104 protein-coding genes and 5 pseudogenes (2 of these 109 running past the window's edge) are annotated in these 115,343 nt (G+C 42.4%); 66 read left to right on the top strand and 43 right to left on the bottom strand.

The genetic code is table 11. The features are described 5' to 3' along the window. The 8 genes and pseudogenes from V7K45_RS29080 to V7K45_RS29045 all read right to left on the bottom strand — a co-directional run. Positions 1-49, bottom strand: partial view of a LysR family transcriptional regulator gene (locus tag V7K45_RS29080; protein WP_335008839.1) — the start only. The gene continues 893 nt to the left of window position 1, outside the view; the window shows 49 of its 942 coding nt (coding positions 1-49); it begins with the start codon at positions 47-49; the stop codon falls past the left edge of the window. A 246-nt stretch (positions 50-295) separates the two neighbouring features. Then, positions 296-1,084, bottom strand: coding sequence for a BMC domain-containing protein (locus V7K45_RS29075; RefSeq protein ID WP_335008837.1), 789 nt, complete (start codon positions 1,082-1,084; stop codon positions 296-298). A 57-nt stretch (positions 1,085-1,141) separates the two neighbouring features. Next, positions 1,142-1,918, bottom strand: coding sequence for a transferase (locus tag V7K45_RS29070; protein ID WP_335008835.1), 777 nt, complete (start codon positions 1,916-1,918; stop codon positions 1,142-1,144). Positions 1,919-2,093: 175 nt separating this feature from the next. Next, positions 2,094-2,339: pseudogene (locus V7K45_RS29065) on the bottom strand (ribulose bisphosphate carboxylase small subunit); the annotation flags it as partial. 108 nt (positions 2,340-2,447) lie between these two features. Continuing rightward, positions 2,448-4,106 (bottom strand): annotated as a pseudogene (locus V7K45_RS29060) (ribulose bisphosphate carboxylase small subunit); the annotation flags it as partial. Positions 4,107-4,201: 95 nt separating this feature from the next. Further along, positions 4,202-4,504, bottom strand: a complete 303-nt coding sequence (locus V7K45_RS29055) for a EutN/CcmL family microcompartment protein (RefSeq protein ID WP_094327600.1) — start codon at positions 4,502-4,504, stop codon at positions 4,202-4,204. A 6-nt stretch (positions 4,505-4,510) separates the two neighbouring features. Beyond that, positions 4,511-4,855, bottom strand: coding sequence for a carbon dioxide-concentrating mechanism protein CcmK (locus V7K45_RS29050; protein WP_010995041.1), 345 nt, complete (start codon positions 4,853-4,855; stop codon positions 4,511-4,513). 91 nt (positions 4,856-4,946) lie between these two features. Further along, entirely contained in the window at positions 4,947-5,255 is a 309-nt protein-coding gene (locus V7K45_RS29045; RefSeq protein WP_012410633.1) for a carbon dioxide-concentrating mechanism protein CcmK, read from the bottom strand. Positions 5,256-5,914: 659 nt separating this feature from the next. Between V7K45_RS29045 and V7K45_RS29040 the strand changes: the two genes are divergently transcribed. The 4 genes from V7K45_RS29040 to V7K45_RS29025 all read left to right on the top strand — a co-directional run bounded on the left by V7K45_RS29040 (position 5,915) and on the right by V7K45_RS29025 (position 11,494). Continuing rightward, positions 5,915-7,771: an NAD(P)H-quinone oxidoreductase subunit F gene (locus tag V7K45_RS29040; RefSeq protein ID WP_335008833.1), complete on the top strand. Its 1,857-nt coding sequence runs from the start codon at positions 5,915-5,917 to the stop codon at positions 7,769-7,771. A gap of 132 nt (positions 7,772-7,903) precedes the next feature. Beyond that, the gene (locus V7K45_RS29035) at positions 7,904-9,409 is read left to right on the top strand and encodes an NADH-quinone oxidoreductase subunit M (protein WP_335008831.1); all 1,506 of its coding nucleotides are present in this window, start codon (positions 7,904-7,906) and stop codon (positions 9,407-9,409) included. Positions 9,410-9,536: 127 nt separating this feature from the next. After that, entirely contained in the window at positions 9,537-10,667 is a 1,131-nt protein-coding gene (locus V7K45_RS29030; protein ID WP_335009017.1) for a CO2 hydration protein, read from the top strand. Then, positions 10,664-11,494, top strand: coding sequence for a class I SAM-dependent methyltransferase (locus V7K45_RS29025; protein WP_335008829.1), 831 nt, complete (start codon positions 10,664-10,666; stop codon positions 11,492-11,494). The genes V7K45_RS29030 and V7K45_RS29025 overlap by 4 nt, the downstream gene beginning before the upstream one ends. Positions 11,495-11,524: 30 nt before the next feature. On the opposite strand, the gene V7K45_RS29020 is transcribed toward V7K45_RS29025, so the two are convergent. Next, positions 11,525-11,992 carry a GNAT family N-acetyltransferase gene (locus tag V7K45_RS29020; protein ID WP_335008827.1) on the bottom strand — a complete coding sequence of 156 codons (468 nt, stop codon included), beginning with the start codon at positions 11,990-11,992 and terminating at the stop codon, positions 11,525-11,527. Between the two features lie 129 nt (positions 11,993-12,121). Then, positions 12,122-12,841 carry a Uma2 family endonuclease gene (locus V7K45_RS29015; protein WP_335008825.1) on the bottom strand — a complete coding sequence of 240 codons (720 nt, stop codon included), beginning with the start codon at positions 12,839-12,841 and terminating at the stop codon, positions 12,122-12,124. A 168-nt stretch (positions 12,842-13,009) separates the two neighbouring features. On the opposite strand from V7K45_RS29015, the gene V7K45_RS29010 reads away from it, so the two are divergent. After that, the gene (locus V7K45_RS29010; RefSeq protein WP_335008824.1) at positions 13,010-13,852 is read left to right on the top strand and encodes a serine/threonine protein kinase; all 843 of its coding nucleotides are present in this window, start codon (positions 13,010-13,012) and stop codon (positions 13,850-13,852) included. A 101-nt stretch (positions 13,853-13,953) separates the two neighbouring features. On the opposite strand, the gene V7K45_RS29005 is transcribed toward V7K45_RS29010, so the two are convergent. From V7K45_RS29005 to V7K45_RS28995, 4 genes are all read right to left on the bottom strand, one after another. After that, on the bottom strand, positions 13,954-14,151 hold the full coding sequence (locus V7K45_RS29005; protein WP_335008822.1) for a hypothetical protein: 198 nt from the start codon (positions 14,149-14,151) through the stop codon (positions 13,954-13,956). Positions 14,152-14,165: 14 nt separating this feature from the next. After that, positions 14,166-14,294 carry a hypothetical protein gene (locus V7K45_RS33115; RefSeq protein WP_442942067.1) on the bottom strand — a complete coding sequence of 43 codons (129 nt, stop codon included), beginning with the start codon at positions 14,292-14,294 and terminating at the stop codon, positions 14,166-14,168. Positions 14,295-14,696: 402 nt separating this feature from the next. Beyond that, entirely contained in the window at positions 14,697-15,059 is a 363-nt protein-coding gene (locus V7K45_RS29000) for a hypothetical protein (RefSeq protein WP_335008820.1), read from the bottom strand. Positions 15,060-15,229: 170 nt separating this feature from the next. Next, the gene (locus V7K45_RS28995) at positions 15,230-15,574 is read right to left on the bottom strand and encodes a hypothetical protein (protein WP_335008818.1); all 345 of its coding nucleotides are present in this window, start codon (positions 15,572-15,574) and stop codon (positions 15,230-15,232) included. 75 nt (positions 15,575-15,649) lie between these two features. On the opposite strand from V7K45_RS28995, the gene V7K45_RS28990 reads away from it, so the two are divergent. From V7K45_RS28990 to V7K45_RS28960, 7 genes are all read left to right on the top strand, one after another. Then, positions 15,650-16,156, top strand: coding sequence for a hypothetical protein (locus tag V7K45_RS28990; protein WP_335008816.1), 507 nt, complete (start codon positions 15,650-15,652; stop codon positions 16,154-16,156). Positions 16,157-16,384: 228 nt separating this feature from the next. Beyond that, entirely contained in the window at positions 16,385-16,708 is a 324-nt protein-coding gene (locus tag V7K45_RS28985; protein WP_335008814.1) for a DUF6464 family protein, read from the top strand. A gap of 268 nt (positions 16,709-16,976) precedes the next feature. Continuing rightward, complete coding sequence (locus V7K45_RS28980; RefSeq protein WP_335008812.1) at positions 16,977-18,239, top strand: ABC transporter substrate-binding protein; 1,263 nt, start codon at positions 16,977-16,979, stop codon at positions 18,237-18,239. 7 nt (positions 18,240-18,246) lie between these two features. Next, positions 18,247-19,197: a branched-chain amino acid ABC transporter permease gene (locus V7K45_RS28975; RefSeq protein WP_335008810.1), complete on the top strand. Its 951-nt coding sequence runs from the start codon at positions 18,247-18,249 to the stop codon at positions 19,195-19,197. Between the two features lie 14 nt (positions 19,198-19,211). Continuing rightward, positions 19,212-19,814, top strand: a complete 603-nt coding sequence (locus V7K45_RS28970; RefSeq protein WP_335008808.1) for a Uma2 family endonuclease — start codon at positions 19,212-19,214, stop codon at positions 19,812-19,814. A gap of 53 nt (positions 19,815-19,867) precedes the next feature. Beyond that, entirely contained in the window at positions 19,868-20,833 is a 966-nt protein-coding gene (locus V7K45_RS28965; protein WP_335008806.1) for a branched-chain amino acid ABC transporter permease, read from the top strand. A gap of 54 nt (positions 20,834-20,887) precedes the next feature. Next, positions 20,888-21,679, top strand: coding sequence for an ABC transporter ATP-binding protein (locus V7K45_RS28960; RefSeq protein ID WP_335008804.1), 792 nt, complete (start codon positions 20,888-20,890; stop codon positions 21,677-21,679). 2 nt (positions 21,680-21,681) lie between these two features. Here the strand turns inward: V7K45_RS28960 and V7K45_RS28955 are convergent, their stop codons facing one another. Beyond that, a complete protein-coding gene (locus V7K45_RS28955; RefSeq protein WP_335008802.1) occupies positions 21,682-21,966 on the bottom strand; it encodes a DUF4351 domain-containing protein in 285 nt (94 codons plus the stop codon). A 24-nt stretch (positions 21,967-21,990) separates the two neighbouring features. Continuing rightward, positions 21,991-22,830, bottom strand: a complete 840-nt coding sequence (locus V7K45_RS28950) for an Rpn family recombination-promoting nuclease/putative transposase (RefSeq protein ID WP_335009015.1) — start codon at positions 22,828-22,830, stop codon at positions 21,991-21,993. 160 nt (positions 22,831-22,990) lie between these two features. Here V7K45_RS28950 and V7K45_RS28945 point away from each other — a divergent pair, with 160 nt between their 5' ends. Beyond that, entirely contained in the window at positions 22,991-23,722 is a 732-nt protein-coding gene (locus V7K45_RS28945) for an ABC transporter ATP-binding protein (RefSeq protein ID WP_335008800.1), read from the top strand. Here the strand turns inward: V7K45_RS28945 and V7K45_RS28940 are convergent. The 3 genes and pseudogenes from V7K45_RS28940 to V7K45_RS28930 all read right to left on the bottom strand — a co-directional run. Next, positions 23,700-24,005 (bottom strand): annotated as a pseudogene (locus tag V7K45_RS28940) (ATP-binding cassette domain-containing protein); the annotation flags it as partial. The gene V7K45_RS28945 and the pseudogene V7K45_RS28940 overlap by 23 nt on opposite strands. A 171-nt stretch (positions 24,006-24,176) precedes the next feature. Continuing rightward, complete coding sequence (locus V7K45_RS28935; RefSeq protein ID WP_335008798.1) at positions 24,177-24,461, bottom strand: hypothetical protein; 285 nt, start codon at positions 24,459-24,461, stop codon at positions 24,177-24,179. A 45-nt stretch (positions 24,462-24,506) separates the two neighbouring features. After that, positions 24,507-26,378, bottom strand: a complete 1,872-nt coding sequence (locus V7K45_RS28930; RefSeq protein WP_335008794.1) for an ArsA family ATPase — start codon at positions 26,376-26,378, stop codon at positions 24,507-24,509. A 337-nt stretch (positions 26,379-26,715) separates the two neighbouring features. Between V7K45_RS28930 and V7K45_RS28925 the strand changes: the two genes are divergently transcribed. The 22 genes from V7K45_RS28925 to V7K45_RS28820 all read left to right on the top strand — a co-directional run bounded on the left by V7K45_RS28925 (position 26,716) and on the right by V7K45_RS28820 (position 47,805). Beyond that, complete coding sequence (locus V7K45_RS28925; protein ID WP_335008792.1) at positions 26,716-29,958, top strand: NACHT and WD repeat domain-containing protein; 3,243 nt, start codon at positions 26,716-26,718, stop codon at positions 29,956-29,958. 419 nt (positions 29,959-30,377) lie between these two features. Further along, positions 30,378-30,725, top strand: coding sequence for a DUF1493 family protein (locus V7K45_RS28920; protein ID WP_335008790.1), 348 nt, complete (start codon positions 30,378-30,380; stop codon positions 30,723-30,725). A 165-nt stretch (positions 30,726-30,890) separates the two neighbouring features. Next, a complete protein-coding gene (locus V7K45_RS28915) occupies positions 30,891-31,538 on the top strand; it encodes a histidine phosphatase family protein (RefSeq protein WP_335008788.1) in 648 nt (215 codons plus the stop codon). Between the two features lie 85 nt (positions 31,539-31,623). Next, entirely contained in the window at positions 31,624-32,649 is a 1,026-nt protein-coding gene (locus tag V7K45_RS28910) for a glucokinase (RefSeq protein WP_335008786.1), read from the top strand. Between the two features lie 45 nt (positions 32,650-32,694). Further along, a complete protein-coding gene (locus V7K45_RS28905; protein ID WP_335008785.1) occupies positions 32,695-33,297 on the top strand; it encodes a hypothetical protein in 603 nt (200 codons plus the stop codon). Positions 33,298-33,413: 116 nt separating this feature from the next. Then, positions 33,414-33,542: a hypothetical protein gene (locus V7K45_RS28900; RefSeq protein ID WP_335008783.1), complete on the top strand. Its 129-nt coding sequence runs from the start codon at positions 33,414-33,416 to the stop codon at positions 33,540-33,542. A 235-nt stretch (positions 33,543-33,777) separates the two neighbouring features. Beyond that, positions 33,778-34,143 carry a hypothetical protein gene (locus V7K45_RS28895; protein WP_442942065.1) on the top strand — a complete coding sequence of 122 codons (366 nt, stop codon included), beginning with the start codon at positions 33,778-33,780 and terminating at the stop codon, positions 34,141-34,143. Positions 34,144-34,284: 141 nt separating this feature from the next. Continuing rightward, positions 34,285-34,740, top strand: a complete 456-nt coding sequence (locus V7K45_RS28890; protein ID WP_335008781.1) for a response regulator — start codon at positions 34,285-34,287, stop codon at positions 34,738-34,740. A gap of 219 nt (positions 34,741-34,959) precedes the next feature. Beyond that, on the top strand, positions 34,960-35,601 hold the full coding sequence (locus V7K45_RS28885) for a Uma2 family endonuclease (protein WP_335008779.1): 642 nt from the start codon (positions 34,960-34,962) through the stop codon (positions 35,599-35,601). A 396-nt stretch (positions 35,602-35,997) separates the two neighbouring features. Beyond that, positions 35,998-37,467: an efflux RND transporter periplasmic adaptor subunit gene (locus V7K45_RS28880; RefSeq protein WP_335008777.1), complete on the top strand. Its 1,470-nt coding sequence runs from the start codon at positions 35,998-36,000 to the stop codon at positions 37,465-37,467. 67 nt (positions 37,468-37,534) lie between these two features. Beyond that, positions 37,535-38,752: an ABC transporter permease gene (locus tag V7K45_RS28875; protein WP_335008775.1), complete on the top strand. Its 1,218-nt coding sequence runs from the start codon at positions 37,535-37,537 to the stop codon at positions 38,750-38,752. A 581-nt stretch (positions 38,753-39,333) separates the two neighbouring features. After that, complete coding sequence (locus V7K45_RS28870) at positions 39,334-39,942, top strand: helix-turn-helix domain-containing protein (protein ID WP_335008773.1); 609 nt, start codon at positions 39,334-39,336, stop codon at positions 39,940-39,942. Next, on the top strand, positions 39,942-41,099 hold the full coding sequence (locus V7K45_RS28865) for a phosphotransferase (protein ID WP_335008771.1): 1,158 nt from the start codon (positions 39,942-39,944) through the stop codon (positions 41,097-41,099). The genes V7K45_RS28870 and V7K45_RS28865 overlap by 1 nt, the downstream gene beginning before the upstream one ends. Before the next feature lie 19 nt (positions 41,100-41,118). Continuing rightward, positions 41,119-42,234: a T3SS effector HopA1 family protein gene (locus tag V7K45_RS28860; protein ID WP_335008769.1), complete on the top strand. Its 1,116-nt coding sequence runs from the start codon at positions 41,119-41,121 to the stop codon at positions 42,232-42,234. A gap of 425 nt (positions 42,235-42,659) precedes the next feature. Next, positions 42,660-42,848: a hypothetical protein gene (locus V7K45_RS28855; protein ID WP_322640368.1), complete on the top strand. Its 189-nt coding sequence runs from the start codon at positions 42,660-42,662 to the stop codon at positions 42,846-42,848. Between the two features lie 69 nt (positions 42,849-42,917). Next, positions 42,918-43,106 (top strand): hypothetical protein, encoded by a 189-nt coding sequence (locus V7K45_RS28850; RefSeq protein WP_335008766.1) that lies wholly within the window; start codon positions 42,918-42,920, stop codon positions 43,104-43,106. A gap of 67 nt (positions 43,107-43,173) precedes the next feature. Then, positions 43,174-43,365 carry a hypothetical protein gene (locus tag V7K45_RS28845; protein ID WP_335008764.1) on the top strand — a complete coding sequence of 64 codons (192 nt, stop codon included), beginning with the start codon at positions 43,174-43,176 and terminating at the stop codon, positions 43,363-43,365. Positions 43,366-43,434: 69 nt separating this feature from the next. Further along, a complete protein-coding gene (locus V7K45_RS28840; RefSeq protein WP_335008762.1) occupies positions 43,435-43,623 on the top strand; it encodes a hypothetical protein in 189 nt (62 codons plus the stop codon). A gap of 127 nt (positions 43,624-43,750) precedes the next feature. Further along, positions 43,751-44,713: an aminoglycoside phosphotransferase family protein gene (locus V7K45_RS28835; protein ID WP_335008760.1), complete on the top strand. Its 963-nt coding sequence runs from the start codon at positions 43,751-43,753 to the stop codon at positions 44,711-44,713. 17 nt (positions 44,714-44,730) lie between these two features. Further along, complete coding sequence (locus V7K45_RS28830; protein WP_335008758.1) at positions 44,731-45,774, top strand: T3SS effector HopA1 family protein; 1,044 nt, start codon at positions 44,731-44,733, stop codon at positions 45,772-45,774. Between the two features lie 18 nt (positions 45,775-45,792). Beyond that, a complete protein-coding gene (locus V7K45_RS28825; RefSeq protein WP_335008756.1) occupies positions 45,793-46,812 on the top strand; it encodes a ThiF family adenylyltransferase in 1,020 nt (339 codons plus the stop codon). 63 nt (positions 46,813-46,875) lie between these two features. After that, positions 46,876-47,805, top strand: coding sequence for an MsnO8 family LLM class oxidoreductase (locus V7K45_RS28820; RefSeq protein WP_335008754.1), 930 nt, complete (start codon positions 46,876-46,878; stop codon positions 47,803-47,805). Here V7K45_RS28820 and V7K45_RS28815 read toward each other — a convergent pair. The 6 genes and pseudogenes from V7K45_RS28815 to V7K45_RS33110 form a co-directional block, all read right to left on the bottom strand. Continuing rightward, positions 47,802-48,551: a peptidylprolyl isomerase gene (locus V7K45_RS28815; protein ID WP_335008752.1), complete on the bottom strand. Its 750-nt coding sequence runs from the start codon at positions 48,549-48,551 to the stop codon at positions 47,802-47,804. The two genes, V7K45_RS28820 and V7K45_RS28815, sit on opposite strands and share 4 nt — an antisense overlap. A 104-nt stretch (positions 48,552-48,655) precedes the next feature. Then, positions 48,656-50,185, bottom strand: a complete 1,530-nt coding sequence (locus V7K45_RS28810; protein WP_335008750.1) for an HlyD family efflux transporter periplasmic adaptor subunit — start codon at positions 50,183-50,185, stop codon at positions 48,656-48,658. A 46-nt stretch (positions 50,186-50,231) separates the two neighbouring features. Next, complete coding sequence (locus V7K45_RS28805) at positions 50,232-53,300, bottom strand: peptidase domain-containing ABC transporter (protein ID WP_335008748.1); 3,069 nt, start codon at positions 53,298-53,300, stop codon at positions 50,232-50,234. Positions 53,301-53,375: 75 nt separating this feature from the next. Then, positions 53,376-53,921 (bottom strand): helix-turn-helix domain-containing protein, encoded by a 546-nt coding sequence (locus V7K45_RS28800; protein WP_335009012.1) that lies wholly within the window; start codon positions 53,919-53,921, stop codon positions 53,376-53,378. Between the two features lie 1,207 nt (positions 53,922-55,128). Further along, positions 55,129-55,527, bottom strand: a pseudogene (locus V7K45_RS28795) (hypothetical protein); the annotation flags it as partial. 23 nt (positions 55,528-55,550) lie between these two features. Next, positions 55,551-55,637 carry a hypothetical protein gene (locus V7K45_RS33110; protein ID WP_442942066.1) on the bottom strand — a complete coding sequence of 29 codons (87 nt, stop codon included), beginning with the start codon at positions 55,635-55,637 and terminating at the stop codon, positions 55,551-55,553. A 397-nt stretch (positions 55,638-56,034) separates the two neighbouring features. Between V7K45_RS33110 and V7K45_RS28790 the strand changes: the two genes are divergently transcribed. Then, on the top strand, positions 56,035-56,646 hold the full coding sequence (locus V7K45_RS28790) for a hypothetical protein (protein WP_335008746.1): 612 nt from the start codon (positions 56,035-56,037) through the stop codon (positions 56,644-56,646). Between the two features lie 82 nt (positions 56,647-56,728). Here the strand turns inward: V7K45_RS28790 and V7K45_RS28785 are convergent, their stop codons facing one another. Further along, on the bottom strand, positions 56,729-57,097 hold the full coding sequence (locus V7K45_RS28785) for a Dethiobiotin synthetase (RefSeq protein WP_335008744.1): 369 nt from the start codon (positions 57,095-57,097) through the stop codon (positions 56,729-56,731). A gap of 209 nt (positions 57,098-57,306) precedes the next feature. Between V7K45_RS28785 and V7K45_RS28780 the strand changes: the two genes are divergently transcribed. From V7K45_RS28780 to glmS, 3 genes are all read left to right on the top strand, one after another. Continuing rightward, entirely contained in the window at positions 57,307-57,543 is a 237-nt protein-coding gene (locus V7K45_RS28780) for a hypothetical protein (RefSeq protein ID WP_335008742.1), read from the top strand. Between the two features lie 447 nt (positions 57,544-57,990). Further along, positions 57,991-58,236: a photosystem I iron-sulfur center protein PsaC gene (gene psaC, locus V7K45_RS28775; RefSeq protein WP_012411495.1), complete on the top strand. Its 246-nt coding sequence runs from the start codon at positions 57,991-57,993 to the stop codon at positions 58,234-58,236. 419 nt (positions 58,237-58,655) lie between these two features. Next, positions 58,656-60,527: a glutamine--fructose-6-phosphate transaminase (isomerizing) gene (gene glmS / locus V7K45_RS28770; RefSeq protein WP_335008740.1), complete on the top strand. Its 1,872-nt coding sequence runs from the start codon at positions 58,656-58,658 to the stop codon at positions 60,525-60,527. Positions 60,528-60,706: 179 nt separating this feature from the next. On the opposite strand, the gene pabB is transcribed toward glmS, so the two are convergent. Continuing rightward, positions 60,707-62,875, bottom strand: coding sequence for an aminodeoxychorismate synthase component I (gene pabB / locus V7K45_RS28765; protein ID WP_335008738.1), 2,169 nt, complete (start codon positions 62,873-62,875; stop codon positions 60,707-60,709). Between the two features lie 352 nt (positions 62,876-63,227). Between pabB and V7K45_RS28760 the strand changes: the two genes are divergently transcribed. Continuing rightward, entirely contained in the window at positions 63,228-63,452 is a 225-nt protein-coding gene (locus V7K45_RS28760) for a hypothetical protein (RefSeq protein ID WP_335008736.1), read from the top strand. 405 nt (positions 63,453-63,857) lie between these two features. Here the strand turns inward: V7K45_RS28760 and V7K45_RS28755 are convergent. The 3 genes and pseudogenes from V7K45_RS28755 to V7K45_RS28745 all read right to left on the bottom strand — a co-directional run. Next, positions 63,858-64,004, bottom strand: a pseudogene (locus tag V7K45_RS28755) (IS4 family transposase); the annotation flags it as partial. A 71-nt stretch (positions 64,005-64,075) separates the two neighbouring features. Continuing rightward, positions 64,076-65,191 carry an aromatic ring-hydroxylating oxygenase subunit alpha gene (locus V7K45_RS28750; RefSeq protein WP_335008734.1) on the bottom strand — a complete coding sequence of 372 codons (1,116 nt, stop codon included), beginning with the start codon at positions 65,189-65,191 and terminating at the stop codon, positions 64,076-64,078. Between the two features lie 25 nt (positions 65,192-65,216). Beyond that, a complete protein-coding gene (locus V7K45_RS28745) occupies positions 65,217-65,945 on the bottom strand; it encodes a DUF3865 domain-containing protein (RefSeq protein ID WP_335008732.1) in 729 nt (242 codons plus the stop codon). Positions 65,946-66,619: 674 nt separating this feature from the next. On the opposite strand from V7K45_RS28745, the gene V7K45_RS28740 reads away from it, so the two are divergent. After that, positions 66,620-68,842: a sensor histidine kinase gene (locus V7K45_RS28740; protein WP_335008730.1), complete on the top strand. Its 2,223-nt coding sequence runs from the start codon at positions 66,620-66,622 to the stop codon at positions 68,840-68,842. A 23-nt stretch (positions 68,843-68,865) separates the two neighbouring features. After that, entirely contained in the window at positions 68,866-69,102 is a 237-nt protein-coding gene (locus tag V7K45_RS28735) for a DUF928 domain-containing protein (RefSeq protein WP_335008728.1), read from the top strand. A 120-nt stretch (positions 69,103-69,222) separates the two neighbouring features. On the opposite strand, the gene V7K45_RS28730 is transcribed toward V7K45_RS28735, so the two are convergent. Further along, positions 69,223-69,474, bottom strand: a complete 252-nt coding sequence (locus V7K45_RS28730; protein ID WP_335008726.1) for a gas vesicle protein GvpG — start codon at positions 69,472-69,474, stop codon at positions 69,223-69,225. 214 nt (positions 69,475-69,688) lie between these two features. Between V7K45_RS28730 and gvpN the strand changes: the two genes are divergently transcribed. The 19 genes from gvpN (at position 69,689) to V7K45_RS28635 (ending at position 95,451) form a co-directional block, all read left to right on the top strand. Then, positions 69,689-70,861 (top strand): gas vesicle protein GvpN, encoded by a 1,173-nt coding sequence (gvpN, locus tag V7K45_RS28725; protein WP_335008724.1) that lies wholly within the window; start codon positions 69,689-69,691, stop codon positions 70,859-70,861. Further along, entirely contained in the window at positions 70,858-71,208 is a 351-nt protein-coding gene (locus V7K45_RS28720; RefSeq protein ID WP_335008722.1) for a gas vesicle protein, read from the top strand. Before gvpN ends, V7K45_RS28720 begins: the two co-directional genes overlap by 4 nt. Continuing rightward, positions 71,195-71,629 (top strand): gas vesicle protein K, encoded by a 435-nt coding sequence (locus tag V7K45_RS28715; protein WP_096576413.1) that lies wholly within the window; start codon positions 71,195-71,197, stop codon positions 71,627-71,629. Before V7K45_RS28720 ends, V7K45_RS28715 begins: the two co-directional genes overlap by 14 nt. A 250-nt stretch (positions 71,630-71,879) precedes the next feature. Beyond that, entirely contained in the window at positions 71,880-72,629 is a 750-nt protein-coding gene (locus V7K45_RS28710; protein WP_335008716.1) for a GvpL/GvpF family gas vesicle protein, read from the top strand. A gap of 259 nt (positions 72,630-72,888) precedes the next feature. Further along, on the top strand, positions 72,889-74,712 hold the full coding sequence (locus V7K45_RS28705; RefSeq protein WP_335008714.1) for an AAA family ATPase: 1,824 nt from the start codon (positions 72,889-72,891) through the stop codon (positions 74,710-74,712). A gap of 62 nt (positions 74,713-74,774) precedes the next feature. After that, positions 74,775-75,464 (top strand): GvpL/GvpF family gas vesicle protein, encoded by a 690-nt coding sequence (locus V7K45_RS28700; protein ID WP_335008712.1) that lies wholly within the window; start codon positions 74,775-74,777, stop codon positions 75,462-75,464. A 240-nt stretch (positions 75,465-75,704) separates the two neighbouring features. Continuing rightward, positions 75,705-75,926, top strand: a complete 222-nt coding sequence (gene gvpA, locus V7K45_RS28695; protein WP_163931998.1) for a gas vesicle structural protein GvpA — start codon at positions 75,705-75,707, stop codon at positions 75,924-75,926. Positions 75,927-76,121: 195 nt separating this feature from the next. Beyond that, positions 76,122-76,817, top strand: coding sequence for a gas vesicle protein GvpC (locus V7K45_RS28690; protein ID WP_335008709.1), 696 nt, complete (start codon positions 76,122-76,124; stop codon positions 76,815-76,817). A gap of 449 nt (positions 76,818-77,266) precedes the next feature. After that, the gene (locus tag V7K45_RS28685) at positions 77,267-78,598 is read left to right on the top strand and encodes a response regulator (RefSeq protein ID WP_335008707.1); all 1,332 of its coding nucleotides are present in this window, start codon (positions 77,267-77,269) and stop codon (positions 78,596-78,598) included. 146 nt (positions 78,599-78,744) lie between these two features. Then, positions 78,745-79,107, top strand: a complete 363-nt coding sequence (locus tag V7K45_RS28680; protein ID WP_069071669.1) for a response regulator transcription factor — start codon at positions 78,745-78,747, stop codon at positions 79,105-79,107. A gap of 14 nt (positions 79,108-79,121) precedes the next feature. Continuing rightward, complete coding sequence (locus V7K45_RS28675; RefSeq protein ID WP_335008705.1) at positions 79,122-79,655, top strand: chemotaxis protein CheW; 534 nt, start codon at positions 79,122-79,124, stop codon at positions 79,653-79,655. A 240-nt stretch (positions 79,656-79,895) separates the two neighbouring features. After that, a complete protein-coding gene (locus V7K45_RS28670; RefSeq protein WP_335008703.1) occupies positions 79,896-85,145 on the top strand; it encodes a GAF domain-containing protein in 5,250 nt (1,749 codons plus the stop codon). Positions 85,146-85,197: 52 nt separating this feature from the next. Continuing rightward, positions 85,198-88,419 carry a hybrid sensor histidine kinase/response regulator gene (locus V7K45_RS28665; protein ID WP_335008701.1) on the top strand — a complete coding sequence of 1,074 codons (3,222 nt, stop codon included), beginning with the start codon at positions 85,198-85,200 and terminating at the stop codon, positions 88,417-88,419. Positions 88,420-88,442: 23 nt separating this feature from the next. Beyond that, the gene (locus tag V7K45_RS28660; protein ID WP_335008699.1) at positions 88,443-88,820 is read left to right on the top strand and encodes a four helix bundle protein; all 378 of its coding nucleotides are present in this window, start codon (positions 88,443-88,445) and stop codon (positions 88,818-88,820) included. A gap of 90 nt (positions 88,821-88,910) precedes the next feature. After that, positions 88,911-89,936: a chemotaxis protein CheW gene (locus V7K45_RS28655; RefSeq protein WP_335008697.1), complete on the top strand. Its 1,026-nt coding sequence runs from the start codon at positions 88,911-88,913 to the stop codon at positions 89,934-89,936. A 151-nt stretch (positions 89,937-90,087) separates the two neighbouring features. After that, positions 90,088-91,365: a GAF domain-containing protein gene (locus tag V7K45_RS28650; protein ID WP_335008695.1), complete on the top strand. Its 1,278-nt coding sequence runs from the start codon at positions 90,088-90,090 to the stop codon at positions 91,363-91,365. A gap of 156 nt (positions 91,366-91,521) precedes the next feature. Further along, a complete protein-coding gene (locus V7K45_RS28645) occupies positions 91,522-93,735 on the top strand; it encodes a hypothetical protein (RefSeq protein WP_335008693.1) in 2,214 nt (737 codons plus the stop codon). A gap of 198 nt (positions 93,736-93,933) precedes the next feature. Further along, a complete protein-coding gene (locus tag V7K45_RS28640; RefSeq protein ID WP_292734774.1) occupies positions 93,934-94,653 on the top strand; it encodes a rhomboid family intramembrane serine protease in 720 nt (239 codons plus the stop codon). 126 nt (positions 94,654-94,779) lie between these two features. Then, positions 94,780-95,451, top strand: coding sequence for a rhomboid family intramembrane serine protease (locus V7K45_RS28635; protein WP_335009010.1), 672 nt, complete (start codon positions 94,780-94,782; stop codon positions 95,449-95,451). Between the two features lie 131 nt (positions 95,452-95,582). Here the strand turns inward: V7K45_RS28635 and V7K45_RS28630 are convergent, their stop codons facing one another. The 5 genes from V7K45_RS28630 to V7K45_RS28610 form a co-directional block, all read right to left on the bottom strand. Continuing rightward, positions 95,583-97,757 carry a GumC family protein gene (locus V7K45_RS28630; RefSeq protein ID WP_335008691.1) on the bottom strand — a complete coding sequence of 725 codons (2,175 nt, stop codon included), beginning with the start codon at positions 97,755-97,757 and terminating at the stop codon, positions 95,583-95,585. 250 nt (positions 97,758-98,007) lie between these two features. Further along, positions 98,008-99,366, bottom strand: a complete 1,359-nt coding sequence (locus V7K45_RS28625; protein ID WP_335008689.1) for a polysaccharide biosynthesis/export family protein — start codon at positions 99,364-99,366, stop codon at positions 98,008-98,010. 233 nt (positions 99,367-99,599) lie between these two features. After that, positions 99,600-100,322 carry a cyanoexosortase B system-associated protein gene (locus V7K45_RS28620; protein WP_335008687.1) on the bottom strand — a complete coding sequence of 241 codons (723 nt, stop codon included), beginning with the start codon at positions 100,320-100,322 and terminating at the stop codon, positions 99,600-99,602. A gap of 199 nt (positions 100,323-100,521) precedes the next feature. Further along, a complete protein-coding gene (crtB, locus tag V7K45_RS28615) occupies positions 100,522-101,415 on the bottom strand; it encodes a cyanoexosortase B (protein ID WP_335008685.1) in 894 nt (297 codons plus the stop codon). 131 nt (positions 101,416-101,546) lie between these two features. Continuing rightward, positions 101,547-102,740 (bottom strand): DegT/DnrJ/EryC1/StrS family aminotransferase, encoded by a 1,194-nt coding sequence (locus V7K45_RS28610; protein WP_335008683.1) that lies wholly within the window; start codon positions 102,738-102,740, stop codon positions 101,547-101,549. A 738-nt stretch (positions 102,741-103,478) separates the two neighbouring features. Here V7K45_RS28610 and V7K45_RS28605 point away from each other — a divergent pair. Next, the gene (locus V7K45_RS28605) at positions 103,479-105,032 is read left to right on the top strand and encodes a GAF domain-containing sensor histidine kinase (RefSeq protein ID WP_335009008.1); all 1,554 of its coding nucleotides are present in this window, start codon (positions 103,479-103,481) and stop codon (positions 105,030-105,032) included. Positions 105,033-105,362: 330 nt separating this feature from the next. After that, entirely contained in the window at positions 105,363-106,781 is a 1,419-nt protein-coding gene (locus tag V7K45_RS28600; protein ID WP_335008681.1) for an IctB family putative bicarbonate transporter, read from the top strand. A gap of 55 nt (positions 106,782-106,836) precedes the next feature. Here V7K45_RS28600 and V7K45_RS28595 read toward each other — a convergent pair whose 3' ends face one another. Together V7K45_RS28595 and smpB are read right to left on the bottom strand one after the other, a co-directional pair. Next, entirely contained in the window at positions 106,837-107,118 is a 282-nt protein-coding gene (locus tag V7K45_RS28595) for a WGxxGxxG family protein (protein ID WP_335008679.1), read from the bottom strand. A gap of 181 nt (positions 107,119-107,299) precedes the next feature. After that, positions 107,300-107,767 (bottom strand): SsrA-binding protein SmpB, encoded by a 468-nt coding sequence (gene smpB, locus V7K45_RS28590; RefSeq protein WP_094349892.1) that lies wholly within the window; start codon positions 107,765-107,767, stop codon positions 107,300-107,302. 652 nt (positions 107,768-108,419) lie between these two features. On the opposite strand from smpB, the gene V7K45_RS28585 reads away from it, so the two are divergent. Next, positions 108,420-109,103 carry a response regulator transcription factor gene (locus V7K45_RS28585; RefSeq protein WP_335008677.1) on the top strand — a complete coding sequence of 228 codons (684 nt, stop codon included), beginning with the start codon at positions 108,420-108,422 and terminating at the stop codon, positions 109,101-109,103. Between the two features lie 52 nt (positions 109,104-109,155). On the opposite strand, the gene V7K45_RS28580 is transcribed toward V7K45_RS28585, so the two are convergent. The 4 genes from V7K45_RS28580 to murC all read right to left on the bottom strand — a co-directional run bounded on the left by V7K45_RS28580 (position 109,156) and on the right by murC (position 112,860). Next, the gene (locus V7K45_RS28580; protein WP_335009006.1) at positions 109,156-109,635 is read right to left on the bottom strand and encodes a low molecular weight protein-tyrosine-phosphatase; all 480 of its coding nucleotides are present in this window, start codon (positions 109,633-109,635) and stop codon (positions 109,156-109,158) included. Positions 109,636-109,711: 76 nt separating this feature from the next. Next, positions 109,712-110,059 carry a YbaB/EbfC family nucleoid-associated protein gene (locus tag V7K45_RS28575; RefSeq protein WP_099100025.1) on the bottom strand — a complete coding sequence of 116 codons (348 nt, stop codon included), beginning with the start codon at positions 110,057-110,059 and terminating at the stop codon, positions 109,712-109,714. A 213-nt stretch (positions 110,060-110,272) separates the two neighbouring features. Continuing rightward, positions 110,273-111,271 (bottom strand): UDP-N-acetylmuramate dehydrogenase, encoded by a 999-nt coding sequence (murB, locus tag V7K45_RS28570; RefSeq protein WP_335008675.1) that lies wholly within the window; start codon positions 111,269-111,271, stop codon positions 110,273-110,275. A 125-nt stretch (positions 111,272-111,396) separates the two neighbouring features. Further along, positions 111,397-112,860 (bottom strand): UDP-N-acetylmuramate--L-alanine ligase, encoded by a 1,464-nt coding sequence (gene murC / locus V7K45_RS28565; protein WP_335008673.1) that lies wholly within the window; start codon positions 112,858-112,860, stop codon positions 111,397-111,399. 403 nt (positions 112,861-113,263) lie between these two features. On the opposite strand from murC, the gene nadD reads away from it, so the two are divergent. Both nadD and V7K45_RS28555 read left to right on the top strand, forming a co-directional pair. Continuing rightward, positions 113,264-113,890 carry a nicotinate (nicotinamide) nucleotide adenylyltransferase gene (gene nadD / locus V7K45_RS28560; protein ID WP_335008671.1) on the top strand — a complete coding sequence of 209 codons (627 nt, stop codon included), beginning with the start codon at positions 113,264-113,266 and terminating at the stop codon, positions 113,888-113,890. Between the two features lie 116 nt (positions 113,891-114,006). Then, positions 114,007-115,020 (top strand): type I glyceraldehyde-3-phosphate dehydrogenase, encoded by a 1,014-nt coding sequence (locus V7K45_RS28555; RefSeq protein ID WP_335008669.1) that lies wholly within the window; start codon positions 114,007-114,009, stop codon positions 115,018-115,020. Between the two features lie 51 nt (positions 115,021-115,071). Here V7K45_RS28555 and thiL read toward each other — a convergent pair whose 3' ends face one another. Further along, positions 115,072-115,343 carry the final stretch of a thiamine-phosphate kinase gene (thiL, locus tag V7K45_RS28550; protein WP_335008667.1) on the bottom strand. 751 nt of this gene lie beyond the right edge of the window, so 272 of the gene's 1,023 nt are visible here — the last part of the coding sequence; the start codon falls outside the window, past its right edge; its stop codon occupies positions 115,072-115,074.

Here is a 115,343-nt window from a genome sequence, read left to right as displayed (position 1 = left end):
GTGCCGCCGCCTCGAACACCTTTAACTGGTGCAGCGTCGCTTGGTTCAAGAGTGATTCTCCTATATATAGCGATTAATAGATATAAAACTAGTATTGCTGAACACTGGCAAATGATATAGTGATGCTCACAGAAAGTTACGAGTTTTATCATAGACAAAACTCTATCATTTAGATTAAAATAAAGGTATTTTATTTATGGATTGAAGAAGCTATTATTCAGAATAGCTAAAGCGTAAGATGCCTTCCATCTAAACGATGAATGTTGAATGATGATTTGACAAAATTCATCTATCATCATTCATCATTCCATAATTCTTCTTGAACTTTTGTCGGTAGCTTGGTTAAGTCTGGTAATCTTAGTACCTCGATTTCCGCAACTTGTTCTTTAATATTCACTGGCAAGTTTAACGGCTCGCGTTCTTCTATCCAGCAACTTGCCAATGGCAAAGTTAACTCCATTTCATCCAGCGGTCGAGGAATTACCATCACTGCATTCAATTCCCCAATTCGTTCTGCTTCAAACATTCCCGCTTCTACTGCTACCGCCACATTTGCTACGGAACCACGAATAATAGCCGTACACAAACCCCCACCAATTTTTTCATAAGCTGCTAAATGAACATCAGCAGCTTTGAGCATCGCATCACACGCTCCTACCATCGCGGGAAATCCTCGCGTTTCTACCAAACCAATTGCTTGGTTACTCAGACGGCTGGAATTGCCTTCTTGCATTAATTTAGTGAAACGAGTCGTAATGGGAAGTACTATATCTAGGTTGGGATAAGGTCGGGGAATCACTAAACTAGAAACCAACTGACCAAACTGTTCAGCCGTTTGCACGCCAGATTCTACCGCTAGACGCACGTCAGCAATTCCACCACGGACGATCGCAGTACAATAACCGCCACCAATTTTTTCATACCCAACCAGGTGAACTCCCGCTGATTTCAGCATCATATCCGCCGTACCCACGATCGCCGGAAAACTGCGGGTAGAAACTAAACCCAAAGCAGTGTCCTGAAAGGTTTCTTGACTACTCGCTCCCTGGGTGGTGCGAATAGACCGTTGATTGTATGTTTCCATGATGAATTCTCCAAAATACGGAAAAAGCCGACAACTTACAATTAACACTTACTCGGACTAATCGTCAGAGTTTGGGTCGCTCAAGGATTGTCTGTGAGGAAACAATGTAGTCAACAGTCTGCTTATGCTCCCTTGTCCATAAATTTGAGTCCCAAAACCATTAGGGGATTCTGTGGTTGGCTGACTGGGGTCTGAATGATGTTTATGTTCTGTTGACTCTGGGGATTCCCCCAAAGTGGAGTCAGTATCATTAGTCGGTTCCTCCACTGGAGGAGACTGACTTTCGGGAGTTGCGGGAGATTTAAAATAAGAAATCGACTTGTTTTGTTTGAAATCTACAAAAGCCGAAGCTGAGAAGTTAGTTGAGGAAATTACTTTTTCCTCAACTCCACCTGAGCTATTTTCCTCTTCCTTCGGTGGTGTATTTGTAGTAGAAGTTGGGTTATTTGTAGATGGTTCTAGCTGCTTTGTTGGCTCGATCTGCCGACTGGTGTCTCCTAAAATCGAACCAGGCGGTACTACTTGTCCGGGTTCAACCGAATAGTTAAAAACTGTAGTAGCCGAACCAATACAAGCATTTGCGCCAATTTTGCCTTTGCCAATCATCAAAAAACCGGCTCCCAGGTTTGCACCTGCTTCTACCTCTAAGGTGCCTTCATGGACTTGGAGAATTGCTCCCATGCCAATACAGACTCCTGGCCCAATGACGATCTTGCTATTTATAGCTGCTTGGAGGATTACCCCAGGTGCAAGTACCGCGCTTGGATGAATAGTCACCTCACCACTAATATAAGTATCAAAGTTATTGCTGAGGCGCAGTAGCGGCACAGACATGGAAATTTTAACCTCGGAAGCCGGATGTAGTTCTGAGTGCTGTTAGCGGTAGCGGGGCGTTTAGCCCGTGCTGAGTGCTGAGTAATTAGTATTTTCTAAAATCTGAGTTTACAGTTGGTGTGACTGGCGTCTTTAAAGTGTTAACTCAGCACTCAGCACTTTTAACTCAGCACTACTATGGTCTTTGAATAATCGTTTCCAATACGCGACGCTTGGCTTTGGGGTCAACACCAATTAAGCGTACATATTCCCCTTGGTATTCGCCGAGTTGTCTTTCTACGGCAGCGATCGCTTCTCTTTCTGAGGAGGCTTGAATTTGACCGATACTAGTCCAAGAACCTGTACGGAACCGTCGTTGATCTACGTGTTCAATGCTAATTTTTGAGCCGCTAGCCAATAATTGCCGGAGTTGGTCTACTACTTCACTACTCAAGCGGGTAGCAGTAGCTGTGGTTGTGGCTGTACCAGTAGTAGAGGGTGCACTGCTAGTATATGATTTCTGACCGCCAGAGGAGGCTACTTGACCATTTGGACGTTGGATAATGGTTTCTAATACCCGCCGTTTGGCTTTCGGATCGATACCAATTAAGCGTACATATTCCCCTTCGTATTCGCCGAGGTGTGCTTCTATGGCTGCGATCGCTTCTCTTTCTGAGGAGGCTTGAATTTGACCGGTACTAGTCCAGGAACCTGTACGGAAGCGCCGTTGATCTACGTGTTCAAGGCTAATTTTTGAGCCACTAGCCAATAAGTGCCGAAGTTGGTCTACTACTTCAGAACTCAAGCGGTTACTGGTAGCTGTTCCCTTACCAGAGGGTGCTGCACTAGTAGTAAATGATTTCTGACTACCAGAGGAAGCTACTTGACCATTTGGACGTTGGATAATAGTCTCTAATACCCGACGTTTGGCTTTGGTGTCAATACCGATTAAACGTACATACTCGCCTTGATGGCTTGCTATACATTCTTCCAAAGCGGAGATGACTTGATTTGTGGAAGTTGCATCAATTGGCTTGCAACTAGTCCAGGAACCAGTGCGGAAACGACGCTCATCTACGTGTTCCATGCCAATTTTATAACCACCTGCCAAGAGTTGGCGGATTTGCTCTAGAGTTTCGCCACTGACTTTGCCACTGCTAGAACCGTTAGCGTTACCATTACCATTACTGCTGCTGTAACTGTTATTATTGCTACGACTAGCCGGAGCTTTAAAGCTAGTAGCTGGTTTTGCATCATCATTGGGACGTTGGATGATGGCCTCTAGCACGCGCCGTCTATCTTTATCAATGCCAAACAGTCGGACATACTCGCCGCTATGGTCATTTACACAGCTTTCTAATGCTGCGATCGCTTCACCGAGGGATCTCGGTTCGATTGGTTGACAACTAGTCCAAGAACCCGTGCGGAAACGTCTTTGGTCTACGTGTTCTGTACCAATTTTATACCCTTGCCCCAATAGATACCGCAACTGATCTATTGTTTCTGCACCCAAGCTATTGCTCGACACTTCACTACTCCTTTCCAACTCTAAAACAGTAATACCATTACCTGTATAAGATTTAGCATTCTCATCTCGGATGGGTGCTATACATTTAGTATCCGCAGCACAGAGATAACCAGCTCGTAATGCCTGATTAATCCCAACCACATGATGAGCAAATTCTTTATCCTGATCTTGCACATCTGGCAAGCGATCGGCTTGCTGCTGGCTGGTAATTATCGCTCCCGAAGGTACATACTTACCAGAGGGAATCTCTACGTCTTGAATCAAAGCGTGCATCATTACGATGCAACCTGCACCCACCCTGGCATTAAACACCGTAGAGCGAAAGCCAATGAAGGAATTATCACCTACATAAGCTGGCCCGTGAATTAGAGCCATGTGGGTAATGCAAGCGTTTTTACCAATCCATACTGAGTATTTATTTTGGTCATCGCCAATTACTCGGCCTTGCTCCAACCCATGAATGACAACACCATCTTGAATATTGGTGTTTTCACCCAGATAAAAAGGTGTGCCTTCATCCGCTCTAATCGTAGTCCCCGGAGCAACGATTACATTTGCACCTATTCGTACATCCCCAATCAGATTGGAGAATGAATGTACAAAAGCAGTTTCATGGATTTTGGGTTCAGCTAAATTCCTTGACCACGGGGTTGGGGGTGCCGCCGTGCTGCGGACTGCCATCGCGAGATTCCTCCTGTATTGTCTGCCATTAGTCATTTGTCCTTTGTCCTTTATCATTTGTCGAGAACTAATGACTAATGACCAATGACTAATGACTATCGATATTGATCTTTTTTGCTGTAAATTAGGCGATCTTCAACGTAAATAGTATCTATGATCGCCACTACTGCTGCATCCAATGGACGCTGTTCATTGCCAACAACTTGACGAGCGGCACTACCACGAGTGATGAGTACCCACTCATCTACTCCTGCTCCCACAATATCTGCTGCTACTTCATACTCTGGTAGGATATTGCCGTTTTCATCTACTAATTGTAACAACAGTAGTTTCACACCTCTAAGAGTTGGATCTTTTTGGGTGCTAACTACTGTGCCGCGAACTTTGGCAATTTGCATTACAAATTACGGTCTTCTACCGAAAGGACGAATTGCATTCACATTTTCCCGGAACTGCTCTACGTCTTCGGTATAACGAATTGGGAGGACGTATTCCAAGTTTTCGTGAGGACGAGCAATGATATGAGTAGACAGTACTTGTCCACCGTTAACTCGCTTTACAGATTCAACTCCTGCGGCCACAGAAGCTTGCACTTCCGAAACGTCACCCCGAACAATTACCGTCACCCGACCACTACCGATTTTTTCATAACCTACTAAAGTGACGCGGGCTGCTTTCACCATTGCATCAGCAGCTTCCACTACTGCTGGAAAGCCTAGCGTTTCAACCATTCCCACTGCAATTGACATTAGTTTTAATCCCTATTTCAAAGTTTTTAGCCTTGGACAAAAGTGATGCTCAATTAGACAAAGAGCGTTAATTACTTTGTTTAAAAAGCTTTTAAGTACGGAATTGTTCCACCGCTTCTGTGTAACGTATCGGTAAGACGTATTCCAGGTTTTCGTGAGGACGAGCAATGATATGAGTGGATAACACTTCACCACCAAAGACTCTTTTTGCCGCTTCAACCCCAGCCGCTACAGAAGCTTGCACTTCCGATACATCTCCCCGAACTATCACGGTGACGCGAGCGCTACCAATTTTTTCATACCCTACTAAGGTGACACGGGCGGCTTTCACCATCGCATCAGCAGCTTCCACCACTGCTGGAAAGCCCTTCGTTTCAATCATTCCAACTGCAATTGGCATCGCAGAACTCCTACAAAATTAATGCAATCTGTACTGTCGTTTGAATTTTTTGACGGGGAGAGCCTGATCTTATAGCTAAGAAAACACTTCCAAATTAAGCATAGGAAAGCTTGGCGTTCCTGGCAATATAAATTACTATAATAGTTTATGATAAGAAAGTTTTAAAAAACTTAACAAAAAGTTATCTAGGCTTCTGAGCAATTAAAGTTTACAGATTCCTTGAGCAGGCACTTATGCTTTATAATTTCTTTATCACATTTACAAAACGACATTCATAACCAAGGCTAATCCTATCTGATGATAGGTAAGCAGGGGCTGCATGTTTTGCTGTATCTATATTTCCTGAAATATTTCTAAGTGTACAATGACTAGGTAAAACATACATAAGTTTTTTAAATATATCGTATAAATTACTTTAGTTAAAGTAGAAAGAGAAATGTAAAAAGGTCGGTGATATTAAGGCAAGTAAATGCTTTTGCTTATGTAAAGTTATATTTTAATTATTATTTAATAGGGTAACGTTAAGTAAAAGTACTTCTGGAAGTTCAGTTAAAATAATAGTAAAAAACCCTCGATATTTTTGTTAAATTAATTTTATAAAATAAAGAATTGGTTGGAATTTTTTTAAAATCAAGGCTGAGTCATCAAGGGAAATTTAAATGGAGCAATTTCTATTTTCAACAAGTTGGTTTGTGCCTTTATATAGCTTATTTGGCGCAATTTTGACCTTGCCGTGGGGAATAGGAATAATTCAGCGAACAGGGCCAAGACCTGCGGCATACATCAACTTGTTGACGACCGTTTTAGCTTTTGTCCATAGCCTGTTTGTATTTAAAAATATCTGGGATAGAGAGCCAGAAAACTTACTAATCAATTGGTTCAAAGCAGCAGATTTAGACTTATCTTTTTCCTTAGAACTGTCGCCAGTCAGCATTGGGGCAACAGTTTTAATTACAGGGTTAAGCTTACTGGCACAAGTTTACGCTCTGGGTTACATGGAAAAGGACTGGTCGTTAGCACGTTTTTTTGCGCTGCTGGGATTCTTTGAAGCTGCGCTCACTGGTCTAGCGATTAGCGATTCTTTGTTTCTCAGCTATGCCCTATTGGAAGTCCTGACGCTTTCTACTTACTTGCTGGTAGGGTTCTGGTACGCTCAACCATTAGTAGTGACAGCGGCGCGGGATGCATTTTGGACTAAACGGGTAGGAGATTTGTTGCTGCTGATGGCTGTAGTGACACTTTCCACCTTAGCCGGGAGTTTGAACTTTTCGGATTTATATGAGTGGGCGCAAACAGCTAATTTAAGCCCAATGACATCGACTCTGCTAGGGTTGGCGTTAATTGCTGGGCCTGCTGGTAAATGTGCCCAATTTCCACTGCACCTGTGGTTAGATGAGGCAATGGAAGGGCCCAACCCCGCCTCGGTAATGCGGAACTCTCTGGTAGTAGCTGGTGGTGCTTATTTACTGTATAGATTTCAACCATTATTAGCTCTATCGCCAGTTGCCTTGAATGCCTTGGTAGTTATGGGCACAGTGACAGCAATTGGGGCCACATTAGTCTCCATCGCTCAAATTGACATTAAGCGATCGCTGTCTCATTCCACCAGTGCATACATGGGGTTAGTGTTTTTAGCAGTGGGGTTACAGCAAGGAGGTGTAGCCTTGATGTTGCTGTTAGCTCATGCGATCGCCAAAGCATTATTATTTATGAGTTCAGGTTCAGTCATCTTGACTACCCAAAGCCAAGACTTAACAGAAATGGGCGGTTTATGGTCGCGGATGCCAGCCACCACCACAGCCTTTGTAGTCGGTTCAGCCGGAATGGTAACACTCCTCCCCTTGGGAAGTTTCTGGGCAATGTTAGCATGGGCTGATGGTTTCGTGAATATTAACCCTTGGGTAATTGGGGTTTTAATATTAGTCAATGGTTTGACAGCATTAAATTTGACAAGAGTATTTAGATTAGTATTCTGGGGTAAACCGCAACAAAAGACCCGTCGCACCCCAGAAGTTGGTTGGCAGATGGCCTTCCCAATGGTGTTTCTGACAGTGCTGACTCTGCTTCTACCTCTAATGCTACAGCAATGGTACTTACTACCAGATTGGGAAAGTATTAATTGGTATGTGGTGTTAGCCTTGTTTGGTTCTACCGTAGTGGGAGTAGGCGTAGGGTGTACAGTTCATCTGCACAAAGCTTGGTCAAGATCCAGAATCTTGGCGTGGAGATTTCTGCAAGACCTGTTAGGTTATGATTTTTATATTGACCGAGTTTATCTTGTAACCGTGGTAAGTATAGTAGCACTGCTATCAAAAATCTCTGCTTGGAGCGATCGCTACTTGGTTGACGGTTTAGTAAACTTGGTTGGGTTTGCGACCATTTTTGGCGGACAAACCTTAAAGTACAGCATTTCTGGGCAATCACAGGGCTATATGTTGACCATCCTAGCAGTTGTCAGCGTCTTGGGGTTTTTCATCAGTTGGTCATTGGGTTTACTAGATAAATTGCCTTTTTAAGAGTGCTGAGTGCTGAGTGCTGAGTGCTGAGTTAAGGAGTTAAGGAGTTAAAAATTTATTATTTTCTCCCTGCTCCCCTGGTCACTGAGCGTAGCCGAAGTGCTGCCCCCCTGCTACCCTTACCTAAAGTCTATGCTTAGTGTTTTAATTCTAGTGCCGTTAATCGGCGCAGCTTTAATTGGTTTCTCCCCGTCTGGCATTAGTGGAAAATTCGCCCGTATAGTGGCTTTGGTTTTTGCCATTATCGCTTTCTTGTGGACAATCGTATTAGTAAGTCAGTTCCATCCAGGAGAAATTACTCAACAGTTTGCTGAGTCTCTCCCTTGGGTAGATGCTTTAGGCTTGAACTATAACCTTGGGATAGATGGTTTATCTTTGCCATTGCTAGTTTTAAATGGATTGTTAACTTGTATTGCCATTTACAGCAGTGATGAATCGCTACAGCGTCCCAAATTTTATTACTCTTTGGTACTATTATTAAGCACTGGGGTGACAGGAGCCTTTCTAGCACAGGATTTATTGTTATTTTTCCTGTTTTACGAATTGGAACTAATTCCGCTGTATTTGTTGATAGCCATTTGGGGTGGCGCCAAACGGGGTTATGCTGCGACTAAATTTCTCATTTATACAGCCGTTTCGGGAATCCTGCTTTTAGCAAGTTTCCTCGGTATGGTTTGGCTGAGTGGTTCCTCTAACTTTGCACTAGCAACCTTGAATGCGACAACTTTACCTCTAGGAACACAGCTTTTATTGCTAGCAGGAATTTTGATCGGTTTTGGAATTAAAATTCCCTTGGTTCCCTTTCATACTTGGTTGCCAGATGCTCACGTTGAAGCTTCTACACCGATTTCCGTGCTATTGGCTGGGGTGCTGTTGAAGTTGGGAACTTACGGTTTACTGCGCTTTGGCATGAACTTGTTACCAGAAGCTTGGGCTTATCTAGCTCCTTGGTTAGCAACTTGGGCAGTAGTGAGCGTACTGTATGGTTCATCCTGTGCGATCGCCCAAAGCGATATGAAAAAAATGGTAGCATACAGCTCCATTGGACACATGGGTTACGTGCTTTTAGCGGCGGCGGCGGCCACACCTTTAAGTGTATTGGGTGGTGTCATGCAAATGATTAGCCACGGCTTGATTTCCGCCATGCTGTTTTTGCTAGTCGGGGTTGTGTATAAAAAAGCTGGAAGCCGTGATTTAGCAATCATCCAAGGATTACTGAACCCAGAACGGGGTATGCCAGTAATCGGTAGTTTGATGATTGTCGGAGTCATGGCCAGCGCTGGTATACCGGGAATGCTAGGGTTTATTTCCGAATTCGTAATTTATCGGGGAAGTTTTGCAGTTTTTCCAGTGCAAACTTTGTTATGTATGCTTGGTACTGGTTTAACAGCAGTTTACTTCCTATTACTTGTTAACCGCGCCTTTTTTGGACGTTTATCTTCACCTGTTGTTAATTTACCACGTGTGTATTGGAGCGATCGCATCCCAGCTGCAATTTTAGCTGTGCTGATTGTGATTTTTGGCATTCAACCTGCTTGGTTAGTGCGTTGGACTGAACCAACAATTACAGCAATGGTAAATACCCAAAATGTAGTAGCAACAGTGTCCTTGGATAAAGCAATGGGGAATGGGGAGTAGGGAATGAGGAGTAGGGAATCGGGAATCGGGAATGGGGAAGAGTTTTCCCAATGCCCAATGCCCAATGCCCAATGCCCAATGCCCAATGCCCAATGCCCCAATCCCTAAACTTTTTGGAGAGATGGCAATGGTAACTATTAAAAAAAAAGCTCCTCACAATCCCTTAGCTGAGTATATTGAACGCCTACAAAAAGGAGATGCATTACTCCCCGATAGTCCAGAGAATGTGCTGGAAGTTGTGGGTATTCTTAAAAGCTATGGGGTAGTTTTAGATGCTTACTCAAAAAATCTTAACTATATTGCCGAGCATCAGTTTTTAGTATTTTTCCCATTTTTTAAATACTTTAATGGAGACGTTTCTTTTCAGAAATTACTCCGTCACTGGTGGCATGACCGAATTAATTTTGAATATGCTGAATATTGCATGAAAGGCATGATGTGGCACGGTGGCGGCGGACTAGATACGTATTTAGATACACAAGAATTTCAAGAAAGAGCGCAAGCCGTTATTGCCGCAAAATTTAAAAATAATCCCTTGATTCTGGGTATTAACCAACTGTTTCCAGATTTTTTAACAGAACAGTTGCGCGTCTCTACTTACTACACTGGTTTAGGTCAATTCTGGCGAGTCATGGCTGATATGTTTCTCAACTTATCAGACCGCTATGACCGAGGCGAAATTAAATCGATTCCCCAAGTTGTAGAACACATTAAAGCCGCGTTAGTCGCAAATGCATCAAACCCAATTACCTACGCTGTCAAAATTCGAGGTAAGGTCTATGAAATCATTCCCAAAAGCGTTGGTTTGACCTTCTTAGCAGATACAGCAATACCTTATGTAGAAGCAGTATTCTTCCGAGGAACTCCTTTCCACGGCACAGTTTCATACAACGCCCAAGCTTATCAAATCTCCCCAGATCAAAGTCGATTTCAATATGGTGCATTGTATGCCGATCCTTTACCCATCGGTGGCGCGGGTATTCCTCCTACCTTGTTGATGCAAGATATGCGTCATTATCTTCCAGAGTATTTGCACGAAATTTATCGTCGCAGTCTTCGGGGTGAAGATGATTTGCGAGTCCAAATTTGTATGAGTTTCCAAAAATCGATGTTTTGCGTGACGACAGCAACGATTTTGGGACTAATGCCTCATCCTTTAGATACTAAAGATCCAAATGAGCAAAAAGGTAATCGAGTTTATTTAGAGAAGTGGATGAGTCGGTTACAAACTTCGCGGTTGCTGGATGTGAATAAATGACAGATGATTCCACCAGTAATTACGAGGCATTCAAGCAATTCGAGCGCGACAAATTTTCTTTTGTAGCTCAAGAATACGATCGCGCCATTGCTGTTGTGACTTCTCAGGTAGATGAAGCCATCTTGGATGCCGTCGGAGCTAAGTCTGGTATTCGATTGCTGGATGTGGCTTGCGGAACTGGGTGGCTTAGTGCCGCAGCACTAAAGCGGCAGGCTATAGTAACAGGATTAGACTTTGCAGAGAAGATGGTGGACATTGCCAGAGTGCGATGTCCTCAAGGGTCATTCTATCAAGGGGATGCTGAGAACCTAACTTTTGAGTCGGGCCAATTTGAGGCGGTGGTTTGTAGCTTGGGTATCCTCCATTTCCCAAACCCAGAAAAAGCGATCGCTGAATCCTTTCGCGTACTCAAACCGGGAGGACGCTATGCTTTCACCTGCTGGACACCGCCAGCACGCAATCCATTTATGGCTCTGATACTGGGTTCGGTGCAGACTTATGGCAGCATGGATGTGAACTTACCTTCTGGGCCACCCCTGTTTCGCTTTGGCGACTCCACTGAATGCGAAATGGTTTTAAGCGCTCAGGGATTCACTCAGGTGTCTGTCACCGAACTGCCCATCAAGTGGACTTTCTCTACACCTGAAGATGTGATGCCAAAGATTATTGTAAGTTCGGCGCGTCTGGGGTCGATATTGGCAATGCAAAGCGATGAGCAACGGCGTAATATTGAAAACGCAATTATCGAGGGAGCCTCAAAGTATGCCACAGAAAATGGTGTGGAAATTCCCGCTTCTGTAATGCTGGCTGTAGGTTACAAACCATAAGCTAGAACAACTTTTTTTAATTCGATGAATTTAGTAATTTTTGAAGTGCTTTTCCATGACAAAATTTATCAGTTTTTGCCCTCTACGCTCTACTTCTTGCTTTTTAATAACAATAAATCCCTGATTTTCAAAAAAAGGTTTAGCTGTAATACTGGCTTCGGTAAATAACTTTTCCACTCCTAAAGAGTGTGCTTTTAATTCAATCTGTTCTAAGATTTTCTTACCAACGCCTTTCCTTTGAAAATCTTTATGACAATAGAAACGATCGATATGACCATTAGCTTCTAATTCTCCAAAACCAATAATTTTGTCTTCTTCTACTACATAAGTAAACTTACTTCTTAAACTTTTAATCCAAACTTCAATATCCATGTTTGCTGGTGCCCAAGCATCTACTTGTTCTTGTGTGTAATCATGAATATTCACTTCATGAATAGTGTCGTAGAACAATTTCATAATTTCTTTGGTATCAGCTATTTCGTATATTCTTAATTTCATAAAGAAAGTAATTAATCACAAATAATCCCTCTTCTAAGAAACAAGGCAGGAGGCAGAAGGGAAGAGGATTCTTGTTTCTTGCATCCATAACGGAATAGATGTAAATAAGTAGTTGATTTTTGATCAATATTATGCTTCTGGCTCAATGCCGAGCGATCGCAATTGAGCAGTCAGAATCTCATTTCGTTGGCGTTCAAGTTCTGCTCTTTCATCGCCAGTCAACAACAAATTACCTTGCAAATCCCACCAACGTAGCCAAGGTAATTGCATATTTTGGTAAACTCCATGCCAGATACCTAGCTCAACGCCTAAAGGATGTATGAGATAATGTCCCCGTTCGTTTGTTGGTAATGGCTGATACTTGCCCTCAATTAAGTGATACACTTCTATACTGGCTTTATTCACTTCATAAATGCCATAAAACGGAGGACGAATTACTTGCTCATAGATCCAAAATTTGCCCTTCCAAGGGGTTGTATCTCGTTCCTCACTCCCATCACCAGAGACGAATTCTAAAACAATTAATGGGGCAATAAATTCTCGCCACAATACATAAGACCTGCGTATTTGCCCGTCGAGTAAGGGCGGGACATTGGCAACATAAAACCAGTCTGGTGCGACTGCGCCTTTTTCTGGGGGGTCTGTCATCCGCCAATAGATGCCACAATCTTGACCAATACAATATTGCCCATCAGGGTGAAGTTTTTGCAATATCGGTTGAATCGAGTCGGTGATCAGAATGCTTTGGGGATGTTCCTGGAAGTTTTTCACAAATGTGCCATCGGACTCTGGTAGCTGCGTGTGGTCTGGGAAAGGGGTGAGGTCAGTGGGGTTGATGGCAGAGGTCATAAAGTTACCTTTGCATTAGCTAAAGGTTGTTTTTAGTTTAGCAATAAAGGGAGAAAAAAGCTTAGGCGTAGCCCGTCGTAGACATCGCAGTCTTTCTACAAAGCTAGGCTCAAGTTATTAAGGCTCTCTTGTGTGAGAATTAATCTAAGCATTTTGGGAGTTGCAAAGATGGCTTGGGTAGCTGGCGATCGCTTGCAAGGTGGAAAATACACCGTTGAGAAAGAGTTGGGAAGAGGACGCTTTGGCATTACTTATTTGGTCAAAAATAAGAATGGCGATCGCTTAGTCATTAAAACCTTAAATGATGACTTGCTAAATTCCCTTAATCAATTGGAACGCGAACGGCTAAAGACAATGTTTTTGCGGGAAGCTTTAAAGCTTCAAAAGTGTAAGCATAAGTATATTGTGGAGGTCGTAGACTCCTTTGAGGAAGCAGACTGTTTGTGTTTGGCAATGGAGTATGTGAATGAAGTGAGTTTGGCTGACTTGCGTCCACCAACACTTTCAGAACCAGATGCACTACGTTATATTCAGCAAATTGGAGAAGCACTGATAGTTGTACATGAAAATGAACTGATTCATCGGGATGTGCATCCAGGAAATATTTTGTTGCGGAAGCGAGAGGGACAGCTAGAAGCAGTGTTAATCGATTTTGGTTTAGCTTTGGATTTTGACCATATCTTAACTACAAGCCGAACTAAGGAAACTTCTGATGGATTTACGCCTCCTGAACTTTATGCTAGAGGTACTATAACTCGTGCGTATAGCGATATTTATTCACTGGCAGCTACACTCTATAAACTTCTGACGGGGAAAACACCTGTCGATGCAGTAAAGCGGAAAGTGGGCGGCGAGCATTTAGTGTCTCCAAAAGAATGGAATCCTCAGATTAGCGAAGACACAAACCGCGCAATTTTAAAAGGTATGCAGCTAGATCCTAAACAGCGTCCTCAATCTGCGAGTGCGATCGCTTGTTCGTTTTCCGCATACGTGGTAATGATTTTTGGCTGATACTCGGCTAGCAATTTACCATAAGATTCTGGATGAAAAGTACGGGTCATTTTCATTTTCAACGCCAAGTAATTGATTGCTCTTTCATCTATTAGGTTAACTTAAAAAATGGATGGTGCAATTGTTGAGAGTTGCTTTTTTAAATCTTCTAACAAAGATTCCAAAAACATCATATCATTGCTGATGTCTGAAACCTCATCATCATTCAAATTTTCTCTCTCTAATTGCTTTTGATAAGCTTCAATTCTGTATTCTAGTGCTTCAACAATAAATCGAATTGCTTTAGGAGAAAAATTCACGTTCAACAACTCCCTTAATTGACTTTGTAAAATGCCTCACCAACTAACCGCAATGCAGTTTTATAATCTTCTATTCTCATAGTGTAGCTTGGTTCCCACAGCCAGTGATTACCGTAATCATTCACCAAGCGGAGTTCGTTCAGAATATCAGTTCCCCTATCTAACTTCCACCAATTGTTTCCAACTCCCTGAGCTGCAAACGTTGAAATTCCGCCTGAACCTGCAATAACCCAAATATCACCATCTTCTTCGTAAGTTTCAATGTCTTTAGAACGAATGTTATCTATTCAAGGGAGAAGTCGCATTTCCTATACGGTATAAATCAACCGGAGTTTTTCTCATACCAATCAGCCAAAGACCTATGCTTCTAGTTCAACGCCGAGCGATGTCTAACGACAAACCGCTATGCGTCTAAGCAATATTTCTCTAAAACTCAAGCGATCGCTATTTAAATGTTATCTTTTTTCTATTGGTTGACCACCTAACCAAAAATCTCCCGATTTGAATTCGGGAGAGTGTCAAAAAACCCAAATGTATTGTCTTTATCAAGTAACAACCTCTTGCTTAGGCTTCCGCGCTGGACGCTTGCGTTCGCTGCGACGAACGCCCCCTGCCATTTTGTATTCATCGCTATTCTTGCCATACTTTGCAGCTACGCTGACTAACACATGTTCTGTTAGTTCCATCAGCGACTTTTCGGCTAATTCTAAAGCTCCCTGAGTTAGATCCACGGTGGAGAGGCTGGAGTTATAAACTTCCAACTTGTCCTGTGTTTTTTTGATGGCGGCGGCAAAGGTGTCAATAGTGACTCCATTACCTAAATCTAAGGTAGGACTAATCGATTTCAAACCCGCAATCCGACGCTGTGCCCTATCAAGTACTTTAGACCCACGTTTTGGACGTGACATAAATAACTTTCCTTTTCTTAATCATGCACTAGGATAAAAACTGACTTATATCCTTGTCTTTACACCATTAGGATAAACAAAATAGGGGTGATTAACACCCGCAATATTCAGTAGCATATAAATTATTTAGTACAAAAAATATTATATTTACTGCGTGAATTTATTGAGATTTATCCGAATTCAATAAACGACTGCCCGAATTCAATAAACGACTGCCCGAATTCAATAAACGATCGCCCGAATTCAACAAACGATCGCCCGAATTCAATAAACGACTGCCCGAATTCAATAAACGATCGCCCGAATTCAATAAACGACTGCCCGAATTCAATAAACGACTGCCCGAATTTAATATTGGGCTTCTCGCTTGATTGCAATATCGAACTGCTATTTAATTTTTGCGAAGCTCGGTGCGCTTTTATCTCGCTTTGCTGATGAAGATTCCCTGCGATCGCCCTGATTACTTGTCTGTAGGGTAGCACAGCTATGCTACTCTCCTTTATTCTCTTAGGCATCACTATTTTTTAGTACAAATATACTAATTAGCTGCTAAAATGCCTTACAAGTCAGCTAGCCTTGTTTGAGGTAGTATGCAAAAAATCCAAAACATTGACAAAAAGCCCATTTTGCGGAAAGTTTCGTTGTTGCAGCCTAAATCTGTAACTACTGCGATAGTGCCACTGCGACCCCAAGAGGAAAAAATCATCAGCGAAGGGGAGCGTTTCATAACACAAGTCAAACGCATCAATCAGATGGCAGAAGAATTAGAAGCAGCAATATTCGAGTTGAAAGCGATCGCTAACACCCTAAATACTCAAAAAAGTCACCCAATTCTAAATCAGGAGCCATACAAAAATATTTGTCAGTATTTTACAGTTAGCGTTCCTTGGGTGAAACGAAAGTCTGACAACTCATTTATTCTGACGACGCGAAAAGTTGATTTATTCCGAGCCGAAAGAGAAGCTACACAGTTAGCACATCAACTTCGTCAGCAAACCAAAAAAAGATTAGCATCGCAGCCACAGACAAAAAACAAGAATGGGGCTGAGGCTGACACAAAATGCTTGTTCAAAAAGGTATTAGTCAACAAATCTTAAAATTATCAACATTCAACGGCATCTCACCCTTGAGGTTGTAACAGTTATGCTGATTGAAGTGGCAGAAGGAACTTATTTCTCAAAATTGCTAGATACCACACTGCCATTATTTCTTTGCAACCATAGTTGGTGACAAAGAGACAAAGCCGCCCTAATATTTGCACTTCCGTAAAACCAGGGTGTAACATCAGGGACAATCAATCAGCGCACAGAAGAGGTAAAAAGAAGGTGTTAAAGACACTTTTAGTGATTGCCGTTGGTTTTTTACCGTCCTTGTTTTCCCTGTGGATGATTCGTAGAACCCAGCGATCGCGCTTGCGGATGAGGCAAGCAGCCATGAATTTTCCAGTGGTACAGGGACGGCACACCGCCAGACCTGTGGAAGGCGATCGCTATTATTTAGAAGGGGTAGGTTATCTGATTGGCGATATCAGCTGCAAGTTTAATGCTCGGTCTGGCTATATCCGCTGTGCAATCAATCCTGAAGGCCCGTGTAACGGTTGCCGTCACTACGAACCGAGAGAATTAACTGGTAATGAAAAAAGCACTTAAGATTCCTCACTCAATACTTAAGCGACCTAAAATTACGTGGATAGTTTTCTGGCGACTTTATAGCACTAGAACCAGGGAATGATAAAATCATTACTAATTATAATAATTTGTATTTACAAGCACTTTGAATATTTCTCTTTGCATGGTGAAATAAGAATGATTTAATAGAATTCGTGCAAAAGTGTAAATCTGCATTATTTTGTTTGCAGATTATGAACTTTGCTATTAACTCTTGCCGAATATCTCATAACTAGATGATTATCTAACGATGAACAACGCGATCGCCAGGACTTCAGCATTATTATCAACTTGCGCTTTGCTACTAACAGGTTGTGGTGGTGGCACTACCACAGTGACAAATTCTCCCACTAATACTCCAAATACTACCCCAAATAACACTGCAACCAATACTCCAGCGACAACGGGTACAGTATCAAGTGCTATTCCCATCGGTATTGGTGTTGCCCAAACTAGCAATGTGGCATTGCTGGGTCAAGAGCAAGTCGCTGGAGCCAAACTTGCCCAGAAGTATTTCAATAGTAAAGGTGGTGTTAATGGCACACCAATTAAATTAGTTTTTCAAGATACTAGTGGTGATGAAGCAGGAGCAATTAACGCTTTTCAAACTCTAATTAATAAAGATAAAGTTATTGGAATTGTGGGCCCTACTTTGTCACAGCAAGCCTTTAGTGCCGATCCAATTGGAGAACGGGCAAAAGTACCAATTATTGGCCCATCAAATACTGCTAAAAATATTCCTGAAATTGGTGATTACGTTGCTCGTGTTTCTGCACCAGTTTCCATCGTTGCGCCTAATTCGGTGAAAGCGGCACTTAAGCAAAATCCCCAACTGAAAAAAGTTGCAGTTTTCTATGCCCAAAATGATGCATTTAGCAAATCAGAAACGGAAATTTTTCAGCAAACAGTTAAGGATCAAGGGCTGGAATTGGTAACAGTGCAAAAATTCCAAACCAGCGATACAGATTTTCAAAGTCAAGCAACCAATGCGATTAATCTCAAACCAGATTTGGTAATTATTTCTGGCTTGGCTGCTGATGGTGGTAATTTAGTTAGGCAATTGCGGGAATTGGGTTATAAAGGCTTAATTGTCGGTGGAAATGGTCTAAATACATCGAATTTATTGCCAGTTTGTAAAGCACTTTGTGATGGGGTATTGATTGCTCAAGCCTACAGTCCAGAACATCCAGGTGAAATTAACGCAGCATTTCGTAAAGCCTATATTGAAGAATATAAAAAAGAACCGCCTCAATTTAGCGCCCAAGCTTTTGCAGCAGTGCAGGTTTATGTCGAAGCACTCCAATCTTTAGATAAAAAGAGCAAAATTAACAAACTACAGCTACCAGAATTACGGACGCAGTTAAACAAACAAATACTTGAAGGAACATACAATACACCTTTGGGTGAAATTGGTTTTACTCCTACAGGTGAAGTTGTGCAAAAAGATTTCTATGTTGCCCAAATCAAAATGGAAAAAGACGGTAGTCAAGGTAAATTTACATTTCTAAAATAGTTGCTAAATGAATATTAATATCTTTTTGCAGCAATTATTAAATGGGTTATCCATTGGCAGCGTCTATGCAATTTTTGCATTAGGATATACCTTGGTTTATTCTATATTGGGCATTATTAATTTAGCTCATGGCGCGATTTTTACCTTGGGTGCATATTTCACTTATGCACTTATGGGTGGGAACTTTGGATTTAATGGCTTGCTGGCTAATGCAGTCTTGCCGATAAAATTACCATTTGCTATAGCCTTGATTTTAGGAAGCACCTTGGCGGGATTGGTAGGGGTAGTGATGGAACGCGTTGCTTTTCAACCTTTGCGGCGTCAAGGCTCCGATCCTTTGCTAACTGTTGTTTCCAGTTTGGGGGTAGCAGTGGTAATTGTGAATTTAATCCAGTATTTAATAGGCGCGGAAAGTTACACATACCCCGCAAATACTTATGGTAATTTGCCACCTGCGATTAACTTTGGTAGTCCAGAAAACCCAATTCCGATTCGCAGTGTTCAGGTGGTAATTTTTACTGTGTCAGTTGTAATTGTGGCAATTCTTACCTATTTTATCAATCGAACTAAATATGGTAAGGCAATGCAAGCGATCGCAGAAGATCCAACTACAGCTAGTTTGTTAGGAATTAATAGCGATCGCTTTATCATCCTAACATTCTTCATTAGCAGTTTTTTAGCAGGATTAGCAGGAACTTTAGTAGCTTCTAGTGTTAGTATTGCAGGGCCATATTTCGGTATTGCTTTTGGTTTGCGGGGTTTAGCAGTAATTGTCTTAGGTGGTTTAGGTAGTATTCCTGGTGCTGTGGTAGGAGGTTTGTTAATTGGATTAATAGAGGCGTTTGTCCCTGCTGATTATTCTGGATATAAAGACGCAGTAGCCTTTGCAATTTTGTTTATCATGCTATTAGTTAGACCCCAAGGTTTGCTAGGACGGCGGTTTATTCAGAAAGTTTAAAGAGACGTAATGTTATGAAAACATACACCAAACAAAAATTAACTTTTGACCAATTTTTAGAACAGTGTCCAGAAGAAGGTTTATATGAACTTGTGGATGGAGAAATTGTAGAAGTGCGTGCAACCAGAAATCATGATGATGTCGCTAATTTTCTATTGTTTGGTTTCAATGATGAAATTAGGCGACTAAATCTGAATTATGTAGTTAATAACACAGCAGTCTTTAAAACTATAACTGCTAATGGCATAGAGCAAGGGCGTAAACCTGATGTAAGTGTCATAGATAAAGATAAATGGCGCTCAAATCGTTCTGCTTATGCTGCACTTGAAGAACCCATCCAATTAGCTGTAGAGGTGACATCAACTAATTGGGAAGATGACTACATTGATAAATTAGATGAATATCAACGCTTAGGTATTACAGAATATTGGATTGTAGATTATTTGGCAATTGGGCTAAGAGAATATTTAGGAAATCCAAAAGTTCCCGCTGTGTTTGTTTTTCTATTAAATGATGAGGGTAAATACCAATGCACACACTTTAGAGGTTCAGAACGAATTGGATCGCGAACTTTTCCCGATCTTGCGCTGACAGCAGAGCAAATATTAACAGCTTAAGAGTTGATATAAGCGATAGTTTGATTAAGTTTAATCAAAATATATTAAATAAAATGACTGATTTTTTCGCTACTTACGCTTCTTTGATTGTCTCTATGGTATTGGGGGCGCTATTAGGATTATCGCTTTACTTACCGCTAATGACAGGACAATTGTCTTTAGCTAGTCCTGGATTTTATGCTTTAGGTGGGTATATTGCAGCAATTTTATCTACCAAAGTTTTTACATCTAGCAGTAGTTTATTTCCCATTCCAGTATTGTTATTGGAGATGTTAATTGCGGGTGTAATTTCTGGATTATTGGGTGTAATGGTGGGAATTCCAGCATTGAGATTGCGAGGAATTTATTTAGCGATCGCAACTATCGCTTTTGTGGAAGTTCTGCGCGTCATCTCCCTCAATCTAGACATTACAGGCGGTGCTGTTGGAATTTTTGGTATTCCTCAACCTTTCCAAACACAACTTGAATATTTATGGATTGCTTTGCCTTTACTATTAATTAGTATGGTACTGCTTTATCGTTTAGAACGCATCCGCGTCGGCAGGGCTTTTATCGCAATCCGCGAAGATGAATTAGCTGCGGGTGCAATGGGAATCGATCCGACTTACTACAAAGTTTTGGCGTTTACATTAGGGGCTATGCTTGCAGGGGTTGTAGGTGCAATTAGCGCTCACTTCCTCAATACCTGGAATGCTCGTCAAGGTACTTTTGATGCCAGCATTATATATTTAACTTTTGTTTTAATCGGTGGTTCGAGAACTTTTTTAGGCCCGGTAATTGGAGGTATGGTATTTACAGCTTTACCAGAGATTCTGCGAAGCCTCGCTGATACTGGTGGTTTACCTAATTGGTTAGCACAGTTTTTGCGAGATGGTAGATTAATTATTTTTGGCTTACTTATAGTAATAGGTACAATCTTTTTCCCTCAAGGACTAATTACTCCAGATATTTTTCAAAGAAAAAAACGAATCGCCTTCGCGAAGCGTCTCGAAGAGAAGCACACAAAGGGCGTAAAATAATAAGAGTTTTAGAGGATTATTGCGTAAGTTTTATATTCATAATAGTATGCAAAAATGTCACATAGTATTTCAGGAACTAATAACAGTATTGTCTTAGAAGCAAGAGCATTAACTCGCCGCTTTGGTGGTTTAGTGGCGGTAAATAATGTATCTTTTAGTGTAAATAAACATGAAATTTTTGGACTGATTGGGCCTAATGGTGCTGGCAAAACAACATTGTTTAATTTGATTACTGCCTTCATTCCACCTTCTAGCGGTAAATTAATTTATCAAGGTGCAGCAATTTCCCAACTGCGTCCCCATCAAATCGCGGCTTTAGGTATCGCCCGTACCTTCCAAAATATCCGCTTATTTGGAGAATTATCGGCGTTAGAAAATGTGATAATCGCCCGACATTTACACACCAAAAGTAATATGATTACAGGTGTTTTGGGATTACCACCAGCGCCTCGCGAAGAATTAAAAACTAAGCAAAAAGCTTTCGATTTATTAGATTTGGTAGGATTAAGCGATCGCGCTGACGAAAAAGCCAAAAACTTTGCTTACGGCGATCAGCGGCGGCTAGAAATTGCCCGTGCTTTAGCATTACAACCGCAAGTTTTACTTCTCGACGAACCTGCGGCGGGAATGAACCCCAACGAAAAGCAGCAATTAAGTGAATTTATCCGTAGTCTGCGCAATGACTTTAATTTGACGATTGTCCTTATAGAACACCATGTACCATTGGTTATGGGTTTGTGCGATCGCATTGCTGTGCTAGATTTTGGTCAATTAATAGCTTTGGGTGAACCATCTATAGTTAGAAATGATCCGGCTGTAATTGAAGCTTATTTAGGAAATGAATGAATTTACATAGACAAAATACTCACAAATTCGTCTAAGGAATTCACCGCGATATCTCCGGTAAGCTTTGCTAACGCGCTATCCATTAAAGTTTCTAATTTTTCCACACTTTCACCCTCAAGCCTTGCTTCCACTTTATGAGGAATTTCACCAAAGCGTCGTCGTAATACTCGAATTAACTGCCGTTGTAGAACCTGCTGAAGACCTAGCTGAATATCTCTTCGCTCAATTTTTTGATACCAAGGCGATTCTCGCAATACTGCCATATCCCACCTTATGATTTGTTGCACTAAAGGCGATCGCACCTGTGAAATTTAAGCAGACAAACTTTGGATAAATTCTTCTAAAGAATTCACTGCGATCGCGCTATCCATTAAGCTTTCTAATTGTTCTACACTCTCGCCCTCAAGCCTTATTTCCACTTCATGAGGAATTTCGCCAAAGCGTTGTTCCAATACTCGGATTAACTGCCGTCGCGCACCCTGCTGAATACCTCTTTGCTCAATTTCTTGATACCAAGGCGATTCTCGCAATACTGCCATATCCCACCTCATGATTTGTTGCACTAAAGGCGTGTCCAACACAAAGCTAGCAAAAAATGCCAGCAATGATTCTAACTCGTTCAACTGTACATCTGCTCGTAGCGCCTGTAATGCGCGTTGCACAACTGCTACCTCTCCCCCTCCCCGTAGTATTGGCACAAAGGGTAACAACGATGGTAGTGGTTGCTCAAACACTATTTCAGCATCGATTTCCCACAAATTAATCGTGCGATAATCTTGGATAGCACGTAATCCCAAAAATTCCTGCTCGTAACTATTGACAATAGTTAAGGTAGATGGGGGCGGTAAAATGTTGATCAGTACTGGGTAAGTTGGCAATCGGTAGCGTTCTTGTGCCAAGGCAGTATAGGCTCTCATCCGTAGAGGCATCTGTGCCGTGTAACGCAGTTGTAGTTCATTGAGTACGAGAAAATCTCCGTGAGTAGGACTGTATGCTTTCACTAACACATCTGTTTCCCGACTAATCCAATGAAACTCAGAGCCAAGAATTTCTTTTGCCACGACTTCAGGACGCTGTGTCACCCACTTTACCCATGCATCGGGAGCTAAATTAATTAGTCGCTTGCTACCAATATCTGCTACTTTTGCCACTGGACGCTTGATATATTTATCAGTCATTAATGGTACATCATAAAGATTGCGGTATTATGGCGTTGGTTTGAAGTTGAAGCAATGTCTACGCACTGTTTTAAGAAATGTATGATTGATGTATCTTAGATTTTGAATCAACATTTCTGGATGTAAACCGCCCATGAAAGCCGATAGTAAGCCAAACTATACAATTTTAGAAGTTCAAGAACTTGATGTTAATTATGGCGGCATCCAAGCTTTAAAAAAGATTAATTTAATTATTCAAAAAGGCGAGGTAGTTACTCTAATTGGTGCTAATGGTGCTGGAAAAACGACTACACTCCGTGCCATATCTAAAGTAGTTAATCCTAAGAGTGGCGTAATTATCTATAATGGACATAATATTACTCGTCGCCAAACTCATGAAGTTGTACAACTTGGTATCGCCCATTGTCCTGAAGGACGCAGAGTATTAGCGCGGCAAACTGTATTTGATAATTTGCTTTTGGGTGCTTATATTCGCTCCAATCAAGCCGAGATCAAAGCAGATATTCAGCGCCAATTTGAGCTATTTCCCCGCTTGTCACAAAGACGCAATCAACTAGCAGGAACCCTTAGCGGTGGCGAACAACAAATGTTAGCGATCGCTCGTGCTGTCATGAGTAAACCACAACTGTTGCTTTTAGACGAGCCTAGCTTAGGTTTAGCACCTGCGATCGTCCGGGAAATCTTTTCTATTATTGAAAATCTGCGCGCTACAGGAGTGACTATTTTGTTAGTTGAACAAAACGCGAATTTGGCGCTGCAAATTGCCGATCGCGGTTATGTTTTAGAAGCTGGTTCTATTACCTTAACAGGGGCAGCATCAGAATTGATTAGTGATGAGCGAGTTAAAAAAGCTTATTTAGGGTAAATATTATATTGATGTTTACATTATTTAAGGATTCAACATCTAAAATCCGGTTGTCATGGGTTACTAGCAAAATTGTACCATTTTGCTGCTTTGCCAGTTTTTGCATTAGTTCCACCACATCTCAACCACTGGCTTTGTCTAGCGCTGCTGTTGGATCATCTGCCAAAATCAGTTGGGGTCAGTTTACCAAAGCCCGCGCGATCGCTACTCGTTGTTTTTGTCCGCCCGACAACTGGTGTGGATAAGAATGAATGCGCTTTTGCAGTCCCACTTGCCCTAATACCATTTCACGAAAGATTTGATGCAGATGTAAACCCTAAAAGCCTTGCTGTATATAAGTTTTTTAATTGCGAATTGCGAATTGGTATAAAAGGGTATTTGAAAAGTTTTGAGGGCTAAAATTTTATGCCAATCGCCTCACCACGATCCGGATCGTAGCAAGGTAGATAAACATTTAGTATTCCAATGTTAAGGTTTTGAATTTTGGTGTATTGTCCTCCAAGTTTGTATTTACTTGCTGATGGATCGCGTTCTCTTCAGCAATTGTTTGACTATTTAAAATAGCAAGACGCTGCTGAATCTGATGTCGGCGTGCTTCGAGTTTCTCTAGTTCCTCCTCTAAACGCTCCTTCTCTAACATCATTTTGTAAGCATTTAAGTAAGCTGTTGCTTGAGAACGTTGAGGAGGCATGGTGCTAAGTTTGGCTTGAATTTGTCTGCGGTTTGGAGTGCGATGCATAATAAATTTCTCTTTGGGTATGAAAGTATTTAGTCTAATTAGCCGTTAAAATAAACAGGCTGCTGCTGCTTGGATGCGTTCTAAAGGCTGAACTGAGCGAGGAAGCATTGGTAAGCGAACCATTGTCAAACCTGGAAAATCGCAATTAATGGTTGCCGTAGAATTAAAGCGGTTGAGAACAAGGTAATTCTGGCTCACACCTATTTCTTGCATAGATTTGAACAAGCGTTGTTGTTCGGCAAGTACGCTAGCCTGGTTAAGCGTAACCCCAATAAACTCTACTTGCTGTGGGTCTTTTAGCACTTTTTGGGCTTTGACTACGCGCTGTCGCAAAGTTCGTAAACGCCCCATAAACTCTGTACGACCAAGGACATTCTGATACTTGATCCAGAGTTTGAAAATCCAACCTAGCCAGTCTGCTAGTGCAGTTGGCATTTCTAGAAAACGCAGAAGATGACCTGTAGGAGCAGTGTCTAAAATAATCAAGTCTTCTTCTTGCTGCTCTAGCAATTCCATTACTGTTAACAGGGAAAGTATTTCATCAATCCCTGGTAAAGCTCGATCGACAATTTTGCGCCAGGCAGCAGGAGCATAGGCCATTTCAATAGCTTCGCTTGTTTGGGTTTCGCCACTCATCATTTGGGCCAGTTCCCATAGGTAATCGGTTCTGAATTGATCGACAATGCGATCGCCATCCACTTCCTGACCTCGAAGATTAGCGGTTATTTGATATGGTTCATGTCCTAAACTCAGACCAAAGGCATCACCCAAGGAGTGGGCTGGATCGATAGAAACCATACGAATTTTTCGATCGGGATGTTGTTGAGCCATAGCCCAACCAATGGCAGCTGCTACTGTGGTCTTGCCTACTCCACCCTTACCGCCAATTAGTAACAGGCGACGACCTTGGGTGAGAAAATCTCCAAAGCTAGGAGGAATTTTTTCAGGCCATTGAATTGAGAGTGGACGAACAGGAGATAGCGGTTCCAGCAGAGGAATATGAATTTGGTCGATCAGATGGCTGAGGGCTACAATTCCCAAAGGCTCCTTATCTTGCTGTGGCACAATAAACATCGGCTTTCCGTTAGCAAGAGCCGTATACTGGCTGATGAGCGGTTGTTGTTCTTGGTAACGATCTGCGTCAGTTGCACTGGCAAGGATTTGGTTAACAAACAATCCTCCGCAAGGCATCTGCAAAGTTTGTAAGGCTTCTAGGAATCGTTTTGACTCCAACCAACTCATTGGTTCGGCGATCGCAACTAACAAACAAGCTGTATGGGTGGGATCTTGAAGCAGAAGACGACCTTGCGACAGTTCAGCTTTCAGGGTTTGCAAAAACTCGTCAGCGCGATCGGGTGTGTAACTTCCAGCAAAGGTCTTGCTAATATACCGATGCTTTTCTTGAAACAGTTCAAGAGAGTGGAGGAAAGTGTCTAAAAAATCCATCAATCCAAACAAGTTGAGAGTATGACCGCTAGGAGCCATATCTACTACTACTCGATCTACCTGCTGCTCGTTGAAAAGGCGTTGGATTTCTAACAAGCCCATCAACTCGTCCAGTCCAGGCCAATTTAAATCCCAAACTGGAGACAAGTCTTCTCCTTCAACAAAACTACCGCGCTCCACTAACAGTTCTAACACCTGACCATAACGTTCTTTAAAGTCTTGTAGCAGAAGCTTTGCATCCAACGCCCTTACTCGTAGATTGGGTAGTTCCGCTATGGGACGAGGAATGTCATCAACGCTAACTTGTAAGACATCTCCAAGAGAGTGAGCCGGATCGGTTGAGATTAAAAGAATTTGCTCATTGGAAAATTTCTGTGCCCAACGACATGCAAAGGTGCAGGAGATTGTCGTTTTTCCGACTCCACCTTTGCCGCTAAACATAGCAAGGTGTAGGTTATCAAAAAGTTCCATCCCGTTTGTCATTTCTGGCGTTTTAGGATAAAGTTACTACATATTTTTCAAGTTTGTTTAAGTAATTTCCCTGAATAAAAATATTTAAAACCGAATTTAGGGACTTTAGACCCTTTTGGCAGAGAGCAAGAATTGTATTTTCTTTCTTCTGCTTCCTGCCTGGTTGGTGAGCGACTTGCCCTGAGCGCAGTCGTTCGCGTAGCGTCCCGTAGGGAAGGGAGTCGAACCACTGCCTTTCTTCGGTAATTAATTTTGTTGAGGTACTTACAAAGATTAGCGGAGGAACTATAACTGAGGTAAAGATTTAGCCAGAGGTGTCCAAAGGTAAGGAGATAAGATGGTTAACAGTTCTGAAGGCGATATAAATATTGGGTGTAATGTCCAATGTATTTCTGAATACGACTTTTTTTCTGACAGTAATTTTGAGGACATTCATTGTCGTCCACTCAAAACAGACCCTCCCTACTTAGGATTAAAAACTTTTGAAATTAAAGATAAAGACAAATTTTTTGGTCGGGATAAGTGGATTGCTAATCTGGGCGATCGCTTAAAAAAAGATAATATCCTCTTGCTTTTAGGAGCATCAGACACTGGCAAATCATCATTGATTCGGGCAGGTTTAATTCCTTATTTAGGATTTCATAAAAATTCATTAATTAATATAAGTTTTCATCCAGATGAAAATCCTTTTAAATCTATTTATCAGTGTCTTGCTTCTAATTATGGGAAAAAATCGCAAATAGCGGATATTGCTAGAGAAATAAGAGAAAATACTCTAATTAAAATTGTCAGATTTCTCAAACAAGATTATCAGTGCGTTCTGATTTTTATTGACCAATTTGAAGAACTGTTTACGAAAACTCAAAAGCCGGAACGCGATAAATTTCTTGCTAGTCTTTTTCAACTGTTCCAGCAGCAGGATAGCTCTGTCAAAATTGTTTTAACAATGCGGTCTAATTTTTTACATAATTTTAGTGAGTATCCCCAACTTGCAAAGATCCACGATCGCTATAGTCGTATACTCACTAGAATGAGCGATGGAGAATTAAAGTTAGCGATCGCTGAACCTGCTGCTAAAAATGGCGTTACCTTTGAGCAAGGATTAGTTGAGCAAATTATTTATGATTTTCACCAACAAGATGATTCTTTACCACTTCTGGCATACACCCTGAATGTATTGTGGGAAAGAGAAGATATTGCAAACGGAGTTGTGAAGATAAAGACTTATCAAGAACTAAAAGAGCAAACGTTTGGTTATTTAAGAGAACAAGCTAATCAATTTATTAATCCTAGTCTTGGATGGCACGATTGCCATTTAAGAGAAAAGGAACAAGAAATTCAAAAATTAAACCTTGCACTGACTGAATTAAAACTGCGCGAGCAATCCGCCAGGGTTTTGAATTTACTTCCTGTCCAACCGCTAAAGGGTTTGGTACTGGCAATTCAAACAGTGGGTGAGAATTTAGACAAATACCCAAACCACCTTCTAGCTCCTGTTTTGGGAAGCTTAAAGGAAGCAATGAACACACCCACAGAGGCAAATAGCTTGCGCGGACACGAGCAAGAGGTTAATTGTGTAGCCTTTAGTCCTGATGGCAAGTTTATTGCCAGTGGCAGTAGCGATTCTACCGTGTGCTTGTGGAATATCATTGGCAATCCTACTGCTCAATTTTTGTTGGGGCACGAGCAAGAGGTTAATTGTATAGCCTTTAGTCCTGATGGCAAGTTTCTTGTTAGCGGTAGTATTGACGGAATTTTGTGTTTATGGGATCTACAAGGTAATCTCATTACTCAACCGTGGCAGGGACATGAGGAAGGAGTTATTTCCGTTGCTTTTAGTGCAAATGACGATTCTATTGTCAGTGTTGGTTTTGACGGAACAGTGTGTTTGTGGGATTTACAAGCTAACGCCATTACTCAACCTTGGCGCGGACATAAGGAAGGAGTTATTTCCGTCGCCTTTAGCCCAAATGGCGATTGCATTGTCAGCGTTGGTTTTGACGGAACTGTGTGTTTGTGGGATTTACAAGATAACGCCATTACTCAACCCTGGCACAAACATGAGGCGAAAATTATTTGCGTCGCCTTTAGCCCCGATCGCAATTTGATTGTCAGTGGTAGTAGTGATTCTACAGTGCGGTTGTGGGACATCCAAGGTAATCCCATCGGTCAACCTTGGCATGGTCATGAAGGACATGTAAATTCTGTTGCCTTTAGCCCTAATGGCAAGTTTATTATTAGTGGTGGCTGCGATCGCACAATACGCTTGTGGAATATCAATGGCAACCCTATTACACAACCTTGGCGGGGACATGAAGGACAGGTTAATTCTCTAGCCTTTAGCCCCGATGGCAAGCTGATTATCAGTGGTGGCGATAAAACAGTGCGTTTGTGGGAGCTAGATCAAGTATTACAAGATCGGGTCATCGGGCGATCGCAGCGCAAATATGAGAATTGGGTCAATTCTGTCGCCTTTAGCCCTGATGGTCAGTGGATTATCAGTGGTGGCAATGATTCGACAGTGCGTTTATGGGATATAGACGGCAACCCCATTGGTCAACCTTGGTGCGGGCATGAAAAAGAAGTTAATTCTGTCGTCTTTAGCCCTGATGGTAAGTGGATTGTCAGTGCCAGCAATGATTCGACAGTGCGCTTGTGGGATATTCACGGCAACCCCATTGGTCAACCTTGGTGCGGGCATGAAAAAGAAGTTAATTCTGTCGCCTTTAGCCCTGATGGTCAGTGGATTATCAGTGCCAGCAATGATTCGACAGTGCGCTTGTGGGATATTCACGGCAACCCTATCGGTCAACCTTGGCACGGACATGAAAAAGAAGTTAATTCTGTCGCCTTTAGCCCTGATGGTCAGTGGATTGTCAGCGCCAGCAATGATTCGACAGTGCGCTTGTGGGACATCCAAGGCAACCCCGTTGGTCAACCTTGGCGCGGGCATGAAAAAGAAGTTAATTCTGTCGCCTTTAGCCCTGATGGTCAGTGGATTGTCAGTGCCAGCAATGATTCGACAGTGCGCTTGTGGGATAGCAACGGCAACCCCATCGGTCAACCTTGGCACGGACATGAAAAAGAAGTTAATTCTGTCGCCTTTAGCCCTGATGGTCAGTGGATTATCAGTGCCAGCAATGATTCGACAGTGCGCTTGTGGGATATTCACGGCAACCCCATTGGTCAACCTTGGCACGGACATGAGTATTGGGTAAATTCCGCAACTTTTAGCCCTGATGGTAAACTGATTGCCAGTGGTAGTCTTGATGGAACAGTCCGCTTGTGGCAATGTGGGTGGCAAGAATGGTTGCAAGTCTGCTGCAACAGGTTACATTATCATCCCGTCTTTCAAAATCCTGAAAATGGCAGTGATGTAGAAATTGCCTACCAAACTTGTCAAAAATATGTATGGAATCCACAATTCCCTAAACAGTTGCACAAGCAAGGTGCAGCAAAGCTAAAAGAGAAAGCGTTTTCAGCAGCTTTGGAGGACTTTAAGCAAACAGTTCAACTTAATTTCACATCGCACTGGAAAGATCGCCTTGCTTGGCAATCAGTAGCCACAGAGAACCAATAACTCGGCCTACTAGCACCGCAAGCTTAAAATATTGGGTTTCAAAAACTTACGGAAACCAAAGTTCAATCATTAACAGAATTACTCAATCCAATAAATTAAGCTTGCCGTACTAGTAGCTTGCTTCCCGTACCACTTCGTGGAAGCAAGCTACGCGTAGCGTCCCGAAGGGAAGGATAATCCAACATTTGCAGGACTAGAATTAAGTCATCTGAAGCTTGGATGAAAATAAACAGTTAGTAGTGCTGGCATAATTTCACGAGTTAAAATATCTGCGACTTAAATCTGATTATTGCATAAGTCGGATGGCTACAATAATCTTATCTTGATACCAGTTCATAGATGCTTTACCAGTATTTACCTGGTAATAATTTCCTTGTTGATAGGATTCTTGCTACTGGAGTTTGTCACCTGAAAAGCTTATGTCATTTACAGATAGATTTAACCAACTTGCAGCAATTATTTCTAATGAACTAGGTGTGCAAACAAAAGATATTACTCTTAATATACGGCTTCGGGAAGACCTCAAAATAGATGGTGATGATGTTGAGGAACTATTTTATAAAATCGCTGAACAGTTTGGCATAGATTCGCAGGGGTTTGTTTTTTACCGTTACTTCCATGAAGAACCACATTTATTTTCTTTACTTTTTGAGTGTTACTATCGCAAACGTTACGGCACACTCAAAACAATTACCATCAGCCATTTACTATCAGTTATTGAATGTGGAGTTTGGTTTGAACCGTCCCAATCTGATATTTACATTTAAGTTCATTACACAATCTTAACTAGTTTATGCTGATAAGTTTTTCTAATCATTAGTATTATTAAATATTATTACGATTTTTGTCCTATATTAATATTTGCAGCCCTCCTTGCAGATATCTATATATTTGTTTAGCGGCTGATTCTATTCATCGGAATAATTAAACCTATGAGTCAAATAGTCTGGATAGCAAGACACGCTAACCGCCTCGACTTCGTAAACCCCGATTGGTTTCTTACCGCCGAACGACGCTACGATCCGCCCTTGTCTGATGATGGTATGGTGCAGGCACAGCAGTTAGCTAAACGATTGAAAAAAGAAAATATTGGCCATATTTTCGCTTCTCCTTTCCTGCGAACCGTACAAACGGCAAATGCAGTTGCAGAAATGCTCGACTTACCCATTAAACTCGAAACAGGCTTGAGTGAATGGCTAAATCCAGTTTGGATGACAGAAGAACCCGAAAGACTGTCAACTCCAGCATTAGCAGAATTATTCCCCAGAATTGACAGCAGCTATACCTCGCGCATCGCCGCCAAATATCCTGAAACTCACGAAAAAGTGCGAGAACGTTCTGGACAAACTGCTAGATGTTTAGCTACTGAGTTCTACCCAGAAGATATCCTGCTAGTAGCACATGGTGCATCTGTATTGGGCGGAGCAATGGGGCTAGTGGGGGAAATTGCCAAAACAGAAGTTAAGGCTTCTTTATGTTCCCTAGTGAAAGTTGTACGCGAAGATCCAGAATGGTTATTAGAACTAAAGGGAGATACTTCCCATTTAACCCACATAGAAGAAGTTATTCGATTTGCTTAAACCTCTGATAGAGATTTGTGTTCATGACTTCTGCTAGGTTGAGTATATCTTACAAAAAAAGTAATTTAATTCACCAATAAATTCTATGACTTTGTTACTAGCAGGAGACATCGGCGGTACGAAAACTATTCTGCAATTGGTTGAAAAATCAGACTCACCAGCTTTACATACTATTTATCAGGAAAGTTACCACAGTGCCGATTTTCCTGATTTAGTACCGATAGTGCAGGAGTTTTTGGTCAAAGCTAATACACCAATACCAGAAAAGGCTTGTTTTGCGATCGCAGGCCCCATTGTCAAAAATACTGCCAAACTGACCAATTTAGCCTGGTTCCTGGATACCGAACGTCTACAAGAAGAATTGGGTATCCCGCATATTTCTTTGATTAACGACTTCGCCGCCGTTGGCTATGGTATTTCAGGTTTACAAAAAGAAGACTTGCTGACGTTACAAGTTGGCAAACCTCAACCCGAAACCCCCATTGGAATTATTGGTGCTGGTACTGGCTTAGGGCAAGGATTTTTAATTAAGCAGGGAAACCAGTATCAAGTCTTTTCTTCAGAAGGTGGACACGCTGACTTTGCTCCTCGGAACGAGATCGAGTTTCAACTGTTGAGATACTTGTTGGGTAAACATGATATCCAGCGCGTTTCTGTAGAACGCGTAGTTTCTGGAATGGGAATTGTGGCGATTTATCAATTTTTGCGCGATCGCAAATTTGCCGCCGAATCACCAGATATTGCCCAAATCGTTAGAACTTGGGAACAAGAAGCTGGACAAGAAGAGAAAAGTGTCGATCCTGGTGCTGTCATTGGTACAGCTGCACTAGAAAAACGCGATCGCCTTTCCGAACAAACCTTGCAATTATTTATAGAAGCTTACGGTGCAGAAGCCGGTAATCTCGCTCTGAAACTTCTACCTTACGGTGGCTTATACATCGCTGGTGGAATTGCACCCAAAATCTTGCCCTTAATTCAAAATAACGGTTTCTTATTAAATTTCACCCAAAAAGGTAGGATGCGCCGCCTCCTCGAAGAGATACCCGTGTATATTATCCTCAACTCACAAGTCGGTCTAATTGGTGCTGCTTTATGTGCTGCTAGGTTATAACAGCTGGCATCATCAGTGAGATCGGCATCTCAAAGGGCAAAAAATATGACAGTTAAAAGTCTGTTACCACTAATAGCCGCCACCATTGTTTGTGGTGGCTCTGTTCTTGTGGAAGCGCGTCAACCCAAATCTCCGGTAGCTGTTGTCAAACCAAAGGTTTCTCAACCCGTGCAGCCACAATGGAAGTTATTCACCGCTCCAGATGGACGTTTTACGATTTTGATGCCGGGAAGCCCCAGCAGAAACACCGAATCCCAAAAAACTTACATGGGGGAAATTAACCTAGAAATATTTGTCGCTCAACCACCAAAACAGCAAGTAGCATATATAGTTGCTTACAATGATTTTCCTTATAGTTACGGCCAAATGGCCGATCCTCAAGCTGTACTTAATAATGCACGAGATATGGCTTTAAAGACTACGAAAAGCAATTTAATTAGTCAACGAAACATTCGTAGTTATAATAATCATCCTGGCAGAGAAATTCAGTACATTAATTCTGGAGGGAAAATCACTATAAATAGAATGTATGTTGCTGAAGGAAGACTATATCAAGTAATGGCGATAACTACAAAAAAACAGCAGAAGACACTAGCTAAGACCATTACAGGGTATTTAAATTCTTTCAATGTAGTTTTGAAAAAGTGAGATAAATAAAACTTCTACTATATTAGCTTTGTAATCAATTGCAGAGCTAATATAGCATTTACTAGTCATATAAAGTATATCAGAGCAAGCTCCTTACACATCACTAAGTTAAATAAATGACTGATGCTATTGATACTGGCAGTACCGTTGGTTTTTTTAGCACCTTGGTTGATGCAATCAAGGCTGCCAACTTGATAGACACTCTCAAAGGTGTTGATTTGTTTATTGCCTGTTTCATTATTTAACAATTTATGCTTTAAAAATCAAACATTGTTTGAATTTAGATATTTGTAAAGCTGAAAATGTATAAGATAAACGTATAACGTTTGAATTTGTGAAAAAAATTAAAAACTTGAGAGTATTTATTGAATTTTGTATAACTTTAAACGAGTAAAATGTTATTCTCACAGAGAAAGCTATAAGATTGCAGATATTAATAAAAGTTAAAGTTCATAATTTGAGGAGCAGGGTTTTTGTCCTATGGTCAAGCGATCGCTCCAAGCATCACTCACTGGGATTCAAGAGGCTAAAAGAGCATTTACTCTCAAGGGGTGGACACAAGACAATTTAGCAGGAGAAGTCAACCTCAAGACTAGACAACCAATCTGGCGGTTTTTCAGTGGTCGTCCGGTTGAGCGTCATACCTTTATTGAGCTTTGCTTAGTTTTGGAACTAAACCGGCGGGAAATTGCTACTAGTCCTCCAGCAGAATTCTTAGAACTAGAAGAATATGCCCTGCCCTCTGTCTCAGATATTGAGAGATTAGTAGAACAAGTGCGATGTCTACGACGGGCTACGCCTACGCAACGCTTCGATAAAATGAAATCAAACAACACCCGCTCATAGTATAAGAACAGAACCTAGTAATTTTAACCATTAAGTGGTTCTCTGGTACCTTTTATTTGACCTATCTGCTTGTCTCATCACCTTAAGACTACGGATTTTTCAGATCGCTTTGCCTTTCAAGTCTTAATCGCAGGTCTTATTATGAATTTAATCAATGACTTTTGCTTGGCAGTTGGGATACTCAAAGGTGTACAAGTACTCGTTGTAGACAACGATCGCGATAGTAGAGATTTGTATGCTTTTTTACTCGAAGACCTAAGCGCAAATGTGATTACCGCTGGTTCCATAAAGGAAGCTTTAGAAATTTTGAGTTGGTTCATACCCAACATTATTGTCTGTGAAATTAGGTTTTTAGGTGAAAGTATTTATACATTGCTAAATACATTAAATGCTATAGAGGCAGACAATTGCAAGCATATCCCAATCATTGTGACTTCAACATCTACCACAGGTACTTGTGACCAAATTCCAGATGTAGAGTTTGAAGAATATTTACTTAAGCCATTCGACCTTGACGAATTTGTTTCTATAATTGTGAATCAAGTACAGGAAAATATGACGGAAAATTTTTGCACCGGGCTGCTAGTTGCAAACTAGTATGTAAGTTTAAGTATCTGCGTTGTATAACCGCCCTGAAATTGGATGAATCCACCTCTAAGACTGATTTTGTTAAAATAGACCATTGGTGCGTTAGCCTCCGGCGTAACACACCCTACGAAAATTGTTAGCAAGGATGCAGTTAAAGCTTTGCTGTCAGCTTAGTGCTGGAAAATGAAACTTGTACGATCGTTGTTAAAGTTCTTCTTTTGCAATATTATGAGCGAATTACAGACCCAACTAGCAACCGATACCTGGATAACAGCAACTTGGGATGAATATATCCAAATAATTGAAAATCCTGCCTACAAAAAAGCCAAGGGCTACTACCACAATGGACTGATGAGGATTGAAATTCCACCACTAGGCCATGACCACGCCTGCGACAACACAATTATTGCCTTTGCTGTTAACCTTTTTTGCACAATCAAAGGCATCCCTGCCAAAGGCTTAACTAATTGTACATATCGGAAAACAGGCTTTAAGGAAGCTCAACCTGATGTGTCTTACTATATTGGTGAAAATGCTGGTGTCATTCCTTACGGCACTTCTATCATCAACCTAGACATATATCCACCACCAGATTTAGTTATTGAAGTGGCTAATACCTCACTTGCTGACGATCGAGGTGAAAAACGACTTTTATACGAAGATTTAGGAGTGAAAGAATACTGGATTTTAAATGTCCAAAATGTCCAACTTATGGCTTTTGCTATTGAAAACCAAGGTAGTAGGCGGATTACAGAATCTCAGGTATTGCCAGGATTAGCAATTTCTTTATTAAACGATGCATTAGGGCGAACTCGTCAAATAAATCAAAGTCAAGTTGGTGCTTGGTTGTTAACCCAATTTCAGCAATAATTACAAACTGCTTTGCGGTAGGGAATGGGGAGTAGGGAAAAAGAAAAGGATACAGAGCAACTAAAGCGCGATCGCACTATAGCAATCCTATCTGATTTGTGAGAATTGCCAGCCGTAGATTCCCAGCTTCTCAAAAAAGTCGGGGATCTTGTTTCTCGCGAATGGTTCAAGATTGCACTAATATGCTGTGGCTAAAGTCACCCTTTCAGGTGAAGACATACAGAAATACAAATGCCTAGTATTAAGGAAGATTAAGCAACTGTGAAGCAAATTATGCGTCTAGTTGTTAATTGACTCATAAAAATTTAACCCTAAAGCTTTAACAACTCCGTACTCTCCACTTATTCTTTAACTAAAAAATATTTTTATACAGCAAGATTTACAGGTTTCTATAATATGGCTACGCACATAGAAATTCCCGTTATTGGCAAAGTTAAGTATCCATTGCGCTGGCTGATCGGGCTGATGGCGGGGAGTGCTTTGGTTGTGGGTACTATAACAACTTACACCTTGGTAAATCAAGGGACAAACAAAGAAGATATTGCTCAACTAACTGTGCCAGTTGCAGCACAAAACGTCACGTTGCGGATTACAGCTAGTGGCAAAGTCGTGCCAGTTCAGAGCGTAAATATTAGTCCGAAGAATCCCGGAGTGCTGTCGCAATTATACGTGGAACAAGGCGATCGCATTCAACAAGGGCAAATTCTCGCCCGTATGGATAGCGCTGGTATTGAGGCTCAAAGGAGTCAGTACCGTGCTAACTTAGCTCAAAATCAAGCACAGCTAGCCGAAGCCCTTGCTGGTAGTCGTCCTCAAGAAATCGCTCAAGCTAAGGCGCGATTAGCACAAGCTCAAGCCCAATTAGCTGCGGCTAAGGCTGGTAATCGTCCCCAAGAGATTGCTCAATCTCAATCTCAAGTGGATGCAGCTCAAGCAAGGGTGAATTACACCAGCGAACAGGTAAAGCGTTACGAATATCTATATAGAGAAGGAGCAGAGAAAAAACAATTACTCGATCAAGCCATCAGCGACGACAAAAGTGCTAGAGCCAATTTAGAAGAAGCGAAAAAACGATTTTCCTTAGTCCAAAGTGGGACTCGGAATGAAGAAATCGACCAACGCCAAGCCGCTGTTAACGAAGCACGAGCAGCATTGGTACTCTTAGAAGATGGCACTCGTTCTGAAGAAATTGTCCAGCGTCAAGCTGCTGTTGCATCCGCTGAGGCTCAGTTAAAGGGTGTACAAGTGCAGTTAGAAGATACTATTATTCGCGCTCCTCTGTCGGGAATTGTTACCCAAAAGTATGCCGAACCAGGTGCGTTTGTCACACCCACAACTTCTGCTTCTACTAGTGCATCGGCAACTTCCAGTTCAATTGTCGCCGTAGCAAGGGGTTTAGAAATATTAGCTCAAGTTCCCGAAGCCGATCTTGGCAGAATAAAACAGGGACAGCAGGTGGAAATTGTTGCCGATGCCTATCCCGATCGAGTTTTTAAAGGTCATGTACGTTTAATTGCTCCCGAAGCAGTGGTGGAACAAGGTGTAACATCCTTCCAGGTGCGGGTTGCTCTCGATACTGGCATAGATAAACTGCGTTCTGGCTTAAATGTGGATCTGACTTTTTTAGGCGATCGCGTTAATAATGCCTTGGTATTACCAACAGTGTCAATTGTCACCGAAAAAGGTAAAACTGGCGTACTCGTACCCGATGCAAAAAATAAACCACAGTTCCGCGAAGTTACAGTTGGGGCACAAATTCAAGACCAAACTCAGATTTTAGGGGGAGTTAAAGAAGGCGATCGCATTTTTGTTAACCCACCCAAAGACTACAAAATTGAAAAGGCTAAAGAACAGCAGAATAAATAATACCAAATTGGCATAAGTAAGTTTGTAATAAAGACTTTTAATCTAAAATCCAAAATCCAAAATTGGTATGAACCTCCTCGAAAGCATGAATATGGCGGGGAAAACCCTGCTGTCAAATAAACTGCGTAGCGCCCTCACGATGTTGGGTATAGTTATTGGCAATGCCTCGGTGATTGCGATGATTGGCATTGGCGAAGGTGGGCAGAAGTATGTGAATAAACAGTTGCAGTCATTAGGGCCAAATGTGCTATTTGTACTGCCAGGTAATCGAGAAACTCAGCGAATCTCCTTTGAAGTGCCAAAAACTCTGGTGTTGCAAGATGCGGATGCGATCGCTTCTCAAGTACCAACTGTAGTAGGAGTTGCGCCAGAGTTAAACAGAAGACAGGTAATTACATACCGCAACAGAAATACCGATGTCAACATCATTGGCACAACTCCTAGTTTTCTATCTGTGCGGGATTTTGAAACTGCTAAAGGCAGGTTTTTCTCTGAGGTAGACATCAAGCGAAATAACCAAGTGGTAGTGCTGGGTGGAGATTTGGCAGAAAAACTATTCGGTAATAGTAACGGTGTAGGACAGCAATTGCGAATTGGAAATACCAGCTTTCAAGTGATTGGAACGTTAACTGCCAAAGGTTCCAGCGTGGGAGCAGATTATGATAATGCTGCCTTAATACCAATCACCACATCAGCAAACCGACTTGTGGGCAAGAATTCTCCTTATGGTATCGCCTTAGATTACCTCGTTGCTGCGGCTCGTGATTCCGAGAGTGTGGATGCAGCAGAATTTCAAATTACTAATTTGCTGCGTCTACGGCACAAAATTAATGGTGAAGATGATTTTACCCTTCGCAGCCAGAAAGATGCTTTGCAAACTGTCGGTCAAATTACAGGTGCATTGACAATTATGCTAGCTGCGATCGCAGGTATATCCTTGTTTGTCGGCGGCATTGGCATCATGAATATTATGCTCGTCTCCGTCACCGAACGCACCCAAGAAATCGGATTGCGAAAAGCGATTGGTGCAACTGAGCAAGATATTTTGCTACAGTTCATCATTGAAGCAGTGATTGTTTCCGCAGCTGGCGGCTTAGTTGGGACTGCGGTTGGTGTCAGTGCCATTCTATTAGTGGCAGCCTTGACTCCTTTAGAAGCGAGTCTTTCTCCTGTAGCGATTACTATGGCAGTTGGTGTCTCTGGAGGTATTGGTTTATTCTTTGGCGTTGTTCCTGCACGTCGTGCTGCTAAACTCGACCCGATTGTGGCTTTGAGAAGTGCTTAGATAAATCATCACATAGACCTGATAATTCGCCGTCAAGACAAAACGACTGATTATAGTCTTGACGGCGATTCATCGCGTCTCTTGCCTTAACCGAACAGTATTGATATCTGACTTTTCCCGTTAAGTCTTGAAAAGCTTACGGGTAAAGGATTTAAGAAACAGCACGGCAGATACAGTAAAGTAATGAAAATTCGGTGCTAAAGGTGACAAGCAATGCTGGACTAGTGGGAGAAAAATTTTGCAACTTTAGAATTCGGCGATCGCAGAAGTTTTTGGTCTACTGACTTTTATAATGACTTTACCATTAAAGCTTGATTGCTTACCCACATGTCATCCGCGATCGCTGTCTTTATCATTTTTTAGTATTAATGTACTATATTTAGATGCGTTTGCCCTGATGGTTTTGCCCGACCCTACTAAGTTTATTCAGAGCTTTATTGCAAATTACTTCATCAGATAGAAGTAAAAACATAGCAGAGCACATTTAAATTGCATTAATCTCAAATCCCAAAATAGTAAATTAATGGAAAACTTTAACTTGTTACAAAGTTTTGTATCAAGCGGTTTGTTTCCTTTTGTATATGTCTTATAACCGAGCAAAAACTGATGTTAAAGGCGAGAACAACCCAATAGGTAAATTTTTAACAGCGTTTCAGCGCAAAATGCTGCAAAAAAGTTTGCAAGACGATTTACCTGAGTCTTATCGTCAGCGCATTGAAATTATGTTGCTATCAGACCAGGGTAAATCTCAAACCGAAATATGTCAAACCTTGGGGTGTTGTCCAGCAACAGCAAGGCATTGGATGCACATAGTACGTAGTGGGATGGCGCACCAATGGCAGGAGTCTGCAATTGGTCGTCCTAAAGTAGTGAATGAGGAATATTTGGAGCGTTTGAAAGAACTGGTAATCCATAGTCCCCGTGATTATGGATATCCATTTGGGCGCTGGACAGCGCAATGGTTAAGCAAGCACCTAGAGAAAGAGTTGGGGATTTCGATCGGCGATCGCAATATTAACCTTTTGCTTAAGAAGATGGGGCTTTCGACTCGAAGAAAATGCGAAACAGTAGACAAAGTAAGCGATTCGTCTCGCATCGCAATTCGCGATCTCGAATCTTCCTTTGAGCCTAATGTCCTCTGTTCGCTCAATTTGATTAACTCCAATAACAATAGCAATTTAGAAGTATAATGACACTGCTTTTAAGCTCCCAAAACGTAGGTGATTATTTATTTCAGCTGGGTCTTTGTACCCAAGAAGAACAAACCCAGCTTCAGATTGAGTTAGTAGCTGCCAAGAATTTTAACTTGAGAGTGAGTTTACCAGATGGTTCTAAACTCCTTGTCAAGCAAGAGCGGCACTATCAGGATGGGAAAACATTTGGTGAGTTTTTGGGGGAATGGCGAGTTCAAGAGTTTTTAAACCAATTTCCAGAACTGGATCGCCTTCGCCCATTTCTGCCGATAGTGCTTAATTTTGACCCGGAGAATTCGATTATTGTCTTCAGATATCTGGATGACTATCAAGATTTGACTGATTTCTACGCTCAGGAAAAGAACTTCCCAAGCCAAATCGCCTCTGCAATTGGCACCGTTTTAGCTACTATCCATCGTGCCACCCTCAATCGTCAGAACTATCAGGAATTCCTCGATCAAAATCAAAAGGATGTCCTCACTGGTCAAGTGCCTAACTTGATTCGGGGGCTAGAACGGATTGGACCGGAAATTTTTGGAGGAGTACCCGCAGATGCGCTAAAATTCTTTTCCCTCTATCAGCGCTACGACAGCTTGGGGGAAGCGATAAGAGAACTGGGTAGCGCTTTCGCTCCTTGTTGCCTGACGCACCATGACCTAAAGTTGAACAATATTCTCTTGCACACCAATTGGCAGCAATCCGATGACACCATTGTGCGCTTCATTGACTGGGAGCGCTGTAATTGGGGAGACCCTGCTTTTGATTTGGGAACACTTATCGCCAGCTATCTGGAAATTTGGTTAAATAGCTTGGTCATCAGCAATGCACTCAGTATTGAAGAATCTCTGCGCCTAGCGGCGACTCCCCTTGAGGTGCTTCAGCCTTCGATCGCCGTCCTGACCCTAGCTTATTTCGACACCTTCCCAGAAATCTTACAACAGCGCCCTGATTTCTTGCGGCGTGTGGTGCAATTTGCCGGTCTTGTATTGATTCAACAGATTTTGGCGATGATTCAGTTTCAGAAAACCTTCGGCAATATCGCAATAATCATGCTTCAAGTAGCTAAGACATTGTTATGCCGTCCAGAACAATCCATGTCAACGACTTTTGGCACTGCTGCTGAATCTGGACGTTTGAGATGTACTGCTGCTTAAGATGTTTAGTCGCAAAACTATGACACAATTACTAGATTCTCTAATTCAACAGCCAGATGTAGCAACTAAGCGAGTGCTGGATGCTCTGCAAGAAATTGCGAGCAAGGTTCAGATCGAGTCTGACTTCAGCATTCGTCATCCAGATTACAAACCCTTTGAACTGCCAGCAGAGGCGATCGCCCGCTTTCAACAAATCCCTGTAGAGATTCAGCGCAAATATGTGAGCTTGCAACTGCGCTCTTTTCTCTACGGCATCTATTACAACGGTGGTATGCGAACTACCCACGCAAAATTAACAGATTCCAATCCTTTGCCACTAGACCTAGAGAACAATACTTTTTTGGGAGTAGACTTGGGTTTTTATAATCGCTTGCACGAAAGTAATAGCGGCACTGGCTACTTTGACTCTTGTTGGTCTGTTCTCTGGGAAGAAAGTGATGGCAGCGTAGCTGTGACTAAGAATGGTCTTCGGTTGCATATTGAGCGCGATCGCCATCTGCAATCAGCACAAGCTACTGTTGTGGTGGGTGAAGAGGTGGCTATCCGTATGCCGAAAAATCTGCTCCAAAGCGGTTTTTATGTGGCGGTGGGCAATGCAGGACCAATTCGTCTCGATTTAAAGGGTCATCAGCAGACTGTGCGAATCTACTTCAATTTGACTTCAGAAGGTGCAGTTGCGGTTATGAGTACTCTCACGCAGCATCTGAACGAAATGACTATTCCTTTTCACTTCAAGGTTTTGTATAACCCAGCTGATTACAACCGCTACGACTCAGGAGTTTTGTACTTTGACAAGAGCGATTATGAAGCGATCGCCTCTGTGATTGAGACAGTTTACCAATTGCGATCGCATTTTCAGCCAGAAGTTCCCCTATTCACCAAGCTCCTTGCACCAGGGTTGGGGTTAGCAGAAGAACCAGACCACAAGTTTACTGACCGAGAAAGCTTTGGCATGAATCGGTGTCAGATTGTCGCTAATGGATTGCTGGAAGCTTGCGACAAAGGGGATGACTCACCAGAGGGGAGGTTGACCTCTATTTTTGAGCAATTCTCCCGACTGGGAATTGACTGGCAGCGTGCTTACCTCAATGCCAATTCTGAAGACATCTATGCACCAATCAAGCTATGTGATTAGATACTTCCAAATCTCTAAAATAGGTCGTTTGTAGGGGCACGATATATCGTGCCCCTACTTTTTTAGTTCAGCGAGGATTATTAAGAGAAATAATTGTTGTAGTTATTTCTCTTACTATCAGTAGATACATTTATGATTACTTTAAATTTTTCTCTTACTTTCGGATTAGATATTTATTAAATGCATCTAACTGGGGAGATGTTTTTCACAAATAATCCTCGTTATCAGGAATATCTAACCAGGTAGCTTACGGCTTAATCAAGCTGTTACTAACTAGAATTTCAACAATAAATATAGATATTATGTCCAAAAAGTCAGTCAAAAATGCTTGAAGTTTATTAGGAAGATTTTTAGTATGTGATTAAGCAATCAAACAGAAGCGTTTGTCTTAATACTAAAAAACATTGATTTCAAGGAGAACACAAATGGCTGATATTACTGTTAAAGATTTAAAACCCGCAGGAACTGAATTGTTTTTCAACGATCCGGAAAGTTTCATTACTGAAATCGGTTCTGAGGATATTGCTAATATTCAAGGTGGCAGCATCGTTTGTGTCGGTGGCAGTGTAGCTTGCAGTGTGATCATTATTGGTAACACTTGCAGCCGAACCTAAAGATTGAGCAATCAAACAGAAGAGTTTGTCTTAATACTAAAAAACATTGATTTCAAGGAGAACACAAAAATGGCTGATATTACTGTTAAGGATTTAAAACCCGCAGGAACTGAATTGTTTTTCAACGATCCGGAAAGTTTTATTACTGAAATCGGTTCTGAAGATATTGCTAATATTCAAGGTGGTAGTGTCGTTTGTGTCGGTGGCAGCGTAGCTTGCAGTGTGATCGTTATTGGCAACACTTGCAGCAGAACCTAAAGATTGAGCAATCAAACAGAAGCGTTTGTCTTAATACTAAAAAACATTGATTTCAAGGAGAACACAAATGGCTGATATTACTGTTAAGGATTTAAAACCCGCAGGAACTGAATTGTTTTTCAACGATCCGGAAAGTTTCATTACTGAAATCGGTTCTGAAGATATTGCTAATATTCAAGGTGGTAGCATCGTTTGTGTAGGTGGCAGCGTAGCTTGCAGTGTGGTAGTCATTGCCAACACTTGCAGCCCTAGAACCTAAAGATTTCGCAATCAAACAGAAGCGTTTGTCTTAATACTAAAAAACATTGATTTCAAGGAGAATACAAAAATGGCTGATATTACTGTTAAGGATTTAAAACCCGCAGGAACTGAATTGTTTTTCAACGATCCGGAAAGTTTTATTACTGAAATCGGTTCTGAGGATATTGCTAATATTCAAGGTGGTAGCGTAGTTTGTGTAGGTGGCAGCGTACTTTGCAGTGTGATCGTTATTGGCAACACTTGCAGCCGAACCTAAAGATTGTATCCAATGCTCACTTGCTTGTTAGTCGCAATCGAGCTTTTATTTAAAGTGGGAGTAAGATTTATAATTTTTATCTTTACTCTCACTTTTCGATTAGACGCGATCTGAAGAGGATACACTTATGAAAACCATACTAAACTATAAAAATATCTATCAGTACTTGCTTAATAGTTGTATTTGCCCAGAAGAAATAAAAACTATTTCACTAGAATATATAAAGCTAGATAATTTTTACAGGCAAGAGAAAGCTTTTCCCTCTGCCATTGCTGCCCAATTGGGGACTACTTTAGCCTCGCTGCATCGTGATAGCCTGAATCATCAGGAATTATACGAATTCATTGCTAAAACAGATCCTGGTAAATTAGACTATCAAAATCCTAATTATTCTGCTCAACTCCTAAACAAAATTGAGCCAGAAGATTTCAGTCATTTTACTCATGAAAGCATTATTTTTTTCAAAAATTATCATCGCCATGAAAGTTTTACATCAGCAGTAGCGGAGCTTACTCTCAATCAGCACCACTGCTGCCTGACATATAATACCCTCAAGTTAAATAACATTTTAATATCCAGGGATTGGGAGAAACTAATTTATCAAACAGAACAGTCAAATCAAGGCATTATTAAGTTGATTAACTGGGAAAACTGGAGTTGGGGCGATCCAGCGTTTGATCTGGGAACAGTGATTTCTAACTATCTACTAATATGGCTTAACAGTTTAATTGTGCATCCGGTTATTGAACTGCAAAAATCTCTGCAAATGGCAACAATACCTTTAGAGGTACTTCACCCCTCAATTGTAGCTCTTACCCAGGCGTATCTCAGTAGTTTTCCCGTTCTAGATTACTATCCTAACTTTATGACGCGAGTTATTCAGTTTGTTGGTCTTGGCTTGCTGTATGAAATTGTAGAAATAAGTCAGTGGCAAAAAAACTTTAATGATAGGGGTCTTTGCATACTTCAAGTTGCTAAGAGCTTATTGTGTCGCCCAGAACAATCATTTAACGCTGTTTTTGGGATGGCAGAATCAGAAATAACTAATTTAACTAATTTAACTAATTTAGAGCCATCCTCTATTAAATAGCTTCAAGAGTAACTTTTATGCAACTGCTACAGTCCCTTCAAGACATTGCTACTCAGGTTCAAATTAAATCTGACTTTTGTGTCAGTCATCCTAATTACAAAGTAGAGCATCCAGCCGAGGTAGTAGCCCAGTTGCAACAATTACCTCAAGAAACTCAGCCTAAGATCCTGAGTTCAATGCTGCGAGAATTTATATATGACATTTACTACAACGGTTCACTTGTGGGAGAAGCAAGTGAAGCAGTGATGGCTGATTTCTCTGTCTTAGGGGATAAAACTGTTGCAGGAATAGATTGGGAATTTTGCGAACAATTAGATAAAAGCAATAAAGGGAAAGGTTTCTTTGAGTCGGGATATCGCGTGTTAAAACAAGAACCAGATGGTAGTCTCTTAGTAGAAAAGCAAGGCATGGGTACGAGGATACATATCCAGCCAAACCGCCATCTCCAATTAGTAGATCGAGCAGCAGTTGTAGGGGACTTGGTTGTAGTCACTATGCCCCATAATTTATTTCAACTTCGATGCTATGTGGCAGTTGGAGATGTAATTGGTAATAGCAAAAAAGAATACTCTAAAGTTATAATATTCTTCAACTTCAGCCCTGAAGGTGCAGTTGCCGTCATGGACAGTTTAACGTCGCAACTGAACAAATTTAAAGTACCCTTCGGCTTCTATGTTTTAGACAACCCTTTGCATTTTGGACGCTATGATTCAGGAATTCTCCGAGTTCCTGTAGATAGCTACGAATTAGTTCGGTCAGTTTTACAGACTGTTTACGCAGAAAACAAATCGCACTTTCAGCCGCAGGTTCCCTTGTTTACTAAGGCACTTGCACCGGGACTGGCTTTAGCAGAAATGCCTAAATCTAAAGAAGATTTTGGTAGCATCCGTTGCCAACTTATTGCCAATGGTTTAATGGAAGCGAGGCTCAAGGGTGATGAATCAAAAGAAGCTAGGATGACACATATACTCCAACAGTTCGAGCTTCAAGGAATAGACTTAAAACATCCCTACCTCGACCCTAACTCTGAAGATATTTACACACCATTCGACTCCTTCTAAGATAAATTTGCTAACTATATGAATATATTAAATAAATTCCAAACAGGAATTGTTTTAAAACATAGCACATCTTTATCATTCATATCTGAGGAACAAAAAACCATCCTGAGCAATGGTCTGCGACATTTCATATTATCGAATATCCCTGAACAGGTAGTGCAAGCTTTGAAGCAAATGGTCGCAGGAACACAACTTGACAAATTAGCCACTTTACTAACAGGAGATAGGCTGGAGAAACTTATTTCACTTCTGGATTCAAAAGGTGTAGTACGACCTTTGTATGAAAATGACTTTAAGGAGACGCGCTTTGAGAAGCAAGTGGAGTTTTTCTCAGATTTCGTTGAAGACCCCAATACTGCACAAGAGAGGCTTTTAAAACAGTTAGTATGTATCATCGGTTGCGGTGGAACCGGAAATATCGCAGTTCAACATTTAGTAGCTGCTGGCGTTAAAAACTTTATATTGATTGACGACGATCTTGTGAACATAACAAACTTTAATCGCCAGTTTTGTTTTAGCCAAGCTGACCTCAATACGCCTAAGGTTGAAGCACTGCGTAACTACATTTTAGCGAGAGACCCTGAGATAAAAATTCATATTCGTAAACAAAAAATTAATTCTCTGGAAAGTTTATACCAAGCTTTGGAAGGCTTAAAAAAGCCGGATTTTATTGTGTGTTGTGCTGATACCCCACCAATTACCATTCAGACATTGGTCGTACAGTATTGCCTACAGGAAAATGTAGCGTGTACGTTCTCAGGAGTGAGAGTTTATGATGGCTTAGTAGGTCCACTCTTGACTGAGAAGAGCCATATGGAAAAATTTATTCAGCACAATCAACAGATAGAAAAGCAGCAATATGAAAATTCTCCAACAGTCATATCGTCGTCGATTTCATACCTTAATACAATGATCGCAACCTTAATGATCGCGGATGCGATCAATCTGCTTGCTGGTATTAAAAAGCCGCTCTCTCTAAACACGACCTTACAGTACAATGCTGACCAGGCAAAGATGGTCACGATTTCTGAGTGGTAGGAGTTGATTTACCAAGTCTGTAACAAAAACAATTCGGACTACTACTATCAAGTTACTTAATTTATGAGTGAAAAACTTAGTCTTGGCGTTCTCGATTTCTGCGATTCAATCACTACGACAATTAGACTTGCTCCCCGGATTGAAGCTTTTGGATATTCCCGCTATTGGCTAGCAGAGCATCATGGTGATGGTCTTGCCAGTCCGGAACTATTAATTCCTATTCTTGCAGGACTAACTAAGAGGATTCGCGTGGGAATGGCTGGAGTTCTTCTTTCCTTCTATAGTCCCTTAAAGGTAGCCGATAATTTTAAGTTGCTCGAATTATTATTTCCCCAGCGCATTGACTTAGGGATTGGTCGTGGTGGGGCAGATCAATTGACAACTCAAGCCCTTCTTGACGGTAGAACTAGGGAACTGGATCTCGACCTTTACAAAGAGAAAATAGAGTATCTGATAGATTACTTGCAGGGAAATTCACAGGTGCGGACAACACCTGCTATCTCTACCTACCCGGAGGTTTGGGTTCTCGGTACCGGGTTCAATAGTATGCACGTAGCTGCATATAAAGGTCTTGCCTACAGCCATTCGCTCTTTCATCGAGGATGTCTTGATGACCCCAGTATCCTCAAACAATACCGAGAAACTTTCCAGCCCCACGGTGAAAAAGCCCTAACCCCCCGATGTAACATAGCCGTGGCAGGCATTTGCGCGGACACTGAAGCTCGGGCATACGAATTACAACAACAGCACGCCAACAATTTTGTTATGCTCAACATAGTAGGTACTGCCAATCAGTGTAAAGAGAAGTTGCTGGCGTTGCAAGAGCGTTATGATGTTGACGAAATTATCTTTTTTGATGTCTGCCGGGAATTTAATGACCGCCTACGTTCTTACGAATTGCTTGCTGCTGAACTTAGATTAACAAGTGTGTCTGCCCAAACCAAACAGTTGGCAGTACACGCTTCTAACAACTCCTATGGACATGCCACTTAATTGCGATCGCAATTAAGCTGCGTCACGATTTCTAATTCCGCAATTTGTTGCTTTAACCAAACTCCAAACAAATCTGCCAAAATCTGAACACGCAGCTGCTCGTTTAATTTGGCTTCAATAATTTCCTCAACCAAAATTATATGCACCCCTTTTGGCGTAATTATTGGCTTGAGGATCTGTGGTGGAGTGGCGGCAAACACCGCTGCTGCAATCTCCGGTCGGAAATCTTGGCGGCGTTGTATTCCGCGATATCCCCCGGCGCGGCGGATTTCTGGTTCTTCAATGTATTGGCGGGCGATTTCTTGGAAACTAATTTCGTCTTCTTTTAAGGCACAAAACAGTTCCAGAGCCAAGTCTTCATCATCCAAAATTACTTCATAAGTGACCGCTCCGGCATAATCGAGTTGGTGTTCATAAAAGAACGGTTCAACTTGCTCTGCAAATAGATGTGTCGCTAATTTGTTAGAGAGCTGGTTTGTGTATGCCAATGCTTCAAACTCATCTAGGGAAAGATGATGTTTTTCCAGCCATGCCCAGGTATCTTCAGCTTTGAGGAGTTTATTGGTTAACCGCAAGTTATCTGCTGCCTGCTGAAGTTCTTCTAGTTCGAGTTTAATGCCTACTTTCTCGGCAGTATCGGTAATAATTTTGCGACAGGCGATCGCTTCTACTAAACCAGGAAATTGAGCGGAAATTTTGATTTGATAAAGGATGTCTTCGTTGGATACATTGATCGATTTTGACATATTGTAATTCCTCCCATAATCAATGGATTTTGTTATTTGTTCAGTGCCCTTTATTTTGTAATTAACTAAGGACTAATCTACAGACATTGCATACAACGTCTCTACTAAAGCTCTAAACCGCCTTTTTGCAACTTCTTAAACGGATCTAAGATGAAGTCAATTACACGACGCTGCCGGATAATCACCTCGGCAGTCGCTGTCTGACCTGGCGTTATTAGGATACGTTTGTCGCCATTTTGGATATACGGCTGCTGTAGGGCAATATCCAAATCAAAAGTTTCTATCTTGCCAGAGTTAGTTTCTTTAACTTTTGAGTCTGGTGAAATATGACTGACGCGCCCAAGCATTACTCCATAATCTTGGAAGGGATAGGCATCAAACTTGATTTTGACCCTCGCTCCCACCTTCAAGAAACCACTTTGTTGGCTAGGCATCTCAGCTTTTAGTACAAAAGGAGATTCCTTGGGGGAAATTTGAGCAATCATCTGACCGGGTTGTACCACAGACCCTGGCTTGTCGATGGGCAATGCAAAAATTATGCCATCAATAGGCGATCGCACTACTCGTTGCTGTAACTGTAAATTTAAGGATGCGATCTGGCTTTTGATTTGAGCAATCTCTGATTGCATCGCTGCAATTTGTGATTGCAGGTCTTTTAGCTGTTCGGTCGTTTTAAGCATAGCCAGTTCGCCTGTATGAATCAGGCTATCTTGGTTACGTTGCTGCTCTTGCAAGCGGAGTTGCGCTTGCTGAATATCCGCCTCTGCTTGATTAATAGCCCTCTGATAACTGTTTTGTTGCTCTTGCAAGCCCGACTGAGCCTGAGCTATCTCCGACTTTGCTTGTACTAGGTTTTGGTAGTTTTCTTTGACCGACTGTTCCACTTCTAAAAACCGATCTTGTGCAATTGCACCTTCTTGATAAACTTTTTTATATCGTGGTATTTTTTCCTTGGCACCCTGGAAACGAACTTGTGCTAACTCGCGGGCTGCCTTGCTTGAATCAACCGCTTGCCGCGCCTGATTGACTTTAGCGAGTTTTTCTTCTTTTTGTAAGTTGTAGGCACTCTTGAGAGTATCAAGGTTCTGTTGCGCCTGCTGCACTTGCGCCAGTTTTTCTGATTGTTGCGCTTGGTTTTGCTGCTGCTGGGTATGGATAGTGACCTGCAATTGATTTTTGAGGAGTTCGAGTTGCCTCTGCTGATTTAATTGCCCAGAAAGCTTTGCCTGCGCTTGCTGCAAATCGGTTCGCAGTAAATTAGATTCCAGTTCGACCAGAGTTTGCCCTGCTTTGACAGTTTCACCTTCTTTTACTCTCACAGTGATGACGTTTCCTGACGCTGGAGAGTCTATTCTTTGCGTTGCGCCTAATGGTTCAATACGTCCTCTGGCGCTTCCTGTTTCATCCACCTGAGAGAGCATCGCCCAAGGTAAGGCGATCGCTGTAAAGCCTACGATCAAATACAGCATTGAACGCGTCCAACGCCGAGGCAAGGCATCCAGTAGTTCCTCGGTGCCGTAAAACCAATCGCCGGTTTGAGTTTGTGCTGGCGATCGCTCTTTAACCTCACTAGAATCTTCAGCTGACTTAGGTGCATTGACTAGGGATGATGAATTACGAGATGGGTTAGGCATAGTTTTTTAGGAGTGAGGGGTGAAAAGTCATAACTCATAACTTTTACTAAGTTTGAGCCAACTGTTGCTGGTTGAGGTAGTAGTAATGACCTTTTTTGGCGATTAATTGCTTGTGAGTACCGCTTTCGACCAATACGCCGCCGCGATCTAAAACCAGGATCAAGTCTGCATTACGCACGGTGGAAAGGCGATGGGCGATTATTAGGGTTGTCCGCCCTTTGAGAATGGTGTTGAGGTTGTTTTGAATGATCCGTTCGGATTCAGCGTCGAGGTGACTGGTTGCTTCATCAAAAATTAATAAGCGGGGATTCCCAAGCAAAGCACGGGCGATCGCTAACCTCTGGCGTTGTCCCCCAGATAACATCCCGCCACCTTCACCGATTTGGGTTTCATAACCCATTGGCAATTGCTTAATAAATTCGTCTGCTCCTGCCAAACGCGCTGCCTCAATAATCTCTTCTAGAGCCGCTTCTGGATGAGCGATGCTTAAGTTTTCCCGAATCGTACCGCCAAACAAAAAGGTATCTTGATCCACAACACCAACTTGAGAACGGAGCGAGTTCAGGGAAATGCTTGCCACATCTTGACCGTCGATCAACACATTGCCATCTGTTGGCGGATATAAACCCAAAATCAACTTGGAAAGGGTAGTTTTCCCAGAACCGCTACGTCCCACCACCGCTACAGTTTGCTCTGGCAGTACCTCAAAACTGAGATTTTCCAGCACGTTAATATCGCTTTCTGGGTGATAGCGGAAAGTGACATTATCAAAGCGAATTCTCCCTTGAAGTCTGGGTAAGTACTGGCGGGGTTGATGTTGTAAATCTTCTTCTGGCTCTGCCTCAAGGACATCATTAATCCGCTCACTAGAAACAATCACTTCCTGCACTTGATTCCACAGCACTGCCAGCCGTTGGAAAGGATGAATGATGTTGCCCAACAACATATTGAAAGCAACTAATTGTCCAATGGTGAGTTGGTTTTGAATCACCAGCCATGCCCCAAACCACAGCAATGCTGTAGTGGCAACCGATTCGATAGAGGAACTGAAAATTTGCAGGCGGTTAGCAATCACTTGCCCACCAAAGCTTTTTTTAATCAAACGATGGAGCTTTTCCTCCCAATGCCAGCGCACTGTCTGCTCAACTGCCATTGAGCGGACAGAGCGAATCCCTGTGAGGGCTTCAATCAGATAACTGTTCTCGTTAGCTGCGGCACTAAAAATCTCTCTGGCGATGCGACGCAAGAAAGGCGTTGTCATCAGCGCCAGTAGAAAAAATAGCGGTACAATCACCAGCACCAGCAATGCCATTTGCCAGCTGTACCACAACATCAATCCCACATAGATAAACACTGTCAGCAAATCGAGAATGATTGACAATGCTTCTCCGGTAAGGAAGCGCTGAATTTTCTGATTTTCTTGGACGCGAGAAACAATATCGCCAACGTAACGCGACTCAAAGAACGCCAGTGGCAGCCGGAAGGTATGTTTAATAAAACCTACCATCAGTGCTACTCCGATGCGGTTGGCAGTGTGATCCAGCATATATTGCCGCAGTCCGTTCGTGGCGACGCGGAACAAACCAAAAATTAGCAACCCTAACCCGACGGCGTTTAAAGAAAGAGTGCTGCCTTGGACAATCACTCGATCCAACAGCAGTTGGGTGAATAGTGGCGTCACCAGTCCAAACACCTGAATAAACACAGAGGCAACGAACACTTCTAGCAGCACTACCCAGTGGGGTTTGATCAACTCAAAAAACTGCCAGAATGGTTGAGTTGCTTCCTGGCTTTCTTTGAGTAGGGCTGTGGGTTGCAATAACAATGCATACCCAGTCCAACCTGCATTGAATTCTCTATTTGTGAGGGTGAGTTGACCAAGGGCCGGATCGCCTATAATGACCTGCTTTTTGGTAATTTCATAGACGACAACGTAATGTCTGCCTTCCCAGTGGGCGATCGCAGGCAGGGGTTGTTGTGCCAATTTGTCAAGGCTGGCTTTTACTGGACGAGTAGAAAAACCGATGGTTTCTGCCGCAGCAGCTAGACCTTTTAGCGATGCCCCGCTCCGACTCGTGTTAGTTAAATCCCGCAGGCGATTTACCGACAAGTGCTTGCCCCAATAGCGACTTATCATCACAAGAGTTGCTGCACCACAGTCAGAGGAGCTTTGTTGTGCAAAGAACGGATAGCGCTTGGCGATCCTTCTCCACCAATGCCCCACCGTCACCTTGGGACTGGGAAAGTAGGCTCCTCGTTTCTTTTGCTTTTGTTTTGGCTCTGAAACTGGCTGCGGAAATGGAATAACATTACTCTCATTCTTCAATCCTTCTGGGAAAGATGTGCTATGAGGCATCTGTTGGTCATCCGAGGCGGTAATTGAGTCAGAGTCAACCAATGCCAACTCAGGCCAGTGCTGGAGTGCTGTTTGCCAATCAGCATTGCTGAGACTGTACAGAATTGTTGGTTGCACTGCCTGCCAAATACCTTTTCCAACAGCGCAGATATTCGCAGGTGTCAAGGATTGACCGGATGAATGTTGCAGTTCTCCCCGGCGCAGCAGCCACAGTTTGCAATCTTTGGATAATGTTGGACTCAGGGTGCCAATCTCCAGATTGTGCCGCGAGAAATAAGATAAGGCAAGGAGGATTTCCTCAACAGAAGTGTTGCGAGGAAGTTGATTTGAGCGGCAACACAACAGCAGCAAATCCCAAAGTTCTGCTTTGCGGTATAGGCGATCGCTCAGACTGACATATTTGCCCATCAAAGGTTGCAAAACTTCATCCTTGAGATAGCAAAGCTTTAAGCTTGTAGAAGCTCTAGCGGTGTAAGGTTGAAAGACATCTTTTGCAAACAGAGTCATTTCGCCGAATGATGCCCCGCTTGTTAGGGTAGTGATTAAGTTATTAGAGCCATCCATTAATCTGACTTTACCCGCAACGATGATGTAGATCCCACCCTTTGCGGTTTCTGCTTGCCAAAACTGCTTTGCTACTGGTGGCTCGACGATTTCCACCGCATTGACACAGTTTGCCAGTTCATTTAATGAAAGCGAATTACCCAAGCTAGCGGTAATTTTTTCACTAAGCTGTTCCTGGGAAAATACTAATGGCATTCCCTCACCTCCAACACACAATTATTTCTTGGTCTAAATCAAATTGAATGACTAATGGTAACTAGCCTCATTGGATTACAAGTCGCAGATCGTAATACGAGTATTCTTGGTATGGTTTGTTGCTCCTTTAGCAAAAGAGCGTTTTTGTTTTGTAGAAAGCCCCATTTGTTTCAGCAATCGATTAATGTGGCGCTCGCTAATTTCAATGCCAAATTCAGTCGCTAGATGTTTGCTCAACCATTGGGCTGTCCAGCACCCAAATGCATAGCCATAGTCACTAGGGCTATGGCTCACTAATTCCTTCAACCGTTCGATATATTGGTCGTTTACAGTTTTAGGTCTGCCTATCCCCCGCTCCTGCCATGTATGCGCCAGACCTGCTTGTGCTACAGCACTCCAGTAGCGTGCCATCTCCTGAGAACAACCTAACATTTGACAGATTTGGGTTTGAGATTTGCCCTGATCTGCCAACAACATAATTTGCAGCCTCCGATGATATTCTGGTAGAAAATTCAAATGTAAATTCTTCAGCAAAACCTTCCGTTGAAAGGGTGTTAAGAACTTACTCTTACTAAAGTCGTAGCTTTCAAAAGCTTGTTTTTGACTGGAAGGATATGTCATCATTATTACCTATTGCTTTCAACTGTAAAATATGCGCGAGTTTTTTCTCCGCAATTGTTGCTGAAATCCCAAATCATAAGGGTTCATATCTATCAAGTTAATTAGCAAAAGATATGCTAATTAATTAGTCACGTCATAAGCAATTAACCCTGAGAGTTTCCTCTAGGGATTTGGCAGTATCAGGGAGTTTTTCCTGGGTATCCTAAGATTTTAATTTTCTATCGAAGCCGGGTTAATGAACATTTGTTAGAGCAAAAAATTGCTGTTTATGAAATGTTGATAAAAATTGGAAGACTCATAGAAACCTTTTGACGGCTTTAGAGGTTGTTTGAAAAGTGGTTAGCTGTGATTTTAGGCATTTATTTATCCCCCCTACAAAGGGGGAACTGGAATCAAAACCCTCCAATTTATCGGGTGATTTAAAACGTTTTGCTACCAACAAAAGGACTTTTCAAACATCCTCTTCAACTATGAAGTTTGGCTATGTTAAGGAAATCTGGGAAACAAGTTAATAGTTTAACCTTCATATATTTACGTAGGTTAAGTTTGATTCTCGAATAAATTTGAGCCATTTTGTATGGCTGGAAAACTAGAAATAGCTAAATTTTAGCCCTTTTCTAATCTAGATATTGCTGTAAATCAGTAGTTCTCTAAACACGATTCCAATGAAAAATCAAAATTTCCTCCATTTCCTCCATTTGTATCCTGGACTACTTTTTTTCTCTGATGATATTTTGATACATATTGTCAAAATTTTTCTTTTTTTAATAATTTTTTAACAAAACTTTATAATAAAAATAAGTTAAGCTTAACCTATTATTAATAATAGATAATACATCCATCAAAAGAAGTAAATATTATTTTAATAAATCTATATCGCTGTAGAGTTTAAGGCTCTATAAACTTGTCTAAAAATGAATTTTGCAGAAAAAATCGATTTTTTAGTGCTTAGCCTACAAAAATTTTAGTGAAAATCCAATATAAAGCTGAAGTTATCATATTAATTTAAAATTATAATAGTTGCCATACTTGACTTAGAGAGTAATGTTAACTATATAGGAATCATATTTAGTTTCTGATAAAAGTTGCGAGATAATATGGATGTTTGAGTGGCTTCTCCGATACACTACCTTTGATTTTGCTACTCTTCAAATGTACGGAGCTTTTTCAGGAATCAAATACTAGGGCGTGTTTTAAAACTCGATAAAATGGGTGTTTTGTTTCGATGTTCAAGGTAGCCGCCAAGACGAGCGATGCCTACGGCGGGCTTCGCCAACGCTTCCACAGCCCAGCTAACTGTTAGCACCTTGGGTAGTTTAGGAGATTTAGCTTTCAAAATCCGAAACTCAAGGGGATTAAGAATTTTGATGGCGGGGGCTGAGGGCTGGGTACGGTGTAGATAAGTTAATTGCAGCAGTTCGACAGCAATCACACTCAAGAAACCAATTAAGGTTTTTATACCATCGGCAGCGAGTCTGTATCGTTCCACCTGACACCCCGACTTCAAAATTTTATGATATTCTTCCACACGCCAACGATATGTATACCAGCGTAAAATCGTAGAAGCTGTTTGGATATCTGCGACAACTTCCGTGGTTAATAATATCGTGTCCGGTTAAAGACTTATAATTAAAATGGCAGGGGGAAAGAGAGTTTCCTGGTTTTGGTTAGCAAAAACTCATAAGCTCTCTTGAGTACTGTTCCACTACTGAAGATTTCCGATAGCGCAATGCCTTATCCAATACTGAGAGCATAGCCTATCGACATTGCACGCTCATTTAATCGGCGGTAAGCGAAGCCATGCCGTCAGGCTTATCGCCTAGTTCAAAGATTGCAAAATTTTTTTCCCACCAGTCCAGCATTGCTCGTCACCTTTAGCACCCGATTTCAATTACTGTACCGTATATACGGTACTATTTTCTAAATCCTTTATCAGTAGGCTTTTCAAGACTTAACGGGAAAAGTCAGTATTGATATGAGTTCTATAGTTGAGCAATCGATAAAGGCTTCGATGCGCGATCGCTACAATCCATTGAAGTAATTTTGCTGAAAAACGGGAAGACTATGGTTAATCCCAAATGGGGAAATTTCTATAAAAATCCCGAACAGCAAAATGCTCAAAAAATCTCTACTTAACTGTTTAATTTTACCTTTTTCTCTAGTGCCCTGGTTCTGTGTGGGAACGCTTTTTGATTCTCAAGCCAATGCTTTACCAGGACAAAGTACAGAAGAGGTAGGCACTTGGATTAAAGCACATCCAACACTCCGCCCCAGGAGAGGGGAGCAATTATTTGTGCAAAAAACTGATACTGCTGCCCAACGATTCACTTTTCAAGCGTCGGTATTGCCTCCTGGTAGAGTGGAGTTTTCCAAAGACCGTGGCACAATTCGGACTGAGCGCATTACTATGTATGATGCTATTAACGGCATGACATTTGCGCGTCTCCAAGAATCCTTGCGGGTAATTTATGGGTTGGAGATTTATCAAGACTACGATCGCGCCCAAGTCGTGTATCAATATCCCAACCAAAAGGTAGTTAATTCTGCGCGTCTGGCCAAAACTCCAATTCGGGAAGCCTTAAAGGGAGAATTACGAGTAGGCGATCGCTATGTATATTGGGTGGAAGTTGCTCAACCCAAGAATGGCAAAGCTTTTACCGGTCAAATGACGGTTTTGCTCAAAACTGACCTAGACAAGTTAGAAAATGAACTACAAATTCGTTAATAGGCATCTATCTGAGTGCTGAGTGCTGAGTTAGGAGTGCTGAGTTAGGAGTGAGGAATTATTTTCTTTGTCCCCTGCTCCCTCATCTCTTCCCTAACTCCATCTGAGCTAAGGTTTGCCATATACCCGAAAAGATACTTTCAGCTGCTAAGGAAATTCGTAGTAAATCTTCTTTGAGTAGTGGCGGCCAATCAACTCCGGCTTTACGCCCTGCACCAAATAGCTGTTGCGCCTTAATGCTTAACTGATAAAGGGCCAAAGCCAGTTCTCGGTCTACGCTTTTTGCATCTTTGAGGGCTTCAAACACCACTTTCAATGCCAACAAAATTGAAGTGATCTGACCGGGTACCGGCGGTTTGCCCTGTTTCATACGCGTTAACAGCGCATCTGGGTTTTCCTCGGTTGTGATTGTCTGATCTATGAGGAGTTTCCTAGCTGTTTCGTAATTCATGTAGTCAGTTTAGCGTACATTTTGCTTCAGCAGTAATACTTAATTAAAAAGTAATAAAACGGCTTTCTAGTTATTTATAGCAATCTCTGATGATTTATGAAATGATAGGCGTGGGGAAAATGATGAGGAATTGGCGATGCTCTAGGTTAACCAGATAGATTGAATATAATATCTTTGAAAAATACACCTAACTAGGAATCAAAAGTAAAATGATCTCACCGAATTTAGTAGAAATTGAGCGCTCTATCCTTGCCTTGTCTGTGGAAGAACAACTTTGGTTGTTAGAAAGTATTGTTCGGCAAATCCGCGAAAGGGAGTATGAAAAAGATAAGTTTAATGATGCCCAAAATTTAGATGGACAACTGCAACTAAACGCTATTGAGCCAAACATTCAAACACAAATTACTACTATAAATGATGAGTTTGCAATTTCGGAAATTCTCTAATATCTAGGAATATAAATTATGAAATTGCCCGACTTAAAAAGTTAAATATACAATTTATCGGTAAGCGATCGCAGTCTCTAAATTAATCATTTACATTGCAAAAACAATTTTATTCCGTAATAAAAACAAGTTTTTGCGTAATCTAGATTGCCAAACTATTATCGTTTACACGGGGATGTAGCGATCGCAAATTCCCTTTTAATTTTGTTTAATCTATCTTTACGATTCAACCCCATTATGGTATACAACTGTGGGAAATACGCTCTGATGATGTTGCTGATTATCAGTCAATAGGGACAATCTCGCAAAAGCAAATTTTAACGGTGCTTATTACATTGTTTGAAGTTATGTAGCCTTTTGATTACGGCCTATCAACCACTGCGGTAGACTATGCGTTGATTATGATTCTTTCGCAGAGAAGAACACTCGAAAGGAGCCGTTTTTTCAATGTCTCATACCGTAAAAATCTACGATACCTGCATTGGCTGCACCCAATGCGTCCGCGCTTGCCCTACTGATGTACTTGAGATGGTTCCTTGGGATGGCTGTAAAGCTGCTCAAATTGCCTCTTCACCCCGTACAGAAGACTGCGTGGGCTGTAAGCGTTGCGAAACTGCTTGTCCCACCGACTTTTTAAGCATCCGGGTCTACCTGGGCGCTGAAACAACTCGCAGTATGGGTCTAGCCTACTAAAAAGCTGAGTGCCGATCGGAGCGCTGAGTACTGAGTGCTGAGTGCTGAGTGCTGAGATAAAAAGAAGTAAATCAGAAATACAATTTTTTGGTTCTTCACTCGGAACTCGGAACTCAGCACTCAAGGCTTTTAAGTGTCTCAATAGCAAGCACCTTTACGATCGTAGAGTGGACACTGCTCGCTTTACGAAATCGCAATTTTAGATTGGGGATAAAATCTCTGGGTATCTAAATCCTAGAAGCTGTATTTGTACCGTCAGGTCAAAAGCTGACGGGGAATCCGCTGTAAAAAAAACCTAAAATCCATAACAATACCTAGTGTTCGAGGGAGTAAAATACTCCCTTTTTCTTTGCAAAAGATCCACTTTATGCTACCTACTATACTGGATCTAATCATCCTGAAAAAAAGTGGCGTGAAGAATGTGCGGAATTGTTGGATATATAGGCACTCAAGCGGCGACAGACATTTTACTAGCTGGACTGGAGAAACTAGAGTACAGGGGCTACGATTCGGCTGGAATCGCCACTGTTTGGGAAGGTGAGGTAAATTGTGTGCGGGCAAAAGGTAAACTCCATAACCTGCGTTCTAAACTGGAACAAATAGAAACCCCTGCCCAAATTGGTATTGGTCATACACGCTGGGCAACTCATGGTAAACCAGAAGAACACAACGCCCATCCTCATTTGGATACAGCGAAGCGAGTAGCGGTGGTGCAAAATGGCATTATTGAAAACTACCGCGAGTTACGCGAGGAACTCAAAGCCAAAGGACACGAATTTCGTTCTGAAACCGATACCGAAGTCATTCCCCATCTGATAGCCGAATTTTTAAAGAATCTTCCCCCCTCATCTACCTTCCTCGAGGCAGTCCGCCAAGCCGTTAACCACTTGCGGGGGGCATTTGCACTTGCAGTTATTTCTGCTGATTTCCCCGATGAATTGATTGTGGTTCGCCAGCAAGCACCCTTGGTAATTGGTTTTGGGCAAGGGGAGTTATTTTGTGCCTCTGACACCCCTGCGATCGTTGCCTACACCCGTGCAGTGCTACCTCTGGAAAATGGCGAAATTGCCCGCCTCACACCTTTGGGCGTTGAGATTTACAATTTTGCTGGCGACAGGCTGAAAAAACAACCCCGCCTGCTCAACTTCAATCCTGCAATGGTAGAAAAGCAGGGATTCAAACACTTCATGCTCAAAGAAATTCATGAGCAACCAGGGGTAGTCAGAGCTAGTTTAGACGCTTACTTTAATCCAGCCGAATCTACGGAATCGCCAATCAATCTTGGTTTACCTGCGGATTTATACACCGATTTAGAACAAATTCAGATTGTTGCCTGTGGTACGAGTTGGCACGCAGCATTAATCGGAAAATATTTACTCGAACAACTAGCAGGAATTTCCACTCAGGTACATTACGCTTCTGAGTATCGCTATGCACCATCACCTGTGACGGCTAACACGTTAATCGTTGGCGTTACCCAATCAGGTGAAACAGCCGATACCCTAGCAGCTTTGACGATGGAAAAAGAACGTCGCCAAGAGAAAGAACCCAAATATCAAGCGCGACTACTGGGGATTACCAATCGTCCAGAAAGCAGCCTCGGTCATCTGGTGCCGCATATTATCAGTACCCTAGCGGGAATTGAGATTGGGGTAGCAGCGACGAAAACTTTTACTGCCCAATTGATGGCATTTTATGCTTTAGCATTGGATTTAGCGGCTCGTCGTCAGACAGTTTCAAAAGATACATTAGATCGAATTATTAACGGGTTGCGGCAGATTCCCAAAGAAATTGAGGCAACTTTAGAAAGTCAGGAACGTTTAACCGAACAGCTAGCCCACGAATTTGCCGAAACTCAAGATTTCATTTTTGTGGGAAGAGGAATTAACTTTCCTATTGCTTTAGAAGGGGCGTTGAAATTAAAAGAAATCAGCTATATTCATGCTGAAGGGTATCCGGCTGGAGAAATGAAACATGGCCCGATCGCACTTTTAGATGCGAAAGTACCTGTAGTTGCGATCGCAATCCCTGGTAGTGTTTATGAAAAAGTTATTTCTAATGCCCAAGAAGCCAAAGCCAGAGATTCTCGCTTAATTGGCGTGACTCCCGTCAACGATGGCGAAGCTGCGGAAATTTTTAACGATCTTCTTCCCATCTCTCATGTGGAAGAATTACTTTCTCCGATTCTGACAGTAGTTCCTTTGCAACTATTGGCTTATCATATTGCCGCCCGACGCGGTTTGGATGTCGATCAGCCTCGTAACCTTGCTAAAAGTGTTACTGTAGAATAATTTATACTACTAAAACAGTGATTATACTGTAGAATACAATGATATTATTGCTGGATAGTTAAACTTTAGCACATCCAGCAATTTTTTTTGAGGTGATATCTGGCACAAGAGGCTATATGTCTATACAATCACAAAATGATTGACGTTGGGCTTTAATCTTGAATAAATCGATTTTTATACTAATATGTCCACACTTTTTTAAAGCTATCAACAACCTCTGCTTCTGTTCCCTGAATGTAATATTGGTTAGGATTAAATTCTCCTTGAGTTGCCATCATTATGGCGTGAATTAATGCTTTAGCTTTCAGCATTGTTTCCTGAAATTCCATTTGGGGGTCAGACAGTGCTACGATACCACCGCCAACCCCAATTGAGGTTTGCTCAGTGGTCAGTACAGCGGTACGAATGACAATATTCAAATCAGCCGATCCATTCAATCCCAAAAAGCCGATCGCTCCTGAGTACACTCCCCGCGCTTCCTGCTCTAATCTGTCAATAATTTCCATAGTTCTCAGTTTGGGAGCGCCTGTCATGGAACCACCGGGAAAAGCATTGCAAATGCAGTCTATGGCGCTCATATCGGCGCGTAATTTACCGCGAATCGTCGTCACCAGTTGATGCACTGTGGCATAGGTTTCCACATCCATTAATTTAGGAACATGGACAGTAGCAACTTCACAAACCCTTCCTAAATCATTACGAAGCAAATCCACAATCATTAAATTTTCAGCTCGATCTTTTTCGCTGTTTTGCAATCTTTCACGCAGGATAAAATCTTCGTCGGGTGTCTTTCCTCGTGGTAGAGTCCCTTTAATCGGCTTTGTTTCTACCCAACCTTGGCAATCTATGCGTAGAAATCGCTCTGGGGATGAACAGGCGATCGCCACATCGCCGAAGCGTAAAAATGCAGAGTACGGAGCAGGATTGATGTGGCGTAATGAACGATAAAATGCTAGTGGCTCAGGGGTCGCATCTGTGTGAATTTGGTTTGTCAAACAAACTTGATAGGTTTCTCCTTCGTGAATCTCCTGTAAACATTTCTCAATGTCATGAAAATAAGTCCTTTGCGAGCGGCTTAATCGGAAGATTACAGGTGTTTCTTTCTTCTCAGGAACCAGAGGTGACAAGGGGGGGAGGTGGTTAATCTCCTGTCTAATTGATTCAAACCAGGCTTCGGCTGAAGCTTTTTGTCCCGGCTGAATTAAGCACAGTAAATAAAGGGTTTGCTCCTCGTGGTCAATTGCAATCATCCGATCGGCCAAGAGAAACATGGCATCGGGTAAGCTAGAGGGATGGTTTAATTGAGAACCACATTCTGCTTTTAATTCATAGCCAAAGTAACCCACAAAGCCGCAGTTAAAATCAAAGGGTAGATCGTCAGATGCAGAGCGGCGTTGTTCCAGTTCCCGCTTGAGAAACTCAAAAATCCCCTCTATCCTACGGATGATGGTATTAGAATTTGTGACGGTGAGTTCTTGGGATAGGGTCTGATAACGAATCAGCAGACTATTTTCTCCGCTGCTATCTCCCATGAAGGAAAAACGAGCAAGACCGGGTTCAACACGGCTGCTGTCTAACCAGAAAGCATTCGGTGATTTGCCAAACAAATGCACAAACATCTGCTCGGTATCAGGACATATATTCAGCTTGTGCGTACAAAGTTCAAATTTCTGCTGCTGTGTTTGGCAAGAAAAGCTGGTCGATAAAGGAACAGTCTGGCTATTTCTTGTCCAATACTGCTTTGTGGAACCTTTACCGCGCTCTTGGACAAATTTAAGAGTAATCTCTTTAAAATTCTCAAATAACGTGTGTCCATACTGAGTGCAGATTGACTCTGGATGGAACTGCACGCCCCATAGTGGTAAAGACCGATGGCGCATTCCCATCACAAGGTTGTCTTCTGTCCACGCCACTTTTTCTAAACAGTTTGGTAGGTCATCTGCAACTAGCAAAGAATGGTAGCGCACCACAGAGAAAGGTGAAGGGATTCCAGCAAACAAATCAGTTCCAGTATGATAAACCTGACTCAGCCGACCATGCCGCACCTCTGGGGCATGAATAACTTTTCCTCCAAACACATGACCAAGCCCCTGATGTCCCAGACAAACACCGAGAAGGGGTACTTGGGTATTTTGAATAGCTTGATAGCAAATGCCAAAATCTTTGGGGTTTTCAGGACGACCAGGCCCTGGTGAAATTACAATGTTGTCAAATTTCCACTGCTGCACTTCTTGCCATGCAAATCGATCGTTGCAAATTACGGTGGGATACTCTCCATTGACTTCTGCAATTAATTGATAAAGATTAAAGGTATACGAGTCATAGTTGTCGATAATTAGTGTTTTCATGTGGTAACTCTTGAGAAAATATAGAGAATGAGATTTTAAATTTTGAATTTTAGAGGTTGCCGCAAAGGTATTCAGCGATCAATAGAGAATTTGTCACCTGTTATTTATCTTATTTGTAAATATTTGCAGATAATTCTCAAGCATTGAGCGAATATCTTGTCTACTGATTTCTTTTATGACAGTACTGATAAGGTCAAGGTATGTACTCAAGAAAATTGCTTTCGGTGGAATAAATATAGAGGCACAGAAATGTTATTTTTATTATGCTGGCTATTTATTTGTTGAGTAAGGCTGTGAATGGTCTGATTTCCCGATGTATCAACAGATAAACAATGAGCGATAAGCGATCGCCATGTTCCTACAAAATTTTCGGCGATACTTTCAATTGTGCTACGCTGGTGAAAATTTTCGCTATATGTCCAATCAAGTTTTAACTAACTCTCGGCTACCAGTCCGTTCATATCTAGCAGACGATCGCAAATTTCTTCCTGGCTATGTTCTGCACCCACTGATTCAGGGGCGATTTTGCAGAAAGAATTTACTTGTGTCCCTCAATCGAACTATCCCAGGTAGTTAAAACTTACTTCTGGTTGTGGTATTGCCGAGAGTTGAGAGGTAATATCTGCATTGCCACTCAAATAACGATTGGAGCTTTAGATAAAATCATGTTTAGAAATCAGACAGGAGTTTTAATAGTTATCTTTATTATTTCAATTTTTCTATAATAATTCAAAAAAATTTAGAGGAAATTTTAATCAAATCTCCCTATACAACTGCAATCTCCTATTGTGTAAATTTCGCGGTTCAATAAAGTATCAGCATCCCTAATACTGTACAGCATTTATACCTTCTGCCAATGGGAGTCCAATGGATAGATGAATTGGTTTTGAGCGTCAGGCGATCGCTCTATGCTACTGAACTGTTCAACCGTTTTATTTGTCTACAGTAGGTGTTGATTAAGATCGGAACTATACGATCGCAATAAATCTTTAATACTTGTTAAACTGTTATCCACGGCAGAAGATAGCCAGCACTCAAAGAACAAATAACTGTTCAATACTGGATAATCATTTTTTGGCAGTTCTTTCAGTATATCTTCAATCATTTTTGGAAATGAATTTATAATCACTGTTGAACTAAAATATTTTAATCCTTCGCCCAAAATATGTTAGATTTTGGGCTATTTTTATAGATTTTTTCTTAACATTCAACACTTTTAGGTTGGTAGTACTTCGACAAAACTTGATGGAAGTGATAAATTCCATACTCAATATCTGCAAGCTGAAGTACACCATAAGCTTTGGAATGAACGCTTGCTTGTAGCGATCGCACTACGCTAAAGTCTTCATTTAACACCCGCTCAAATTCAGGTCGAAATTCATCCTGCTTATAAGGAAATGCTGCAATCTGTGCTTTTGTTTGATAAATAAAAACCTCAAACTTAGTTCTTGTGGGAGATAAAGGAGTCAGCCGAAAAACTGAAACTTTGTCTCTTGCAGTGTTCACCATCATATTAGGAAAGATGAAGCCCTGATACGATTGTCCCCTTGGTTCTCCTGAAAAAGCGGGGTGATCTTTGACAAATTCATCATCTGTAAAAGGAACAAATATCTGATAGTGTCGCCCAGTTGGAGTATAAATAATATTCTTCGGAGCGAAACACTTTAAACTTTGGGCATGAACAACTGACAAGTGATAACACTCTAGGTAATTTTCAATAGGAAATTTCCAATTGGCTGGCTCTTCATAAAACCAACGATCGACCTGCTGAAGTTCCTGCCAAGAGTGCTGATATTGCTCTAAATAGGCCGAGAATCCGGCTAAATAACTGACTAACGATTCGCCTTCTGCTTCTGAGCAAACAAAAATAAAGCCGCCCCATGTTTCTACTCGTCCCTTAGCTAGATAGACAGCCGACTTATCTAAATTGGGAAAACACTCAGCGCGAGGTAAACCTTTAAGATTGCCTTCATAATTGAAGTTCCAACCATGATACGGACAACGCACCCGTTGACAATGACCCTGCCCTTGTAACATCTGCGCTCCGCGATGCGGACAAACATTGTGCATTGCTTGCAATTCACCATTATTATCGCGAATCACGAACATGGGTTGATCGCCAACCTGGCAAGTTAAATAATCCCCAGGATTAGGTAGATCGGATTCACGTCCTACAAACTGCCAGGTGTTACCCCAGATAGTTTGCTGCTCGTAAGCAAAAATTTGCTCGCTAAAGTAGTAATCACCGGGTAGTCCAAATTTTGGTTGATTGATACTAGAAGTGCGATCGGGAAATGAAGGGTGGATCGAGATCATATTGTTAAATTCTATTTAATCAGTGCTATTGAGCGATCGCTGTAGTCAGAACAACCCCAGATGAGATTGCCTCTTGCGCTAATTCCTGCCACCAAGCTTCCATAGCATCGATCGTTGCTCGAAACCCTGCTGCAAACTCTCCAAATTGTTCGGGTTGTATATATGCTGCCAAAGATGTCCTCAAGCCCGCTTCATGTTCGAGTTCCCACTCGTTTAAATGCTTACTGAAGAAATATTCCAAATCTTTGGGCATTGCTCCTTCTAGCAACCAATTTACAAGTTGCACGATCAGAGTCAACTCAGGAATTGAGGTTGCCTCGATTGCATAGGTTGCCCCCAGCACATTAGGTAGGGGTTGCTCAAATATCGATTGCACAGTTCTTAACAATTTGGATGTAGCAACTGACGGCATTGTATTCTTCACAGCAACACCCAGTCCTTGTTCTAACCCTTCAGCTAAAAGCGTGTAATGAGAGATTCCTTGTGTACTTTTGCCCATCTCTTCAGCAATGTTTTCTTTGAGTTCTTGGGCTACAATGTCCCATTCTGCTACCAGCGCTTTCTGTCTTGCTAACTCTGTGAAACCCACCAACTCCTTTGGAAAAATCGAATATTGCTGCATGATATAAGCAATCTGAGCAAAGCTTGCTTGACTCAGCATTTGTGCAACAGGATTTTTTGTAATACTAAATGCCAGGTAATCCTGAGCGAGTAGTTGATTCAGCTGCTGAGTTAGGCGATCGAATGTGTTCACAAGTTTAGTCCTTTCAAGAGTTGAAGTAGTGTCGGTCGATTTGTCTCAAAAGTTGGTGTGAATAGAAAAAAGGTGATACTAGCGGCAATATTAAAACCAAGCAAAATTGATACGTAAAATTAATACGCATTTCACAGGGCTAATTACCAAGTATTTCTGAATACAGGCAAGGCGAAATTGATATTCAGTTAGCTTGGTTGATTACCAAAGATTTCTGAATACCGATATCAGGTCTGAACTTGCAAACAGTTAATTTATGAAGTTTTTGGCATTCTTGATTGCCAGATTTGGTTTTTGGAATCCAAGAAGCTTGAATTTTATTCCTTAAAATATTAAATCATTATAAATATTTATATTTCATTAAGATTATTAAAGTAATGTTTCAACAAAGAAACATTTTTCAATTGGCATTATTAAAGTAAATTTAATCACTAAATATTAATACTTAGTAAATCACATTAAATATCCCAAATAGCGGGATACAGAGGTATTTATCTTGTTCGCAGAAGCAAGGAACGAGCTTGATTGAGGATAAACTTCGGGAAGATGAAGCACAAATTATCTGAAAGAAGTATAAATACAACTAAGTGATTTTTCTACTATTTGATAGTATGAAGTTTGTGATGGGTAATCTAGGTTAAGCCAAGATCTGAGCGAACCAAGATTTACCACTCATGAAGATACATCCGTCTAGCAAAGTCCGTGCATTTTCATTACAGCTTGTTCTGATCGTTCCTTTCGTATTGCAAGTTTTTGCCATCGTGGGACTGGTTGGATATCTGTCATTTAAAAATGGCGAGAAAGCGGTGAACAATCTTGCGGATCAGTTGATGGAACGAACCAGTGGTGAAGTAAATCAACATTTGGATGCTTATCTGTCGATTCCTCATAAAGTTATCCAGTTAAATGCGGATGCAATTCGCATGGGATTGCTGGATGTGCGCGATCGCCTCAAGGTTGGCAAGTATTTCTGGCACGAAATGCAAGCCTATGACCTAACTTTTATCAGCTTGAACCTAGCAACTGGGGAAGGGACTGGAGCCGGCCGTTATGATGGCAAAACGGTGACAATCGATGATAATGCAATCAAAACTCCAAGTCTGCCGAAAAATACGAAAACTTATTTAACAGATAAGGAGGGCAACCCAACCAAAGTGATGACGACCAGTACTTGGGATACCGTCAATGAACTTGCCTATACTGAACCCGTGAAAGCCGGTAAACCTATTTGGGTTCGCATTTATACTTATTACGATCCTGCTTATCCCCCCTATATTGTGGCATCGGCAGGTCGTCCGATTTATGATGCCAGCAAAAAACTGATTGGTGTTGTAGGGGCTGAAATTCACCTGTTGAAACTCAGTGAATTTTTACAAAAATTAAATGTCAGCCACTTCGGACAAGTTTTTATTATGGAGCGTGATGGTATGTTGGTTGCCAATTCTGCTCGAGAAAAGCCTTTTACCGTAGTCAATAACGAAATTAAACGCCTTAAAGCGATCGACAGCCCCAATCCGGCGGTACAAAACATTGCCAAGCAGCTTCAGCAGCGCATTCCAAATTTCCAGTCGATTACCAATACCCAAAAACTGAAAGTTAATGTTCAAGGGGAAAATTTCTACGTGCATGTTGTACCTTGGCGAGACCAATATGGTTTGGACTGGTTGGTAGTAGTTGGTATTCCAGAAAAAACTTACATGGCGCAAATCCATGCCAACACCCAAATTAGTATCCTGCTGTGTTTTGGGGCGCTGATAGTAGCAACAACGATTGGCATATTTACCTCACGCTGGATTGCCCATCCTATCTTGCGCTTGAATCAGACTACCCAGGCAATAGCATTTGGTGATTTACAACAGACACTCGAAGAGGGGAATATCGATGAACTCAACACTCTTGCTCACTCTTTTAATCACATGGCAGGGCAATTGCGCGAATCCTTTATTGCTTTAGAAAATAGTAATGCAGAACTAGAAGCGCGAGTCGAACAACGGACTGTTGAACTGAAAACAGCCTTGAGTGAATTGCAACGTACCCAAGCACAAGTAGTTCAAAGTGAAAAAATGTCTAGTCTGGGTCAACTAGTAGCAGGTATTGCCCATGAAATCAATAACCCAGTCAACTTTATTCATGGCAATCTTACTTACTTGGATGAATATACTCAAAACTTGTTACGGATGATTTATCTCTACCAAGAACGCCATTCTAGTCATGACCCAGAAATTCAAGCATTAACAGAGGAAATCGATCTAGAATTTCTCATTGAAGATTTACAAAAGATGCTGTCTTCGATGAAAATGGGGACTGAAAGAATTCGTAATATTGTGCGATCGCTGCGGAATTTTTCGCGTATGGATGAAGCGGAATTTAAGACAGTTGATATTCATGAAGGTATAGAAAGTACGCTTTTGATTCTGCAACACCGCCTCAAAGATAAACCAGACCGTCCGGCAATTGAAGTTATTAAAGATTATGGCAACCTGCCACAAGTGGAATGCTATCCTGGTCAACTCAACCAAGTATTGATGAATATTTTAGTAAATGCAATGGATGCCCTTGATGAAGCAGACATCAAGCGCACCTCTCAACAGATACAAGAAAATCCCAGTCAAATTACTATCCGCACTTCAGTAGTTGATTCACAATCAATAGAAATTGCGATCGCTGATAATGCACAAGGAATGCCAGAATCGGTTCAAAATCGGATCTTCGATCCATTTTTTACTACCAAACCTGTAGGCAAAGGAACAGGCATGGGTATGGCAATCAGCTACCAAATCATTACGGAAAAACATGGTGGGAAATTGCTATGTTTTTCTAGTCTTGGGCAAGGCACTAATTTCATAATTCAAGTGCCTATCCGCCAACGAGCTCCTGAACGCCTCGTCAAAGTATAGACTGTTAAGAACTTCCTGCCCCTTTGCCTACACAGCGATGGTACTTTACGATGATTTGCGATTTTCAAGATCGCGCTCAGGATCGATCTGTCAAAGGATCGTTCCAGCGTACCGAAGTAAGTTCATCTCTGAAAAGTCAGCTAGCTAGGACAGGACTTCTAGAACAGGCAAAAATTTATGCAGAGTCTCAAATTTGGCAGGAAGCGTTGAACACCTTTGCTCAATTGCGCCGCGAGAAGCCAACTGAATGGGAAGAATGATTTACGTAGTGCTCTCTATGCCGAAATTGATAAATTAACTAAACCAATTATTGCATCTATATGCTCGCAGGCAATATATTTTGGCGGCTCTATCTGGAGTCGGCTTTTAGAGAATTGGTATTACTCTTGTGTGCGATCGCGTTCCTGCTGTTCTGCTTCCAGAATCGCTAATAAAAGAGCTTCTTCCTGAATTTCAAACTCTTCTTCCGGAATTTCCCCCATATCAAAAGCAAGTTGGAGTGCAAGAAGTTGCTTGCTCAGATTTTCTTTATCATCAATTTCAGTACTCGCCTGTTCTAAAATTTTTTCCCCAAGCCACGTTACCCCCATTAATGGGCCAGTAATCGGTAATAGTAAAAAGCGCAGAACCATATTGCTTTACACCTGTGTGGACTTCTTAAAGGTATCCTCTCAACACCGTAATCATGCTGATGACATAAATATTAAACATTACTAGTCTTGTGTTGATGCCAAAATGCGTTGGATTTGAGTCCAGTTAAGGCTGATTGACATCTGTATTTTATATTTGCAATGTAAAAAAAGTTACTTGTGTATGACACGTTACTATTTACGAGGTACTTAGAGTTTGACAACAGTATTAAATGCATCTCCCCAACGATTTGTCAATACACCTGCTGTTCAACGGGTCGCTCAACGTGCTTTGCGCTATCTACAGTCAGGTTTTTCAATACATTTACGTGGTGCAGCCGGAGTCGGAAAAACTACTCTGGCAATGCATCTCGCTGATTTGCTTAACCAGCCGATCATCCTCTTATTTGGAGATGATGAGTTTAAAACCTCAGACTTGATTGGTAATCAATTAGGTTATACCCGTAAAAAGGTTGTTGATAACTTCATCCACAGCGTTGTCAAAGTTGAGGATGAAGTCCGACAACATTGGGTTGATGCACGATTAACCCTAGCTTGTAAAGAAGGATTTACGCTGGTTTACGACGAATTCAATCGATCGCACCCGGAGGTAAATAACGTTTTACTCTCCGTACTTGAAGAGAGGTTGTTAGTATTGCCAACAAACCAACATCGAGCCGAGTATATCCGGGTTCATCCTCAGTTTCGGGCAATCTTAACATCAAATCCTCAAGAGTATTGTGGAGTTCATGCAACTCAGGATGCTTTGATGGATCGTGTCATTACCATTGATATGCCTACACCTGATGAACTGAGTCAGCAGGAAATTGTAGTTCATAAAACAGGTATAGATTCTGAGAAAGCAGAAGTAATTGTCCGCATAGTACGGACGTTTTGGAGTCGATCTGGCTCTGGACAGGGTGGTGGATTGCGTTCCTGTCTGATGATTGCCAAAATCTGCCACGAACACGAAATTTCCGTAAACCCTGGAGATCCTAGCTTCCAAGATATTTGTGCCGATATCCTGCTTTCTCGCACGAATCAACCTCTCATGGAAGCAACTCGACTACTGGAAGAGGTTTTAAGTGAATTGAATCGTAGTACAAATACTCAATCTCAGCCAGCAGAGATAATACCAGACAGCCAAAATCAGGTTGTATTGGAACAACGAGTACCTTACGAGCATGAAGTCTACAACTACCTGTGCAATTCTCCAGGAAGGCGCTTCTCTGAATTGGCAGTAGAACTAGGGATCGATCGCAGTCAAATTGTCGCTGCACTCAAGTCTCTCAGGGAGCAGGGAGTATTAGTCCAAATGCAGGGCAATGCCGAGTCGCCGAGCATATCACAAACAGTTGCTTTTGATTCTGGCCATTTAATAAACAAATGAGTACTAATACTAACCGGGGAGCTATCACCACATCAACTCAAGGTTCTACCTTGGCAGATATTCTAGAACGGGTTCTGGATAAAGGCATTGTTATCGCAGGAGATATTTCTATTTCCGTAGGCTCCACAGAATTGCTCAACATCCGAATTCGTTTGTTGATTTCTTCTGTTGATAAAGCCAAAGAGATTGGAATTAACTGGTGGGAGAGCGACCCCTATCTTAATAGTCAAACTCGCACCTTATTAGCAACTAATCAACAACTTCAAGAGCGTCTTGTCAGTCTAGAAACAGAACTGCAATCGCTCAAAGCACTCAATCCTCATAATCATCAGAATGCAGGCGATTAGCAAATCAAAAGGTTCCGATTCCGGTTTAGCACCGTTATTACTGACGGTTGTTGAACTGATACGCCAACTCATGGAAGCTCAGGTGATTCGGCGAATGGATGCTGGCACCCTCAAAGACCATGAGCTAGATCGGGCTGCCGAAAGCCTGCAACAGCTTGAACAACAGGTTGTTAAGCTTTGCGAAATATTTGATGTTGACCCAGCCGATCTAAATATTAACTTGGGTGAAATGGGAAATTTACTTCCCCAATCTGGAGGATACTACCCCGGTGAAACCTCTAGTCAACCCTCTATTTTAGAACTCCTCGATCGCCTATTAAATACGGGTGTTGTGGTTGAAGGTGACTTGGACTTAGGACTGGCTCAGTTAAGCTTAGTTCATGCCAAGTTAAGATTAGTACTCACTTCTAAACCTTTGTAACCTTTTTATCACTGATTTAACTGATTTAAGGATTTCACGGAATGAAGGATATGGCAGTAAATACTCATGGTTTAATACTCCAACAAGACTCTTAGCAAGTAATGTGATTGGGTTAAATCCCCAGACGCTCGCGGACTCGCTAACGCTTCGCTAATGCAAAACTTAATTACGTTAGCGCAGCGGGGCGTAGCCCATTACGAATTACGAATTACGAATTATTTATCTACATTCTTCTTGGTAAGACATTCTTATGAGTTATGGCTTTTACATTTATGGAATTTTGACCTTGCCTGCTCCACAAAATTTAAATTTACAGGGCTTAGATGGGCAACCTGTACAAATTAAAATTTTGGATGATTTTGCAGTCATCTACTCCGAAGCACAGCAAGAGCGTTATTTGGCCAGCCGTCGTAACCTGCTAAGTCATGAGAAAGTCCTTGAGGAAATCATGCAAGGAGGCGATCGCTATTTACTGCCCGTGCAATTTGGACTTTTGGTTTCCAGTTGGGAAAAGGTTTCAGAGCAATTAATTCGTCCTCATCAAGAAGAATTGACGCAACTGCTTGCGAAGTTATCGGGTTGCCGAGAAGTTAGTGTCAAAGTTTTTTGGGATATCGAGGCAGAAATTCAGGGACTATTGGCAGAACACCCAAATATCAAAACCGAAAGGGATAAACTAGTGGGTCAACCCCTGAGTATGGAGCGGGTAATCCAAATAGGGCAAGTCATTGAACAGGGAATGAGCGATCGCAAGCAAGGGATCATAGATGTATTTAAAAGTACGCTCAACTCCATTGCGATCGAGGTGGTGGAAAATACTCCCCAAATGGACACAATGATCTACAATTCAGCCTACCTAATTCCTTGGGAAGCAGAATCACAATTTAGCGAATACGTTGAAGCACTCGATCGCCAATTTGAAAACCGTTTGCGAATTCGTTACAACAATTTCACTGCCCCCTATAACTTTGCTCGTCTTCGATTAAGTACAACGGCGTAAATATTTGTAGTTTGGATGATGCAGGAGGGAAGAGGATTTTAGTCTAGTTTATCTTCTTTGCCAAATCATAGTTTTTTTTAACGCAAAGGTACGCGGAGGTTAGCGCAAAGGTACGCAGAGATTTTCTCAAGTTAATTCGCTATGTTCAAAAATATTTAGAGGCATTTCATAGAGAATTGGTATGAACAGCAATAAAAATTGAAACTGTTGAATTTTTTAGAAATTAAATTTTTCTCTGCCTTTTATTTAAGTAAAATCAATGGACGACATATTTAAAGGATTTGAACACCTATTAGAAATTGCCAAAGCTTTAGAAGAAAAAGTAGAGAAAGGGGAGTTAAAAACTTCTATTCAAATTCGGTCTCATAATCTCAGTAGTATTCCCCGACAAGGCAATATTCCGAGAACAAGGAGTTCCAGCCGAGTCAGATCCAATTCCACCGATGCAGCTACACCAATGGATGATGCTGATGTCACCCCCCCATCAGCTCGGACAAACTCAAAAGCTTCTTGGCAAGGTATCGGCGGCTTGGCTGATGTTCTCCAAGAAATCAGAGAGTTAGTTGAAATTCCACTTAAACGTCCAGATTTATTGGTGAAATTAGGGTTAGAGCCTCCGCGTGGGGTTTTGCTAGTTGGCCCGCCCGGTACGGGAAAAACTTTAACAGCCCGTGTTTTGGCGGAAGAGTTAGAGCTAAACTACATTGCCATCAATGGCCCAGAGGTGATGAGCAAGTATTATGGGGAAGCAGAAGCTCGTTTGCGAAGTATTTTTGAGAAAGCAACTCGTTCTGCTCCCTGCCTAGTATTTATTGACGAAATTGACAGCCTTGCCCCAGATCGCAGCCAAGTGGAAGGCGAAGTTGAAAAAAGACTAGTGGCGCAGTTGCTTGGGTTAATGGATGGGTTTGCCAAAACCGAGGGCGTAATTGTATTAGCGGCAACAAATCGTCCCGATTATCTCGATCCGGCGCTTCGTCGTCCGGGACGCTTCGATCGCGAAGTTCAGTTTCGGGTTCCCGATCGCAATGGACGATTGGAAATTCTCACAATTTTGACAAATGCCATGCCCTTGGAGACTTCGGTTGATTTAGGAGCGATCGCCGATTTGGCTGTCGGTTTTGTCGGTGCGGATATCAAAGCACTTTGTCAAAAAGCAGCCTATATTGCCCTGCGTCGTCAAGTCCCCTCACTCAACAGTCCCATTCCTGAGAACATGACTGTCACGCAGCAGGATTTTCTCGAAGCCATTAAGGAGATAAAACCCTCAGTTCTTAGGGCTGTAGCAGTTGAAGTACCGAGTGTCAGCTGGGATGACATTGGTGGTTTGGATGATGTGAAACAAAAACTTCAAGAATCTGTTGAAGGCGCACTTCTATATCCCGAACTATACGAGCAAACCAAAGCCAAGCCTCCCCGTGGAATTCTGTTGTGGGGGCCGCCGGGAACGGGAAAAACATTACTTGCAAAAGCGATCGCTTCTCAGGCTAGAGCTAACTTTATTGCTGTGAATGGCCCCGAATTACTTAGCCGATGGGTAGGAGCCGCAGAACAAGCAGTCAGAGAACTCTTTCGCAAAGCTCGGCAAGCAGCTCCTTGCGTTGTGTTTATAGATGAAATTGATACCCTGGCACCAGCACGGGGACGATTCACTGGTGATTCTGGAGTTAGCGATCGCGTCGTCGGTCAATTGCTCACCGAACTGGATGGGTTGCATGAATGCCCAAAAGTACTGTTAGTAGGAGCAACCAATCGTCCAGAAACGCTCGATCCTGCCTTGCTCAGAGCCGGAAGATTGGATTTACAAATAAAAATCGATCTGCCAGATCGAGCCAGCCGATTAGCGATTTTAGGAGTTCACAATCTAGATCGTCCCCTGGTTGATGTCGATTTAGAAACTTGGGCGACAGTTACCGAGGGTTGGAATGGGGCAGATTTGGCTTTATTGAGCAATCAAGCTGCTTTAAGCGCCATTCGTCGATACCGTGCCCAAGGATTGACTGACTCCAGCTTGATTCAGATTACAAACGATGATTTCCAAGTTACATACCAAATGCTTGCTAATCAGCATCAATCTGAATAGAGGGCAGGAGGCAGGAGGACTCCTGCCTCATCCCAACTACAAATGTTTACGCAGTTCTACTTATGTCAATATATGTTTATGCTCTTCTAGTCCCGATCGCATCACCGCTTGTTCTACCTTTAGGGATGGAAAGGAATATTGAACTAGTTTACTCTTCTGGTTTAGGTGCGATCGTAGAGCCGGAAATCTCACTGGAGGCAATACAGGCAACGGATGAGCATTTACTTCAAGCTGTATTAAACCACGATCGCGTGATTCGAGAACTTTTTCAACAAACTCCCCTTCTTCCTCTACGCTTTGGCAGGGGTTTTACCTCGCAAGAAAAACTGCTGGATCATCTAGAAAAGCACCAAGAGCAATATCTAGAAGCCCTAACTCAGCTAGCAGACAAAGTTGAGTACACTTTAAAATTGACACCCTGTGATTTACTTGACGATTCTGACACTATTGATGCCAGGGGAAAAGCCTATTTATTAGCTAAAAAACAACGCTACCAAACACAGCAAGCATTTCAAGCACAACAATGCGAACAGTTGGAACTCCTGAACCAGTTAATTCTCAAAACATATACAAATGTTATCTGTGAAACTCGACAGTCAGATGTGCGGCAAATCCACTTTTTGGCACAGCGCAACGATTCAACGGTCAGTACGCAGCAGTTTTCCCTTTGGCAGGTACAATGCTCGCACTGGCAATTAGCACTCAGCGAACCTCTGCCACCCTATCATTTTCTCAAAAACACTCTCATATAAATTCATAAAAAATCATATTTAAAACTTTTCCAGAAAGAATAAAGATGAGATGATTTTTTCTTGAATTTTTGTCTAAAAAAATTATTGTTAACTTTTTAGTATTTTTTTATTTTCTTATATTTATCTCATATTTTTGGGAACACTAAACTCAGGAAGAATAAAACACATTGTGTAAGTTTTACCTACTGCTCAATCAGAGCAGGATGAAATCAATAATTAGAGTTCTGCAAGGAAAATAAAATGGCTGTTGAAAAAGTTAACTCATCTTCAAGTCTGGCTGAAGTTATTGACCGCATTTTGGATAAAGGAATTGTAGTTGATGCTTGGGTACGTGTTTCTTTAGTTGGTATTGAACTACTATCAATAGAAGCTCGGATTGTGATTGCTTCAGTTGAAACTTACTTAAGATATGCCGAGGCAGTTGGTTTAACATCTCAGGCTGCTGTTCCATCTGCTGCTTAACACCACATTAGAAAAAGGGAGTCTTTATGGCTTCTAAGCTGATGCGCGTCTAAAGTATATAAACACTCTTGATGGTCGTTGACAGATGAATATTGACTATTAACAATCATCTGTCATCAATCATCAGGGAAATGTGCATAAATGCGTAACAGCTTATTTAATATTTCTAGTTAACAAATTAGGAGATTTCAGGTGATGGCTCTCAAGAATTTATGGGAAAAAGAGCGATCGCAGCGATTGCAATTAACTGCTGAACGCCGTCAACAAGTTAACCAGTGGAAACAGCTAACTAAACAAGAATTGCAGCTGCAAGCAGATTTGCTTCATCAAGAATTGAGCAGTTTTGTTACCAGCCTTGACAACAACAGAAAGTTACAACAGCAGCAATTTCAGCAAGAGATTCTAGAGCGGCAATTAGAAATATTGCAAATAAAAACAGATGTCTCGCAACGCCAGCAAGAATACCGCCAACAACGGGCAGCAAAGGCTCAGGCATTATTCCAAAACTTGCAAAATTTCCGGACAATCTTACATAACAGTGTTTGGGACGATTACAGTCCCGAACAACCAGTTCCCCCGACTCCTGCTAAAGAAGAGAAATCAGTTGTAATTCCAAAATGGTCAATCTCCCGTTCTGCAATTAAAGCCAATGGTTTCCGTCCTTCCGCCAATACGATCGCTAAGAAAGTGCCTGCCTTGAATGCGGATACTGCTAAATCTAAAGTGCAGCAATACATTCAGCAAGCTGAAGGAGCTACTCTGATAGAAATTGAAGAGGTAATAGGCTTAAGCCGGGTGCAAACGATAGATATTCTGCGCTCCTTGATCAAGCAAGGGGTACTAGAACAACGCGATCGCCAATACTTTATTCGGCAACAAGCAATTTCTTGACAAACTTAATTCAAGCTCATTTTTTGTATTTGCAGACTAGCAGAATGCGATCGCTTGTATCTCTCGCCTTAAGCAGCAGAGTACATTGATAAGCATTAAAGCTGGTCTATGTTTTGTAGTATTCAACATTTCCATCTTTTTCCGGTCTGTATTGCAACTACATCTATACAAGCAATTTGCTCAGTAGATGTAACATGGCAACAAGTTAACCTATTAATAATTAGTTAACCTATTAATAATTAGAAAAAGAGCTTAAATCTTTGTTCAAGCTTCTGGCTTTGAACTTTAAAAACATCCAGATTGGAAAGGGATATGACAAGCTGGGGTAGCTCAATTAAAGTTTTGAACTGTGCTATTGGCGATCGCACCATAAAGTTAGTAAGCTGGATTGTTTGAGCAATTCTAATGTAAATGCAAAACTCAAGATATATAAGGAGGTGCGATCCATTGTGAATCAATTGATCGAGCAACTTCAAACTAAATTATTCACAGGCAGGCTAAATCTTGAAGCAAGGGATGGGCCGACTTGGACGCTATATTTTCGTTTAGGACGATTAATTTGGCAGGCTGGCGGTTCTAATGCCGATGAGCGATGGCGACGACACTTGTTGCGGTACTGTTCTAATGTAGATGTGACACAGTTGGAGCAGCTTGTCTCTCCCCAGGAAAATTATCGAGAGTATTCGATTCTTGCTAAATTGCGAGAACAAAAATTAATCGAACAACAACAACTTGTTAGCCTGATTGCAAGCTCAATAGCTGAAGTCCTGTTTGATATAATGCAGTACATTGAAGCCAAAAGAAATGGCGACAATCCAGCAGGGCAGTTGTCACATACTACCGTTGTTGGTGAAGTTCCTGGGGTTCTTTTAGCTGTAATACCAACTGAGGAAGTCTTGAAAAAGGCTACACAAGCCTGGCAAGAATGGCGAGATGCAGGACTGGCAAGCTACTCGCCTAATTTATTTCCGATTATTCAACAACTTGAGGTACTCCAAGCACAAGCATCCTCTAAACAGATTATTGCTCTAGTTGATGGAACAAAAACTTTACGAGGTCTAGGGCAAAAAAGCGGTCGGGATGTCTTAGCTTTGACTCGGTTCTTGATGCCATTGGTAAAAGCAGGGGCGATCGCTTTTTCACCTACCCCAAAGCTCAGGCAGGTTGGGATTAGTAAAGAAACCGGCAACCCGTCCAATGCAGTTAATAATTCCAATTCTTCACTCAAGATAGAAGAGGACACTGTTATACAAGTTGCCCCCAATTTCAACATAGTTGCTTCCCCAGCGACTAGTAAAGAAATTGTTAGTCCGTCCAGTTCAGTTAATAATTCCAATTCTTCACTGAAGACAGAAGAGAAGACTATTTTACAAGTTGGCCCCCCAGTGGCTAGCAAAGCAATTATTGATGTCTCAAGACCTTTAGTAGCCTGTGTAGATGATAGTCCGACGATCTGTCGCAGTTTGGAGGAAATTCTCACCCATCAAGGTTATCGCTTTGTTGGCATTCAAGATTCCTTGACGGCAGTTTTAAAGCTAATTAAAAGCAAGCCAGACTTCATTTTTTTGGATCTTTTGATGCCAAAAGTGAATGGCTATGAAATTTGTTCTCAAATCCGTAAAACTCCAAGTCTCAAAGATGTGCCGGTTGTCATCTTAACGGGGAAAGATGGAATAGTAGATCGGATGCGAGCAAAATTAGTAGGAGCAACTGACTTTTTGGGTAAACCCGTAGAACAAGACAAAGTACTCAATATGCTTCACAAGTATTTAACCGTTTAGGTTGAAGCGGTAGTCATGCCAGTGGCTCACCTAGATCAATTTTCAAAATAGCTTTTGTATTGGAAATTGCTTTCTACATCTGGTTTGGTGTTAATTTATTTGTCGCCATTATTTTTCAAATTCTGAATTAAATAGTTAGGAAAAAAATGAAAAAAGTTCTTTTAGTTGAAGATAGCCTCACAGAATCTGAAAAGATGACACGTTACCTAGAGCAAGGAGGATATTCAGTTTATGAAGTTCGCAGTGGTGAAGAGGCTCAACTCAGGTTGAAACAACAAAAACCTGACTTGATTCTACTAGATTTGATTTTGCCAGGGCAAAGTGGATTTGAGTTCTGTCGCAAGTTGAAAGCCGATCCAACAACAAAAGGAATCCCGGTAGTGATTTGCTCAACTAAAAACACAGATGTTGATAGAACTTGGGGCAATATGAGTGGTGCCGATGGCTATTTAGTCAAACCTGTAGATGAAAATACCTTGCTCCAGACTGTTAATAAATTTATTCGCTAAAGGAAACTAGGGCAATGCTACAGGGCAATGATAGCTTTTCTTCGCTACCCATAAATAGCCAATTTCGACTTGAAAACTCTCCTCAAGGAAACAACCAGAGATTTTTAAGATTTCCGTTGAATGGAAAGGTAAATGGGTTACTTCCATTAGCTGATTTACGGGGAGTAATTCAGGTTGCGCTGACCGAGATTTTGCCAGTACCGCAAGTAGCAGAATTCTTGTTAGGCATCATGAATTGGCGGGGAGAAGCGATCTGGATTCTTGATTTAGCAGGTTTGTTGGGAGCAACACACTGGTGTCGGCGAGAAAGTGTGCGTAACTCTGGCATGGCGATGCTTGTTCAAGTCCAGAATCAAACCATCGGGCTGTTGGTGGAGCAAGTCAATACTATTGAAGTTCACGATCCCCAAGAGCGGTTAGCGATTTCGACATCGATGTTACCTGGCCGACTAGGCTCGTTCTTACAGGGTTACTTTGTAGATTCTCAAGGTAGCCCTTTGATGTTACTTGACACCCATGTTGTGATTCAAGCCCTTCAGCCTCTTTAACACTAGTAGTCTGGCAAGTCAACTTTGCTTGGTGAGGTCTGGGGAAAGGGGAAAGGGTAAGGGGGAAAGGTAAAAACCTCGCTCCGCACTTCGTGCCGCTACGCTAACGTGGGCGACTTGTTCATTCCTTTTCCCTTTTCCCTTTAACCTTTTCCCCTCTTTCTTATCCCCTTACCCTTTTCCCGACTTCTGCAAGAAGTTTACTTCTTAACTCCGACAACCTTCATAGCAAGAAAGATCATGGTAGCGCAACACAATCTTACACCCAGCCAACCTCGTTCAAATTCCAGCAACGGTTATAAGGAAACCGATAACGGGCATACCGTTGATGTACCAGCAAAACAGCAAATCACCTCCGCTCTAGAAGAATTGCGAAATGAACTGGATCAAGCTGATTGGGTGGAAACAGGGCCATTGCGAGAGAGAATCCGCAAGTTAAAAGAACTGCTAAGTGTGTTGCCATATCAAGACGGAGGAGGAGATGGATTAGAGGTAGAGCAAGTACAGGCGATCGCTAGCAAAATCCGTCAATTTTCCGATCTAGATACTTTGCTCACCACTGTTGTCATGGAGGTACAAAGCGCCCTGCAAGCCGATCGCGTGGTGCTTTATGAGTTTACGAATCCGACGCTGGGGATAGTTGTTGCGGAGGCGATGAGGGATGGTTTTACGCCAATGCTGAAAGAAAAACTACCTGCCGTCACTTTTGGGTTGGGTTCTGCCAAGGTTTATCAACAAGAAAAATTAGTCGCGATCGCAGATACTCATACTGCAAGCTTATCTCCTTACCAAAAGCAGCTTGTGGATCGGTTTCAGATCAGAGCTTGTGTGAGCTTGCCAATTTTAGCAAAAGATGGGGTTTGGGGTTTGTTGGTAGTGCAGCAATGCACTGCTGCTCGCCAGTGGCAGAATGCTGAAATTCAGTTACTAAAATTAATTGAGCAGGAATTAGAAGCGCAACTGCAAGTTGCCATGATTCAGGCTACGTTGCAACAAGAAGTGGAAAAAGACCAAATCCTGGCCGGTGTAGCAAATAAAATTCTCCAATCCAAAGATTTGGATACCATCTTTCGCGTTGCCACCCAAGAAGTAAGACAGTCACTAAAATGCGATCGCGTCGCAATTTATCGTTTCCAGCCAGATTGGAGTGGGGAATTTGTCGCTGAATCTGCTGGCTCTGAGTGGGTTTCTCTATTAGAAGAACAGCGAAACAATCCAGCGATTGTCAATAACGTTAATTATTGCAGTGTGAGGAACCTTGCAGACGAAGGGGGATTGGTTGGGACAACAGGGCGATCGCACAGTGCAGATAGCTACATTCAGCACACCCAAGGCAAAAATTTCCATCGCGGACAGATTTATCGAGTCACCAATGATATCTACAGTGCTGGTTTTTCTGACTGCTATATCAAAATTTTAGAAACCTATCAAGCCAAAGCATACATTATTGTTGCCATTTTCCAGGGAGAAAAGTTGTGGGGCTTGCTCGCTGCCTATCAAAATTCTCAGGCTCGTCAGTGGAAAGATAGTGAAGTTCGCCTAATGGTGCAGGTTGCATCTCTGTCTAGTATTGCTATTCAACAGGTGCAATATCAGCAGCAACTTTATCACCGCTCTGAGGAGTCAGCCAAACTTGTTGAACGAGAACGTACTGTTTTCGGCATCATTGAAAAGATTGGACAAGCAACGGATCTTCGCACCCTTTTCCGCACTACAACCCAAGAATTGCGACGATTTTTAAAATGCGATCGCGCAGTCGTTTATCAATTTTATCCAGATTGGAGTGGAGAAGTTATCGCTGAATCTGTGGCTGCGGGTTGGTCGTCCCTGTTGGATATTCAGGAACAAGAAAGCATTTTAAAAACAGGCATGGTATCTTCAGAGCGTTGCCATGTTAAGGACTATGGCTCCCCTGTTAAACCTGATGGAGATACCTATCTAAAGGAAACGCAGGGTGGAATGTACGCCAAAGAAAAGCGCTTCCGCAAAGTCAACGATGTTTATGCTGCTGGTTTTTCACCTTGCTATTTAGAAGCATTAGAGAAGTTCCAAGCCAAAGCATACATCATTGTTCCCATCTTCCGCGCTGGTAATCTTTGGGGTTTGTTAGCAGCCTATCAGAATTCTGATGTGCGGAAATGGACTGAGGAAGAGACCGGTGCTTTGTTGCAGATTAGCGAACCGTTGAGCATTGCCCTCCAGCAAGCTGAATATATCGAACAGCTACGGTTAAAAAATATCGAAATGACCCAAGTAGCTGAAGTAGAACACGCCATCGCCCGAATGACGGAGAGAATGCTTCATTCCCAACACCCAGAAACAATTTACCGTACTACCTTGGCAGAATTGCGGCAGTTGTTCAAATGCGATCGCCTAGCAATATATCGCTTCAACTCTGACTGGAGTGGTGAATTTATGGCTGAATCTGTAGGAAGTGACTGGGTGTCTCTGGTTGGCCCCGATATCAAGACCATATGGGAAGACGAACACCTACAGCAAACCCAAGGCGGACGCTATCGCAATAATGAAACTTTTGTCGTCAATGATATCTATACTGTTGGTCATGCCCAGTGCCACATCGATTTGTTAGAGCAGTTCCAGGCTAAAGCCTACACCATCGCCCCGATTTTTGCTGGAAACAAACTTTGGGGTTTGCTAGGAGCTTACCAAAATAGCGGCCCGCGCCAGTGGAATTCCGAGGAAGTGCGATTGCTGACCAAATTGGGCATTCAGTTGGGTTTAAGCGTGCAGCAAGCCGAGTACATTGAAGAACTGAAAACGAAGAATGCAGAGTTAGCGCAGGCAGCAGAAGAGGAACAGGTGCTGACAGGGATGGTGGAAAAAATTCGCCAAGCTCAAGAGGCAGATACAATTTTTCTGAATGTGCTGCCAAGTTTACGCAAACAACTACAGTGCGATCGCCTAGCAGTATTTCGCTTTCATCCCGACTGGAGTGTGGAGTTTGTTGCCGAATCCGTAAAAGATCAATGGCTGTCTTTAGCTGGTTCCGACATCAAAACGATTTGGATGGACGATCACTTACAAGAAACTCAGGGCGGACGCTATCGCAATCATGAAACCTTTGTTGTCAATGATATCTCCACTGCCGGTCACGTTCAGTGCTACGTAGAGATATTAGAAAAAATCCAGGCCAAAGCTTACGCGATCGCTCCGATCTTTATTGGAAACAAACTCTGGGGCTTTTTAGGAGCGTACCAAAATACTGGTCCTCGCGAGTGGAAATCTAAGGATGTGCAACTGTTGCGAAAAGTAGCTGTGCAAATGGGTATAGGCTTGCAACAGGTTAAGTATATCGAACAGCTCAAGAAGAAGAATGCAGAATTAGCCAGAACCGCAGAAGGGGAACGAGCATTAACACGGCTCTCAGAAAAAATTCGCCAAGTTCAAGAGCTAGATACGATTTTCCGCAATGCCTTACCAGAATTGCGATCGCATTTGGAATGCGATCGTCTCGCAGTGTATCGCTTTAATCCAGATTGGGGCGGGGAGTTTATTGCCGAATCCGTAAGTCGTGAATGGGTGGCTTTGGTTGGCCCCGATATCAGGACTGTATGGGAAGACGAACACCTCCAACAAACCCAAGGTGGACGCTATCGCCACAACGAGACCTTTGTTATAAATGACATTTACACTTCTGGTCATGCCCAGTGCCACCTGAAAATTCTAGAGCAATTCCAGATGAGAGCCTATATTATCACCCCGATTATTGCTGGGAATAAGCTCTGGGGTTTGTTAGGAGCTTACCAAAATACCGGGCCGCGGCAATGGCAAGATAATGAAGTCAACTTGGTAACGAAAATCGGCACGCAGTTTGGGGTTGCCGTCCAGCAATCGCAATACTTACAACAAACCTTAACTAAGAATGAGGAACTGATCAAACTGGCAGAACGAGAAGTAGCAAACGCCCGATTTTCTTATCGCCTGCCAAGCCGGTTAACAGAGATGGCCCAAAGCCATAGTAATGTTCTGGAATTTGTGCAGTTTGCCACCCACGAACTTCGTCAACTGCTGAAAGTAGATCGAGTTGGAGTTTACCGTTTTGAGCCTGATTGGTCTGGAGAATTTGTAGTTGAGTCTGTGAATGGGGATTGGCCAAAGCTTGTGGGAACTAGCCTTGCCAGAGTTAGAGATACCTATCTCCAGTACAACCAAGGAGGGCGTTATGCACGCAAAGAAAGTTTGCGGGTTGACAATATATATACTGTCGGTCATGACGAATGTCACATCCAATTGTTAGAGATGTGGGGAACTAAAGCCTACATGATTTCTCCGATTTTTCAAGAAAATCGACTCTGGGGGTTGATGGGAGTTTATCAAAATAGCGCACCGCGCCAGTGGGAGCAATCCGAGGAGGATGTTCTCAACCAAGCCAGCGTCCAGATTGGTCTTGCCCTCAATCTTGCAGATTACCTAACACAGGTGCGTACTCAAGAGCAGCAACTAGCAGAAGCAGCAGAGCGCGAACGCACCGCCCGCGAAAAACTCCAACAAGGAGCAATACGCGTTCTCATGGCTTTGGAACCATCCTTCAGAGGCGATCTTACCGTGCGAGCGCCCCTATCTGAAGATGAAATTGGGACGATCGCCGATGGTTACAATACTACGATCCAAAGTTTGCGAGATTTAGTGCGACAAGTGCAGATTGCTGCTGGCAAGGTGAGTGAAAATTCCAGCAGTAACACTACCTCAGTAGTAAAACTATCTGACCAAGCTCAACAGCAGGCAGAACGGCTCGAAAACGCTCTGGAACAATTACAAATGATGGTAACTTCCACCCAGATAGTCGCTGCTGATGCCCAAAAAGTCGGACAGGCGGTTCAAAGAGCTAATAACACCGTCCAAGCTGGCGATTCGCTGATGGAAAGAACCGTAGATGGCATTTTGGAGATTCGGGAAACCGTGTCGGAAACAGCGAAGAAGATTAAACGCCTTGGTGAAGCTTCTCAGAAAATCTCAAAAGTAGTAAGTCTGATTGAAAACTTTGCCACTCAAACTAATTTGCTGGCACTCAATGCTGCGATCGAGGCTACCCGCGCCGGAGAGTATGGCAAAGGCTTTGCGGTGGTTGCAGATGAAGTTCGTTCTCTGGCTTATCAGTCCGCTAGTGCCACCACAGAAATTGAGCGACTCGTGCAAGAAATTCAAACTGGAACTAACGAAGTTACCGAAGCAATGGAAGTAGGGATTACCCAAGTTGTCCAAGGCTCGAACTTGATCGATGAGACTCGTCATTCCCTGAGTGCGATCGTGGTAGCTACCAACGAAATTGGTGGACTAGTACAAGGAATTACCCAAGCAGTTTCCCATCAAAGTCAGCAATCTCAGATGTTGACAGAGGCAATGATGGATGTTTCGGCGATCGCTCGTAAGACTTCAGAAAGTGCCATCCACATTTCCGAGTCTTTTGAGGAACTACGGATGACTTCACAACAACTGGAAACCAGCGTTAGCCAGTTCAAAGTTGACTAATAGTTCGCCAAGAAAACTTGGCGGGGTAAAGGGCAAGGGGGAAAGGGAAAAGATGTTTACTCCTTTAACCTTTAACCTTTCCCCTTTTCCCAGCCCTCACCTAACAATTTTGGGTTGGCAGACTACTAATCTCGCAAAATATGTTATGAACCCCGATCCCAGTAATCAAGAGCAGGCTTTTCTTGCGGAAGCGGCAGAGTTATTGCAAACCATTGAGCAGAATCTGATCGGTCTACTTGATGAAAAAACAATAGAAAAAGTTCATGCCTTGATGCGAAGCGCCCATACTATCAAAGGGAGTGCTGCCAGTGTTGGGCAAGAAACTATTCAGACAATTGCCCATCATTTGGAAGATGTATTCCAAGCGTTATACGCTCCAGAACTGGAAATCGATCCAGAATTAGGTGCTTTGCTTCTAGATGCTTATGAGTGCCTGCGAACTCCATTGAGTGCAGCCTTGATGGGCTTATCCTGCAATGAGGCAGAAATACTCGATCGAACTGCCTCAATTTTTGCCCAACTTCAACATAAACTAGGCGACTTTTTTGGTCGTGAGGCTCCGCTTCCCAGTTCGGAAGAACTTGGCTTTGATGTCGTAGAGTCAATCTTTTCCGGGAGTGTACTTCAGGATTTGCAACAACTTGAAACTGACATTCAAAGCCAAGATCCGCAACAAATTCAAACAACACTCAACTCCCAAGCCGAATTTTTTGTCGAACTCGCAGCATCTTATGGCTTATCTGGATTGGAAGAAATTGCCCAGGCGACCCTAAACGCGCTCAAAGCACATCCAGACAAAGTATTGGAAATCGCTCAGGTGGCTTTAGAAAATTTTAAAGCGGCTCAAGCAGCAGTACTGGCAGGCGATCGCACTCAAGGGGGAGAGATATCTCCACAATTGCGAGAATGGGCAAGACTAACTACTCCTGTCCTAGAACCGCTTGGGCAGCCAGTTGCGATCGCTGCCCAACCAACACAAACGATTACAACTGAGAATCAGCCATCCCCCCTCCTCAGTGCCAGCGAGGCGGAATCAATTTGGTCGTTTTTCCCGAAGCGGACTGATAACTCCGTACCGAAAACACCGGAGGTACTGGCACCTATTTCTCAGGATTCGGTAGTAGCTCCCTCTGCCATAGATCGGATTTTACAGTCAATCTGGATCGGAGATCCACAGACATCCTGCCGATACTCAGACTCAGATCGGCCAGCTTCTCCACCACCAGCGCCAAGCCTCCAGGCTCAGTCATCGGCATCACTTCCCAGTATCCGAGTGGCGATAGAACAGCTCGATCGCCTCAGCCATACAATTGGGGAATTGCTAATCAGCGAAAACCAACAAAACCTGCAATCTAACCACATCCATAAAGCAGCTCAAGACACTCTACTACAGTTTTTGTACTGTCAACAACAACTTAGTAAAGTTTTTACTTGGTCGGATCGACATCTGCTGCTTCCCGAACGCAAGCAGCGACATATACATGGCTCTCCCCGCTCAGTTCCAACTACCGAGGCACAATCCAATTTTGATGCCTTAGAAATGGATAACTATAGCGAGTTGCACATTCTCCTGCAAAATCTGACAGAAGACATGGTGCAATTAGGAGAACGGATTGAGGCTGTTAGTGGCTTAGTTCAGCAATCTCGCTTCAGTCTCGGTAAGCGCAAGCAACTGCTTTCAGGAGCGCAGGAAGATTTGCTGCAAGCCAGAATGGTTCCACTGGGAACAGTGTTGAATCGATTACCCCGGCTGCTGCAACAGATGGTAGCAACTTATCATAAGCCTGTTGAACTCAAGCTTGGCGGTACGAAGGTACTGGTGGATAAAGCCATTTCTGAGCAGTTGTACGATCCCTTGCTGCACATGATTCGTAATGCCTTCGATCACGGGATTGAACCGGTAGAAACCCGCCGCCAGCAGGGTAAACCAGAAACCGGAACGATTACAATTAAAGCCTATCATCAAGGCAACCGCACTACTATTGAGGTACGGGATGATGGCCGAGGCTTTAACTGGGAATCTATTCGTCAACGAGCGATAGAAAAACACCTGCTGACTTCCGAACAAGCCGCCTACGCCTCAGAAGACCAACTGGCAGATTTATTATTTGAACCAGGCTTTTCTACCGCCAAGCAGGTTGGTGAGTTATCTGGTCGTGGTATCGGCTTAGATGTGGTTCGCACTCAATTGCAAGCTTTACAAGGTTCGATTGTGGTGCGATCGATTTCAGGGCAGGGAACCACCTTCATCTTGCAATTGCCTCTGAGCTTGACAACGGCACGCTTGCTCGTTTGTCAATCTCAAGGTATTACTTATGGCTTGCTGTCTGAAGGAGTTAGCCAGGTTTTATTACCGCAGCCAGAGCAGATTCAAGTCCAGCAATCTTTACACGGGCAAGGCAGCCAAAAATTCTGGCAGTGGGGAGAAGGGCAAAGTCTGCAACTAGTTCCCATCTGCTCGCTTGCAAATTTGCTGGATTACAAATACCCTTTATTCACCCAAGACCACAATTTAAACCTAAGTCCTTTTCCAGTCAAACAACGGAACACCGTCGAACCTCTGCTGTTGTTAGAAACAGAGCATCAATATCTGTGTTTACAAGTCGATCAGATTTTAGTCGAGCAGGAATTAGTCATTAAATCCCTCGGCAGAGTCCTGACTTTACCTAGTTACATCCAAGGCTACAGCGTGTTGGGCAATGGTAGTCTGACCCTAATCGTTGACCCGTTGGAGTTAGTTCGGCAAACTTGGGAGACAGATATGATGCCGACTTCCCCAGCATCAAGTCTTGCAATATTGCCCGCGCCTGAGCCTGTTCTTGCTCTAGAGGCGCAACAATCCGCAACTATGACGCAACCGCAGCAACAGCCGATGGAAGTCAATACAGCCGTTGCTCAACCTAACCGACTGACAGTGTTAGTCGTGGAAGATTCGGTTGTCCAAAGGCAAAGTTTGGTGCAGACGCTCCAAAAAGCCGATTATCAAGTGTTGCAAGCAGGCGATGGTCGAGAGGCGATCGCTCAATTGGTGCAACACAGTGATGTCGATTTAGTGATTTGTGACATTGAAATGCCGCGTATGAATGGATTTGAGTTTTTAGAACACCATCGCCAAGACGAGCGTTTGTCCGGGATTCCTGTGGTGATGCTAACTACTCGTAGCGGACAGAAGCACCGCCAATTAGCTTTAGCTCTAGGGGCGAAAGCTTACCTGACCAAACCCTATTCAGAACAGAACTTTCTAGCCACGATCGCTGAACTGCTTGATGGGTAAAGGGTAAAGGGTAAAGGGAAGGAATGGAAAGGAAAAAAATTGAAACTTTTGAGGATTTAAAAGTATGGCAAAAAGGTATTGACTTAGTTAAGCAAATATACATAAGGACTAAGGAAGGTGAACTGAGTAGAGACTTTGGTTTAAGAGATCAGTTAAGACGTGCATCCGTATCAATACCTACAAATATTGCAGAAGGATTTGAACGATATTCTCGCAAAGAATACTTAAACTTTCTAAATATTGCTAAAGGGTCTGCTGGTGAAGTTCGCAGTCTTTTAAGAGTAGCGTTAGAAGTAGGCTATCTAGACCAACCAACTTATACACAACTTTCTAATCAAGCTATAGAGTTGAGCCGTATGCTATCTAATCAAATTCAATCTATAAATCAGTCATCAAAATAATAAAATCTTTCCCCTTTCCCCCTTCCCCTTTACCCTTTCCCCTTTCCCCTTTCCCCTTCTTCATGAATTACGAATTACGAATCATTATTTATGCTTAACACTCCTTTTCCGTTTAAGCGATTATCTGGCGCTGTGAGCGAGCGCGACTCATTACGAGTCGTTGTTTTTGCGATCGCAGATTATTTATTTGCCCTGCCAGTTGGGGCAGTTCTCAAGGTGATGGCTTGTCCTCCTATTAGCAGTACGGTTGAAAGTGGTATCGGGATGGTTGATTTGGGAGCGCAAACTATCACAATTGTGGACTTGCGCCAGAAGTTCATTCAGCACGTACAAGACCAACAGGCGGATCAAGTTCCCTCTGCGGTTGATACTTCAGGGCGCTTCTTACTTCTGACTCAAACGCGGACTGGGGAAATTTGTGGCATTCCTGTGGACAAGCCCCCTGCCTTAATTGATATTCCTTTGGAAGCTGTGCGTCCGGTGCCGTGGTCTTATCGGCAAGTGGCGGAGTTAAGCTGTGTGAGCCACATGGCTGTTTTGCCTGTAGCACCAAATGAGGAACCACTCAAAGTACTTCTTTTTGGTATGAGCCAGATATTGGCTGATAAGTTGGGGTTGCCCGGAACAACCCCAACCTTGTCTCCTGGATTGACATCAGGCGAACAACGGCAAAGATTTCTCCGTTTTCCCTTGGGGAATCAAGGAAGTGGATTGCTACCATTTGACTCAATAGTGGACATTATTGACCTCGCTAGCCAAGAAATTTCTCCAGCCCCGGCCTTACCAAGTTGGATTTTAGGTTTCTATAATTGGCAAGGACAAATGCTGCGGCTGGTTGACTTGGAACATTTGCTTGGTTATGCGCCACTTTTGAAGCGGCAGTCACGACCAGAAAAGCCAATGGTTCTGGTTCTCGAATTGCAAAATCAGGTAGTCGGGTTTTTGGTGGCTCATGTCTACGATGTAGAGTGGCAGGATTTACAGCAAACACAATCGGCACCAACCGACCTTTCCCCAAACAAACTGCTAAATTTTGTTCGAGGCATTCTGCCAGGCGATCGCTGGATTTTAGACACTAGAGCGATCGCCCAGACATTGCAATGGCAAACCCACTGATAAGAGGCAGGGGGCAGGGGGAACTAAAGGTACAAACCGAACTTCGTTCCGCTTCGCTAACACCCACAAGTGGCTTGATTTTTCCCCCTGCTCCCTTGCTCCCCTGCTCCCCTGCTTTTTTATTTGACTTGATGCTGCCAAGGAGTTTTCTGTGACGATCGCAACCTTAGACCCTAATTCTGAAACCCAGCCTGTTGAAAATGAAATCCAGATAGAAGAAATTTTGGCTAATGTGGCTGTAATCAAAGCAGTCTTTCAATCTGCTAAGGGGCCAAAGGTCGCTCAATTGCAGCAGAAGGTAAGTCAAATCGAAGCTTTTATCCAAGCTTTGGCTAAAGATTCGCCCAGTGACAATGATGAAAATGTTCGAGGGGCTTTTCAGCTCCAGCGAGAACAACTTGCGGTCATCGATCGGCAAATGCAACAAGCAAAAGGTCAAACTGCACTTTTGGAGGCTACAGTCACCGCCTTGCGAGATGTTCTCAACGCCGATCGCATCCTGATTTATCGTTTTGAAGAAGATAATCGCACTCGAGCGATCGCTGAAGCTATACAAGCAGGTTGGACATCGCTGCTCAACCAATCCCTACCGATAAATGTATTTGTTACTAAACCCAATGTTGGCGACGGACAAAACTCGCAGGGCAACCTCACTGAAGTATTAGAACTAACTGGGCGCCAACAGCAATTTTGGCAACGCTTTCAGGTGCAAGCTAGCCTGTGTTTGCCTTTGATTGTCAAACAACAGCCTTGGGGTTTGTTAGTTATTCATCATTGCCTTCAACCCCGACAATGGCAGGAAGCAGAGCGCAGTTTGCTACAACAAGTAGGAATGATGTTGACAATTAACTTGCACTCGGCTGAAATAGTAGCTCCACCTGCTCAACATCTGTCATCGCCTCCCCAAAAGGCTGAATCCTGTGATCGCTCACAGTCATTAGTGCCATTTCAGCAGGTGAGTCAGGCCGTACAAGAAGGAGTAAGAATCGCCGAGCTTGCCAACGAGCATTTAATGTCTATTCAAGATACTGTTGCTATTAGTAATAAACAGCTGCAATACCTTGGTGAATTTTGCCAGCAAGCTTCTGGCTTTGTTCGCCTTGTGGAAGGCTTGAGTACCAAAATTCAGGTTTTGTCTTTGAATACAGCCATCGAAGCCACAAAAGCTAGTGAGCAGGAACGAGGTTTGCTAGCTGCTGCCGAACAGGTGGAAATTCTCGCCCGTCAAGCCCGCGACAGCACGCTAAATATAGAGGAATGGTTCCAGGAACTACAGGTGGCAGCAGCAGACGTTGCTTCTGCTATCGAACCGTGCGATCGCCAAATCAGTGCTGGGCTGGAGTCAATCGCGCAAATCCACGAGCAATTCAGAGCGATCGCCGACATTGCTGCTTGTACCCTCAAATCAATAGACCTCTTGCAAAAGTAACTTTTGTAAGAGGGGGGAAAGGGAAAAGGTTAAAGGGAAAAGGGTTTTTATTAGCCTTTCCCCTTTACCCCTTACCCTTTTCCCCACTTCTGTAAGAAGTCTAATGTCGAAGCCATAGAATTGTCACAAACCACATAGAAACTGAGAGTTGTTTTCATGAGTACCGATTTTGTCCCCCAACCGCAGAACGACGATCGCTTTCTAGAAGAAGCGATCGATCTGTTACTGTTCTTGGAGCAGGAGTTGCCTAACTATACAAAAGACAGTAACCCTGGTACAGCTTTGGCTCTCATGGAAGCTGCTCGCTCTCTGCATTCGATTGCCATAGCAGCTGAGTTAGATGCCATTGCCATAGTTGCGGCTGCACTAGAAGAGATTTTTCAGCTGCTGCATCAGTATCGAGCAACTGTCAACGCCCCCATTGCCTCCCTATTGTCAGAAGGATTAGATTGCCTACAGATGCTGTTGATGGCATTTTTAACAGCCTCGCAAATTGACGAAGTAGAAATTCTGGAGCGGATGTCTGCCATTGTTGCTTGTCTACAAGCAGAGTTTGGCGATTCCCAGGAAACAAACCTTGAGACATCGATAGAGCAACCGCAGGAATATCAACCAGTTATTCAGTTTGGCGATCGCTTGGCCGAGGTAGAATCTTCTGCGGAGCAAGTTATCGTTAAAGACAAAGAAAGTCTTGACAGGGAACTAATAGATGAAACTACCCCCCAGTCTGGCAGCCTTGTTCGCGTAGATACCGAGCAGTTTCCCATCAATGTAGGGGAACTAGCAAACCCGGAGGAGTATGGAGAAGAAGATTTTCATGCTTGGTTGGGGGATTTTTCCCTGCTTACTGAAGCATCCCTAGTTAAATCTGTTCGCGATCGCCATCCACTCTCTTTGCAAGAATCGATTTCTACCATTCTTGCAACAAGTATTCCAACCGCCACACCCATCAATATTAAGCATCTCGAACAACTAAATGCGCTAATTGCAACATTATTAACTACATATAATCAGCAAGCTTGTCAAGAAGAACAACAGCAACATACGATCGGGCGGTTGCTCCGACAAGTTAAACGATTACAACACCTGCTGGATAATCTACAGGAATGGTCAAGACGTTTAGCAGCAATTTCAGATACCCTTTCTCCTCTAGCTGCTTCTCGCTCTCAGCAATTAGACAGTACTCTGCAATCTGTTTTGGCTGAAGCGTCTCAGGTGGCATCAACTGTTGATTCACTTAATAATAATCATCATCAACTCAAACAAGAACTCATACAGCAGGAAAAGTTACTTAACCATTCTTCCAATTTAGTTAAAACAGTTACAACTATTCCTTTAAAAGTAGCCTTAGAATCCTTGCATCGGCTTTGGTCTCAGTTACAAGCTCTACAAGATAAGTCTGCTAGACTACATTTACAAATTAGTGATATCCAAGTCGATCGGGCATTTAGCGATCGCCTCCATGCTCTCCTGTTGCATATAAGTTGCTATTTACTAGAGCAAAGTATTGAGTCTGGCCAAACACGCCAACAGGTAGGTAAAAATAGCACCGGTATCATTGAAATTCAGGTTTATCAGCAAGGAAATCAACTGATTATAGATGGCTGTGATGATGGCGCAGGACTTAACTTATCTCAAATCTATCAACAAGCTTCAGCCCAAGGACTCGCCCTGACAAAACCAGGGGATATTTTACAAGAACTGGTACTTGAACCAGAGGTTTCATCTGTTTTATGCGATCGTCCTGCCTTAGAGTTAGGAGTAGAATTAACTGAAGTTTGCAAACAATTAACAGCTATTCAGGGAAGAATAGTATTGAAGTCTAAAGCTGGACATGGTACAGCCTTTTCGCTCCAAATTCCCCTTAATCAAAAAATTGCTCAACTTATCGTCTGTCAAGCTAACTCCAGAGTCTATGCATTTATTGCCGATTCTGTAGAGCAGATTTGTTTATCCCAGTCCGAACAAATCATCCAAACTCAAGCGGGACGCATGTTATTTTTGCAGTCTTCTGGCACCAGTGGCTTCCTTGGTTGTGCTGATGAGGATCTAACAACAGAAATGCTCGTCCCTATCCACTTATTGACTGATGTGCTGATTTGTCCTAACCACCTTCCCACCTCAGTTACCACTGATAGCACAGATACACTAAATGCTTTCAAGCAAGATAAGCCTTTATTAGTATTTCGTTACTTAGACAAACGATGTGCTTTAGAAGTAGATTGCATCATCGGCAAACAATCTTCTGCGATCCATCCTCTGGGGGAAGCAATCCCTGTTCCTGCTTATATCCAAGGAACTAGCGTTCTTGCCAATGGGCAACTTAGCTTGGTTTTGGATGGTCAGCTTCTCACGAAATCTCTAGCTTGAACTCAGTACCTGCCGAAAAAAACTAAGTTACGATGATACTATCCTCAAATACTTTTGCAGTCTGGAAGACCCCAGAATTGAGGTAAGTCCTACAATAAATCTCAAATATTAAACTGATATCTATCCACGAGGTAGAAGAAACTACTTACAAAATTCCGTATTGTAGAATTGCTGTCTTAAAATCAGGAAAAAACGCTCGTGGTTCCCATTAGAGATAATAATCCGACAAAAATCACGCCTTATGTAACTTATGGGTTGATTGCTGTCAATGTCCTCGCTTTTCTTTATGAAGCAAATCTTCCCCCACAAGCATTAAATGGATTTTTACACCTTGCGGCTGTAGTTCCACGAGAACTGACTTTAAGTTTTGCGGGTATCTCTGTACATCAACCAGTTCCAGAGTGGGCAACTTTGATTACCTCCCAATTTTTGCACGGTGGTTTCTTGCACTTAGCCGGCAATATGTTGTTTCTCTGGATTTTTGGCAACAACGTTGAAGATAAGTTAGGTCATGCCAAATATTTACTGTTTTATTTATCTTGCGGTGTTTTGGCATCCTTGACCCAGTGGTTCTTCGCTCAAGATTCTAGCATTCCTTCTTTGGGTGCAAGCGGTGCGATCGCAGGTGTTATGGGTGCATATATTCTGCGCTTTCCCAACGCCGAAGTCCTTGGCGTTGTACCTTTAGGGTTTTTCTTTCCAACTTTCCGCGTCCCCGCATATTTCTTTTTAGGATTCTGGTTTCTCGAACAAGCCTTCTACGGACTTACCAGCCTAGAAGCACGTACCAACATCGGTATGGAAAGCGGCGGTATTGCCTACTGGGCCCATGCAGGCGGGTTTATCTTCGGGGCAATTCTTGGCCCATTGTTGGGTTTATTTAGCGATAAATCTCAGGAAGAATCTTGGTACAAGTAATTTTTAATAGTATCGTTTTTACCCTCAATTATGCTGATTGATTTAATAGGTGAAATTGCTTAACCTTCGCAACTGCTAGCCTGACAAGCTATATTGCAGTTAGTCAATAATTTAGGAAAAACACCTGTGTTTCCCCTCTACGATGAAAATCCGACGCGAATCACCCCGTATTTCACCTATGGGTTAATTGGCATGAATGTTTTAGTTTTTATTCACGAGGTGAGCCTGTCACATGCACAATTGAATCAGTTTTTAGGTGAGTATGCGGTAGTGCCTCAACAGTTAACCACCAATTTGAATGGAGAGTGGATAACGTTATTTACGTCGCAATTTTTACATGGTGGCTGGTGGCACTTAATCTCGAATATGGTGTTTCTCTGGGTTTTTGGCAACAATATTGAAGATCGATTAGGTCATGCCAAATATCTGATTTTTTATTTAGCGTGTGGTGCTTTAGCTGCCTTGTGCCAATGGTTTATTGGGATGAATTCTGAGATTCCTTCCTTGGGGGCAAGTGGTGCAATTTCTGGGATTTTGGGTGCGTACATTATCCGCTTTCCCCACGCTCAAGTCATGACTTTAATATTTTTGGGGTTTTTCATCACCACAATCAGAGTTCCAGCACTAGTCATAATTGGACTTTTCATTGTGCAAAATGTAATTTCTGGTCTTGCTACCCTGCAAACAGCCGCTAACATGAGCGTGGAAACTGGTGGAGTTGCATATTGGGCGCACATCGGTGGTTTTATATTTGGGGTAATTCTTGCTCCCTTATTTGGCTTGTTTCGACGCGACTGAATACACATTTACTGAAACTAGTAGCACAAAAATTGCTACCTTTCAATTCTCTACGCTAACCTTCTCTGCGAGATGATTCTCTTTCACAGACGAGAATGCGATATGCGTTAAAATTTACACATTTGAAACTATTAGTTTTTGTTGGCACTCGCTGAAACTTCTTCTGACTGTTCTACCTCAGATGTAAATGCTGATGATTTTGGAACTTCTTCAGGTACAGAAACGATGATATCAGCACCATTAATAATTGCTCCCAATAACCCTAGTTCGGATTCAACCAATTGATCGATAGCTTCACCGAGCATATTCTCTTGCGTATAGTTTGGTCGCGCTACTATTACGATTCCATCGCTGTAGGGTTGAATTAACAGAGGATCGTTGGATATACTAAGAGGACTAGTATCTAGAATAACTAGATCGAAACGTTCGCGGACATCTTCTATCAGCCGCCGCATTTCGCTGGATTCAAGAATAGCAGCGGATTGCCGTACCGGGCCAGGGCTGGGAAGAATGTATAAATTTTCAACATCAGGAACTAAACGAATACATTCACTCAAATTAGCGTAATAACGTAGGGGTTCAATAGTGGCTTCAGGGTCAGGGATTACTTTTAACGATGTACAACGGGAAGGCGATCGCAAATCTGTTTCGATAATTAAGGTTCTTTTACCAGCACGGGCGGAAGCAACACCCAAATTATAAGCACTAGCCGTTTTACCTTCTAGGCTACTGGTGCTAGTAATCAATACTACCTTTAAGTTTTTACCACCAATGCGGCGCATATTACTACGGAATTTCTCATAAAATTCTAAATAAGGAGAATCTTGGGAAAATACTACAGGTACAGCATCTGGCTCCAAATCATCAACTGGCATTAAAGGCAATTCTCCCAACAGTGCCACTTCTCGTTGCTTGAGGCTCTCGCGGATATCCTCTCTGGTTTTGAAAGTCCCTTCCAGCGCTCCCAACAAAAATATCACCCCGCCACCAATCAATACACCTAAGAAACCACCCACAGCAAGGGTAATAGGCACACTCTTCGGAGGTTTGGGATCGACAGTGACTGCGGGGCGTCTGGCAATACTGAGGCTGCTAGTAGTTTCTGCCTCTGCGGTTTTGGCATCGGTTAGCTTCGCCTGCATTTGGTCATAGATAGCTTTTTTGAGTCCAACCTCCTGTTCTAAACGCGATCGCTCTAATTGCTTATTAGGTATCAGAGCATATTCTCGCCGGAGTCGCGCTTCTAGTTGGATTTCTTGAGCTAGTTGTTGTTGTAGTGTCTCCCTTTGGGTTTGTAAAGACACCATTTGGTTTGCCAATTGTTGGCGTGTTGGATCTAAGCTGCTTTGAGTGCGAATACCTGCAACGCTACCTTGAAGAGGAGCCGCAGTTCCATCACCACCTAAAACTTCAGCAGCACGTTGTTGTAGTAATTCCTCAGCAGCTTGTTTCTGACGCATTAACTGCACCATCGTTGGATGTTCCGGCCGCAAATCTTTTCTGAGTACAGCGATTTGCGATTCACTTTGATAAATTTGCGCTCGTAAGTTACCAATAATTGGATCGGCACTCAAAGCAGAAGAAACATAAGCTTGTCCGACTGTTAAGCCTAACTTATTTTGTAAACTGCGAACTTGACCATCAACCCCAGAAATAGTTAATTGAATTTGCCGTTGGAGATTTTGGCTGGCAGTAATGGCGCTTAACAAGCTGCCATTCTCTGCGGCTAAGATTGCTGTTCGCTCGACGCGATCGTACTGTTCCAGCTTCTTTTCAGCAATTTGCAATTCTCGTTTAGCTTGTGGCGTGCGATCGTTAATCTTTTGAATAATTGCTTGTAAACGCCCAGTATTGATGTCACTACTCAACTTGATCATTGCATTCATCAATTCTGTCAAGACCTGTATGCCTCGTTTGGCATCACTATCTACATATTTAAGTTCAAAGGTAGAAGATTCTAATTCTCCACTCTTAGCATTTTTTTTAGGTAGAGCAAGAGCAAGACTTGCACCGAGTTGTTTCGGTTTGACACCAACTTTCTCTGCCACACCTGCAATTATCTGGTTTGATAGTAAAACTTCCTCATTTAGTTCCTTCCCTTGCTGTTGGATTTCATTACCAGTTGCAGAGAAAGAAACTGGTGGTCCACTATAAGTAAGTGCCCCAGATGCTATATAGCTAGTAGGTGGCTCTGGTTGCATAGCTACCACAGTTGATCCGGCGACAACTAAACCAAAACTAGCTAGTCCAATCCACTTATATTTATCAAAAGCAATAAGATAGCGTTTAACAATTGGTGGGGTCATGGTCGCTTCGCTCCAATTCAAAATTTAAATATGACGCTCGCAGACTCGCTAACGCTGCGCTAACAAAATTCAAAATTTAGGAAGCACCAAACTAAAGATAGTGGCTTTGATACAAGTATGCTATCAACTTCCTACTGTATATATCGGTTGATATCTTTAATATTTTTCCATTAATAAATTCAAATATCAGTTAGACATGTGGCTTCCTACACGCCAAACTATTTCTAGGTTGTATCCTTTTTTTATGTTACTATCTCGATCCACCTCCGATGTTGTCAAAAAACCGGAGAAAGGATTGAACATTGAAGAAAGGTTGGGTAATGGTGGTCAAGAAATTAGTAATTCTACCAATGAGGTTCCGACCAACAACAATAACATCATTATCTTGAAGTGCTATATTTTGCGACGCATCACCGCCAAGAGCTTTTTTAGCATCAAGTTTTTGAGTAACAGCTTTGCCTCGTTCTGAATCAAAGCGAACCAGAGCGATATCTCTCAGATTAGCAGTGTCTAGATTTACACCTCCCAAAGCATCTACAAATGTACTGCCGTTAGGCAGTGCTTGAATGGAAAGACCACCAGCAGCGTAGTTTAAAACTCGGACTCTAATCTGTGGTGTGGCCAAGGATGAACGTGCTACTAAATTGCGGTCATAATTATCTTCATTGCCGACTTCACGACGGGGCACGAGTATCGCATCTCCGTCTTGTAAGCGTAAATTCGGGATTGAACCGCCATTTTGCAATGCTGCATATAAGTCAATAGTTTGTGAAATCACAGAACCATCGATTAACTTTCGGCGTACTTGCACTTGTCGCAGGTCTGCATTCAACGTCGAACCACCAGATACTAGCAAAGCATCAGCAACGCGGGGTGTTGGTGAATTAATCGGATAAATTCCTGGTCGAAATATTTCCCCACTAATGGTAACTTGAACTGGTCGCGTTCCTGCCAAGGATACTACCACGATTGGATCTGGGAAAAAGCGACTCAAGCCCAAGCGAATTTTTTCTTGAGCTTCTTCCAAGGTTAAACCTTTTAATGACACCGTTCCCACTTGCGGCACGATGATGTTGCCTTCTGCACTAATTACAGCTTGAAAACTCAGGTCTGGACGCTGCGTTACTAAGGCTAAGACTATTATTGGATCGACTACATAACGATTTAAACCCAAGCGAATTTTTTCTTGAGCTTCTTCCAAAGTTAAACCTTGTAAAGAAACTGTTCCCAATAACGGCACGGCAATATTACCTTCTGGGTTGATTAAAGCTTGAAAGCTCAAATCTGGAAAGCGCTGAACCGAAACGCTAATTCCATCTCCTATGCCTAAGCGGTATGGACCAGGAGGACGCTGAAGCACAACGCCAATTGCATCTCCTGGTCCCAAAAGGTAGCGACTGAGTTGCGGGGAAATTTCTTCATTTGCATCTGGAGGTGCAACTTCAGTACCTGGCAAAGGCGAAGGGAATAGCCCTGGTGATTGTCTTTGAGATGGAAAAGGTTGGGCAACAACAAGTTGGATAGGCGTTGTTAAGAAAACTCCTACTTGAAGACTGACAAAACACAAGGCGCTGAATCCACGCATACAATAACTGGAATCTATGAACATCGGTGTAGAAAATATTGATATAGAAATTAGTCGCGCCGAGGGGTTATTTTACTCTAAAAATGCCTTCAATGTCTCTTTTATCTAGAAGTATTTACCAAGAGAAAGAGACTAATTTTGCTAAATTCAATTTCTAACTTTATGTTGTTAACATCATTTTAGGTGGGTTTCAGGCTGAACACAATTTATAGACATACTCTTGATAAATCTCTGCACAAGGGCATCAATAACAGACTCTACAAAGGGCCTGCCATTAATGCAGCTTGTACTGTTTCCCCAATAGACTCGGCTAAAGACCAAGATGTTTCTACCTGCCCCAAAGGTTCCATTGGAATCAGAATGCTCACGCCAACCCAAGGAGTGCGTTGCTTGCGCCACTGTGCCAGTTGATCTGCCAAGAACCAATGAAAAGGTGATGGATTTCCGCCGTCTGGCATTGCATACCATTGCAAAACAGCGAAGGTTTGCTGTGGTGTCGAGGCGCGAAAAAATCTAGCTTCTACTTTAGTTTCGACATTAGAAGCCAACTTTGCAGATGGTTTCACAGTAAATTCCGCAGAACGAGATTGAGCTACATCCCACTTTCCCCAGCGTGACCTTCCCCAGCCGTTAACGTCTGTCCACTCTACCTCTGGTTGATCCATAGGCCCATTTTGCGGCAACAAAAGCACGATTGCTTGGGATTCGGAACCTTCTTTTTTAATTACCTGCAAAGACCAATTATGTTCGCCAATTTGCTGTTCTGCTTGTTCAATGGTTTGCCAACCAGGAAGGGTTAACCCAGTCTTGCGGATCTGTTTTAATTCGTGGAGGGTTGGAACAGGGGGCGGCTGTTTCCATTGCCAGTGTCCTGTCAGATATCCGGGAACCCCTGCTATTGCTAGCAGCAGTAGCAATAACAAAAGTGCTGCTACCTGGGTCAATTGGTTTTCCTTGAAAAATTTAGAGAAGGAAATCATCAGTAAAATTTGCAATACTTAGGCAGAATCTTACTTTATAAAATCACATTGTGAGTTCAGTAATATTTAGGACTTACGTATAAGTGATGAAAAATTAAAGGAGTTGGGAGTGAAGAGTGGAGAACAGGAGAGAATTTACAGAAAATTTTCTCCTCTGCTCCTGTGCCCCTGGCGCTCTTCTGCCTAATACCCAATGCCTCTAACTTTCTGCTTCTTGCTCAGTTTCTAGAGATGCTGAAAAATAGCTATTAATCCAATTCAGTAAGGGCACTAGTGACACCAGCATACAAGCAGAGTAGACATCACCACCCCACCCCTCATGCAGCCATTTAAAAGACGCTTCTTGACCCGTGCCGTGAAAGAAAGTCAGTAAAGTATTACGAATGATATTGGCAATAATACTAACGATCGCAGCAAGAGATAAAAACGATATAGTTGTCCGCCGTGAAGACAAAGCATCTGTCCAATAAAGCAGCATCAAACCAACGTAGAGAGTCGTAAACAACATTTTTAGCCCTGCACAATAGGGAGCAACTTCTACAATCCGTCCTCCCACGTAAAGATTGATCTCATCTACGGTTACTTCCATACCAAATTGATTCAGTATGAAGCCTGCTGTGCCAGCGATGAAGCTTTGCAGAGGCATGGTATAGGGAGCAATGAGATAGGGTAATGCTGTTGGGGTGGCTAAAAATACTAGTAATAGAGGGAATCCTTGTAATCGCAAACCTGCTATTCCCTTAAACCACAAGCATAATCCGATTAATATCGCGGGCAACGAAAGGTTAACCCACTCTGTAACACCGCTAAGATAAAAAATTGCCCCTAATAACAATAAAACAGCGCCCAAAGGATTGATGGTATCTGGCAAACGTCTCCACTTTTTCCGGTTCATCCAGCCTAAATAAGCCGCAAATGGTAGGCCAATAATTCCGTGGCTGAAATATTCGTGTTCTGTACTGATATTTTTGTGCAGCCAACCATCCAACCAGTGCAGCAATATTGGAGCATAAAGCAGCAGCAAAACGCCTAAAATAGCTAGATTTAACAAGCCTGATGCGTTTATATTTTTAACCTGTTGCTGGAGTGCCATGATTTTAAGTAATTCAAAAACTTTGGTTATTAGTCATTGGTCATTAGTCATTAGTCATTGGTCATTTGCAAAGGATAAATGACAAAGGACAAATGTCTAATTTTTAGATGTACATTAAGTATGAATTAACTTCAGGCTACCACGCTGCCCAGGTCAGCAGGAGATAGATTATCTACCTGATAACTTGTTGAAACTGCATTGGCGATCGCTGCTACAACTTCTTTAACTTGGCTACTACTCAAACCAGGATACATCGGTAATGATAATATTTGCTTTGACAACTTCTCTGCTTGGGGAAAATCTCCTGGTTGATAGCCTAAGTTGGTGAATGCTGGCTGGAGATGACAAGGAATTGGGTAGTGAATACCAGTTTGAATTCCCGCCGCTGTGAGTTTTTCCTGGAGCTGCTGGCGTTCTATTGGGCAAGAATCATCTACTTTAATCACATAAAGATGATAAACGTGTCCTGTATCACTTTGATTTTCTATAGGAATAATTCCAGCAGTTGCCAAGGGTGCTAGTTCACTATCATACTGCTGGGCAATAGTCAGGCGATCGCGATTCCACTGCGGCAAATATGGGAGTTTTTTGTGCAAAATTGCTGCTTGCAAAGTATCCAAGCGGCTATTCGTACCTGGTTCAGTATGAAAATACTTTTGCGATGCACCATAATTTCGCAAGCGCACCATCTTCTGGGCTACATCTGAATCCCGTGTCAGCAGCATTCCCCCATCCCCAAATGCTCCCAAATTTTTGCTGGGATAGAAACTAAAAGCTGCTGCTATTCCTACTGAACCAGCGTAATATCCGTCTCTTTGCGCCAGATGTGCTTGGGCGGCATCTTCAAAAATTAGGAGTTTGTAAGTATCGGCAAAGTTCACTAGATCGCGTGGTGATACCATCTGACCATAGAGATGCACGGGGATAATTGCTTTAGTCTGAGGCGTAATTGCCTTTGCTGCTTCTCTTAAATCAATTAAAGCAGTTTGGCGATCGCAATCTACCAAAATTGGCTTGGCGCCAGCACGTAGCACCCCAATTAAGGTGGCAATAAAAGTATTTGCGGGTAAAATTACTTCATCGCCAGCACCAATATTACACGCTTGCAATCCCAGAGCGATCGCATCTGTTCCTGATGCCACACCAACTCCATAAGCTGTACCAGATACTGCCGCAAATGCTGCTTCAAAATCTGAGAGTGCTTGCCCTAAAATAAAATCTCCCCGTTCCAATACAGATTGGATTGCATCTTGCAATTGCGTTTGAATTGGTTCATGTTGTAACTTTAGGTCTACAAAAGGAACTCTAATAGTCATTTTATTCATTATCAGTCGTCCTCAAAAAATGTTTCCTCACATGGAAAAAATAGAAAACCTTGTACAATTTTCGGCATGAAATTGTCATAGATTTAATCTATTGGATAAAGGCTTAGATCGATTATTTAGTCGATTATGGGTTTCAAAATCACGCCCTCTTAATTTGAGCGCCCAAAGTTGCCATCAGACTTCTCTGAAGCCGCCACTCCAACTTCTCTCAAAATTCAAAAAGTTCAGAAACTGGGCTTTTCAATAATTTGGTAGTTTGCTAATCCGTAGGGATATGGTTGGCCTATTTAGGTCATCCTGCACTAGGATTATCATCTCTGGGTGCTAGTTGTTATCAGTAAAATATCTATATTTAATTACAATAACATTTATTTTTTTAAGTAAATTTACTTTGAATGTTCCAGTCAAAATTTTCCCTTATAGACATAAAGAATGATAGCCCCTTTGTATTGTATCCTTAGCATTAGCTTACCCTGGCTGAATTCAAATCTAACGCAGTCCGATTGCAAAATCTCAAGCAATAAAGACTACATCAGTGCTAAATAAAGAACATTCAGCACCAGTAACTAGTAACTAGCAGACACCACATCTTGGCTTAATGCAAGGGAGAAAAAATTTTTGCCCTAAATTTGTTTGTCAGAGGCAAAATTAGGGAATGCTTAAAAATAGCAATTGATAACCTAGAAATAGGACTTGGATCAATTACACAATAGAGAAATTATTAAGGTAGCAGTGGCAATGATAGAGCCTGAAAACAAATTATTTGCCCTAAAGGATGGTTGGGATTCTCATGAATCAAGAGAACAGCAACGCCTCAAAGCTTTGTCCGATTTAGGTTTGCGGCAACCAGAAACGATTCCGGTTTTTGAAGAAGCCACACAGACTGCTGCCCACTTTTTGGAAGCACCAATTTCGATATTGGGATTTGTGGATCAAGAACGCCATTGGTTCAAATCGGCGATAGGCTTATCTAGACTAGGACTAATGAATCATTTGGCACAAAGCCGCCAACTACTACGCCGGGAATCATTTTGCACTCAGGTAGTAGACAGCTTTCAAGTATTTGTAATTAATGATACGCATAAACTTACCGATCCAGTACTTGCTGGCAGCAAGTTAGTGCAAGATTATGGTATTCGTGCTTACTTAGGAGCGCCTTTAATTGATGCTGAGGGACATTGTTTAGGTGCATTAGCGGTGATGGATTTAGTCCCGCGCAATTTTACAACCCGAGACATTGAGTTTTTACAAATCATTGCTCGTTGGAGCATGAGTGAATTTGAACGTAATAGACTCCTGCAAGGCAAACTCGAATCAAGCGCTGCCAAGAACGTTCCGATATTTTCACTGAATGAGGAACGTAACACTGAGATTAAAATCACTGCATCTACTCAAGATAGCGACTCTGTTTCTACTAAGCAACTGAAGCTAGAACTTTTGAGTCAGCTAACTCAGGAGTTACGCACGCCCTTAACATCTGTACTCGGTATGGCTAGTGTTTTAGGACGTGAGATTTATGGGCCTTTGACGACTAAACAGAGAGAATATTTAGAAATTATCCAACACAGTGGTCGGTACTTACTTTCCCTAGTAAACGAAATTACCGAACTAGGAGCGATGGATGAAAACTCAACTGTGCTAAATTTAGCTCCCGTGGATATTGAAATGCTATGCCAACAAGCTATCAATACTCTAGAAGAAGTAGCTAATCGCCGCGAGCAAGATATTCGCCTGTCTATAGAACCAGGACGCAATCGCATTTGGCCTTTAGATAAAGACAAAGTGCGGCAAATGCTTTATCATCTGGTTTTCAGTGTGATTCAACTTTCGGCTACAGGTAGCATTGTTCGCATTCATGTTTCTTACAAAGAAGATACGCTCAACATTACTATTTGGGTTTCGCATCCCTGGTTAGGGGACGGCATAACAGAGGTCGATCCTTACTTCCGTCTCAATTCTTTGTCCCTGCTGGAGCTTACAGGTGAGGTAGCAACTTACAATATTCATACAGAAAGACAAGAACAATTAGATACTTCATCAGTAGCAGTGGAAAATTCCAAAAACTTGAGTGATTCCCACTCAAATTTCTTTGCTACTAGTTCAGGTATAAATTTAGCTAAATCACATGGAAGTCTTTCTCGTGAAAGCTTAGGTCTATTACTAAGTTGTCAACTAGCAGAATTACATGGCGGACATATTTTGATTCAAGGTTCACCAGAATCAGGATATCGTTATGTGCTTTCTTTGCCATTGCAACTAGCAACTTCCTCACAAGCAATTAGCGATGTCTAATCGTGGGGATTGTGGATTGTGGAGTATCCTCTGGGAATAAGGGGTAATGGAGATTGGGAAAGACGTATTTTCTATCTAGATTTTGATTAATTCTCTGTGTACTTCTGCGCTTACCTATGCCTTTAAATTTCAACCCTCAATTCGCCACCATTTTACATCAGGCTGTACTAAGTATATAAAGAACTATTCTTAACTTGCTATTGGCTGATGGCTAGGAATAAGAGCGCCATCACGCGATGGGCAATTTCTGTTATTACCTTTTTATAGCTATAGGCATTATGATCGATTCCAAGTTCTGCGTCGGCAGGCTAATCGATCGCAATGTTTTTTATGAATTTAGTCTGGCAACGATTTACTCTATCAACTTTACCGCTCAAAGAATATCTTGCTACCAGTTATGTACACCGCTCTCTGGTGGGATTGCTAAGTTCTTGGCGGCAAACTAGCGTCTTGCTTCAATGGGGAGATGCGATCGCAGCGGCTTTACTCAGCTTAATATATGCTCTAGCACCTTTTGCTTCGAGTACATTGGTGGGTTTTTTGCTGGTGGCTTGTGTCGGATTTTGGCTGTTGTTGACTTTATCTGATGAAGTAACACCAGCAAATGTCTCGTCAGTCACTCCCATTCACTTGCTGGTACTGCTCTACTGGGGAGTTGCCGCAATCGCAACAGCATTATCACCAGTCAAAAAGGCGGCACTTAACGACTTGGGAACCTTGACCTTGTATTTGCTACTATTTACCCTTTGTGCCAGGGTATTAAGGTCGCCTCGCCTCCGTTCTTGGATTATCATCCTTTATCTGCACGTATCGTTAATTGTTAGTGTATACGGGTTGCGGCAATGGTTTTTTGGAGCCACAGCATTGGCAACTTGGGTCGATCCAGAATCTCCTATGTCTAAGACTACAAGAGTCTACAGTTATTTAGGCAATCCCAACTTATTGGCTGGATACCTCTTACCAGCAGTAATTTTTAGCTTAGTGGCAATTTTTGCATGGCAAAGCTGGCCTAAAAAAGCTTTAGCATTAACGATGCTAATTGTCAATAGTTCCTGCCTGATTCTGACTTTTAGTCGTGGCGGTTGGATTGGACTAGTGGTGGCAGTTTTAGCTGTAATGGCATTGCTAGTTTATTGGAAAAGCGTGGAAATGCCTCGTTTTTGGCGTACTTGGTCACTGCCGATTGTTTTAGGAGGTTTGATCGGCGTATTGGTGCTAGCAGTAATATTTGTAGAACCAGTGCGGCTGCGAGTGTTTAGTATTTTTGCTGACCGTAAGGATAGCAGTAATAACTTTCGCCGAAATGTGTGGGATGCTGTTTTTGAAATGATTCGCGATCGCCCGATTTTCGGCATTGGGCCTGGTCACAACTCTTTTAATAAAGTTTATCCCCTCTACCAACGCCCTCGTTACACTGCTTTGAGCGCCTATTCGATATTGTTTGAAGTGACTGTAGAAACTGGCTTTGTTGGTTTAGCCTGCTTTCTCTGGCTATTAATTGTCACATTTAATACTGCACTTTTACAAGTGCGACGATTGCGACAAATCAGAAGTGTAGAGGGATTTTGGTTAATCGGAGCGATCGCTATTTTGTTGGGTATGCTAGCTCACGGTACCGTAGATACTGTCTGGTATCGTCCTGAAGTCAATACCCTCTGGTGGCTGATCGTTGCCTTAATTGCCAGCTACTGGACACCTTTAGCTCAAAACCAGACAAATTCAACTAACTTAGAACCAGCAGGAAATTAACATAAATAAGTTGTCAGTTGTTTTCTTACCGCACAACTGACAACTTTTGAATTTTCTAATCTCTGTAGGTAGTGGCACTTGGGGCATTAGGGTCGCGATAAGCTACAGATTCGCGATCGTTCTTTTTGCCAGCCAACCCGCCTAGACCGAATAAACCAAGCAATCCTAGCCAACCCCAATCAAAATCGTTGCGATCGTCATTAGTCGTTGTTGGAGCAGTAGTAGTGGCTCCAGTGTCATTGTTTGTCTGAGCTTGTGCAGATAGAGTTAAAGGTAAAATTCCCATACTCAAGGTGAGAATGCCAGCGCCAACAGCTGTAATGAAATTACTTTTCATAAGTTGTAAAAGTTCCTGATGATATCCGAAGTCACTCACCACTGTATCGGTTCTCAACCTTAACAAAATCAATCTGCGGCTATAAACTAAACATTTTCATAACTCACGCTGTAGACATACGACATAGCTTTCACAGCAATACGTTTCTTACTCTTTGTGGTAGTTTAGTAACACTGAATCCTCAATAACTTTTCATTGCCCGTTGAATGTCACGCTGGTCTTGGCGTCGTTTCAGGTCTTCTCGTTTATCGTGGAGCTTTTTACCTTTGCCAAGGGCTATACTCACTTTTAGCCAGCCTCGTTTGAGATACATTTTCAAAGGGATTAAAGTTAAACCTTGCTGTTCGACTTTGCCAATTAGCTTACGGAGTTCTTGACGATGCAATAGTAGCTTGCGTGTACGCCGTGGTTCATGATTAAAATATTGTCCACTAGCGTTGTAAGGCGAGATATGCACATTGATCAACCATGCTTCGCCATTGCGAAGCAAAGCATAGCCATCTTGGAGATTGACTTTACCCGCACGAATCGACTTCACCTCTGTTCCTGTCAACTCAATTCCAGCTTCGTAAGTTTCTAGAATTTCATACAAATAACGGGCTTGACGGTTGTCGCAAATAACTTTGTAACCTTCGTTCTTGTCGCTCATTGATAATTTTGTGTGCTTTAAATGTACCTAAAAAATTATTTGGATTGGTTTGTAAATTATAGGGTATATCTTAGAACCGCTATAAATGGTGAACTGTATATCACTAATTTAGCTTTTCTAAGTTCACAATTAAGGTTTTCTGGCAACTTTAAGTTAGCTGATACCGAGTACCTCTAAGATTTCATAGAACAAGTTGCTTGAGCAACTTGTCTCACCAAGCCTGATTTTGTGCAGTTTCACAAATAGGACTTACACATCAATTAGGGGCGATACCTTATGGTAAGCCGCTTCTCTACCAAAGATTCCGCGTAACTTACTTCTTTGCCTTTACATGAATTGCCCCTACAGGAAATCAAGATTTTCACTTCCTTTTTGTATAAGTCCTGACAAAGAATTAGTATGACGCTAATGATGAGTTGTTACAAATCACAAACCTCTCTATGCCTCCTAAGCACAAGGAGTCTAAGGTGGTTACACTTCGTTAACCTTCCTAATGATTTAAGATTTCCTTTATAAATAAACCCTGAGAGCAGTCATTAGCTGGTAATCCTGTCATAGTATGAAACATAAGAACACTATTATTGTCTGTGTTCATTAACGGAGTACATAAAAGCAAATTTCTGAGTACAAAAATGCTAGGGGTGTATTATCCATGCCCTTGACGATCCTTGTAGTGGATGATGATTTGGGCACTCGTCTGTCTGTTAGCGACTATCTTGAACTGTCTGGCTACTCAGTGATCGTGGCTAATGACGGTCAAGAGGCTTTGTTTATGGTGGATGAGTATCATCCTGATTTGATTGTCACGGATATTGTTATGCCACGGATGAATGGCTATGAACTCGTGCGCCGGGTGCGTCAACAACCGGTGTTTCGTTTATTGCCTGTAATTTTATTAACGGCACGCATTAAGACCCAAGAAAGAATTCTGGGCTACCAGTCAGGGTGCGATTTATATTTACCCAAGCCTTTTGAACTGGAAGAGTTAGCAGCAGCAATCCGCAATCTTTTGGAGCGATCGCAAATCATCCAATCAGAATATCGCTTTTCTCATAAAGAAAGTTTAGGCATTTCCGGCTCTATAAAAGCGACGGATGCCCATAATTCTCTGTCCACTCAAATTCAGAAATCCCATCTGCACTCATCCCTAACTCATAGAGAACAGGAAGTCTTAGAGTTATTGACTCATGGTCTTTCTAATGCCGAAATGGGTCTTCAGCTACACCTGAGTCCTCGAACAGTGGAAAAGTACGTTAGCAGTTTATTAAGAAAAACTTCAACCAGCAACCGCGCGGAATTAGTGCGTTTTGCGATGAAGCATGGTTTAGTGGAATAAAAATTAGCACTTAAAAGTGAGGAGTGAGGAATTAAAACTCCTGACTCCTAACTCATAACTCTTCACTTTTAACTTTTGTCAGCAGACCTTCACAAGCATCGATTAGTAAATCAATAACCTGATTAAATCCCTCTTGACCACCGTAATATGGGTCTGGAACTTCCTTTAAAGTGTGTCGAGAGCAGAACTCGCACATCAAACGAACTTTATGCTGATATTGCTTAGTGCGATCGAGAGCGAGGATGTTCTCATAATTTTCTCGATCCATCGCCAAAATCAAATCAAAGTCTTGAAAGTCTGACTTTTGAAACTGGCGTGCTCGACCACGCAGTTTAATTCCTAACTTTGTGGCTGCCGCAGCGCTCATGCGTCTGTCAGGTGGGCTACCAACGTGATAGCTAGATGTACCAGCAGAGTCACAGAGGATGTGTTCGCTCAAGCCAGCCTGCTCAATTAGATGATTCATGATGTTTTCTGCCGATGGCGATCGGCAGATGTTACCTAAGCAGACAAACAGCAACTTGTAAGGCATAGATATACTTTGTCCTTTGTCATTAGTCATTTGTCCTTTGTCCAATGACTAATGACTAATGACCAATGACCAATGACTAAAATCCAGGTAACTCCAACCCACTGGTTAATTCTTCCATACGTTCCCGCATTGTTGCTGTGGACTTGTTATAGGCTTCTTTCATTGCCACTGTGACAAGATCGGAAAGTACTTCTGCACCTTCTGCTAAAGCATCTGGAGAAATTTCTACCCGCTTGGGTTCTTGGTTCCCACTGACAATCACCTTCACTAGACCACCGCCAGATTCTCCTTGAATCTCCATTTGCTCCAATTCTTCTTGGAGTCGTTTTGCACCTTCTTGAACTTGCTGCGCTTTCTTAAAAGCTTCGGCTAATTCTTTCATTTTTCCTAAGCCAAAGCCGAATCCTTGTCCTTTTCCTGTCATAATTATTAATACGCGTGTGCGTTGAATAACAAATCAAATTCAATTATAGATGCGGTAAGTAATTTGCCTCTTTTTTTACCAATAATTAATGCATTATGAAATAGGGCATTGGGCACAAGAGTCAAACCTGCAAAGGGGCAGAAAGGAAAGACTTACTGCAACTTCTCTCCTGATCCCTCATCTTCCCAATCCCCATCCCCTGAATTGAAAGTTTCAACAAGCACCTTGAAACTCTCCGAGCATTTTTACTTCTGGCTCTAAATTAATAGACCAACGTTCTTGTACTTGATGTTGGATGTGGCGAATGAGACAGAAGATATCACTAGCTTTTGCTCCACCACGATTAACGATAAAATTAGCATGGAGTAGTGCTACTTGTGCGCCACCAATTTGGTAGCCTTTCAGACCAGTTTGTTCAATTAACCAGCCAGCACTGTAAGGTTTGGGATTGCGAAACACACTGCCACAACTGGGGAAGTTATATGGTTGAGTGCTTAACCGATGCTTTTTATGTTCTTTGGTGATTGCCACAACTTTTGCTGGATCTGCACCTGGCGCGAGTTGTAAGGTGGCTTGGGTGACTATGCGATCGCCACCTTGCAATAATGAAGTTCGGTAGCTATAACCTAACTGATCGGGGGTAAGAGTTTCCAACGTACCATCGGGTGAAAGTACCTCGGCACTAACTAACATATCTGCGATACAGCTATTATGTGCCCCTGCATTCATCACTACGGCTCCTCCAGCTGTTCCGGGGATACCAACAGCCCACTCCAGTCCTTGCCACCCTAATTCTGCTGCTGCCCATGCCAAGCTGGGAATTGATTCTCCAGCAGCAACGGTTAATTGACCGGTTTGGGGGTCAAAGTGGCTGAAGCGGAGATGACGAGTCGCAATGACTAAGCCTGATATACCGCGATCGCTCACTAGCAAGTTAGAACCTGCTCCCAGCGTTGTCACCTTTAAATTACGTTCTTTTGCGTATTTAAGACTTGCTTGCAGTGCTTCTAAGTTTCGGGGGGCAACGTATAAATCAGCTGCTCCCCCAACTCTATAGGAAGTAAATGCTGACAAAGAAGCCTGGGGCTTGATCGCACAATCAGTACTGGGTAAATAAATTACTTCGCTCTCCACTGAATTAACTGTTTGCTGTTTCTTTGTATTCAAAGCAGAAACTGTGCAGACGTTTCCAGCTGCCTGGGAAATGGTCATCTTTACTTTTTTTTGGTAAAATTTTTACATTTATTTACCGCAAAGATACGGTAATAGAGTTCACAGATGAAACCGTTGCTAGAGGGGCACTTTGCTCGGAAATAAAACTTCGCAAAGTCTCCACTTTAGGATGTGGCTTTAGCCGGCTCACAAAGTGTCGTAATTATTTCAGGAATCACTTGGTTCAAGTTTCCAGCCCCTAAAAACAGCGCCAAGTCTCCTGGGCGTAGTGTTTGTAGCAAGTACTCACACACTGCGGGTAAAGTTGGTTGATAAACTACCTGCGAATGCTGTTTAGCAATTTCTGCCGTTAGACGTTCACCACTAATTTGCCCTAAATTCGGTTCGCCTGCACTGTAAATATCAGTCAGCACCACCAAATCAGCATGAGTAAATGACTCGGCAAATTCTTCTAAAAAGGTCAGTGTACGGCTATAGCGATGGGGTTGGAAGATAGCAACCACTCTTTGCCCTGGTCTTGCCTGTAAACGTGCTGCGGCGAGAGTAACGCGAATCTCGCTCGGGTGATGAGCATAGTCATCAATGAAGGTAATGCCATTGACTTCACCTCGGAACTCAAAGCGTCGTCTTGCTCCTTCAAAGGTGGCGATACCTTTGGCAATTGCTCCAAATTCTAAGCCCAAAGCGCGACCAACAGCCACTGCGGCTAAAGCATTGCTGAGATTATGTCGACTGAGCAACCGCAACGTCAACACGCCCAAAGCTTTGCCTCTTTCCCAAACCAAAGCCGTGGTACCATCAGCACGATAATCAATATTGGTGACGGTGTAATCAGCGTCGGTATCTGAGTGTAAGCTGTAGGTAATTGTGGGTTGCAAGCGATCGCGCACTGTAGCACAGTCAATGCTACCTATCAACGTTTTACAACCCTTAGCAAATGTCTGGAAGGTGTCAATGACTTCTTCTAATGTATCGTAATGGTCAGGATGATCGAGTTCAATATTGGTGATGATGCCAATTTCGGGAGCGTGTTTTACCAAAGAACCATCGGATTCATCTGCTTCAGCTACCAAATATTGGCTTTGTCCCAATCGAGCATTACCTTCCCAAGCATTGACTTCGCCACCGACTAAAATCGTTGGGTCTAGACCTGCTTCCAGAAGCATATAGCCAATCATACTACTGGTTGTAGTTTTGCCGTGCGTTCCTGCCACTGCAATACTGTAATAATCGGCAATTAAAGCTGCTAGGACATCTGAACGATGTAAAACTGGACAACCTAATTCCAGAGCTGCTTTGTATTCTAAATTATTAGTGTTTATTGCTGTTGAACAAATGACTTGAGGCAGTTTTGACTTAGTATCAGTAGGTAATTGTTCTTGTGAATTTAATACTACTGGATCAGCTAATACTTGAGGCTGAAAGAATTCGAGATTGCTTGCCTCTTGTTTACCAAAAATATGAGCACCGATAGATTCCAACTTGTGCGTAATGTGGTTAGGACGAAGATCCGAACCTGACACTGGAAATTGACGCTTTGCAAGAACGTATGCCAGAGCAGACATACCTATGCCACCGATGCCAATGAAATGAAATGGTCTACCACTAAAATCTACAGAATTAGTCATTTATTGCTCCTCTTACACCACACCACACCATAATCACAAATGACACGCGTATCATAACAGGAATTTGATTTTTACCGTAACTACTCCTGTATCATGTTTATGTTTGATGCCCAAATGATGTTTCTGCTCTGGTTTTCCTGGTTGAGAATGATTTTACCTTGGTTGGAGGTTTTTGCTATTTCTGAACTGTTCTTAAGATTATTCTGAAAATTTTGGCTGCATCGGGAAAGAAATTCTTGTAATGTCAAATACATATTTTTGGCTACCTTACTGGAATTGGCTACATAATACATTGTTTAGTGAAACTAATTTGAAATTGCATCAAGTCTAGGCGTGAATTGAGTACAATAGTACATTGGTAATGAAACTATTTTTCAATTGCATATAACCCAGGCTTATCTGGATGCAACAACTAGCAATTTTTGGTGGCACATTCGATCCAATTCATTGGGGACACCTGCTCTTAGCCGAGACAGCTTTGCATCAAGTATCGCTTGAAAAGGTAATTTGGGTGCCATCCCTAAATCCTCCTCATAAAGAAGCAGCTTTGTTTGTGCATCGTCTGCAAATGCTGCAATTAGCCATAGAAGATAACCCAGCGTTTACTGTCTCACTCGTGGAAACTAATCGCTCTGGGACTTCTTATGCCATTAACACCCTGATTGACTTATCTGCTTGTTACCCAAATACTCATTGGTACTGGATTGTGGGCTTGGATACTTTCCAAACCTTACCCGGTTGGTACCGGGGACACGAATTAGCACAAATGTGTGATTGGTTAATCGCACCCCGACAGCTAGGTGGTGAGACTATAACTCAAAGCAAATTAATCTGCAAGCAAGTCGAGCAACAACTCAGGGAGCAGTCTTCGATCGTTCACTGGCAACTCTTGAATATACCAATAGTCGGAGTTTCGTCAAGTCTAATTCGCAAATTTTGCCGCGATCGCCAGTCAATCCGTTATTTAGTCCCGGAATCGGTCAGATCATATATCACTAACAACAATCTCTACTCTTACAAATCTGAATAAATTATGTGTTTTTTTATTGATCTAACACTTTATGGTTAAAAGTGCCCCCCCCCTTTGCGATATGATTGGGGTCAACGATATCAACATATAAGCATAAATACAGAGGGCAAGACACTGTGATTAGAGTTGCAATCAACGGTTTCGGGCGGATTGGACGTAACTTTGCGCGTTGCTGGGTAGGTAGAGAGAATAGTAAAATCGATCTTGTCGCTATTAATGACACTTCAGACCCTAGAACTAATGCTCACCTGCTGAAGTATGACTCAATGCTAGGCAAGATCAAGGGTGCTGAGATTAGTGCCGATGATAACTCTATCATCGTTAACGGTAAGACCATCAAGTGCGTGTCCGATCGCAATCCCGAAAACTTGCCCTGGAAAGATTGGGGAATTGACCTAATTATCGAAGCAACCGGGGTATTTACTAGCAAAGAAGGAGCGCTCAAGCACGTAAATGCTGGAGCCAAGAAAGTTCTGATTACCGCTCCTGGTAAAAACGAGGATGGTACTTTTGTGGTTGGTGTGAATCATCATGACTATGACCACAACAAACACCACATTATCAGTAACGCTAGCTGTACTACCAACTGCCTGGCACCAATCGCCAAGGTGTTGAACGATAAGTTCGGCATTATCAAAGGTACGATGACCACCACCCACAGCTATACAGGCGATCAGCGCTTGCTAGACGCTTCTCACCGGGATTTGCGACGGGCAAGGGCCGCAGCGATAAACATTGTACCCACTTCTACTGGTGCAGCAAAAGCAGTGGCGCTAGTTATCCCAGACCTCAAAGGCAAACTAAATGGTGTTGCCTTGCGCGTACCAACCCCGAACGTCTCAATGGTAGATTTCGTAGTTCAGGTTGAGAAGCGTACTATTACTGAAGAAGTTAACCAAGCTCTCAAAGATGCTGCCGAAGGTCCACTTAAAGGCATTTTGGACTACAGCCAACTAGAATTGGTATCTTCCGATTATCAAGGTAGTGATGCTTCTTCGATTGTTGATGCTAGCTTGACTTTGGTTATGGGCAATGACTTAGTAAAAGTTATGGCGTGGTATGACAACGAGTGGGGTTACAGCCAACGAGTCTTGGATTTGGCAGAGTTGGTAGCTGAGAAGTGGGTTTAATTAAACAGTGAGGGTTAGGAGTTAGGAATTAAAACTCTTAACTCCTCACTTTTAACTTTTAAAGTGTTGAAATCCCTGGCTAAGATTCAGAACTTGGTCAGGGAATTTTTTTTGCTCGTCGTGCAATATTACTATCGATCCAGCTGTAATTCTGCCTGCGATCGCAGCACCTTGACCAAGATGTTCCACTAAGGCTAATGCTAATTCTTGCGATAAGCACAGCACTAATTCAAAGTCTTCGCCACCGTATAGAGCATATTCCAGCGCTTGCTCTGGTGTCAGCCAATGATTAAAAGTTTTTGGTACAGGAATTTGTCTGTGTT

The organism is Nostoc sp., from assembly GCF_036917375.1.
Taxonomy (GTDB): domain Bacteria; phylum Cyanobacteriota; class Cyanobacteriia; order Cyanobacteriales; family Nostocaceae; genus Nostoc.
The sequence above is the reverse complement of the archived record's forward strand: the minus strand, read 5'-3'. Positions and strand labels throughout refer to the sequence as shown.

Excerpts from the sequence above, each read along its gene's own strand:
- V7K45_RS29075 (WP_335008837.1), bottom strand. The coding sequence starts at position 1,084 with ATGGAAACATACAATCAACGGTCTATTCGCACCACCCAGGGAGCGAGT.
- V7K45_RS29070 (WP_335008835.1), bottom strand. The coding sequence starts at position 1,918 with ATGTCTGTGCCGCTACTGCGCCTCAGCAATAACTTTGATACTTATATT.
- V7K45_RS29055 (WP_094327600.1), bottom strand. The coding sequence starts at position 4,504 with ATGCAAATTGCCAAAGTTCGCGGCACAGTAGTTAGCACCCAAAAAGAT.
- V7K45_RS29050 (WP_010995041.1), bottom strand. The coding sequence starts at position 4,855 with ATGTCAATTGCAGTGGGAATGGTTGAAACGCTAGGCTTTCCAGCAGTA.
- V7K45_RS29045 (WP_012410633.1), bottom strand. The coding sequence starts at position 5,255 with ATGCCAATTGCAGTTGGAATGATTGAAACGAAGGGCTTTCCAGCAGTG.
- V7K45_RS29040 (WP_335008833.1), top strand. The coding sequence starts at position 5,915 with ATGGAGCAATTTCTATTTTCAACAAGTTGGTTTGTGCCTTTATATAGC.
- V7K45_RS29035 (WP_335008831.1), top strand. The coding sequence starts at position 7,904 with ATGCTTAGTGTTTTAATTCTAGTGCCGTTAATCGGCGCAGCTTTAATT.
- V7K45_RS29030 (WP_335009017.1), top strand. The coding sequence starts at position 9,537 with ATGGTAACTATTAAAAAAAAAGCTCCTCACAATCCCTTAGCTGAGTAT.
- V7K45_RS29025 (WP_335008829.1), top strand. The coding sequence starts at position 10,664 with ATGACAGATGATTCCACCAGTAATTACGAGGCATTCAAGCAATTCGAG.
- V7K45_RS29020 (WP_335008827.1), bottom strand. The coding sequence starts at position 11,992 with ATGAAATTAAGAATATACGAAATAGCTGATACCAAAGAAATTATGAAA.
- V7K45_RS29015 (WP_335008825.1), bottom strand. The coding sequence starts at position 12,841 with ATGACCTCTGCCATCAACCCCACTGACCTCACCCCTTTCCCAGACCAC.
- V7K45_RS29010 (WP_335008824.1), top strand. The coding sequence starts at position 13,010 with ATGGCTTGGGTAGCTGGCGATCGCTTGCAAGGTGGAAAATACACCGTT.
- V7K45_RS29000 (WP_335008820.1), bottom strand. The coding sequence starts at position 15,059 with ATGTCACGTCCAAAACGTGGGTCTAAAGTACTTGATAGGGCACAGCGT.
- V7K45_RS28995 (WP_335008818.1), bottom strand. The coding sequence starts at position 15,574 with ATGCCTAAGAGAATAAAGGAGAGTAGCATAGCTGTGCTACCCTACAGA.
- V7K45_RS28990 (WP_335008816.1), top strand. The coding sequence starts at position 15,650 with ATGCAAAAAATCCAAAACATTGACAAAAAGCCCATTTTGCGGAAAGTT.
- V7K45_RS28980 (WP_335008812.1), top strand. The coding sequence starts at position 16,977 with ATGAACAACGCGATCGCCAGGACTTCAGCATTATTATCAACTTGCGCT.
- V7K45_RS28975 (WP_335008810.1), top strand. The coding sequence starts at position 18,247 with ATGAATATTAATATCTTTTTGCAGCAATTATTAAATGGGTTATCCATT.
- V7K45_RS28970 (WP_335008808.1), top strand. The coding sequence starts at position 19,212 with ATGAAAACATACACCAAACAAAAATTAACTTTTGACCAATTTTTAGAA.
- V7K45_RS28965 (WP_335008806.1), top strand. The coding sequence starts at position 19,868 with ATGACTGATTTTTTCGCTACTTACGCTTCTTTGATTGTCTCTATGGTA.
- V7K45_RS28960 (WP_335008804.1), top strand. The coding sequence starts at position 20,888 with ATGTCACATAGTATTTCAGGAACTAATAACAGTATTGTCTTAGAAGCA.
- V7K45_RS28945 (WP_335008800.1), top strand. The coding sequence starts at position 22,991 with ATGAAAGCCGATAGTAAGCCAAACTATACAATTTTAGAAGTTCAAGAA.
- V7K45_RS28935 (WP_335008798.1), bottom strand. The coding sequence starts at position 24,461 with ATGCATCGCACTCCAAACCGCAGACAAATTCAAGCCAAACTTAGCACC.
- V7K45_RS28930 (WP_335008794.1), bottom strand. The coding sequence starts at position 26,378 with ATGGAACTTTTTGATAACCTACACCTTGCTATGTTTAGCGGCAAAGGT.
- V7K45_RS28925 (WP_335008792.1), top strand. The coding sequence starts at position 26,716 with ATGGTTAACAGTTCTGAAGGCGATATAAATATTGGGTGTAATGTCCAA.
- V7K45_RS28920 (WP_335008790.1), top strand. The coding sequence starts at position 30,378 with ATGTCATTTACAGATAGATTTAACCAACTTGCAGCAATTATTTCTAAT.
- V7K45_RS28915 (WP_335008788.1), top strand. The coding sequence starts at position 30,891 with ATGAGTCAAATAGTCTGGATAGCAAGACACGCTAACCGCCTCGACTTC.
- V7K45_RS28910 (WP_335008786.1), top strand. The coding sequence starts at position 31,624 with ATGACTTTGTTACTAGCAGGAGACATCGGCGGTACGAAAACTATTCTG.
- V7K45_RS28905 (WP_335008785.1), top strand. The coding sequence starts at position 32,695 with ATGACAGTTAAAAGTCTGTTACCACTAATAGCCGCCACCATTGTTTGT.
- V7K45_RS28900 (WP_335008783.1), top strand. The coding sequence starts at position 33,414 with ATGACTGATGCTATTGATACTGGCAGTACCGTTGGTTTTTTTAGCACC.
- V7K45_RS28895 (WP_442942065.1), top strand. The coding sequence starts at position 33,778 with ATGGTCAAGCGATCGCTCCAAGCATCACTCACTGGGATTCAAGAGGCT.
- V7K45_RS28890 (WP_335008781.1), top strand. The coding sequence starts at position 34,285 with ATGAATTTAATCAATGACTTTTGCTTGGCAGTTGGGATACTCAAAGGT.
- V7K45_RS28885 (WP_335008779.1), top strand. The coding sequence starts at position 34,960 with ATGAGCGAATTACAGACCCAACTAGCAACCGATACCTGGATAACAGCA.
- V7K45_RS28880 (WP_335008777.1), top strand. The coding sequence starts at position 35,998 with ATGGCTACGCACATAGAAATTCCCGTTATTGGCAAAGTTAAGTATCCA.
- V7K45_RS28875 (WP_335008775.1), top strand. The coding sequence starts at position 37,535 with ATGAACCTCCTCGAAAGCATGAATATGGCGGGGAAAACCCTGCTGTCA.
- V7K45_RS28870 (WP_335008773.1), top strand. The coding sequence starts at position 39,334 with ATGTCTTATAACCGAGCAAAAACTGATGTTAAAGGCGAGAACAACCCA.
- V7K45_RS28865 (WP_335008771.1), top strand. The coding sequence starts at position 39,942 with ATGACACTGCTTTTAAGCTCCCAAAACGTAGGTGATTATTTATTTCAG.
- V7K45_RS28860 (WP_335008769.1), top strand. The coding sequence starts at position 41,119 with ATGACACAATTACTAGATTCTCTAATTCAACAGCCAGATGTAGCAACT.
- V7K45_RS28855 (WP_322640368.1), top strand. The coding sequence starts at position 42,660 with ATGGCTGATATTACTGTTAAAGATTTAAAACCCGCAGGAACTGAATTG.
- V7K45_RS28850 (WP_335008766.1), top strand. The coding sequence starts at position 42,918 with ATGGCTGATATTACTGTTAAGGATTTAAAACCCGCAGGAACTGAATTG.
- V7K45_RS28845 (WP_335008764.1), top strand. The coding sequence starts at position 43,174 with ATGGCTGATATTACTGTTAAGGATTTAAAACCCGCAGGAACTGAATTG.
- V7K45_RS28840 (WP_335008762.1), top strand. The coding sequence starts at position 43,435 with ATGGCTGATATTACTGTTAAGGATTTAAAACCCGCAGGAACTGAATTG.
- V7K45_RS28835 (WP_335008760.1), top strand. The coding sequence starts at position 43,751 with ATGAAAACCATACTAAACTATAAAAATATCTATCAGTACTTGCTTAAT.
- V7K45_RS28830 (WP_335008758.1), top strand. The coding sequence starts at position 44,731 with ATGCAACTGCTACAGTCCCTTCAAGACATTGCTACTCAGGTTCAAATT.
- V7K45_RS28825 (WP_335008756.1), top strand. The coding sequence starts at position 45,793 with ATGAATATATTAAATAAATTCCAAACAGGAATTGTTTTAAAACATAGC.
- V7K45_RS28820 (WP_335008754.1), top strand. The coding sequence starts at position 46,876 with ATGAGTGAAAAACTTAGTCTTGGCGTTCTCGATTTCTGCGATTCAATC.
- V7K45_RS28815 (WP_335008752.1), bottom strand. The coding sequence starts at position 48,551 with ATGTCAAAATCGATCAATGTATCCAACGAAGACATCCTTTATCAAATC.
- V7K45_RS28810 (WP_335008750.1), bottom strand. The coding sequence starts at position 50,185 with ATGCCTAACCCATCTCGTAATTCATCATCCCTAGTCAATGCACCTAAG.
- V7K45_RS28805 (WP_335008748.1), bottom strand. The coding sequence starts at position 53,300 with ATGCCATTAGTATTTTCCCAGGAACAGCTTAGTGAAAAAATTACCGCT.
- V7K45_RS28800 (WP_335009012.1), bottom strand. The coding sequence starts at position 53,921 with ATGACATATCCTTCCAGTCAAAAACAAGCTTTTGAAAGCTACGACTTT.
- V7K45_RS28790 (WP_335008746.1), top strand. The coding sequence starts at position 56,035 with ATGCTCAAAAAATCTCTACTTAACTGTTTAATTTTACCTTTTTCTCTA.
- V7K45_RS28785 (WP_335008744.1), bottom strand. The coding sequence starts at position 57,097 with ATGAATTACGAAACAGCTAGGAAACTCCTCATAGATCAGACAATCACA.
- V7K45_RS28780 (WP_335008742.1), top strand. The coding sequence starts at position 57,307 with ATGATCTCACCGAATTTAGTAGAAATTGAGCGCTCTATCCTTGCCTTG.
- psaC (WP_012411495.1), top strand. The coding sequence starts at position 57,991 with ATGTCTCATACCGTAAAAATCTACGATACCTGCATTGGCTGCACCCAA.
- glmS (WP_335008740.1), top strand. The coding sequence starts at position 58,656 with ATGTGCGGAATTGTTGGATATATAGGCACTCAAGCGGCGACAGACATT.
- pabB (WP_335008738.1), bottom strand. The coding sequence starts at position 62,875 with ATGAAAACACTAATTATCGACAACTATGACTCGTATACCTTTAATCTT.
- V7K45_RS28760 (WP_335008736.1), top strand. The coding sequence starts at position 63,228 with ATGTTCCTACAAAATTTTCGGCGATACTTTCAATTGTGCTACGCTGGT.
- V7K45_RS28750 (WP_335008734.1), bottom strand. The coding sequence starts at position 65,191 with ATGATCTCGATCCACCCTTCATTTCCCGATCGCACTTCTAGTATCAAT.
- V7K45_RS28740 (WP_335008730.1), top strand. The coding sequence starts at position 66,620 with ATGAAGATACATCCGTCTAGCAAAGTCCGTGCATTTTCATTACAGCTT.
- V7K45_RS28730 (WP_335008726.1), bottom strand. The coding sequence starts at position 69,474 with ATGGTTCTGCGCTTTTTACTATTACCGATTACTGGCCCATTAATGGGG.
- V7K45_RS28720 (WP_335008722.1), top strand. The coding sequence starts at position 70,858 with ATGAGTACTAATACTAACCGGGGAGCTATCACCACATCAACTCAAGGT.
- V7K45_RS28715 (WP_096576413.1), top strand. The coding sequence starts at position 71,195 with ATGCAGGCGATTAGCAAATCAAAAGGTTCCGATTCCGGTTTAGCACCG.
- V7K45_RS28710 (WP_335008716.1), top strand. The coding sequence starts at position 71,880 with ATGAGTTATGGCTTTTACATTTATGGAATTTTGACCTTGCCTGCTCCA.
- V7K45_RS28705 (WP_335008714.1), top strand. The coding sequence starts at position 72,889 with ATGGACGACATATTTAAAGGATTTGAACACCTATTAGAAATTGCCAAA.
- V7K45_RS28700 (WP_335008712.1), top strand. The coding sequence starts at position 74,775 with ATGTCAATATATGTTTATGCTCTTCTAGTCCCGATCGCATCACCGCTT.
- gvpA (WP_163931998.1), top strand. The coding sequence starts at position 75,705 with ATGGCTGTTGAAAAAGTTAACTCATCTTCAAGTCTGGCTGAAGTTATT.
- V7K45_RS28690 (WP_335008709.1), top strand. The coding sequence starts at position 76,122 with ATGGCTCTCAAGAATTTATGGGAAAAAGAGCGATCGCAGCGATTGCAA.
- V7K45_RS28680 (WP_069071669.1), top strand. The coding sequence starts at position 78,745 with ATGAAAAAAGTTCTTTTAGTTGAAGATAGCCTCACAGAATCTGAAAAG.
- V7K45_RS28675 (WP_335008705.1), top strand. The coding sequence starts at position 79,122 with ATGCTACAGGGCAATGATAGCTTTTCTTCGCTACCCATAAATAGCCAA.
- V7K45_RS28670 (WP_335008703.1), top strand. The coding sequence starts at position 79,896 with ATGGTAGCGCAACACAATCTTACACCCAGCCAACCTCGTTCAAATTCC.
- V7K45_RS28665 (WP_335008701.1), top strand. The coding sequence starts at position 85,198 with ATGTTTACTCCTTTAACCTTTAACCTTTCCCCTTTTCCCAGCCCTCAC.
- V7K45_RS28660 (WP_335008699.1), top strand. The coding sequence starts at position 88,443 with ATGGAAAGGAAAAAAATTGAAACTTTTGAGGATTTAAAAGTATGGCAA.
- V7K45_RS28655 (WP_335008697.1), top strand. The coding sequence starts at position 88,911 with ATGCTTAACACTCCTTTTCCGTTTAAGCGATTATCTGGCGCTGTGAGC.
- V7K45_RS28645 (WP_335008693.1), top strand. The coding sequence starts at position 91,522 with ATGAGTACCGATTTTGTCCCCCAACCGCAGAACGACGATCGCTTTCTA.
- V7K45_RS28630 (WP_335008691.1), bottom strand. The coding sequence starts at position 97,757 with ATGACCCCACCAATTGTTAAACGCTATCTTATTGCTTTTGATAAATAT.
- V7K45_RS28625 (WP_335008689.1), bottom strand. The coding sequence starts at position 99,366 with ATGTTCATAGATTCCAGTTATTGTATGCGTGGATTCAGCGCCTTGTGT.
- V7K45_RS28620 (WP_335008687.1), bottom strand. The coding sequence starts at position 100,322 with ATGATTTCCTTCTCTAAATTTTTCAAGGAAAACCAATTGACCCAGGTA.
- crtB (WP_335008685.1), bottom strand. The coding sequence starts at position 101,415 with ATGGCACTCCAGCAACAGGTTAAAAATATAAACGCATCAGGCTTGTTA.
- V7K45_RS28610 (WP_335008683.1), bottom strand. The coding sequence starts at position 102,740 with ATGAATAAAATGACTATTAGAGTTCCTTTTGTAGACCTAAAGTTACAA.
- V7K45_RS28605 (WP_335009008.1), top strand. The coding sequence starts at position 103,479 with ATGATAGAGCCTGAAAACAAATTATTTGCCCTAAAGGATGGTTGGGAT.
- V7K45_RS28600 (WP_335008681.1), top strand. The coding sequence starts at position 105,363 with ATGAATTTAGTCTGGCAACGATTTACTCTATCAACTTTACCGCTCAAA.
- V7K45_RS28595 (WP_335008679.1), bottom strand. The coding sequence starts at position 107,118 with ATGAAAAGTAATTTCATTACAGCTGTTGGCGCTGGCATTCTCACCTTG.
- smpB (WP_094349892.1), bottom strand. The coding sequence starts at position 107,767 with ATGAGCGACAAGAACGAAGGTTACAAAGTTATTTGCGACAACCGTCAA.
- V7K45_RS28585 (WP_335008677.1), top strand. The coding sequence starts at position 108,420 with ATGCCCTTGACGATCCTTGTAGTGGATGATGATTTGGGCACTCGTCTG.
- V7K45_RS28580 (WP_335009006.1), bottom strand. The coding sequence starts at position 109,635 with ATGCCTTACAAGTTGCTGTTTGTCTGCTTAGGTAACATCTGCCGATCG.
- V7K45_RS28575 (WP_099100025.1), bottom strand. The coding sequence starts at position 110,059 with ATGACAGGAAAAGGACAAGGATTCGGCTTTGGCTTAGGAAAAATGAAA.
- murB (WP_335008675.1), bottom strand. The coding sequence starts at position 111,271 with ATGACCATTTCCCAGGCAGCTGGAAACGTCTGCACAGTTTCTGCTTTG.
- murC (WP_335008673.1), bottom strand. The coding sequence starts at position 112,860 with ATGACTAATTCTGTAGATTTTAGTGGTAGACCATTTCATTTCATTGGC.
- nadD (WP_335008671.1), top strand. The coding sequence starts at position 113,264 with ATGCAACAACTAGCAATTTTTGGTGGCACATTCGATCCAATTCATTGG.